Source organism: Streptomyces sp. NBC_00400 (genome assembly GCF_036048035.1).
Classification (GTDB): Bacteria; Actinomycetota; Actinomycetes; order Streptomycetales; family Streptomycetaceae; genus Streptomyces.
On record NZ_CP107940.1, the window covers coordinates 1 to 113265 of the forward strand.

General features: G+C 69.4%; 101 protein-coding genes and 10 pseudogenes (1 of these 111 only partly in view). 57 read left to right on the forward strand and 54 right to left on the reverse strand.

Annotation, left to right across the window (positions count from 1 at the left end):
- Positions 1-944 precede the first annotated feature (944 nt).
- Positions 945-3635 carry a DEAD/DEAH box helicase gene (locus tag OHS81_RS00005; RefSeq protein WP_328381209.1) on the forward strand — a complete coding sequence of 897 codons (2691 nt, stop codon included), beginning with the start codon at positions 945-947 and terminating at the stop codon, positions 3633-3635.
- Between the two features lie 59 nt (positions 3636-3694).
- Here OHS81_RS00005 and OHS81_RS00010 read toward each other — a convergent pair whose 3' ends face one another.
- Positions 3695-3967 (reverse strand): hypothetical protein, encoded by a 273-nt coding sequence (locus OHS81_RS00010; RefSeq protein ID WP_328381211.1) that lies wholly within the window; start codon positions 3965-3967, stop codon positions 3695-3697.
- A 681-nt stretch (positions 3968-4648) separates the two neighbouring features.
- Here OHS81_RS00010 and OHS81_RS00015 point away from each other — a divergent pair.
- A complete protein-coding gene (locus OHS81_RS00015) occupies positions 4649-4813 on the forward strand; it encodes a hypothetical protein (protein WP_328381213.1) in 165 nt (54 codons plus the stop codon).
- A gap of 1181 nt (positions 4814-5994) precedes the next feature.
- The gene (locus OHS81_RS00020; RefSeq protein ID WP_328381215.1) at positions 5995-6939 is read left to right on the forward strand and encodes a SagB/ThcOx family dehydrogenase; all 945 of its coding nucleotides are present in this window, start codon (positions 5995-5997) and stop codon (positions 6937-6939) included.
- Between the two features lie 741 nt (positions 6940-7680).
- On the opposite strand, the gene OHS81_RS00025 is transcribed toward OHS81_RS00020, so the two are convergent.
- Both OHS81_RS00025 and OHS81_RS00030 read right to left on the reverse strand, forming a co-directional pair.
- A complete protein-coding gene (locus tag OHS81_RS00025) occupies positions 7681-7869 on the reverse strand; it encodes a hypothetical protein (RefSeq protein WP_328381216.1) in 189 nt (62 codons plus the stop codon).
- Between the two features lie 547 nt (positions 7870-8416).
- Complete coding sequence (locus OHS81_RS00030) at positions 8417-9193, reverse strand: SDR family NAD(P)-dependent oxidoreductase (protein ID WP_328390801.1); 777 nt, start codon at positions 9191-9193, stop codon at positions 8417-8419.
- 33 nt (positions 9194-9226) lie between these two features.
- Between OHS81_RS00030 and OHS81_RS00035 the strand changes: the two genes are divergently transcribed.
- A complete protein-coding gene (locus OHS81_RS00035) occupies positions 9227-9574 on the forward strand; it encodes an RICIN domain-containing protein (RefSeq protein ID WP_328381217.1) in 348 nt (115 codons plus the stop codon).
- Here OHS81_RS00035 and OHS81_RS00040 read toward each other — a convergent pair.
- Together OHS81_RS00040 and OHS81_RS00045 are read right to left on the reverse strand one after the other, a co-directional pair.
- Positions 9561-9824: pseudogene (locus OHS81_RS00040) on the reverse strand (GNAT family N-acetyltransferase); the annotation flags it as partial. The gene OHS81_RS00035 and the pseudogene OHS81_RS00040 sit on opposite strands and share 14 nt — an antisense overlap.
- Positions 9825-10112: 288 nt before the next feature.
- Positions 10113-10433 carry a hypothetical protein gene (locus OHS81_RS00045; protein WP_328381218.1) on the reverse strand — a complete coding sequence of 107 codons (321 nt, stop codon included), beginning with the start codon at positions 10431-10433 and terminating at the stop codon, positions 10113-10115.
- Positions 10434-11402: 969 nt separating this feature from the next.
- Here OHS81_RS00045 and OHS81_RS00050 point away from each other — a divergent pair.
- The 4 genes from OHS81_RS00050 to OHS81_RS00065 all read left to right on the forward strand — a co-directional run bounded on the left by OHS81_RS00050 (position 11403) and on the right by OHS81_RS00065 (position 14844).
- Positions 11403-11717, forward strand: coding sequence for a hypothetical protein (locus OHS81_RS00050; protein ID WP_328381220.1), 315 nt, complete (start codon positions 11403-11405; stop codon positions 11715-11717).
- The gene (locus OHS81_RS00055; RefSeq protein ID WP_328381222.1) at positions 11714-12820 is read left to right on the forward strand and encodes an MFS transporter; all 1107 of its coding nucleotides are present in this window, start codon (positions 11714-11716) and stop codon (positions 12818-12820) included. The genes OHS81_RS00050 and OHS81_RS00055 overlap by 4 nt, the downstream gene beginning before the upstream one ends.
- A 546-nt stretch (positions 12821-13366) precedes the next feature.
- Positions 13367-14236 (forward strand): LLM class F420-dependent oxidoreductase, encoded by an 870-nt coding sequence (locus OHS81_RS00060; RefSeq protein ID WP_328381224.1) that lies wholly within the window; start codon positions 13367-13369, stop codon positions 14234-14236.
- Positions 14237-14625: 389 nt separating this feature from the next.
- Entirely contained in the window at positions 14626-14844 is a 219-nt protein-coding gene (locus OHS81_RS00065) for an EF-hand domain-containing protein (protein WP_328381225.1), read from the forward strand.
- A 461-nt stretch (positions 14845-15305) separates the two neighbouring features.
- Here the strand turns inward: OHS81_RS00065 and OHS81_RS00070 are convergent, their stop codons facing one another.
- A complete protein-coding gene (locus tag OHS81_RS00070; protein ID WP_328381227.1) occupies positions 15306-15842 on the reverse strand; it encodes a hypothetical protein in 537 nt (178 codons plus the stop codon).
- A 515-nt stretch (positions 15843-16357) separates the two neighbouring features.
- On the opposite strand from OHS81_RS00070, the pseudogene OHS81_RS00075 reads away from it, so the two are divergent.
- Positions 16358-16508 (forward strand): annotated as a pseudogene (locus OHS81_RS00075) (IS21-like element helper ATPase IstB); the annotation flags it as partial.
- Between the two features lie 86 nt (positions 16509-16594).
- On the opposite strand, the gene OHS81_RS00080 reads toward OHS81_RS00075, so the two are convergent.
- Positions 16595-17005 (reverse strand): RidA family protein, encoded by a 411-nt coding sequence (locus OHS81_RS00080; protein WP_328381229.1) that lies wholly within the window; start codon positions 17003-17005, stop codon positions 16595-16597.
- A 420-nt stretch (positions 17006-17425) separates the two neighbouring features.
- Between OHS81_RS00080 and OHS81_RS00085 the strand changes: the two genes are divergently transcribed.
- Positions 17426-18121, forward strand: coding sequence for a hypothetical protein (locus tag OHS81_RS00085; RefSeq protein ID WP_328381231.1), 696 nt, complete (start codon positions 17426-17428; stop codon positions 18119-18121).
- 152 nt (positions 18122-18273) lie between these two features.
- Here the strand turns inward: OHS81_RS00085 and OHS81_RS00090 are convergent, their stop codons facing one another.
- Complete coding sequence (locus OHS81_RS00090) at positions 18274-19188, reverse strand: LysR family transcriptional regulator (RefSeq protein ID WP_328381233.1); 915 nt, start codon at positions 19186-19188, stop codon at positions 18274-18276.
- Between the two features lie 108 nt (positions 19189-19296).
- Here OHS81_RS00090 and OHS81_RS00095 point away from each other — a divergent pair, with 108 nt between their 5' ends.
- From OHS81_RS00095 to OHS81_RS00105, 3 genes are all read left to right on the forward strand, one after another.
- Complete coding sequence (locus OHS81_RS00095) at positions 19297-20142, forward strand: oxidoreductase (RefSeq protein WP_328381235.1); 846 nt, start codon at positions 19297-19299, stop codon at positions 20140-20142.
- 276 nt (positions 20143-20418) lie between these two features.
- On the forward strand, positions 20419-21834 hold the full coding sequence (locus OHS81_RS00100; RefSeq protein ID WP_328381237.1) for an MFS transporter: 1416 nt from the start codon (positions 20419-20421) through the stop codon (positions 21832-21834).
- 238 nt (positions 21835-22072) lie between these two features.
- Entirely contained in the window at positions 22073-24262 is a 2190-nt protein-coding gene (locus OHS81_RS00105; protein WP_328381239.1) for a SpoIIE family protein phosphatase, read from the forward strand.
- A gap of 790 nt (positions 24263-25052) precedes the next feature.
- Here OHS81_RS00105 and OHS81_RS00110 read toward each other — a convergent pair.
- The 4 genes from OHS81_RS00110 to OHS81_RS00125 form a co-directional block, all read right to left on the reverse strand.
- Positions 25053-25922 (reverse strand): NmrA/HSCARG family protein, encoded by an 870-nt coding sequence (locus tag OHS81_RS00110; RefSeq protein ID WP_328390802.1) that lies wholly within the window; start codon positions 25920-25922, stop codon positions 25053-25055.
- A gap of 158 nt (positions 25923-26080) precedes the next feature.
- Positions 26081-26611: a DedA family protein gene (locus OHS81_RS00115; RefSeq protein ID WP_328381241.1), complete on the reverse strand. Its 531-nt coding sequence runs from the start codon at positions 26609-26611 to the stop codon at positions 26081-26083.
- The gene (locus tag OHS81_RS00120; protein ID WP_328381243.1) at positions 26608-27336 is read right to left on the reverse strand and encodes a class I SAM-dependent methyltransferase; all 729 of its coding nucleotides are present in this window, start codon (positions 27334-27336) and stop codon (positions 26608-26610) included. Before OHS81_RS00120 ends, OHS81_RS00115 begins: the two co-directional genes overlap by 4 nt.
- Before the next feature lie 728 nt (positions 27337-28064).
- The gene (locus OHS81_RS00125; protein WP_328381245.1) at positions 28065-29012 is read right to left on the reverse strand and encodes a LysR family transcriptional regulator; all 948 of its coding nucleotides are present in this window, start codon (positions 29010-29012) and stop codon (positions 28065-28067) included.
- A gap of 353 nt (positions 29013-29365) precedes the next feature.
- On the opposite strand from OHS81_RS00125, the gene dnaE reads away from it, so the two are divergent.
- A complete protein-coding gene (gene dnaE, locus OHS81_RS00130; protein ID WP_328381247.1) occupies positions 29366-32986 on the forward strand; it encodes a DNA polymerase III subunit alpha in 3621 nt (1206 codons plus the stop codon).
- Positions 32987-33169: 183 nt separating this feature from the next.
- A complete protein-coding gene (locus OHS81_RS00135; protein WP_328381248.1) occupies positions 33170-33610 on the forward strand; it encodes a nuclear transport factor 2 family protein in 441 nt (146 codons plus the stop codon).
- Between the two features lie 128 nt (positions 33611-33738).
- Here OHS81_RS00135 and OHS81_RS00140 read toward each other — a convergent pair whose 3' ends face one another.
- Positions 33739-34332, reverse strand: coding sequence for an ArsR/SmtB family transcription factor (locus OHS81_RS00140; protein ID WP_328381250.1), 594 nt, complete (start codon positions 34330-34332; stop codon positions 33739-33741).
- Between the two features lie 104 nt (positions 34333-34436).
- On the opposite strand from OHS81_RS00140, the gene def reads away from it, so the two are divergent.
- The 3 genes from def to OHS81_RS00155 all read left to right on the forward strand — a co-directional run bounded on the left by def (position 34437) and on the right by OHS81_RS00155 (position 36992).
- On the forward strand, positions 34437-35099 hold the full coding sequence (def, locus tag OHS81_RS00145; RefSeq protein ID WP_328381252.1) for a peptide deformylase: 663 nt from the start codon (positions 34437-34439) through the stop codon (positions 35097-35099).
- A 133-nt stretch (positions 35100-35232) separates the two neighbouring features.
- Complete coding sequence (locus tag OHS81_RS00150) at positions 35233-36204, forward strand: ATP-binding cassette domain-containing protein (RefSeq protein ID WP_328381253.1); 972 nt, start codon at positions 35233-35235, stop codon at positions 36202-36204.
- A complete protein-coding gene (locus tag OHS81_RS00155) occupies positions 36201-36992 on the forward strand; it encodes an ABC transporter permease (protein WP_328381255.1) in 792 nt (263 codons plus the stop codon). Before OHS81_RS00150 ends, OHS81_RS00155 begins: the two co-directional genes overlap by 4 nt.
- Here the strand turns inward: OHS81_RS00155 and OHS81_RS00160 are convergent.
- Together OHS81_RS00160 and OHS81_RS00165 are read right to left on the reverse strand one after the other, a co-directional pair.
- Positions 36919-40107: an ATP-binding protein gene (locus OHS81_RS00160; protein ID WP_328381257.1), complete on the reverse strand. Its 3189-nt coding sequence runs from the start codon at positions 40105-40107 to the stop codon at positions 36919-36921. The genes OHS81_RS00155 and OHS81_RS00160 overlap by 74 nt on opposite strands.
- Before the next feature lie 134 nt (positions 40108-40241).
- Positions 40242-40613 (reverse strand): hypothetical protein, encoded by a 372-nt coding sequence (locus OHS81_RS00165; protein WP_328381258.1) that lies wholly within the window; start codon positions 40611-40613, stop codon positions 40242-40244.
- 234 nt (positions 40614-40847) lie between these two features.
- On the opposite strand from OHS81_RS00165, the gene OHS81_RS00170 reads away from it, so the two are divergent.
- Both OHS81_RS00170 and OHS81_RS00175 read left to right on the forward strand, forming a co-directional pair.
- Positions 40848-41930 (forward strand): RICIN domain-containing protein, encoded by a 1083-nt coding sequence (locus OHS81_RS00170; RefSeq protein WP_328381260.1) that lies wholly within the window; start codon positions 40848-40850, stop codon positions 41928-41930.
- A gap of 186 nt (positions 41931-42116) precedes the next feature.
- Positions 42117-42266: pseudogene (locus OHS81_RS00175) on the forward strand (IS701 family transposase); the annotation flags it as partial.
- Between the two features lie 163 nt (positions 42267-42429).
- Here the strand turns inward: OHS81_RS00175 and OHS81_RS00180 are convergent.
- The 4 genes and pseudogenes from OHS81_RS00180 to OHS81_RS00195 all read right to left on the reverse strand — a co-directional run bounded on the left by OHS81_RS00180 (position 42430) and on the right by OHS81_RS00195 (position 46057).
- Complete coding sequence (locus OHS81_RS00180; RefSeq protein WP_328390803.1) at positions 42430-43569, reverse strand: GDSL-type esterase/lipase family protein; 1140 nt, start codon at positions 43567-43569, stop codon at positions 42430-42432.
- A gap of 139 nt (positions 43570-43708) precedes the next feature.
- On the reverse strand, positions 43709-44593 hold the full coding sequence (locus OHS81_RS00185) for an IS982 family transposase (protein WP_328381263.1): 885 nt from the start codon (positions 44591-44593) through the stop codon (positions 43709-43711).
- A gap of 71 nt (positions 44594-44664) precedes the next feature.
- Positions 44665-45460, reverse strand: a pseudogene (locus OHS81_RS00190) (IS701 family transposase); the annotation flags it as partial.
- Positions 45461-45472: 12 nt separating this feature from the next.
- Positions 45473-46057, reverse strand: coding sequence for a short chain dehydrogenase (locus OHS81_RS00195; RefSeq protein ID WP_328390805.1), 585 nt, complete (start codon positions 46055-46057; stop codon positions 45473-45475).
- 291 nt (positions 46058-46348) lie between these two features.
- On the opposite strand from OHS81_RS00195, the gene OHS81_RS00200 reads away from it, so the two are divergent.
- Positions 46349-47200, forward strand: a complete 852-nt coding sequence (locus OHS81_RS00200) for a maleylpyruvate isomerase family mycothiol-dependent enzyme (protein WP_443058627.1) — start codon at positions 46349-46351, stop codon at positions 47198-47200.
- A gap of 78 nt (positions 47201-47278) precedes the next feature.
- Here the strand turns inward: OHS81_RS00200 and OHS81_RS00205 are convergent, their stop codons facing one another.
- Both OHS81_RS00205 and OHS81_RS00210 read right to left on the reverse strand, forming a co-directional pair.
- Positions 47279-48400 carry a M20 family metallopeptidase gene (locus OHS81_RS00205; RefSeq protein WP_328381265.1) on the reverse strand — a complete coding sequence of 374 codons (1122 nt, stop codon included), beginning with the start codon at positions 48398-48400 and terminating at the stop codon, positions 47279-47281.
- Positions 48401-48588: 188 nt separating this feature from the next.
- A complete protein-coding gene (locus OHS81_RS00210; protein ID WP_328381267.1) occupies positions 48589-48873 on the reverse strand; it encodes an antibiotic biosynthesis monooxygenase in 285 nt (94 codons plus the stop codon).
- Positions 48874-49008: 135 nt separating this feature from the next.
- Between OHS81_RS00210 and OHS81_RS00215 the strand changes: the two genes are divergently transcribed.
- The gene (locus OHS81_RS00215) at positions 49009-49581 is read left to right on the forward strand and encodes a TetR/AcrR family transcriptional regulator (protein WP_328381268.1); all 573 of its coding nucleotides are present in this window, start codon (positions 49009-49011) and stop codon (positions 49579-49581) included.
- Between the two features lie 226 nt (positions 49582-49807).
- Here the strand turns inward: OHS81_RS00215 and OHS81_RS00220 are convergent, their stop codons facing one another.
- Together OHS81_RS00220 and OHS81_RS00225 are read right to left on the reverse strand one after the other, a co-directional pair.
- Complete coding sequence (locus OHS81_RS00220; protein ID WP_328390808.1) at positions 49808-50626, reverse strand: glutamate racemase; 819 nt, start codon at positions 50624-50626, stop codon at positions 49808-49810.
- Positions 50627-51002: 376 nt separating this feature from the next.
- Positions 51003-51206, reverse strand: a complete 204-nt coding sequence (locus OHS81_RS00225) for a hypothetical protein (protein WP_328381270.1) — start codon at positions 51204-51206, stop codon at positions 51003-51005.
- Between the two features lie 344 nt (positions 51207-51550).
- Here OHS81_RS00225 and OHS81_RS00230 point away from each other — a divergent pair, with 344 nt between their 5' ends.
- The gene (locus OHS81_RS00230) at positions 51551-51712 is read left to right on the forward strand and encodes a hypothetical protein (RefSeq protein ID WP_164993132.1); all 162 of its coding nucleotides are present in this window, start codon (positions 51551-51553) and stop codon (positions 51710-51712) included.
- A 123-nt stretch (positions 51713-51835) separates the two neighbouring features.
- On the opposite strand, the gene OHS81_RS00235 is transcribed toward OHS81_RS00230, so the two are convergent.
- On the reverse strand, positions 51836-52231 hold the full coding sequence (locus OHS81_RS00235; RefSeq protein WP_328381273.1) for a peptidase inhibitor family I36 protein: 396 nt from the start codon (positions 52229-52231) through the stop codon (positions 51836-51838).
- 978 nt (positions 52232-53209) lie between these two features.
- On the opposite strand from OHS81_RS00235, the gene OHS81_RS00240 reads away from it, so the two are divergent.
- A complete protein-coding gene (locus OHS81_RS00240; protein ID WP_328381275.1) occupies positions 53210-54496 on the forward strand; it encodes an MFS transporter in 1287 nt (428 codons plus the stop codon).
- A gap of 117 nt (positions 54497-54613) precedes the next feature.
- Here OHS81_RS00240 and OHS81_RS00245 read toward each other — a convergent pair whose 3' ends face one another.
- Positions 54614-55441, reverse strand: a complete 828-nt coding sequence (locus OHS81_RS00245; RefSeq protein ID WP_328381277.1) for an APH(3'') family aminoglycoside O-phosphotransferase — start codon at positions 55439-55441, stop codon at positions 54614-54616.
- Between the two features lie 143 nt (positions 55442-55584).
- Between OHS81_RS00245 and OHS81_RS00250 the strand changes: the two genes are divergently transcribed.
- From OHS81_RS00250 to OHS81_RS00260, 3 genes are all read left to right on the forward strand, one after another.
- The gene (locus OHS81_RS00250; protein WP_328381279.1) at positions 55585-55827 is read left to right on the forward strand and encodes a hypothetical protein; all 243 of its coding nucleotides are present in this window, start codon (positions 55585-55587) and stop codon (positions 55825-55827) included.
- A gap of 53 nt (positions 55828-55880) precedes the next feature.
- On the forward strand, positions 55881-56678 hold the full coding sequence (locus OHS81_RS00255; protein WP_328381281.1) for a hypothetical protein: 798 nt from the start codon (positions 55881-55883) through the stop codon (positions 56676-56678).
- Between the two features lie 459 nt (positions 56679-57137).
- The gene (locus tag OHS81_RS00260; RefSeq protein WP_328381282.1) at positions 57138-57410 is read left to right on the forward strand and encodes a hypothetical protein; all 273 of its coding nucleotides are present in this window, start codon (positions 57138-57140) and stop codon (positions 57408-57410) included.
- Positions 57411-58092: 682 nt separating this feature from the next.
- On the opposite strand, the gene melC2 is transcribed toward OHS81_RS00260, so the two are convergent.
- Both melC2 and melC1 read right to left on the reverse strand, forming a co-directional pair.
- Positions 58093-58911 (reverse strand): tyrosinase MelC2, encoded by an 819-nt coding sequence (gene melC2, locus OHS81_RS00265; RefSeq protein WP_328381285.1) that lies wholly within the window; start codon positions 58909-58911, stop codon positions 58093-58095.
- A gap of 39 nt (positions 58912-58950) precedes the next feature.
- Entirely contained in the window at positions 58951-59442 is a 492-nt protein-coding gene (melC1, locus tag OHS81_RS00270) for an apotyrosinase chaperone MelC1 (RefSeq protein ID WP_328381287.1), read from the reverse strand.
- A 637-nt stretch (positions 59443-60079) separates the two neighbouring features.
- On the opposite strand from melC1, the gene OHS81_RS00275 reads away from it, so the two are divergent.
- Both OHS81_RS00275 and OHS81_RS37280 read left to right on the forward strand, forming a co-directional pair.
- Complete coding sequence (locus tag OHS81_RS00275) at positions 60080-60598, forward strand: DUF1203 domain-containing protein (RefSeq protein WP_328381289.1); 519 nt, start codon at positions 60080-60082, stop codon at positions 60596-60598.
- A 72-nt stretch (positions 60599-60670) separates the two neighbouring features.
- A pseudogene (locus tag OHS81_RS37280) lies at positions 60671-60788 on the forward strand (IS982 family transposase); the annotation flags it as partial.
- Between the two features lie 47 nt (positions 60789-60835).
- Here OHS81_RS37280 and OHS81_RS00280 read toward each other — a convergent pair.
- The 4 genes from OHS81_RS00280 to OHS81_RS00295 all read right to left on the reverse strand — a co-directional run bounded on the left by OHS81_RS00280 (position 60836) and on the right by OHS81_RS00295 (position 64793).
- Entirely contained in the window at positions 60836-61150 is a 315-nt protein-coding gene (locus tag OHS81_RS00280; protein ID WP_328381291.1) for a GNAT family N-acetyltransferase, read from the reverse strand.
- The gene (locus OHS81_RS00285) at positions 61147-63021 is read right to left on the reverse strand and encodes an amidase family protein (protein WP_443058628.1); all 1875 of its coding nucleotides are present in this window, start codon (positions 63019-63021) and stop codon (positions 61147-61149) included. The genes OHS81_RS00280 and OHS81_RS00285 overlap by 4 nt, the downstream gene beginning before the upstream one ends.
- A gap of 287 nt (positions 63022-63308) precedes the next feature.
- Entirely contained in the window at positions 63309-64196 is an 888-nt protein-coding gene (locus OHS81_RS00290; protein ID WP_328381294.1) for a DUF2268 domain-containing protein, read from the reverse strand.
- Positions 64197-64385: 189 nt separating this feature from the next.
- Positions 64386-64793, reverse strand: a complete 408-nt coding sequence (locus OHS81_RS00295; protein ID WP_328381296.1) for a DUF6303 family protein — start codon at positions 64791-64793, stop codon at positions 64386-64388.
- Between the two features lie 613 nt (positions 64794-65406).
- On the opposite strand from OHS81_RS00295, the gene OHS81_RS00300 reads away from it, so the two are divergent.
- The 11 genes from OHS81_RS00300 to OHS81_RS00350 all read left to right on the forward strand — a co-directional run bounded on the left by OHS81_RS00300 (position 65407) and on the right by OHS81_RS00350 (position 79191).
- Positions 65407-65766: a PRC-barrel domain containing protein gene (locus OHS81_RS00300; RefSeq protein WP_328381298.1), complete on the forward strand. Its 360-nt coding sequence runs from the start codon at positions 65407-65409 to the stop codon at positions 65764-65766.
- Positions 65767-66616: 850 nt separating this feature from the next.
- Positions 66617-69184 (forward strand): Pls/PosA family non-ribosomal peptide synthetase, encoded by a 2568-nt coding sequence (locus tag OHS81_RS00305; RefSeq protein WP_328381300.1) that lies wholly within the window; start codon positions 66617-66619, stop codon positions 69182-69184.
- Between the two features lie 5 nt (positions 69185-69189).
- Positions 69190-72852 (forward strand): amino acid adenylation domain-containing protein, encoded by a 3663-nt coding sequence (locus OHS81_RS00310; RefSeq protein ID WP_328381301.1) that lies wholly within the window; start codon positions 69190-69192, stop codon positions 72850-72852.
- Between the two features lie 32 nt (positions 72853-72884).
- Complete coding sequence (sbnB, locus tag OHS81_RS00315; RefSeq protein WP_328381303.1) at positions 72885-73922, forward strand: 2,3-diaminopropionate biosynthesis protein SbnB; 1038 nt, start codon at positions 72885-72887, stop codon at positions 73920-73922.
- Positions 73923-74003: 81 nt separating this feature from the next.
- Positions 74004-75077: a 2,3-diaminopropionate biosynthesis protein SbnA gene (gene sbnA / locus OHS81_RS00320; RefSeq protein ID WP_328381305.1), complete on the forward strand. Its 1074-nt coding sequence runs from the start codon at positions 74004-74006 to the stop codon at positions 75075-75077.
- Between the two features lie 312 nt (positions 75078-75389).
- On the forward strand, positions 75390-75599 hold the full coding sequence (locus OHS81_RS00325; RefSeq protein WP_328381307.1) for a hypothetical protein: 210 nt from the start codon (positions 75390-75392) through the stop codon (positions 75597-75599).
- Positions 75586-76974, forward strand: a complete 1389-nt coding sequence (locus tag OHS81_RS00330; RefSeq protein WP_328381309.1) for an amidase — start codon at positions 75586-75588, stop codon at positions 76972-76974. The genes OHS81_RS00325 and OHS81_RS00330 overlap by 14 nt, the downstream gene beginning before the upstream one ends.
- 94 nt (positions 76975-77068) lie before the next feature.
- On the forward strand, positions 77069-77383 hold the full coding sequence (locus OHS81_RS00335) for a muconolactone Delta-isomerase family protein (protein ID WP_328381311.1): 315 nt from the start codon (positions 77069-77071) through the stop codon (positions 77381-77383).
- A gap of 170 nt (positions 77384-77553) precedes the next feature.
- The gene (locus OHS81_RS00340; RefSeq protein ID WP_328381313.1) at positions 77554-77925 is read left to right on the forward strand and encodes an SgcJ/EcaC family oxidoreductase; all 372 of its coding nucleotides are present in this window, start codon (positions 77554-77556) and stop codon (positions 77923-77925) included.
- Positions 77926-78091: 166 nt separating this feature from the next.
- The gene (locus OHS81_RS00345) at positions 78092-78376 is read left to right on the forward strand and encodes a hypothetical protein (RefSeq protein WP_328381315.1); all 285 of its coding nucleotides are present in this window, start codon (positions 78092-78094) and stop codon (positions 78374-78376) included.
- Positions 78377-78546: 170 nt separating this feature from the next.
- Positions 78547-79191 carry a LysE family translocator gene (locus OHS81_RS00350; protein ID WP_328381316.1) on the forward strand — a complete coding sequence of 215 codons (645 nt, stop codon included), beginning with the start codon at positions 78547-78549 and terminating at the stop codon, positions 79189-79191.
- Positions 79192-79318: 127 nt separating this feature from the next.
- On the opposite strand, the gene OHS81_RS00355 is transcribed toward OHS81_RS00350, so the two are convergent.
- The 4 genes and pseudogenes from OHS81_RS00355 to OHS81_RS00370 all read right to left on the reverse strand — a co-directional run.
- Positions 79319-81385 (reverse strand): SpoIIE family protein phosphatase, encoded by a 2067-nt coding sequence (locus OHS81_RS00355; RefSeq protein WP_328381317.1) that lies wholly within the window; start codon positions 81383-81385, stop codon positions 79319-79321.
- A 145-nt stretch (positions 81386-81530) separates the two neighbouring features.
- Positions 81531-82844, reverse strand: a complete 1314-nt coding sequence (locus OHS81_RS00360; protein ID WP_328390809.1) for a HAMP domain-containing sensor histidine kinase — start codon at positions 82842-82844, stop codon at positions 81531-81533.
- Entirely contained in the window at positions 82841-83164 is a 324-nt protein-coding gene (locus OHS81_RS00365) for a hypothetical protein (RefSeq protein WP_328391700.1), read from the reverse strand. The genes OHS81_RS00360 and OHS81_RS00365 overlap by 4 nt, the downstream gene beginning before the upstream one ends.
- A 76-nt stretch (positions 83165-83240) precedes the next feature.
- Positions 83241-83704: pseudogene (locus tag OHS81_RS00370) on the reverse strand (SCO6880 family protein); the annotation flags it as partial.
- Positions 83705-84021: 317 nt separating this feature from the next.
- Here OHS81_RS00370 and OHS81_RS00375 point away from each other — a divergent pair.
- From OHS81_RS00375 to OHS81_RS00400, 6 genes are all read left to right on the forward strand, one after another.
- The gene (locus OHS81_RS00375; RefSeq protein WP_328381318.1) at positions 84022-84474 is read left to right on the forward strand and encodes a hypothetical protein; all 453 of its coding nucleotides are present in this window, start codon (positions 84022-84024) and stop codon (positions 84472-84474) included.
- Positions 84475-84534: 60 nt separating this feature from the next.
- On the forward strand, positions 84535-84747 hold the full coding sequence (locus tag OHS81_RS00380; protein WP_328381320.1) for a hypothetical protein: 213 nt from the start codon (positions 84535-84537) through the stop codon (positions 84745-84747).
- On the forward strand, positions 84744-84941 hold the full coding sequence (locus tag OHS81_RS00385) for a DUF397 domain-containing protein (RefSeq protein ID WP_328381321.1): 198 nt from the start codon (positions 84744-84746) through the stop codon (positions 84939-84941). Before OHS81_RS00380 ends, OHS81_RS00385 begins: the two co-directional genes overlap by 4 nt.
- A gap of 97 nt (positions 84942-85038) precedes the next feature.
- Positions 85039-85596: a hypothetical protein gene (locus OHS81_RS00390; RefSeq protein ID WP_328381323.1), complete on the forward strand. Its 558-nt coding sequence runs from the start codon at positions 85039-85041 to the stop codon at positions 85594-85596.
- A 54-nt stretch (positions 85597-85650) separates the two neighbouring features.
- Positions 85651-86229 carry a restriction endonuclease gene (locus OHS81_RS00395; RefSeq protein WP_328381324.1) on the forward strand — a complete coding sequence of 193 codons (579 nt, stop codon included), beginning with the start codon at positions 85651-85653 and terminating at the stop codon, positions 86227-86229.
- A 13-nt stretch (positions 86230-86242) separates the two neighbouring features.
- Positions 86243-86926: an isochorismatase family cysteine hydrolase gene (locus tag OHS81_RS00400; protein WP_328381326.1), complete on the forward strand. Its 684-nt coding sequence runs from the start codon at positions 86243-86245 to the stop codon at positions 86924-86926.
- 81 nt (positions 86927-87007) lie between these two features.
- Here the strand turns inward: OHS81_RS00400 and OHS81_RS37285 are convergent.
- A pseudogene (locus OHS81_RS37285) lies at positions 87008-87187 on the reverse strand (hypothetical protein); the annotation flags it as partial.
- 747 nt (positions 87188-87934) lie between these two features.
- Here OHS81_RS37285 and OHS81_RS00410 point away from each other — a divergent pair.
- On the forward strand, positions 87935-88165 hold the full coding sequence (locus OHS81_RS00410) for a hypothetical protein (RefSeq protein ID WP_328381328.1): 231 nt from the start codon (positions 87935-87937) through the stop codon (positions 88163-88165).
- Positions 88166-88643: 478 nt separating this feature from the next.
- Here OHS81_RS00410 and OHS81_RS00415 read toward each other — a convergent pair whose 3' ends face one another.
- Positions 88644-90362 (reverse strand): IPT/TIG domain-containing protein, encoded by a 1719-nt coding sequence (locus tag OHS81_RS00415; protein ID WP_328381329.1) that lies wholly within the window; start codon positions 90360-90362, stop codon positions 88644-88646.
- 294 nt (positions 90363-90656) lie between these two features.
- Between OHS81_RS00415 and OHS81_RS00420 the strand changes: the two are divergent.
- Positions 90657-90902, forward strand: a pseudogene (locus tag OHS81_RS00420) (recombinase family protein); the annotation flags it as partial.
- Between the two features lie 10 nt (positions 90903-90912).
- On the forward strand, positions 90913-91422 hold the full coding sequence (locus OHS81_RS00425) for a recombinase family protein (protein ID WP_328381331.1): 510 nt from the start codon (positions 90913-90915) through the stop codon (positions 91420-91422).
- Between the two features lie 135 nt (positions 91423-91557).
- On the opposite strand, the gene OHS81_RS00430 is transcribed toward OHS81_RS00425, so the two are convergent.
- The 3 genes from OHS81_RS00430 to OHS81_RS00440 are packed head-to-tail and all read right to left on the reverse strand — an operon-like array spanning position 91558 to position 93744.
- The gene (locus OHS81_RS00430; protein ID WP_328381333.1) at positions 91558-92328 is read right to left on the reverse strand and encodes a transposase; all 771 of its coding nucleotides are present in this window, start codon (positions 92326-92328) and stop codon (positions 91558-91560) included.
- 28 nt (positions 92329-92356) lie between these two features.
- Complete coding sequence (locus OHS81_RS00435; RefSeq protein WP_328381335.1) at positions 92357-92857, reverse strand: integrase; 501 nt, start codon at positions 92855-92857, stop codon at positions 92357-92359.
- Complete coding sequence (locus tag OHS81_RS00440) at positions 92854-93744, reverse strand: LysR family transcriptional regulator (protein ID WP_328381337.1); 891 nt, start codon at positions 93742-93744, stop codon at positions 92854-92856. The genes OHS81_RS00435 and OHS81_RS00440 overlap by 4 nt, the downstream gene beginning before the upstream one ends.
- 76 nt (positions 93745-93820) lie before the next feature.
- Here OHS81_RS00440 and OHS81_RS00445 point away from each other — a divergent pair, with 76 nt between their 5' ends.
- Positions 93821-94564 (forward strand): CTP synthase C-terminal region-related (seleno)protein, encoded by a 744-nt coding sequence (locus OHS81_RS00445; protein ID WP_328381339.1) that lies wholly within the window; start codon positions 93821-93823, stop codon positions 94562-94564.
- 10 nt (positions 94565-94574) lie between these two features.
- Here OHS81_RS00445 and OHS81_RS00450 read toward each other — a convergent pair whose 3' ends face one another.
- The 5 genes from OHS81_RS00450 to OHS81_RS00470 all read right to left on the reverse strand — a co-directional run bounded on the left by OHS81_RS00450 (position 94575) and on the right by OHS81_RS00470 (position 101296).
- Positions 94575-97010, reverse strand: a complete 2436-nt coding sequence (locus OHS81_RS00450; protein ID WP_328381341.1) for a site-specific integrase — start codon at positions 97008-97010, stop codon at positions 94575-94577.
- Positions 97007-97354: a helix-turn-helix domain-containing protein gene (locus OHS81_RS00455; RefSeq protein WP_443058629.1), complete on the reverse strand. Its 348-nt coding sequence runs from the start codon at positions 97352-97354 to the stop codon at positions 97007-97009. Before OHS81_RS00455 ends, OHS81_RS00450 begins: the two co-directional genes overlap by 4 nt.
- Positions 97355-97368: 14 nt before the next feature.
- Entirely contained in the window at positions 97369-98472 is a 1104-nt protein-coding gene (locus tag OHS81_RS00460) for a tyrosine-type recombinase/integrase (RefSeq protein ID WP_328381344.1), read from the reverse strand.
- Positions 98473-98537: 65 nt separating this feature from the next.
- Positions 98538-100625 carry a tyrosine-type recombinase/integrase gene (locus OHS81_RS00465; protein ID WP_328381346.1) on the reverse strand — a complete coding sequence of 696 codons (2088 nt, stop codon included), beginning with the start codon at positions 100623-100625 and terminating at the stop codon, positions 98538-98540.
- A gap of 17 nt (positions 100626-100642) precedes the next feature.
- Positions 100643-101296: a tyrosine-type recombinase/integrase gene (locus tag OHS81_RS00470; protein WP_328381348.1), complete on the reverse strand. Its 654-nt coding sequence runs from the start codon at positions 101294-101296 to the stop codon at positions 100643-100645.
- 77 nt (positions 101297-101373) lie between these two features.
- On the opposite strand from OHS81_RS00470, the pseudogene OHS81_RS00475 reads away from it, so the two are divergent.
- The 3 genes and pseudogenes from OHS81_RS00475 to OHS81_RS00485 all read left to right on the forward strand — a co-directional run.
- Positions 101374-101622 (forward strand): annotated as a pseudogene (locus OHS81_RS00475) (hypothetical protein); the annotation flags it as partial.
- A gap of 513 nt (positions 101623-102135) precedes the next feature.
- Complete coding sequence (locus OHS81_RS00480) at positions 102136-102453, forward strand: hypothetical protein (RefSeq protein WP_328381350.1); 318 nt, start codon at positions 102136-102138, stop codon at positions 102451-102453.
- A gap of 227 nt (positions 102454-102680) precedes the next feature.
- Positions 102681-102839, forward strand: coding sequence for a hypothetical protein (locus OHS81_RS00485; protein ID WP_328381352.1), 159 nt, complete (start codon positions 102681-102683; stop codon positions 102837-102839).
- Positions 102840-102889: 50 nt separating this feature from the next.
- Here OHS81_RS00485 and OHS81_RS00490 read toward each other — a convergent pair whose 3' ends face one another.
- From OHS81_RS00490 to OHS81_RS00510, 5 genes are read right to left on the reverse strand one after another with little or no spacing between them, the layout of a single operon-like run.
- Entirely contained in the window at positions 102890-103456 is a 567-nt protein-coding gene (locus tag OHS81_RS00490; RefSeq protein WP_328381354.1) for a hypothetical protein, read from the reverse strand.
- On the reverse strand, positions 103453-104850 hold the full coding sequence (locus OHS81_RS00495; protein WP_328381355.1) for a hypothetical protein: 1398 nt from the start codon (positions 104848-104850) through the stop codon (positions 103453-103455). Before OHS81_RS00495 ends, OHS81_RS00490 begins: the two co-directional genes overlap by 4 nt.
- Entirely contained in the window at positions 104847-105656 is an 810-nt protein-coding gene (locus tag OHS81_RS00500; RefSeq protein WP_262042774.1) for an ABC transporter ATP-binding protein, read from the reverse strand. The genes OHS81_RS00495 and OHS81_RS00500 overlap by 4 nt, the downstream gene beginning before the upstream one ends.
- A 32-nt stretch (positions 105657-105688) precedes the next feature.
- Positions 105689-106513, reverse strand: coding sequence for a zf-HC2 domain-containing protein (locus OHS81_RS00505; protein ID WP_328381357.1), 825 nt, complete (start codon positions 106511-106513; stop codon positions 105689-105691).
- On the reverse strand, positions 106510-107013 hold the full coding sequence (locus OHS81_RS00510; protein ID WP_018087701.1) for an RNA polymerase sigma factor: 504 nt from the start codon (positions 107011-107013) through the stop codon (positions 106510-106512). Before OHS81_RS00510 ends, OHS81_RS00505 begins: the two co-directional genes overlap by 4 nt.
- Positions 107014-107462: 449 nt before the next feature.
- Here OHS81_RS00510 and OHS81_RS00515 point away from each other — a divergent pair, with 449 nt between their 5' ends.
- Positions 107463-107810 carry a hypothetical protein gene (locus OHS81_RS00515; RefSeq protein ID WP_328381358.1) on the forward strand — a complete coding sequence of 116 codons (348 nt, stop codon included), beginning with the start codon at positions 107463-107465 and terminating at the stop codon, positions 107808-107810.
- A 125-nt stretch (positions 107811-107935) separates the two neighbouring features.
- Here the strand turns inward: OHS81_RS00515 and OHS81_RS37290 are convergent, their stop codons facing one another.
- On the reverse strand, positions 107936-108391 hold the full coding sequence (locus OHS81_RS37290) for a DUF7691 family protein (protein WP_443058823.1): 456 nt from the start codon (positions 108389-108391) through the stop codon (positions 107936-107938).
- Between the two features lie 648 nt (positions 108392-109039).
- Here OHS81_RS37290 and OHS81_RS00525 point away from each other — a divergent pair.
- Together OHS81_RS00525 and OHS81_RS00530 are read left to right on the forward strand one after the other, a co-directional pair.
- On the forward strand, positions 109040-109273 hold the full coding sequence (locus OHS81_RS00525; protein ID WP_328381361.1) for a hypothetical protein: 234 nt from the start codon (positions 109040-109042) through the stop codon (positions 109271-109273).
- A gap of 155 nt (positions 109274-109428) precedes the next feature.
- Positions 109429-109593 (forward strand): hypothetical protein, encoded by a 165-nt coding sequence (locus OHS81_RS00530; protein WP_328381363.1) that lies wholly within the window; start codon positions 109429-109431, stop codon positions 109591-109593.
- Between the two features lie 272 nt (positions 109594-109865).
- Here OHS81_RS00530 and OHS81_RS00535 read toward each other — a convergent pair whose 3' ends face one another.
- On the reverse strand, positions 109866-110462 hold the full coding sequence (locus tag OHS81_RS00535) for a TetR/AcrR family transcriptional regulator (RefSeq protein WP_328381364.1): 597 nt from the start codon (positions 110460-110462) through the stop codon (positions 109866-109868).
- 94 nt (positions 110463-110556) lie between these two features.
- On the opposite strand from OHS81_RS00535, the gene OHS81_RS00540 reads away from it, so the two are divergent.
- Positions 110557-111777 (forward strand): alpha/beta hydrolase family protein, encoded by a 1221-nt coding sequence (locus OHS81_RS00540; protein WP_328381366.1) that lies wholly within the window; start codon positions 110557-110559, stop codon positions 111775-111777.
- 899 nt (positions 111778-112676) lie between these two features.
- Here OHS81_RS00540 and OHS81_RS00545 read toward each other — a convergent pair.
- Together OHS81_RS00545 and putP are read right to left on the reverse strand one after the other, a co-directional pair.
- Positions 112677-112778 (reverse strand): annotated as a pseudogene (locus tag OHS81_RS00545) (Lsr2 family DNA-binding protein); the annotation flags it as partial.
- Positions 112779-112891: 113 nt separating this feature from the next.
- A protein-coding gene (putP, locus tag OHS81_RS00550) for a sodium/proline symporter PutP (RefSeq protein WP_328381368.1) crosses the window boundary here: on the reverse strand, positions 112892-113265 show its 3' portion. It continues 1129 nt past the right edge of the window; 374 of the gene's 1503 nt are visible here — the last part of the coding sequence; its start codon lies off the right edge, out of view; its stop codon occupies positions 112892-112894.

The window sequence follows — 113265 nt, forward strand, 5'->3', positions numbered from 1 at the left end:
GCGCTGCGCGCTATGCAAGCGAACACCACCGCTTCGCGGTGGTGTTGCGCTCACGCTCCGCGTGAGCGGAGCGGGCGGCTTCGCCGCCTGCTCAACCTCTCGGCTTCGCCGAGAGGTTGATGCTTCGTCCGCTGCGCTCCCGAAGCCGACTGGACTCCGTCCAGTCAACCTGGGGCTTGCGCTTCGCTCCAGCCCTGTTGGGTAAGTTCGCTGCGCTCTCTTGCCCAACGGCCCTTCCGGCTTCGCCTTCAGGGCTTCAAGGCCCGCTGGCGCGGGCCAGGCTGGCTGCGGGGGTGGGGGTCGTTCGTTGGTGGCGGATACCAGTGTGGTGCATGCATCAGAGAGATGCAGCATGTAGCATTGGTGAAAACAAGGCACACCCTCCCACCACCTGAACGCTCCTTCGAATTCGAGAGAAACGACCGCATGAGTGAATCTACCGGAAAGACATCCGCGCTGGGCCGCGATTCCGTGCGCAGGTGACGCAGTGCCAGACGGTGGGCGCTTGCGCCCGGTTGAAGCTGTTCGCGCTCCTGGAGGCGCGGGGCGCGTCCAGGAGCGGAGCGGATCGCCTGGTGCTGCGTTGGGGGCCGGGGCGGTTGGCTGGGGCGCAGTGCGAGGTCGTTGACTGGACGCATGGCGTCGGCCTCTTCGGGCCCGGGGTTCGCAGACGGCTGGGATGAGGGCGTGATGGCCGTGAGCGAGGTCTTGGTAGGCGTGACGGGCCGGGGCTTGTCCAGCGGGGACGTCATCTTCTGTGCGTGCGTGCGAGGCCGGGCCTGCGACCCGGACAACCTGCCCGGGGTTCAAGCGCGGACGTCGGACGGGACGTCCGGCGGCCGGCATCTCGCGGGTGGGTCGGTCTGGGGTGACGCCGTGCGCTTGCTGTCCGGATGCGGCCGTCTGAAAAACCACGGGATTTCGGGTATCGGGGAGGCGCGGAAATGTCAGCGATTCCGCTCAAGGAACACCAGGTAGACCAGAAGTCGAGTTTCCGGAAGTGGGTGGGATTTCCTGCAAGATCTTTTGTGCCTCCGGAGGGGGCACGTGCCACCGGGGTGTCTGCGACCGGGTCTGGGAAGACGATCACGGCCGCTGCGAGTGCGCTGGACTATTTCCCCGAGGGTCGGATTCTGGTGATGGTGCCCACGCTGGACTTGATCGTGCAGAGCGCGCAGTCCTGGCGCCGGGTCGGACACCGCTCCCCCATGGTCGCGGTGTGCTCGGTGGACAACGACCCGGTGCTGAACGAGCTCGGGGTGCGCACCACCACCAACCCGATCCAGCTCGCCCTGTGGGCCGGCAAGGGGCCGGTCGTCGTGTTCGCTACGTACGCCTCCCTGGTGGACCGGGAGGACCCCACCGACCCTACGGGGCAGCGGAAGGTCCGTGGGCCTCTGGAGACGGCCCTGGCGGGCGGAGAGGGGCTGTACGGCCAGTCGATGGCAGGGTTCGACCTCGCCGTCCTGGACGAGGGGCACATGACGGCCGGGGACATCGGCCGGCCCTGGGCGGCGATCCACGACAACAGCCGGATTCCCGTCGACTTCCGCTTCTACCTCACCGCGACTCCGCGGATCCTGGCCGCGCCGCGGCCCCAGCGCGGCCGGGACGGCCAGGAGCTGGTGATCGCCTCGATGGAAGCCGGCTCCCGCACCTACGGCACCAGGATCTTCGACCTCGGACTGGCGGAAGCGGTGGAACGCTCGATCCTCGCAGGGTTCGAGCTCGACGTGCTGGAGATCCGCGATCCGGATCCGGTTCTGGGGCTGTCGGAGGACGCGTTGCGCGGGCGGCGCCTGGCGCTGCTGCAGGCCGCGCTGCTGGAGCACGCCGCAGCGAGGAACCTGCATACCGTCATGACTTTCCACCAGCGGGTGGAAGAGGCCCGGGCGTTCGCCGAGCAGGTGCCGCGTACCGCTGCTGAGCTGTTTGCCGCCGAGGCGTCCGAGGCGGCTCTTGCCCGTGCGGAGGAGTTGCCGGCCTCCTCGATCGACGCGGAGCTGTACGAGCTGGAGGACGGCCGGCACGTCCCGCCGGAGAGGGTGTGGGCCGACTGGCTGTGCGGGGACCACCCTGTCGCCCACCGGCGGGAGGTGATCGGACAGTTCGCCAACGGCATCAACGCCGCGGGCAAGCGGGTGCACCGGGCGTTCCTCGCCTCGGTGCGGGCCCTGGGGGTCGGGGTCGACATCACCGGGCTGCGCGGCGTGGAAGCGGCCTGCATCGTCGGGTCCCGTAGCTCGCAGGTCGACATCGTGCAGAACATCGGGCGGGCGCTGCGTCCGAATCCGGACGGCAGTGTGAAGACCGCGCGGATCATCATCCCGGTCTTCCTTCAGCCGGGCGAGGACCCGAAGGACATGGTGGCCTCCGCCAGTTACCAGCCGTTGGTCGACATCCTCCAGGGCCTGCGCTCGCACTCGGAACGCATGGTCGACCAGCTCGCCTCCCGCGCCCTGACCCGCGGCACCGAGCGCCGACGTCTCCATGTCCGGCCGGCTCCCGGTGGCGCGGGGGCGGAGGGTGGGGAGGCGGAGGGTGGGGAGGCGGAGGGTGGGGAGGCGGAGGGTGGGGAGGCGGAGGAGGCAGTGAGCGAGGGGCAGCGGGAGGTGGATCGTGTCGATGCGGTGGTGGTGAACTTCGCCCGGCCTCGCGACGCCGCCGACGTCGCCGCGCTGACCCGGTGCCGCGTCATCCGGCCCGAGTCGCTGGTGTGGCTGGAGGGCTACCAGGCCCTGCGGCGCTGGCGGGCCGAGAACGAGATCACCGGGCTGCACGCCGTGGCCTACGACGTTGAGGCCGCGGCCGGGTCCACCGACGCTTTTCCGCTGGGGCGGTGGGTGCACCAGCAGCGGCGGGCACTGCGCGCCGGCGAACTCGACCCCCACCGCAAGGAGTTGCTCGACGAAGCCGGGATGGTGTGGGAGCCGGGCGGAGAAGTGTGGGAGGCCAAGCTCGCCGCGCTCCGCTCCTACCGGCGCGCCACCGGACACCTGGCCCCCCGCCAGGACGCCCTTTGGGGCGAGGGTGAGGCGATGGTGCCCATCGGGCAGCATCTGGCCAATCTCCGCCGCAAAGGCGGGCTCGGGAAGGACACGGAGCGGGCCGTTGTGCGGGCGGGGCAGCTGACCGCGATCGACCCGGACTGGAACTGCCCCTGGCCGCTGGACTGGCAACGTCCCTACGCCGTTCTCCGTGACCTCGCCGCCGACGAACCCGCCGGTGTGCTGCCGGACATCCCACCCGGGGTGGTCTTCGACGGCGATGACCTCGGGCGGTGGCTGGCACGGCAGCGGGAGGCGAGCACCTGGGCGCAGCTGTCCACCGAACAGCGGGAACGGCTCTCCAGACTGGGCATCAAGCCTCTTGAAGGGGCATCTGCCGCCCCGACGCCGAAGCGCGCGGCCGCGGGGCCCGGCAAAGCCCAGCAGGCCTTCCAGCGGGGCCTGGCAGCCCTCGCGCAGTGGGTGGAGCAGGAGGGCTGCCAGCCGCCGCGCAAGGCGGTGGTGGCTCTGCCGGACGGGACCGAGACCAAGGTGGGCATCTGGTACGCCAACCAGAAGCAGCGCCGCAACAAGCTCACCCAGGGGCAGCTGGAGGCGCTACGCGAGCTGGGTGTGCAGTGGGTGTGACGCCGGCAGTCGACGGTGGTGTGCCAGCTCGGACCGCAAGTGCATGAGGCCCCGGGACGTCAGCGCACGTGGTGGTTGTTGGTGTCGGCGATGTACACGTCGCCGCCGTACCCTCCGATGACCATGGACCTTGTCTTCACCGCAGGGCCTGCCGTATATGCCGCTACAGGGGCGCCGGAGTCGTTGACGACCGCGAGCGAGGCCGGAATGGCCTCCCGCCGCTGACGACGAGCGTGGGCCCCGTCCACGTAGCGCAGGCTCAGGGTGCCTAGGTCTTCGGGCTTGGCCTCGCTCACGTCAATGATCTCGAACGGCTGCTTCTCCTCGGGCATGCGCCCCTCCCCTCTGTAATCGGGCTCTGACGGTCTGCCGCGAATATCGGGCTCTGACGGTCTGCCGCGAATCGTGTCACGCCGTGGCTGCGCGAGCGAGGACGCGCCCCGTGAGCCCGCCGCGGCCCATCGGACAGCTCCTGGCACGCCTCCAGGTTCCGCGGTGTCACGCGGGCTGCTGCGGTGGTGTCGGGGCCTGCGTCGATGCCAGGCGCAGGACACCGCATGTACCTGGGGCTTTGTGCGGATCAGGCGGTCGGTGGACCGGCTGTGCAGTTGGCTGGTCCGCGGTGGGCGCGAATCGAGCTGTTGCGTCTGGTGATCCCAACGAAACGGCCTACTGGTCGGGGCGCCGGGGGAATCCCGCCTCCGGGCGACCCGACCACTCCGGAATGACCTTCGCTGGGGCGGTTCAAGGGCTTGCGGAAGAATTCGGTGCCCCGGCCGTGCGTGCCCAAGGTCCCGCTCGCCTGCCTGGTGAGACAGCCATCGGCCTGAAGGCCGCCACGGGGCGCCGTGTCCGGCATGCGGGTGCGGCCCCGGCCGTACTGCGTCCCGTCACGGGACCGGGGCCTGTCCGGCACTCCGTTCCGGCGCGGGCGGGGACGAGCCTGGCCCGTCCCGCGAGTGAAGTGGCCACGGCTGTGCCCTTGTTGGGTCTTCGCGTCGGTTTCTGAATGCGTGAGGGGCGGCCGTCGGCCGCCCCTCACGCTTTGCCCTTCCCGGCTGCCGGGCAGCCGGGACGAGTTTGCTGACCACGCCGCGCTCGACATCGCCTGTGCGCACGCCAACTCCGCCGGCGACGAACTGGGCACCGCCGCCGGCGCACTCCTCGCTGCCGCGTGACCCGACGTCGATATGTCATCGGGAGAGCCGCGTGTTCCAGCGAGGGCCAGGCCGCAGGGGCTCACACTGCTGAGGAGCCCGGCCGACTGGCCGGCTCGCGCGCCGGACGGTCAGCCCCAGTCGTCCGGTCCCGCGGGGGCGTATTCCTGGTCCTCGTGCACATCGCGCGGGGCGTACATGTGCGGAGGTTCCCAGCCGGCAGGCAGTCCCTCGACGAACCGCAGTGGCTGGTCCGCGCTGCGGTAGACGACGGTTTGCCCTTCCTCACGGCACGGCAGGCACGGCAGGCTCGGCAGCGCCAGGGCGTCTCATGGTGATCCACTGGACACGGTCGCAGCTGGAGCACCCGACGGCGGAGCCCAGATCATCCAGTACTCCTACAACAACGACCACAACCAGCTGTGGAAACTCCGGACCGCGGGGACGGCACCTGCCACCTGATGAACATCCGCAGCGGCAGGCCGTGCCCAACAGCTACGGCGGCAAGGACAATGACAACCCCGTCATCCGGTGGAGCACCACCCCAACGCCGACGACCGGAAAGGACGCACCGAGGACTTCTCAGACCTGTCCGAGGGGCATGCGAAAGCCCCGGCGGCTCATCGTTCAGCCTAGCGGCGGGCGGCCTGACGGCGGGCACGAAGACGGGCGGCCTGACGGCGGGCACGTCTCCGCCAGCGCCTCTCAGACAAGATCGCTGGATCGTCCTGCGGGCGACGGTCTCCGGGCAATTGCAGTCCACCGACAGGCCGTTGGGCTATTCCCTCACTTCCTGGAAAGTGAGGCGTGCACTTAGGCTGCGTACGAACAGAAGGCCGAAGGAGGTATCCATCATGCGCGAGATCGAGATCAAGCCTCTGCCCGTCCAGCGGGAAGAACACCGCACCGGTGCTTTCCTTCACAAGTGACCCGAGGGCGAGGCCGGCGCGGCACCTGCCGGGCCGGCCCATGCCCTTGGCAGATCCGGGAGCAGCCCCGTGAAGGAGAGGAAAGAGGCGCGACAGCGGCGGCCGAGGGGCTTGACATGCCACTGACACCAGGGGGACTTCCTCGCCCATACCTACCGGGGCCACGCCCCGGTCGCTCTGCATCCCTCGACCGCTGAAATCCTCAACGCCTTCAACACCCGGACCACCCCCACCAAGGCGGCCGAAGCTCTGGACCACCTGCATCCCGAGACGGTGGTGAAGGCAGCCGGAACACTGCTCGAATGCGGCCTGCTGGCCGGGGAAGGCAGCCCCGAGGCCGAAGAGGACGAGCGCCTGGCGGACGCCTGGGGCCCCTGGTCACCGGAAGCATCCTTCTTCCACTACGCCACCCGCGACGTCCCCTTCGAGACGGCCACCCCCGAGCTGCGTCAGCACCTCACCCGCGACGGGCGTCCGGCGCTGTTCACCGAGTACCCCGAGGCCGACCGCATCCTGCTGCCCCGTACACCGGACCCTCGCCTGTCCGCACCGCTGGAGCAGACCCTCTACCGCAGGCGCACGCACCGCTCCTTCAGCAGCCGGCCGGTGAGCCTGCACGATCTCGCGGTCCTGCTCGCTACCGTCTTCGGCCCTGCCGAGTTCATCGACGGCTTCGAGTACGGCGCCCTCATCCGGCGCACCAGCCCCTCCGGCGGAGCTAGGCAAGAACTCGACGCCTACCTCGCCACCCCCAACGTCGCCGGCATCCCCGCCGGTCTGTTCCACTACAACGCCCGCGAACACAGCCTGGAGCTGCTGCGCGAAGGCTGCACCCACACCGAAGCCGGAGCGCTGTGCGCGCACCAGGAGGGCACCGACCAGGCGGCCTTCATCATCTTCGTGACCGCCGCCTGGGAACGCATGCGCGTGAAGTACCGGCACCCCCGCGCCTACCGGGTCAGCCACCTGAACGCCGGACACCTCGGGCAGACCTTCGCCCTGGCAGCCACCGCGCTGGGCCTGGGCCCGTTCCAGAGCGCCGCCTTCGACGACACCGCCGTCGAGAGCCGCCTCGGGCTCGACAGCACCACCCACAGCACCCTCTACGCCCTCGCTGCCGGACACCCCGCCCCCGGCACTGCGACCGACACCGCCGACCTGAACGCCTTCCGGCACACGACCCTGCGCCACGGACAACCGGGACAGCCTGACAACTGACCCATCGGACAACCTCGCCGGCCCCGCGAGCCGCTAACCGCTCTCCCCGCCGCCCGGCCTGCCCGGAACCGCTGTGGCGCCGGGCAGGCGTTCGCCGCGGGCCGGTACCCCGTCGGCCGCTACGCGTCGTACCGGCCGACGAGATCACCGATGACCGGCAGCCCGCACTCCGGCGTCGCCGCTCCAGCCGCATCGGCGAAGGAGAGCCGCGAAAGACACGCTCGGCGTCCGGGCCGGCGGCGCGTAGGCCATCGGCCGCCGGTCGGCCCGGGTGAGGCCGGCGGTGGAGTCGGCCTCGGGTACACGGTCGCAGTCCGCGCCCAGCCCGTACCTCACGCGCTGGAGCCGGGCAGGCGTCCGGCATTCCGGACTGGCCCGCATGTGCGGGTCCAGACGCTCCCGAGCAGGAGTCGGACGAATCGGCAAGGCTTCTCCTGTCTCTCCTCCCCGAGAGCGAGCGCGGACCCGGCGGTCGCCGTACGCGGCAACCCCATCGCGGGTCGCCCCGTCTGCCTCTGTCACGGACAGTTCGCACTGACGCCTCACAGACGGACGAGCTCCTCGTGCTCCGCCTGGAGCGGCGGCGGTGTTCACGCGGTCGTCTCCCCTGCGCCGCTGGTCGGCCGGCGAGCGCGCCACGTACCTGTAGCGGCTGCCACGACGCTCAGGACGCTGAGTGGGACGGCGAGTGGGAGACCGCCGTGAGCCGGCACCAGCCGACTCACGGCGGCCTCAGCCGGCTCACGGCGGCCTCAACTGCTGCTGCCGAGCTCCGGCAGCGTTCCGCCGGCCGATCGGCGTCACCACTGCGCTGGCTGCGCCGGCAACTGTGGAGAAGCCGCCGGCCACTTGCCACACCCGCTCCAGCGACGGGTAGGCCAGCGCCAGTACTCCGCAGCCCACCGCGGCCACGAACAGGGCCGCTGCCACTGCGCCGCCCTACCCCAGGAGCGCCGCATGGCCGGTGCGTCCGGCGCCACGGCCCGGCCCGGCTGCGGGCACCGAGGCGACCGCGTACGCCGCTGCAAAGCTGCGTACGAGAACGCGTAGGCGGTGACTACGAAGACGCGTAGGCGGTGACTCGGCCGCAGGGCGGGGGCCCTCTACGGGCGGCTGGAAGGCAGCAGGGGAAGGCAGCAGGCAGCAGGCAGCGCGAACGGCACCAGGGCGGGTGCCGGGGGCGCGCCAGGGTGGTCTGTGCGGGCACCTGACGGTGAGTCGGGATCGTCGTCTTCACCACCACTCCCCGGCACGATCGACCGCCACCCTGCTCCATCCCGACGGCCGTGCCCTGACCGGACCGGAGTGGGCTGAGGCCGACCACCGCCTCGTCCGCGCCACCCGCACCGAATTCCCCGGCGACGAGCTCGGCTGCCGCTGGGGCGCCGTCCAGGCCCAGCCTCTTTCTGGGGACCTGGCTCCGCCATGGTTCCAGCGCCGCCACGGGCCCTGTGGAACGGGCCTGTCCGGTAGTCCGCTACCGGCGCGGGGGGCGCGCCTCGATCCGGTGGTCGAAGGCGGCACCGCCGACGCCGACCGTGGTCACCCCGCCGTCGACGGTGAGGACGGCCCCGTTGACGTAGGACGCGGCAGGCGACAGCAGCCAGTCGATCGCCTCGGCGACCTCCTGCGGATCGCCCGGCCGCCCGGCGGGAGTCAGCCGGTTAGCCTCCTCGTACGCCGCTTCGGCACCGCCCGCCAACCCTGCCTCCGCTGCGAACCGCGCCATCCGCTGGTCGGCCATCTCCGTACGCACCCAGCCCGGGCACACCGCGTTGGCCCGCAGCCCCTGCGACCCGTAATCGACGGCGAGGGAGCGGCAGAGGTGGAGCAGACCCGCCTTGGACGTCGCATAGGCGGCGTTGCCGACGCTGTTGCGGAGCGCGGCGACCGAGGCGACCGCGACCACCGCGCCGCGGGCCGCCAGCAGATGCGGCAGCGCGGCACGCAGCAGCAGGAACGGGCCGGTGAGGTTGGTCCTCATCACCTCTTCCCAGTCCTCGACCGCGGTGTCGGCGACCGCGCCGCCCCGCCCGATTCCGGCGTTGAGCACCACACCGTCGAGTCTCCCGTAGGCCGTCACCGTCGTCTCGACGAGCTCGCGCACGGCCTCGGGGTCGGCGGCGTCGGAAGGGTGGGCCAGCGCTCCGGTCTCCTCCGCCACCCGGCGCAGTGGCTCGGGCCGCCGCCCGGAGATCACGACCTGGTGCCCGGCGGTGCGCAGCAGCCGGGCGGTGGCGGCCGCGTCTACCAGGCCACCTGCGCGAAAGCTGTCCCGGTCTACTCCGTGGAGCCGGTTGAAGGCGGCGCCTACCGGCTCCGCTCCCTCCACCCGGTCTTCGGCTACGGCTGCCTTGGCGTGAGGGCCGGGAGCACACGCTCAGGCGCTCAGCTGATGGACGACTACTGCGGCCACCGCGGAAGCGCCGAACGTTTCCAGCTCCAACCCGCCGGCCGCGCCCGCTACCGCCTTGTCCCCGCCCACACCGGCGCCTGCGCCTCGGTCCCCGGGGGCTCACCGACGGAATGGACCCCCGTGGTCCAGCTTTCCTGCCGTCCGGACGACCCAGGTCAGCTCTTCCTCTTCGACAGCAGCTCCCCGCCCACGGCTGTCCCCTCCATCACCAGCAACTGACCTGAACATGCGCCGGCTTGAGCACGTCCGCCCGCCCGTTGTGGGAGTCTCCCACCGCGGCTGGCCGGTCTGGGCATAGCGACCAGCAGCCGCTCGGCGCCGTCTGGCTGCACATCAAGTGTGCAGGCACGGCGGTTCCGCCCTCGGCGTGCCGGTCAGCGGTGCCGGTGCGGGGGAAGCCGACTTTGGCCAGGACACGGCCGGAGGCCGGATTGCCGGGGTGGTGCATGGCCTCCAGGCGCACCAGTCCGGCAGTGGTGAAGGCGAAGTCGACGACGTGCTTGACGGCTTCGGTGGCGTAGCCGCTGCCTCAGGAGTCCTCGCGGAGGATGCAGCCGGGGGTGCCATGGACGGGGTTCATCGCCGCAGGGCGGTCAGGCCGATCATCTCGTCGGTGGCGACGATGCCCAGCTCCACTGCACGCGCGGTGCCTCGTCGGCTCTGGCGAGGCCGTGCGGACCTTCTACGTGCCTGGGCGAGGGGACAGAAGCCGTGTCACAACCCGTGCGCCGGGCCGGACAGACGTCGCTTCAACCGGTCACAGACCGGCCACGTCCCCGGCCCTCTTCAGCACGGAGCCGAGCGCGTCCACCACGGCGTCGTGCCGCCTCGCACGCGCCGCCCGGTCCGCCGGCACCAGGGCCGCGGCGGCCTGCACGGCACAGGCATCCGGATCGCCGAAGGCAGCCCGCGGGTGCTCCCCCGTACCCGCGCAGTGCGCCGTGACACCCTTGACCGCCTCAAGCACGACTGCCCGGTCCACGCCCGGCTGCACGGCCAGCCGCACCTGGAAACGCGCCATCCACTTCTCGCGGTCCCTCTCCCCCGCCACATCCGCCGTCCGGTCCTTCTTCGCCACGTGCCCTCCGCATGATCGACAGCCGTCCGTCAGGGAGTGGGACGCCGGGGCATCAAAAGGGGTTGCGGCGCGAGAACCTGATGCGATTCAGGTCACTTCAAGTGACTGCCGAGAACCGCACCAGCCCTTCCGGCCGGCCCACCGTCGCAGAACACCACAGACCACGGTTCCGGCACAGCTCCAGCCCCGCGCACCCCGCCGGAAGCCCGGTGACCACAGCCTGCCCTGATGACAGCCGTCGTCCTTCGGCTCAACACCAGTCTCGGACCCGACCGCCCATCGCACTCAACAGGCCGGCCAGTCCAACGGAACCGCTACCGCCGAACCCACCGACAGACCACCGGCGCGACAGCCGCGCCCCTTCAAGCAGACCTCCGCAGACCTTCGGCAGCAACGTCCTCGAGCTACTGCGCGCCGACTCCCGGCGGCCCGGGCAACGAACAAGCAGGCGGCCCAAGCCGGGCAGACAGGGCAGGCGGGGCAGAGCCTGGGTCATGCGACGAACGACGAACGCAGCAGCCGGCAGCGCCAGGACAGCAGCGACACCACAACGGACACAGGCCCCGATCGCCACACCCCGGTGGTGTGACGGTCCCCAGCACGGCAGAAAAGCCCCCGCACGCTCAACCGCCACGTGAGCCCCGGCAGGACACCAGCGCGCGACCAACGCAAACGCCGTGTTTTCGCCAACCCCGCCCGCCGGGCCGCCCTTGCGGGATAACTCTCCATGTACCGCACACCTTCACGCGACCGCCTCACCGTGCACCCCGCGGACCGACCGAAAAACGTGTGTTCGAAAGCGGCGGCTGCGTCGTTGAGCCCGGCAACACCGCCACAGCCTCCAGGAGCCACGTTGACGAAATCCGGCCCGGCCAACGAGCCACCTCAAGGAACGAAGGACACGGATGCGGAAATCCCGGATGCGGAACGCGAGCTGCACGGCGGCCGGCTCCGCTACGACCAGGCTACGTGCAGCACAAGGGCCCCGTGCCCCGGCTGCCGTTCGCACACATGACGGCCGCCCTGCCACGCAGGTGGCCATGCGGGTCGTGGCTGCGCGTGGAGCCGGTGGGGCGCAGTGGCTGGAAGGTCGTCGTCCATGGGCCGCGCGATCTCTGGAAGGAACTCCAGGACCTGGCCGGCCGGTGGCGGGCGGCCGGCCGGCCCAGCTGCTACCGCCTTCTCTTCGAGCCGGACGGCGGCCAGCGGGCCGCATCGGCATGCGGCCGTCTGTCCTGGCACCTTCCCGTCCCCCGCCCGCTCGATGAGGGAGCATCCACGTGACCCATCCCGACGCCCCCTTCCCGAGCCTGCCTCCGGACAAGGCGAAACCCAGGGCGTCCGGGGGCGACGAGGCCGCGGCCGGCGGACCGTCGAGCTCGTTCTCACTGCGCGCCCACCCTTCGTTCACCGCGTACCTGACCGGGGAGGCGGCAAGTCTGCTGGGCACGTCAGCGCACGCCGTGGCGTTGCCCGCCCTCGCGGTTCTCGTGCTGCACGCGAACCGGGGACAGGTCGCCACGCTCGCGGTGCTCGCCCAGGCACCCGCGTTCGTGCTGGCCTTGCCGGCCGGAGCGTACGTCGATCAGCACCCGAAACGGCCGGTCCTGATCGTCACCGACCTGATCGCCGCGGCGGCCGTCGCCGCGGTCCCCCTCACCGCCCTCGGCGGATGCCTTTCCTTCCCCGTGCTCTACGTCGTCGCGCTGATCGTGGGGGCGGCGACGGTGCTGCACCTGGCGGCCGCGATCGCCGTGGTGCCCGAACTGGTTCCCGGACACCTGCTCCACGAAGCCAACTCGCGGGTCGGCAGCGCGTTCAGCCTTGCGGACACGATGGGCGCCTACGCCGGCGCCGGCGTAGTGGCCGCCCTGGGCGCGGTCCGCGCATTCTGGCTGGACGCCCTGTCGTACGCGCTCTCCGCCTGGTACGCGACCCGGATCCACCTCGTCGAGGACCACGCCCGGCCCGCTCGGGGAAGAGAGCGGCTGGGCCCTGCCATGTGGGCGGGGCTGGTCTTCGTCGCGCGCACCCCCGTGGTCCGCCCGCTGGTGCTGAGCCTGTCCCTGACGGGTGTCGGCGCGACCCTGATCGAGGTGTACCGGGCGTACTACCTGCTCACCGTGCTGGACGCGGGTGCTCTCGGGCTGGGCATCGTGATGGGTGCCTCCGGCGTCGGCGGCGTCCTCGGCGCGCTCAAGGCCCCGCAGCTCGCAAGACGGTACGGGCCGGGCCCGTTGATGCTGGCGGCCTTCGGACTCTACCCGGTGCTGGGTGTCCCGCTGCTTGTGGCCCGCCCCGGACCCGGGTGGCTGGCGGTAGTCGCGCTCACCGGCGCCTTACAGATGGCGGCCGCGACCTGTGCGGGCACGACGCAGCGGGTCTGAAGCCAAGTGCACTGCGGCCGAGGCCGCATCGGAGTGATGACTCATATCGGCGTAAGTACCGCCACCCGGTGCTCCTTCCGCTCGGCCCGGTCGCCTGTGGTGGCTGACGCCTCCATGCTCGTCGAAGTCGCCCGGCAGGCGCAGGTGGCCGGGCGAACGTTCCTCGCCACCGTTCCCCGAGACTTTCCCCAAGACGGCGACGGCGTTCCTGGCCGATGGGCGTTATTTCAACGTGCGGGCTCGCTCTGATCAGGCCGGACACCCATCAGCCACACCGGGCGCGGCGTCGATGCGTGGAAAGGCCCGGTCGCCGGGATCCTCGCAGCGCAGGGGCGGCTGTCGCGGAAGGGCGGAACCGCCGGGCCGGTATCCCAGGCCTGCTGAGCAATCCTCGGGCCGGCGCCAAGAAGCAGGCTGACTCCCACCGACAGACCGGCTGGCTCTCACCGACACACGCCGGCGACCTCACCCGTCCTTTTGAGCAGCGCGCCATGTCGCCCGGGCGCGTCCGCGCTTCGCGCTTATGGTGAGGTCGGGAGGTGGACGATGCGAGTGGGGTTGCATGCGCTCGGTATCGGTGACGGTGCCCGTCCCGAGGTGATCCGTGCGGTGGCCACAGCCGCGGAGGCGTACGGCTTCGCGCGGCTGTGGTGCGGCGAGCACGTGGTGCTCGTGGACACGCCCGCCTCGCGCTATCCCTACTCCGCGGACGGCCGGATCGCCGTGCCCGCGGACGCGGACTGGCTGGACCCGCTGCTCGCCCTGACCTTCGCGGCGGCGGTCACCAGCCGGATCGAGCTCGCCTCCGGCGTACTTCTGCTGCCCGAGCACCACCCGGTCCTGGTGGCCAAACAGGCCGCCACACTCGACGTGCTGTGCGCCGGGCGGTTCAGCCTCGGGGTCGGGGTCGGCTGGTCGGCCGAGGAATTCTCAGCGCTGGGAGTCCCCTTCGCCCAGCGCGGGCGGCGCACCGAGGAGTACCTGGCCGCGATGCGCGCCCTGTGGTCCGAGGACCCGGCCTCCTTCGCAGGGGAGTTCACCCGCTTCGAGGCGATCCGGGTCAACCCGAAGCCGCTGCGCGGCGGCCGGCTCCCGGTCGTGGCCGGCGGCAACAGCAACGCCGCCTTGCGCCGCGCGGCCACGCTGGCCGACGGCTGGTACGGCTTCAACGTCCCCGTGGCCGACGTCCCGGCGCACCTCTCGGTTCTCGCCGATGAGTGTGCCCGCCACGGTCGCGCTTTTGACGAGTTCACGGTCGCCGTCGCGCTGAGCGACGGCCTTCCCGAGCACCTGCCTGCGCTCGGTGCGGCGGGCGTCACCGAACTCGTTGTCGTCGGCGCGCCCCCGCCCGTTCCCGACGCGGCGACCGCCTGGGTCGCGGAGCTCGCCCGGACCTGGATCCGACCGGAGGAATAACCATGCGGCCGACCGGGGCACCAGCCGCATGCTTTCGCGCCCGTAAGGCGTCCCCGGGGACCAGGTCACTGGCCTGCGCCCCGGGGGCAGGCGAATGGGTCTCGAACCCAAGCCGAGGCAGGACAGCAGCTCACCCAAACCGGCGCGGCCCACTTCGCAGACCGGGGCTCGGCTGGACGGGCCCGGCACCGGCTACCCAGGCCTCCGGGCCTGCAGACTTCGGCTGACCACTCCCCCGCCCCCTGTGGTCTGCCCCGCCCTGAGCGGGGCTGCCGAGCACGCCATGCGGCCCAGGAGGACAGGAGCAGGCGGCGGGGACCGGGTCCGGCAGGCCTTCCGCGGCCGGATAATCTGGGCCCGTCAGCGAAGATCGTAGAAGGGCGGAACACATGGCAGACATCATGGAGACGGCGGCGCGGAAGGTCTTCGAGCGCTACGACATCGACGGGGACGGCCTGGTCACGGCAGAGGAATACCGCAAGGTCGTGGCAGAGTTGGAAGGCTCGCAGATCACCGAGGCGCAGGCCCAGGAGCTGATCGACTCGTTCGACACCGACGGCGATCGTCAGATGTCCTTCGAGGAGTTCTGGGCGGCTATGAAGGGCTGACCCTCCGGGCCGGCACGTGACCGCGCCGCAGGCGGTGGGGCTCCTCCCTGCCCTTGCGTGAATCATGCACGGCTTAAAGCGAGGCCACGCGACAAGCTCGCCCCCCGGGCAAGGGGGCAGGCGTTCCAGCGCGGCTTGGCGGCCCTCACGCAGTGGGCGGAACGGGAAGGCCCCTACCGCCCGTACCCGCGGAAACGGCCACTGCCACGGGCAACAGAGCACCGTCGGCGGCGAGACGGGGGCGGCGGTCGGGAACCGTGCGTACGGATCTCCGATGCCAGGCAACTCCGCGACCGGCCCCTCGAACAACGTGCCGTACTCCGGGAACTCGGCGTGCACGGGGGGGCGGGCACAAGGCTCCTGTCTCCGGCCGGCGGTGGGATCACCGGACCGGCGGCACTCCCGGCCGGTGTACGGGATCCGCCGGGACATGCGGGTGGCGGAGCACCTGTGGCTGCATGTCAGTCCTGGATGGCGTTGGACAGGGCTTCGGCGATCATGCGCGTGGCGAAGTCCCGGTCGTCGGTGAGCCGGTTGATGTGCTCGGCGAGCAGGAAGGCCGTGGCTTCCAGGGGATTCATCTCCTTCGCCGTCCACTTTCCGTACTGCTTGCGCCACAGGCTGGGACTCAGGCCCGTCCCTGCCGCGATGACCAGGCCGGCCATGGTGGGGATGGCCTCGGGACGGACGCTCCTGGGCATCATGCGCATCGTGGCAACGAGTTGGGGCACCACGCACTCGATGACGTCCTTGTCGTGGTCCTCGTAGGCCATCCGCAGCCAGTTCATGAACATGTAGATGAGCGTGCACGCGCCGTCCAACACGTCACCAGCTCCCTTGGGGCTCAGGGATGCGGTGAACTGGTCGATCAGCTCCTGCTGTTCGGGGTCGGTCTCCGTCGTGCTGTCGTAGACGGCTTTGAGCCGGGAGTCGATCACCATGAGCGCTGCCCCCACATCGCCGGCGGGAGCGTACCGGGGGTCGCAGGACGATGACACAGAATTCCTCCTCACGTGACCACGTCAGGTAACGCGGCATATGCGTACGGTAGAACGCCATTCGCGAACCGGTCAGGCAAATACCGTGGGAGAACCGTCCGATACCCCTCAAACAGAACTCGTGAACGACCCCTCCCTCTGGCCAACGACGTGCCCGCTCACGGTAATTGCTACCTGCATGCACACGGCGCCGCCCGACGGGCAGCTCCGTCTCGTCGCGACGGAGCAGCGGGAGCATGAACAGGACCTGCCTGCCCGCGGGCTTCGTGTTCCATGGAGCAGACCGGTGACGGCACAGTCCGCAGGAGCGGCGTCGGCTCGGTCCAACGCCGCGGACACAAACTCCCGGCTGGACGGGGGCAGACAGCAGCGCCCGCCACATCGGCGTCATGGTCGCCGCGGGTCCCAAGTCCACCCTGTTGCATGCAATCACGAGCCTCGTCAAAGTGACCGCGAAGGAAGAGACCCGGTGGACGGACTCGAGATGAGCCGCGACATGGCCGACCCGTCAGGCCAGCGGTTGGACCAAGACCTTCACTACCCCGCCTCTGCGCGGCCATCGTCGACCGCCTCGCCTTCAACGGCACCATCATCGAGACCGGCACCGACTCCTACCGCCTCGCCAGCACCCGAGCACGAGCCGAGGAGCCCGCCAAGGCCGGCTGAGTTTGCCGCTACCTGCCGCGACCGCCGGCCGCCCGAACGGGCGGCCGGCGGTCGCGCATTCGGGCGCCGCGGTGTGTCACTGGGCCTCAAGAGTCGAGCACGGCGGCTACGGCCTCGATCTCGACGAGCTGGTCCTTATAGCCGAGCACGGTGACGCCCATCAAGGTGCTGGGGACGTCATGGTCAGCGAACGAGTCCCGGACTACCTCCCAGGCAGCTACCAAATCCTCCCGCCGGGCCGATGCGACGAGAACCCTGGTACTGATGACGTCCTGGAGTGACGCGCCGGAGGCAGCGAGAGCAGCCTGCATGTTCTCGACTGCTTTCAATGCCTGACCCGCGTAGTCCCCGATCGCTGCCGTCGAGCCGTCGTCGTTCAGGGGACACGCCCCGGCGAGGAAGATCAGGCGGGAGTCGGCGGGCGCCGTAGCTGCATAGGCGTACTCGGCGATGTCGGACAGGGAGGCGGAGCGGATCAGCGTAATGGCATGAGCCACGGTCGTCGGGTCCTTTCCCGTCGGGAGTTGAGCGCGGACATCCTGTCAACGGCCCGTTGGCACCCGCCTCCCCTTTTCTCGCCACCCCCTCGGCAATGCCTTCGTTTCTGGTCGACGCTCGTGGACCGGGTGAGCACCAACTGCCTCCGGAACCCGTCGCGAAACGCTGTTGCTAGTGATCAACGAAGCCAGCCCGGCTCTCAGTCGCCGCGACTCCCAGCGCTCCCCGATGCCGCGCACAAGACGACGCCGCCAGCCTCCGGGAGTGGGCGGCACGACGACACCTGACGGGTCGACTCGACGGCTGGTCAAAGGGCTTGCTTCAGCTGTCCAGTTGAGAGCAACTACCAGGTCACCTCGTGAGTCTGACTCGCGAAAGGACCGCCACATTCCCCCCACAACTACATAAGGAGCATCCGTATGCGCAGAATCCTTGCCAGTTCCGCCGTTGTTGCGCTGACCGCCTGCGCACTCACCGCCTCCCCCACCCAGGCGGCGACGACCACCACGGCCGGCGTCGGCTGGAAGCTCACCAGCCAGCTCGGTGTCACCAGCCTCAGCCCCAGCAAGACGTACACCATCACCTTCGCCACCGAGACGATGCGAAAGCGGTACGCCCCACTCCTCGCCCCCGCCGTCGCCCAGATCAACGCGGCAGGCGTCCACCTGAAGGTCGGCGGTGTGGAGCCGGTCAACCCGGCCAAGTGCGGGCCTGCTTACCACGTGCAGATCACCGAGCTGTACCGCCCGTTGGGTCGCGCCGGCTTCAGTCAGGGCATGCCCTGCCCCCATCCCCCCAAGGGCGTTGGCGTCGGCGGCATCGTCGCCATCGACTCCGAGTACTGGACCGGCTTTCCCATCCCGGTGTACATACTGCGCAACACGCTGGTCCACGAGCCGCTGCACGCACTCGGCCTCGATCACCCGAACACCGCCGACAAGGGCGGCAAGCTGATCGACTACAAGTGCGTGGCCACCAGCTACGGCAACACGCCGGTCATGTGCAGCCCCAACGGCGGCTACAAGGCGGCCACCAGCATGGGCCACCTCACCGGTTACGACCTCAACGGGCTCAAGGCGTTGCTGGCCAATGCCCGGGTGCAGGGCATCAAGTAGCCCGGCAGGTCACCACCCACTGCCCACTGCCCACCGCAGCCACGACGAGGGGTGACTCCCCCGCAGCCATGCGCCGTCCCCCTGCGCGTGCTGTCCAGCAAAGGCACCCCCGGGCGTCCGGTTCACCCCATGCGCCATGGGGGCGGCTTCGTTCAAGAGGTGCCGGCTCCCGCCTTTGCCGCCGCGGCCAGGTAGGCCACCACCAAGGGCCGCTCGTCGTCCCGACGGGCGGCTACCGCCAGACGGGAGGGGGAGATGCCCCGGACCGGCACGGCGATCACCTCGTCCCGGACGACCAGTGGGGCGTTGCCGGTGGCCAGAAGTGCCACGCCCTGGCCGTTGGCGACCGCCTCGTAAGTCTCCTCGGCGCTGCCCACCACCCCGCCTATCAGCGGCGCGCGACCGTCCCGCGCGTCCAGGGCCAGCCAGTAGTCCCGCAGCGGACCGGCCTCGGTGGGGAGGGCGAGGAACGGCTCGTCGATCAGATCGGTGAAGTCCACCGCCCCCTCGCTATCGGCTGCGGCCCGCGCCGCCAGGGGGTGACCCTGCGGCAGTGCCACAAGGCGCGGCTCCTGAGCCACTACCGCATGCCGGTAGCGGTCGCCGTCCGGCAGCGGCAGCCAGACGAAGGCGACATCGCTGGATCCGTCCGCCAACCCTGCACTGGGATCGACCCAGTTGACCTGCCGCAGGACGGGCCGTGCGTGCGGATGCCGGGAGACCAGCCGGGTCCGCAAGGCGGGCAGCAGCCCGCGGCCCGGGCTGGTGGACATGCCGATCACCAGGGTGTGCAGTCCGGCGGCCCTCGCCTCCTCCACCGCTGTCTCGGCGGCCTCCCATGCGGCCAGCATCCCGCGGGCGTGCGGCAGCAGGGCTTCCCCCACCACGGTTAACTGCACCACTCGCCGGTCGCGATGGAACAGACGCGCGCCGAGCTGCTTCTCCAGCATCCGTATCTGCTTGCTGAGCGCGGGCTGGGAGACGAACAGCCGCTCGGCGGCCCGGGTGAAGTTCAACTCCTCGGCTACTGCGGCGAAGTAGCGGAGATCGCGTCCATGGACATCCATAACCGATAGCTATCACAACGGATCTTGGACGTGGTCCCGGACCCCGGCGAAGGATGGGAGCTGTGGGCGGGCAAGTCCCGAACGGCAGTTGACCAAGGAGACGAAGAGATGACCGAGAACGGCAAGGTCTGGCTGGTCACCGGCGCGAGCAGCGGTTTCGGGCGGGCCATCGCCGAGGCCGCGATCGCCGCCGGTGACACGGTGGTCGGCACGGCCCGACGGGCCGAGGCGCTGGCCGACCTGGTCGCCGCGCACCCCGACCGGGTGGAGGCGATCGGCCTGGACATTACCGACGGCGGGCGGATCGACGTGGTGGCCGCTGACGTCCTGGCTCGCTACGGCCGGGTGGACGTGCTGGTGAACAACGCCGGGCGCACGCAGGTCGGGGCGTTCGAGGAGACCACCGACCGGGAGCTGCGCGACCTGTTCGAGCTGCACGTGTTCGGCCCGGCGCGGCTGACCCGGGCGCTGCTGCCGCAGATGCGGGAGCGGGGCAGCGGATCGATCGTGAACATGAGCAGTTTCGGCGGACAGCTGTCCTTCGCCGGGTTCTCCGCGTACAGCGCGACCAAGGCGGCGCTGGAGCAGTTGTCGGAGGGCCTGGCCGACGAAGTGGCGCCGTTCGGCATCAAGGTGCTGATCGTGGAGCCCGGCGCGTTCCGGACCAACCTGTTCGGCAAGGGCGCGGCCTACTTCTCCCAGGAGCACCCGGCGTACGCGGAGAAGGTCGGCGCCACTCGGAAGCTGCTGCAGGAGGGCGACGGGCCCCAGCCCGGGGACCCGGTGAAGGCCGCGGCGGCGATCCGGCTGGCCCTGGACGCCGAGGAAACCCCGCTGCGGCTCGCCCTCGGCGGCGACGCGGTGGACTTCCTCGTCGGGCACCTGGACTCGGTGCGGGCCGAGCTCGCTGTGTGGGAGAAGGTCTCTCGAGGGACGGACTTCGACACTCAGTGACGGTCCGGGCGGCGCGGGGCGACGCGGGGGACCTGTCAGCGCGGGCGGAGCCCGTTCCTCTGCGGTCCCGGAACCCGTACGCGTCTCTGCCCGCCGCAGGCCGGCGGCAGCCGGCTGTCGAGCACGTACCACTACGCCGGGCGGCGGAGCTCCCACCGCCCGGTATCCGCCCACGTCAACACACCAAGTGCGCCCGCTGCCAGCCGGCTTGTCAGCGGTCGCCCCTGACCTCCCCTCTCGCTTGTACACCTTCCAGAAGGACTCAGGAGTGCCCTGATGAAATCCCTGCTCAAGTCCTCCCCTGCCGCCGGCGCCGCGGCCGATACGCCGGAGGCGGCCCTGGGTGGATCCACCGTGGTGCTCGGCGCCGCCCTGCTCGGCTTCTTCCTCATCTCGCTGGATGCGTTGATCGTCACCGTCGCACTGCCCGACATCGGCCGCAGCCTCGGCGGCGGCATGTCCGGCCTGCAATGGATGGTGGATGGATACACGCTGGTATTCGCCGCCCTGATGCTCTCCGCAGGCGCCCTCTCCGACCGCATCGGGGCCCGACAGGCGTACGGCGGCGGGCTGGTGGTCTTCGCGCTGGCCTCGGCCGCGTGCGGACTGGCGCCCGGCCTCGGTGTGCTGGTGGCGGCGCGGCTGGTGCAGGGGGCCGCGGCGGCGGTGATGATGCCGGCGTCGCTGGCGCTGGTCCGGCAGGGCTTCCCCGACCAGGCGAAGCGGGCGCAGGCGATCGCCATCTGGACCGTGGGCGGCGCGGTCGCGGTGGCGGCCGGGCCGGTGCTCGGCGGGGCGCTCACCGCTACCGTGGGCTGGCGGTGGATCTTCTTCGTCAATCTCCCGGCGGGCCTGCTGGCGCTCGCCCTGCTGGCCCGGGTGCCGGCCTCCCCGCGGCTGCCCGCACGGCTGGACGTGGTCGGGCAGGTGACGGCGGTGGTCGCGATGGGCTCGCTGACGTATGGCGTGATCGAGGGCGGCGACAAGGGATTCGGCCGGCCGCTCGTGGTGGCGTCGCTGCTGGTGGCCGCCGTCGCGGCAGCCGTCTTCCTCACCGCGCAGGCCAGGAGCGCGCACCCGATGCTCCCCCTGCCGCTGTTCCGCTCGCGGGTGGTGGCGGTGTCCCTGGTGGTCGGCTTCATGCTCAACGCCGCCTACTACGGAGGCGTGTTCATCTTCAGCCTGTACCTGCAGCAGGAGCGCGGGCAGTCGGCGCTGCAGGCGGGCTTGATGTTCATCCCGATGACGGCACTGGTCGCCGTGGTGAACCTGGCCTCGGCGAAGCTGGCCGCGCGGTTCGGCCCGCGGGTGCCGATGGTGGCAGGACAGCTGGTCGGGACGGCCGGGCTGCTGGCGCTGCTCGGGGTCGGTGCGCATACCGATGTGTGGACGGTGGCGGCACTCATGGTGCCGGTCGGTCTCGGCGGGGCACTGGCCGTGCCGGCACTGACCGCCATGCTGCTCGACGTGGTGCCCGCGGACCGGGCAGGCACCGCGTCCGCCGTGCTCAACACCGGCCGCCAGGTCGGCGGAGCGATCGCGGTGGCGGTCTTCGGAGCGCTGCTGGCGGGGGCGGACACGTTCCTGGCAGGAATGCGGTGGAGCATGCTGCTCGCGGCGGCCGGGCTCGTACTGACGGCGGGCGCGACGCTCACACTGCCGCGGGGAGGGCGCCGGGACGGGGAGGTGTGAGGCTTGCTGCAGGCCTGGGCGTGACCGTGGTACCCCTCGTCGGGCACGGTCCGGGAGACCCCCGCTGTCCCGGCGGGCGCACGGGCGCTGGTGAGCGCAGGAGGCCGGCGGCAGAAGACAGTGCGACGACTTCACAGGCCGGTGAGACCCTTGAATCAGGAGCGTCTGACGCGGTCTGGAAGCCCCGGCGCGCCGGACGGATCAGGTGCTGCCTCTCACAGACGACGGTGTAGTGCACATGGAAACCTCCGACAGCGACACCTCCGAAAGCGACACCTCCAACAGCGCAGGTGCAGCCGGCCGCGGCCCGGGGCCGGGGGACGAGTGGTGGCCTGCGAACCCTCCGATGCTGGAGCGGATCCTCGCCCTTTCCCCGGCGGGTATGGCCGTGCTGGACCGGGATCTGCGCTTTGTCTGGGTCAACACGGCTCTGGAGCGCCTCGGAGGCCTCCCCCGTGACCAGCGGTTGGGCAAGCGCCTGCGGGACGTGCTGCCGCTCTTGGACCTCAGGCTGGATGCCGAGGGGATCGAGTCGCGTACGCGGGAGGTGCTCGATACCGGCCGGCCCCTGGTCGATCACCTGCTGCGAGGCGGCACGAAGGCACACCCGCACCGGCCGCACGCCTACTCGCTGTCCGTGTTCCGGCTTCACGATGCCGCGAACCGGGTGCTGGGCGTGTCCTTCATCGTCCTCGACGTCACCGACCGCTGGCGGGCCCGGGAACGGCTCGCCTTGCTGAACGAGGTCGGAGCACAGACCGGCAGCACCTTGGACGTCATGCACACCGCACAGACGCTGGCCGACATCAGCGTGCCGCGGCTGGCCGACTTCGTCGCCGTCGACCTCCTGGAATCGGTGATACGCGGTGACACACCGCGTTCTGGGGCTCCCCTCCATCCGCCGCAGATGCGGCGTGCGGGCCAGCAGTCGATCCACGAAGGCGTTCCCGAATCGGTCGCGGCGACCGGGCAGGCCGTCACCTTCCATCCCGACTCACCCGAAATGCAGTGCATGCAGGACGGGCGCCCCCGCCTGGAAGCCATGCCGGGCGCGTCAACCAGCAGCTGGTTCGCCACCGACCCGGCCCGGACCGCGAAAATCCAGGAGTTCGGTTTCTGCTCCCTGATACTCGTCCCGATCCTCGCCCTCGGCGATGTCCTGGGCGTCGTCAGGTTCATCCGCTGGCAGCTGCGCGACCCCTTCGAGCAGGACGACCTGCTGCTCGCGGAAGAGGTCGTGGCCCGCGCGGCGGTGAGCATCGACAACGCCCGCCGCTACACCCGGCAGCACAGCACCGCGCTGGCCCTGCAGCGCAGCCTGCTCCCGCGCAGTCTCACCGGCGGCAGCACTCTCGATGTCGCCTGGCGCTACCTGCCCGCTCATGCCTCCGATGGCGCGGGCGGCGACTGGTGCGACGTGATACCCCTGTCCGGCGCCCGGGTCGCCATGGTCGTCGGAGACGTCGTGGGCCACGGGATCGACGCCGCAGCCACCATGGGGCGGCTTCGCACCACCGTTCGCACCCTGGCGGACATGGACCTGCCCCCGGACGAGCTGCTGGCCCACCTCGACGACCTGGTACTGCGCCTGATCGACGAGGAGCAGACCGCCGACCCGTCGATGACCCCCGCCGCGCTCGGCGCCACCTGCCTGTACGTCGTATACGACCCGGCCACCCGCACGTGCACCATGTCCCGCGCCGGCCATCCCCCTGCCGCAGTGATCACCCCGGACGGCTCGGTGACCTTCCCCGACCTGCCCGCGGGGCCTCCGCTCGGTCTGGGCGCCCTGCCCTTCGAATCCGCCGAGGTCGACATCGTCGACGGCAGCGTCCTCGCCCTGTACACCGACGGCCTGATAGAAACGCGCGACCAGGACATGGACCTGGGCCTTACCCGGCTGCGTACCGCACTGGCCTCCCCCGGGGCGCGGCTCGACGAACTCTGCGGAACCGTCCTGAACGACGTGCTCACCGGCCGTCCCGACGACGACGTCGCGCTGCTCCTGGCCCGCACCCACGCCCTCTACGAGGACCAAGTGGCCACCTGGGAGCTGGCCTCCCACCCGTCGGTCGTCGCTGACGCCCGCTCCCTGACCGCCGACCGCCTCACCGCCTGGGGACTGGACAGCCTGATCTTCACCTTCGAGCTGATCGTCAGCGAGCTCGTCACCAACGCCATCCGCTACGGCAACGGACACATCCGGCTGCGCCTGATCCGGCAGGATGCGCTCATCTGCGAAGTCTCCGACGCCAGCAGCAGCTCCCCCCGCATGCGCCACGCACGGACCACCGACGAAGACGGCCGCGGCCTTTTCCTCGTGGCGCAGCTGGCCCACCGCTGGGGCACCCGCTACACGACCGACGGCAAGATCGTCTGGGCAGAGGAACACCTCCCGGCGAACGGCGATCGGCATCGGGCGACCTGACCTCCTACCGAAGGGCGGTCACCTGGCACCGTCGCGGCCGGCGAGGGGCCCGGCAGCATCGTCTCCGTGGTGTGATGACCTCGCGTACACCTCCGCGGCCTGCAACAGCTCTTCCCCTCCCCCCGTAGAGAACGCACGGCATGACGACTCGAAGAGCACCGGCCGGACGGCAGCACTGGCTCAAGGTCGGGACCTGGGACACGGTCGCCGACGGGGGTCGACGGATCTGCGCCGCCTGCGGAACGCCCGTCCGCTCGTACCGGTACCGCTTCCATCCGCCCGGGTCCGCCGTGTTCGAGCGGTGTGTGGGACTCGCCTGGTGTTCCGGTCGCCGGATCTACTCCGGCCATATGGTGCACGTCCCCCGGAAGCGAGTCCTCGTCGACGCCTTGGCTTCGCTTCCCCGTGAGCAACGGGAACGCTTCACATGAGATGCCCGAACTGAGCAGCCCTCAGGGAGCCGACATGGTGGTCCGGTCCCTGATCACCGGACTCGGCGTCGCCTGACGCGGCCGGGCCGCCGGCGTCCGCCCGCCGACGGCGGACCATGGGCAGGTTGTCGCGCTGCCGTACGAGGCGCCTGCGGCGTCCCCCTGACGTACCGGCGCGGCCGGCCGCGGGGGCCTTTCGATCGCGGTGCCGCCGCAAACCGCCTGGTCGCGCGCTTCCTTGATGTGACGTCAGGCGGGACGGCGGTGTGTGTGCCCACTACGGGCGCCGGCGCGATGCACCCTCCACTCGTCGGCGCGAAGGCCGCCGGCCACCGGCCACCAGCCACCGGCCACCACGATCACGCCTGCCACCGACTCCTGCGCAGGTACTCGGCCAACGACAGCATCCCGGGATGCACCGCACGCAGCCGACTCACATCGGCTTCATAGCCGGTGGTCTCGAACCAGCGGTGCATCGCGTACATCTCCTCGCCCTGCTGCGCGCGGAAGTCCTCCCAGGAGATCCCCCGTACCTCCACCTTCCGCTGCAGGACGCCGGCGAAGGCCTCGGCCGTCTGTGCCATCGACAACTCGTCGCCGGCCAGGTCCACCGCGCGTCCCTTCCACTGTTCGGGCCGGCTCAGAGCCAACAGGCACAATGCACCGACGTCCGCCACGCTGACCTGCTGCACCGGCCGGTCCGGCGACAACGGCGTCACCAGGGATCCTTCCGTGATCTCCGGCCGCCGGGACTCCCAGTTCTCCATCAGGAACACCGGCCGCAGCACAGTGAAAGGAACGGCACTCTCCGCCAGGTATCGCTCGACCTCGTACTTGCTCTCGAAGTGTGGAATACCGGTGTTCTTGTCGGCGCTGCCCACCGAGCTGAACACGAAGTGCTCCACGCCCGCCTGTGCCGCAAGGTCCACCATGAGCTTGCCCTGCCGCACCTCGCCCTCGTAGCCCGCCTCGAAGAACTGCGTGACGCAGAACACCGCGTCCACGCCCGCCAGAGCGCCGCGCAACGACTCCGCGTCCCCCAGATCTCCGGCCACCACGTGCGCACCCTGATCCGCGAGGGCACGCGCGGCCGGCTTGTCCGGATGGCGGGTCAGAGCCCGCACGGGCCGGCCCGCCGCGAGCAGATGACGAGCCACGGCCCCGCCCTGCTGTCCGGTGGCTCCCACTACCAACACCACACCGCGCGGCTCGTCCACATCAGACATCATCGACACCCATCTCACGACACGCTCCGGCGTGACCACCCGTTTCGCGACCACGGCCCAGGCCGCCACCTGCAGCGACGGCCCATCGGTACCACCAAGCCACCGGCCGCCAAACCCGGGCCGTCGTGCCACAGCGGCACCCCGGCGGGCGGTTCCGACGGCTATGGCCCTCCGATCACGGAGAGGTGCTGGAGGGAGAAAGCCGCTGTGTAGCCCGCGCCGCTTTCCGCGCTCGCCCACGCGACCGAGGCCAGCGCACTGTACGGGGCGATATGGCGGTACGGCAGGCCAACGACGCCGGCCAGGTGCGGGGCGAGGGTCCGCATCACAGGCACAAAACGAAAGATCAGGAGGGTTTGGCCGGCGCGCTTGTCCATGAGGGTTTCGGCTCGCTGCCACGCCGAGGCAGGAATGCGGCGGCCGAGCTTCCCGGTACGGAGGCGATTACCCAACAGGTAGCCGGTTCGATGGCCAAGTGCGTCCCCGATCATGACAGCGCCGGCGGCGACCGCGATGACACACAACAGATTCATGCCGCCGGTACGGGCCAAGGCTCCCGCGGTGAGCATGAGAGCGAGAGTGGGGATGACGGCACCCACGAGCAAAATGGACTCCGCAATGATTGCCGCGGCCAGCACCGTGTAGGCGGTGGCAGACGGAACCTGACTGAGCAGACCGGGGAAGGCATTCATCGCTTTATGTCCGGCTGGAGAGGCAATACGCCGGAGGCTTTGACAGCTTCGAGGGGTCGGCGCAGTTGCCACACCTGCGCGGGCGGCAGATTTCCCCATACGGTCCAACAACCCGTCGCGTACCGGTGGTGATACTGGTTCAACAGATCTTTTACGTCGCGTTGGCGGCGGGCTTCCGGGCGGGAGGTCAGAAAGGTGCGGACGAAGCGACTGCCGCGATAGGAAAAGTAAGTGAGCGTGCCCCCGGGTCGGAGCAGGTGAAAGTAGTGGCCCATGATCTCCTCAACCTGCCGGGGGGAGAAGTTGGAGAACGGCAGGCCGGAGACGATCACGTCATAGCGGCGGTCGGTGACGAGCTGTTCAACACACAGGTGATGGACGCGCACTTGCTCCTGCTTTTCCTGCAAGTGCGGGTAGCCGCGAACCAGGTGACGCAGGTGCGCGGCGAAATGGGCGTTGGCTTCCACGATGTCCAGGCGGCTTCCCCGAGACATCCGGGGAAGCAGGACGCGTGTGACCGAGCCGGTACCCGCCCCTACTTCCAGGACATTCGAGATCCGCGGCGCTCGTTCACGCAAGGGGGCAGCCAGCAGGCCGGCCAGCGACTTGCTGCTGGGGGCGATGGAACCGACCGTGCGATGATTTCGTATCGATTCAGCCAAGAATGCCCAGCCTGCGGTCGCACGCTGAGCCCGGGCGTGATCGTGAGGGGTGTTTTCATTCATGAGGAAAGGAAATACCTAAGAGGATGCGAGGCGGCCGTGTGCATCAACCGCCGTTTGAGGGACAGGGGATCAGGCCTTGCTGACAAGGGGAGTTCGAGTTCTTGACCGGCAGAATTCTTCGTCTTTACCTGGCCGTCCGGGGACGGGTCTCGGGGTACGCTCCGGCGGAATGCGTCAGGCGGGGGATGCAACGGCCGACTACGCGTTCCCGCAACACCGGCCGTGGTTCTGGGGCGTGGTCAGTGCCACCAGGGCGCGAGGACGGAGAGGTCGGCCAGGGCATCGGCGGGGATCTCGCGGCGGGTTGAGGGGGTAGCGGGGAAGCGCGGGGCGCCCTGCAGGGCTGCCGTGGGGGGCATGCGAACTCCTGGATCGTGGAAAACGTGGGGAGGCTTCGACGTCCCCATCCTCGAATGCACAGGTCAGTGCCGTCCTCCCCCACAGGGACTCATCAACGGACTGACCTGAAGTGCCACGACTGGCTCCCACGTCATACTCCGGAGGGACGGCCGTCCGCTCCGGGAACTACGACCTCGTGGGAAACAGCTGGTCGTGCTGGTCGTCGGAGGTGATCGACACGATCGCCCGGAAGTTCCGGACCGGTCACAGTGCGCCCATCTGTCAGGCACGTAACGGCAACTGACGGGGCGTCTCCAACCGGCCCGCGCAGGTGGCCCGGCGGCCAACGAACCGTCAGGGCCTGTCACCAACGTCCCGGGACAGCACACCTAGTTCGGCGGTGTGGCGTCCTGGGCCCACTTCGGTGTCCAGGTCCCGCTGTCGGGGCGGCCCGGGTATGCGGAGGTGAGGTGGTGACGCAGTGCGGTGAGGGCGGGGTGCGGGTTGTCGGTGCGCCAGATCAGTGAGTGCGGGTAGACCGGGGTCGGGTCGTGCAGGGGGATCCGCCGCAAGTCGTGGCCGGCAGGCCAGACCAGCGGAGTCTGCTCGCTGACGAAGGTCGCCAGTGTCGAGGAGTCGGCGATCGTGTCGAGGAGGTGCTCGATGCCGAAGTTGGGGCCGATGGCGTCGATGGTGAGACCGAATGTGGCGGCGAGTTCGTCATAGTAGGCGGCCCATTCGGTGCCGGGCAGGTTGCCGGGCATCCAGATGCGGCGCCCGGCGAGCTGGGCGGGAGCGATCGCGCGGGCGGCGGCGAACTCGTGCGCCGGTCCGGTGAACAGGTGGAGCGGTTCGTCAAGGACCAAAGTGGCCTCGATTCCGTCAGGGAGCTGCCGGCCCGGCATGGTCACGGCGCGGAAGGTCGCGTCGATCATCCCGTCCCGGACGGCGGCGATGGCCGTGTCGGAGTCGAACAGGGTCACGACATCGAGATCGGTCCCGGGATATGCGCGGTGGAAGTCGCGCAGCAGGCCCGCCACGGAGAGCCGGCGGCCGATCACGTCGACGCGCAGCGCCCGGCGCCCTGGCCGCACGGAAGCGGCTGCCCGTTCCTCGGCCTGGAGGAGGGTCCGGGCGTAAGGCAGGAACGCCTGCCCGTCGATGGTCAGCCGGGCTCCGCGGGCCGTACGGCTGAACAGCTGCACACCGAGGTCCTTTTCCAGCACGGCGATGCGCTTGGAGACGGCCTGTGGGGTGATCGACAAGTGGGCGGCGGCTTCTTGGAACTGTCCCGCGTCCACGGCGGTGACGAAGGTGCGCACGGCGATGAGGTCCACGCCGGCCATTCTAGGTGGACAACCATTCGTTGAGTCCGGTCGGTGAAATGGTTGTTTGATTCCGGTAGTCCTTGCTCGCTTTGATGTCTCTGGTCAACGTGCGGTTTCGCAAACAGCGCGACAGGAGGCGTGCTGCCCGGCAGCCGGGTGGCTGCGGACCTGCACTGCAAGGGCTCGGACGGATTGCGCGCGCGGCCGGTTCGGCCCCTTGGCCGACCCGTCGGCGCGACCGCACCGCGACGGGTCGGGCCGTCCGCCCCTCTGCCACTGCCGGTGCGGACGGCCACCGCCAAGGCCACCATCGCGTCTCGGACCGGGATGGGGCTCCCTACTCACCCCGGAGGCGACCACTCATGCCGGATTCCTTCGTGCACCTGCACAATCACACCGAATACTCCATGCTGGACGGCGCACAGAAATTGAAGCCGATGTTCGCCGAGGTGGCCCGGCAGGGGATGCCCGCCATCGCCATGAGCGACCACGGCAACATGTTCGGCGCCTACGAGTTCGCGCAGGTCGCGAAGGGCTTCGAAGGGATCAGGCCGATCATCGGCATCGAGGCGTACGTGGCGCCCTCCTCTCGCTTTGTCCGGAAGCAGGAGTTCTGGGGGCCGGGAGGCCGTCGCGCCACGAGCGCGGACGGTGAGGGGTCGAAGGATGTGTCCGGTGGCGGCCGCTTCACTCACATGACCATGTGGGCGCGGAACGTCCAGGGCCTGCGGAACCTGTTCTGGCTCAGCACACAGGCCAGCTATGAGGGGCAGTTCCCTGCCGGAAAGCCGCGCATGGACCGGGAGTTGATCGCGCAGCGGCCGGACGGAGTCATCGCCACCACCGGCTGCCCCTCCGGCGAGGTCCAGACCCGCCTGCGGCTGAACCAGTATGACGAGGCGAAGGCTGCTGCCGCGGCCTACCAGGAGATCTTCGGCCGCGAGAACTACTTCCTGGAGCTGATGGACCACGGTCTGGACATCGAACGTGAGGTGCGTGAGGGCCTGCTGCGTCTGGCCGGGGAACTGAACATGCCCCTCCTGGCCACCAATGACGCGCACTATGTCACCGAGGACCAGGCCGACGCTCACGACAGCCTGCTGTGCATCGGTGTCGGCAAGAACAAGGACGACGCGGGCCGCTTCCGTTTTCACGGCTCCGGCTACTACCTCAAGAGCGCCGCCGAGATGCGCGGTCTGTTCTCGGAGCTTCCGGAAGCCTGTGACAACACCCTGCTGATCGCCGAGCGCATCGAGTCCTATGACGAGGTCTTCGACTACGTCGACGAGATGCCGCAGTTCCCGGACGTGCCCGAAGGCGAAACGCAGGAGTCGTGGCTGCGCAGGGAAGTCCTCCAGGGGCTGGCGATGCGCTACGGGCACCCGGTCCCCCGGCACATCGTGGACCGCTTCGAGACCGAGATGTCGGTCATCGGCCCCATGGGCTTCAGCTCCTACTTCCTCGTCGTGGCGGACATCTGCCGCCACGCCCGGGAGCACAAGATCCCGCTCGGTCCGGGCCGGGGCTCGGCCACCGGTTCCCTCGTCGCCTACGCCACCCGCATCACCGAGCTGTGCCCCCTGGAGCACGGCCTGCTGTTCGAGCGGTTCCTGAATCCCGAGCGCATCAACCCGCCGGATGTGGACCTCGACTTCGACGACCGCCAGCGCGACCGGATGGTCCGCTATGTCACCGAGAAGTACGGCGAGGAGTACACCGCCATGGTGAACACGTTCGGCAGGATCAAGGCCAAGAACGCGATCAAGGACTCCTCGCGCATCCTCGGCTACCCCTATGCCCATGGCGAGCGGATCACCAAGGCGCTTCCGCCGGACCAGAACGGCAAGTCCGCCCCGCTGGCCGCCGTCTTCGACCCCTCCCACGAGCGGTATGGCGAGGCCGGCGAGATCCGGCAGATGTATGACAACGAACAGGAGGTGAGGCGGGTCATCGACACCGCCCGCGGGGTGGAGGGCCTCACCCGCGGTACCGGTGTGCACGCCGCGGCGGTGATCCTCTCCAAGACGAAGCTCACCGACCGCATCCCGCTGCACATGCGTGCCTCGGACGGCGTGAAGATCACTGGCTTCGACTACCCGTCCTGCGAAGACATGGGTCTGATCAAGATGGACTTCCTGGGGCTGCGGAACCTGGGTGTGATCGACCAGGCGATCGAGAACATCCGCGAGAACCGGGGCATCAGTCTGGCCACCGTGGATCCCCTGGACGGCGACCCGTCCACCGTCGTGATCCCGCTGGACGACGCCAGGACGTACCGGCTGCTGGCCGAGGGCAACACCTTCGGTGTCTTCCAGCTCGACGGTGGCGGCATGCGCGTGCTGCTGAAACAGATGGAACCCACCCGGTTCGAGGACATCGCGGCGGTCAACGCCCTCTACCGGCCCGGCCCCATGGCGGCCAACGCACACACGCACTACGCGCACCGTAAGACCGGCCGCCAGGAGATCACCCCGATCCACCCCGAGCTGCGCGACGCGCTGGAGCCGATCCTCGGCAACACCTTCCATCTGCTCGTCTACCAGGAGCAGATCATGGCCATCGCCCGGGAACTGGCCGGGTACACCCTCGGCGGCGCCGACCTGCTGCGACGTGCGATGGGCAAGAAGAAACCGGAGGTGCTGGCCGCGGAGTGGGACAAGTTCCACGACGGCATGCGGGGCAACGGGTACAGCGAGGGAGCCATCAAGGCTCTGTGGGACGTCATGCTCCCGTTCTCCGGCTATGCGTTCAACAAGTCCCACACCGCCGGCTACGGCCTCGTCTCGTACTGGACCGCCTATCTCAAGGCCAACTACCCGGCCGAGTACATGGCCGCCCTGCTGACCTCGGTCGGCGACGACAAGGACAAGGCCGCGGTCTATCTCGCCGACGCCCGCAAGAACGGCGTCCGGGTCCTCCAGCCCGACGTGAACGAGTCCGTGGCCGAATTCACCGCCGTCGGTGACGACGTACGGTTCGGGCTGCGGTCCGTGCGCAATGTCGGCGACCACGTCATCGAGGCCATCGTCGATGCCCGCCGCCGGAAAGGGAAATTCACCTCCTTCTCCGACTTCCTCGACAAGGCCGGCCTGCCCGCACTGAACAAGCGAGCTGTGGAGTCCCTGATCAAGGCCGGCACCTTCGACTCCCTGGAGCATTCCCGCAAGGGCCTCACCGCCGTCCAAGAGAGCGCCATCGACGCCATCATCCCCGTGAAGAAAGCGGCGAGCTTCGGACAGGACGATCTCTTCGCCGGCCTGGGCGGCGCAGCAAGTGGTGAAGGAAGTGGCGAAGGAAGCAGCGGACCCGCCTTCGGTCTCGACTTCCCGATCGACGAGACAGAGTGGCCCCGCAGACAGCTCCTGGCGACCGAACGCGACATGCTCGGCCTCTACGTCTCGGCCCACCCGCTGGACGGTGCCGAGCACATCCTCTCCGGCGCCCGGGACTGCTCCCTCGCGGAACTGCTCGCCTCCGGGCGCACCACCGGGGAGGTGCGGCTCTCCGGGCTGATCACCGGTATCCAGCTCAAGATGACCAAACAGGGCAACGCCTGGGCCATCGTGCACCTCGCAGACCGTGATGCCGGCATCGAAGTACTCTTCTTCCCCGCCGCCTACCAACTCGTGCAGCACGCGCTGGCCGAGGACAACGTCGTCTCCGTCAAAGGCAGGTTGGCGGACCGGGACGGAACCGTGAACGTCTTCGGCGGAGAACTCGCGGTACTGGACGTGTCCTCCGCCGAGCACGGCGGGAAACCCCCCGTGCGGCTCGCCCTCCCCGCCCACCGGATCACCGAGCAGTCCGTCAGGAGTCTGAAGCGCATCCTTGCCGACCACCCGGGCGACAGCCCGGTCCACCTCAGCGTCCGCGGCGCACACAAGACGACCGTGTACGCACTGCAGGCCACGGTGGACGCCTCCACCCTCGCATCCGACGTGAAGGGCACGTTCGGAGCCGAGGCGTGGGCGGGACCGGCATGATGCCGGGGAACGGCCAGAGCGCCACTGCATCGTGGAGCGGCCGGCAAGCCCGTTCATGACGGGGTTGGCAGGCTTGACGGGCTGCACCACCAACGGTCTTTGCGGAGTGGACTGTCCTGACCAGACACGGGGGTTGTTGCCCACGAGCTCGGTCCCTTCCGGCAGGCGGTAACGTCGCTCGTGATGGCGATCGCCCTGTTCGTCCGGCCCCTCACCGAGCAGGAGGCGAAGATGGAACCCGGCCTCGCGACCGACGAGCGACTACGCGGTGTCCTCGACGATCTCGTCCGTAGGGAACCGCTCTTCCACCGGCCCGAGTTCGGAACGACAAGGGCCGATTTCGAGGCCATGACAGCGCCGGATTTCTGGGAGACAGGAGCGTCAGGAGAGTGCTACAGCCGCGCGCATGTGCTCGATGTCCTGGAAGAGCGCTACAAGGCCCCGCCGGCCGAGGAGTGGGAGGCGTCCGGCTTCCGCTGTCAGGAACTGGCCGCAGACGTCTATCTGTTGACGTACACCTTGATCCTCAACGGACGGAGAACACGGCGGGCAACCATCTGGCGACAGGGGGCCGACGGCTGGACGGTTCTCTACCACCAGGGAACCGTGGTTCAAGATCCCTGAGCGTCGGGCAGGCGGTCGGCCCACCTGGATCAGCAGCTCTGACGTCGGAGTTGACGCCCGCCCGTCCCAAGCCGGGGCAATAGCGCGGGGCCACAAGCACACACGCGCCGCGGACGGACCTCGGACTCTCAGCCCTCGTCCGCGTCGTCCGCCGGGTGGGGAAGCAGAGGGAACAGCCGGGCGATCAGGGCGACCGGCCGGGCGCCCTCGGGGCGAGCCAGCGGCCGGTGGTCGCGGTCCTGATAGGGGGCGAGTGCCCCTCGGATCACCGCTGCCATCCGGCTCATCTCCTCGGGTGTCAGATAGGCGACGGCACTGAACGCTTCATCACGGCGCCACTCGGCCGGTGCCTGCTCCCGCCGGTCGAGCCAGTGCTGCCAGCTCTCGTCCTCCAGACCGCGGGCGAGGTCGCCGAAATCCTCCGTGGACGTGTCGGATGTGTCGGACGCGTCGGACGCGGCAGCCGGCCGGCTCAGACGCCAAGGACGTGCGCGGCCTCCCCTGTGAGGGGCTTCTTCGATGTGGCCGTGGCGGGCGAGCTGCCGTAGATGGAATGAGCAGAGTCCGGAGCTGTAGCCCAGCCGGGCGGCCGCTTCGGTCGCCGTGACGGCGCCGACCTCGGCAAGCAGGTCGAGCAGGGCCGTGCGGACCTCGTGCTCGCGCAATCCCTCACCGACCGTGGAGGGACGGCCGGCCGGGCGGTCGACGTGTTCTTCAGTCACTTTGCAAAGTCTGCTACTTTGCAAAGAACTTCGCAACCAGCCGTACTCCACGCCGACTTCGGCTTGCCGCTGCCGCCTTGGCCCCACACGAAGGAAAGACCACGATGCCCCTCCCTCCCGAGCAACCTCGCGGCGCCGACCGGCGGGTCCGTGTCCAGGGCGAGCCGGTCGGCTCCTGTCCGGCCCTGCCTCCGGAAGCCGGCCGGGGCTCGGTACGCCGGATCACGAGGGTGGGCGAGGAAGTCCTCAACCGTCGATGCCGTGAGGTGACCGAGTTCGGCACCGTCGAGCTGTCGGCGCTGATCGACGACATGTTCCTGACCATGTGGGTGGCCGACGGCGCCGGCCTGGCTGCCAATCAGGTCGGCGTCGACCTGAGCCTTTTCGTGTACGACTGCCCGGACGACGACGGAGTCCGGCATGTCGGCCACATCGTCAACCCCGTTCTCGACCAGCCCGAGGCCGGCCACCGCCGACTCGTCGACGACTTCGAAGGGTGCCTGTCCGTGCCCGGTGCTGCCATGGCGGTCCCGCGGACCGATCGTGCCGTCGTGCGTGGCTTCGACAAGGACGGCACTCCCCTCGTGATCGAGGGAATGGGATATTTCGCCCGGTGTCTGCAGCACGAGACCGATCACCTCCTCGGGCATACCTATCTCGACCGGCTCTCCCGACGGGACCGCCGCGACGCACTGCGACAGATGGACGACCGCTGCGCGGACGTTCTCGCCCGGCGGGAGGTCAAAGCCGCCGGCCTGGGCCGGTGAGCCAACGGACAGCCGGGCGCGACCGCCGTCACCAGAAGGGCCTGAAGGGCCCGTCCGGGGGCAACCGCCGGTTTCAGGGCGCTGAAACCCTCCTGAAACCGCGCTGAATGTGCCCTGCCGCAATCTCTGCGGCATGACGACACCGACATCGCGCTCACTCGCCATCGCGGCCAAGGGGCTCCGCAAGGCCTACGGGGACAAGACGGTCCTCGACGGCATCGACCTGGCGGTGCCGGCCGGCACCATCTTCTCCCTGCTCGGCCCGAACGGCGCCGGCAAGACCACCGCCGTCAAGATCCTCTCCACCCTCGTCACCGCCGACGCCGGCGATCTGCGCGTCGGCGGCCACGATCTGGCCGCCGACCCACAGGCCGTGCGGGCAGCGATCGGCGTCACCGGGCAGTTCTCCGCCGTCGACGGCCTGATCACCGGCGAGGAGAACATGCTCCTCATGGCGGACCTGCACCACCTCTCCCGCCGCGAGGGCCGTCGTACCGCCGCCGAGCTGCTGGAACGCTTCGACCTGGTGGAGGCCGCGAAGAAGCCCGCCGCCGCCTACTCCGGCGGCATGAAACGCCGCCTCGACATCGCCATGACGCTGGTCGGCAACCCGCGGATCATTTTCCTCGACGAGCCCACCACCGGCCTCGACCCGCGCAGCCGCCACACCATGTGGGGGCTCATCCGCGAGCTGGTCGCCGGCGGCGTCACCGTTTTCCTCACCACCCAGTACCTGGCGGAGGCCGACCAACTCGCCGACCACATCGCGGTGCTGAGCGACGGCAAGATCGCCGCCGAGGGGAGCGCCGATCAGCTGAAGCGGCTCATCCCCGGCGGACACGTCCGGCTCCGCTTCACCGACCCGACCGCCTACCGGACCGCCGCCATCGCGCTCTGCGAGGTGACCCGGGACGACGAATCCCTCGCGCTGCAGATCCCCTGCGACGGCAGCCAGCGCGAACTGCGCGCCCTCCTCTACCGGCTGGACTCGGCCGGTGTAGAGGCGGACGAGCTGACCGTGCACACCCCCGGCCTCGACGACGTGTTCTTCGCCCTGACCAGCAGCCCCGGCCTCCCCAACCGGCCCAAGGAGGCTGTCCGATGAGCTCCCTCTCCCTCGCCGTGCGCGACTCGTCCACGATGCTGCGCCGCAACCTCCTGCATGCACGGCGCTACCCGTCGCTCACACTGAACATCCTGCTGACGCCGATCGTCCTGCTGCTGCTCTTCGTCTATGTCTTCGGCGACGTGATGAGTGCGGGCATCGGTGGTGGCGGCGCCGACCGCTCCGAGTACCTCGCCTATCTCGTTCCGGGCATCCTGCTGATGACGATCGGCGCCACCCCGGCCGGCACCGCGGTCTCCGTCTCCATGGACATGACCGAGGGCATCATCGCCCGCTTCCGTACGATGGCGATCCACCGCGGGGCGGTGCTCATCGGGCACGTCGTCGGAAGCGTGCTGCAGGCACTCATCAGCGTGGCCCTCGTCGGCGCCGTCGCCGTGGCGATCGGCTTCCGGTCCACGCACGCCACGGCCCTGGACTGGCTGGCGGCGTTCGGGCTGCTCGCGCTGGTCGCCGTGGCGTTCACCTGGATCGCCGTCGGCATGGGCCTGGCCGGCCCGAACGCCGAGGCGGCCAGCAACAACGCGCTGCCGCTGATCATCCTCCCACTCATCTCCAGCGCCTTCGTCCCTATCGACGCGATGCCCGGCTGGTTCCAGCCGATCGCCGCATACCAGCCGTTCACCCCCGCCATCGAGACCCTGCGCGGCCTGCTGCTCGGCACCGAGATCGGCAACAACGGGTGGATCACGGTCATCTGGTGCCTGGGCCTGGCCACCCTCGGGTACTACTGGTCGAAGTCGCTGTTCCACCGCGACCCGAAATAAGCGCGCGGGCCGCCTCCGGCAGCTCGTCCCGCCCCAGAGCGGCGTACTCCGACACCGCGTCGGCGTACGCCGCCCGGCCGGCAGCCTCCGCCGCCTGCCGGGCGCGGGCCGCCGCCATCGTCGGCTGGAACTCGCGCAGCACCCGCAGGCGTTCGGCCAGCGCGATCATCCGTACGGCACCGGCGTCGCCGGACGCGAGCCCGGCCATGCCGAGCGCGTGCAGCAGCGTCCCGAACACCGGGAGCTCCACGGGCGTACGGGACCGGCCGGAGAGCAGCGTCCGCAGCCGCTGACGCAACTGAACGACCAGCTCTGCGACGGGCTCAAGAAGGCCGGCGTGCGCGTGCGCCGTCACCGCCGCCGCCTGCATCTGCAGCGCCCACGGGTCGAGCCAGGGGTCGCCGCCGTGCATCGCGCCGACCTCGGACATCCGCTCCACGGCGCTGCGCCACAGCCCGAGCCCGGCCTCCGTCAGCCCGCGGGCGAGCGCGATCTCGGCGCGCGCGCCGAGATCAGGGCTGTAGAAGGCATCCTGCTGTGGGGTGTTGTCACCCTCGGCCTGCCGCAGCCAGTGCTCGGACTCGTCAAAGTCGCCGCGCTGCAGGCAGGCGAGGGCGAGGGCCGAGCGGATGCCGATGTAGTCGTGCGTGTCGCCGAGCCGCGGCAGCGCTTCGAGCGCCGCCTTGAGGTGCCGGTACGCGGCCTCGCCCTGCCCCGTCCGCAAGCACAGCTCGCTCAGCCGGGAATGGCCCATGAGCTGCAGGGACGGGTTGTCGACCGGTGCCAGTGCGGTGGTCATCCGGCGGGCCGAGGCGAGCGCGCGGTCGATGTGGTGCTCGTACTCCCAGATGTAGGTGGCGACGCATTCGGCGATGCCCGTGACAAGCGGCTGCTCGCTGTCGCAGAGCTGGTGCAGCACTTCGTAGTCGGGCGGCAGCATCTCGGGGACTGCGCTCAGCACTGCCGCGATGGCGCACAGCGGCGTGTCCGGCGGGGCCGGAGGCAGCCGCCGGAGGGTGACGAGCTGGCGGGTGACACCGGCGTGCGGGCCGTAGTCCATGAGCAGGCTTGCCATGCACAACACCGTTGCCGCGCGAACAACTTCGACGTACTCGGGCTCGGGACGGTAGTGCGACAGCGGCCGGCCGGTGTCGGCGGCGAGGGCGGCGAGGCGGGGGTAGTTGGAGTCGGTGGACCACAAGGCGGCGAGGACGGCGGTGACGGCGGCGGTGGTGGGGCCATCCTTACGGGCCAGGGCGTACCGCAGAGCCGCCACGAGATTGTCCTGCTCGGCTCTGATCCGCTCCCAGGCGGTCCGCGGTTCCGAGCCGAAAACCCAGTCGTGGTACGCAACCCCGAAGTCCCTGGCCCAGGAGAGGAATCGGCCGACGGCCTCCTCTTCCCCGCCCGCCTCCGCGCGCCGGGCCGCGCTGAACTCCCGTACTGTCTCCAGCATCCGGAACCGCACGCCGACCGGAGTGTCGGCGACCCTGAGCAGCGACTGCCCGGCCAACTGCTCCAGCAGAAACAGTGCCTCCTCGCCCAGCACCTGTTCCGCCGCTTCGCCCGAGAAGCCACCGGGGAAAACGGACAGCGTGCGCAGCGCCGCCCTGGCGTCCGCGGTGAGCAGGTTCCAGCTCCACTCCACGACCGCGTGCAGCGTGCGATGGCGCTCCGGCGCATCACGCACCCCGCCGCGCAGCAGCGCGAACCGGTCGCCGAGGCGGCGGGCGATCTCCGGCACCGACAGCACCCGCACCCGCGCCGCGGCCAGCTCCACGGCGAGCGGCAGCCCGTCGAGCCGGCGGCACAGCGCGGTCACCGCGTCCGGCGGCAGCTCCACGCCGGGCCGGGCGGCGCGGGCCCGCTGCCCGAACAGCTCGACCGAGGTGTCCAGGCCGAGCTCCGGCAGCGCGTAGACCGCCTCCGAGGTGAGGCCCAGCGGTGCCCGGCTGGTGGCGAGCACCCGCAGGTCCTTCGAGGACGAGACCAGGGCCTGGACGAGGGCGGCGGCGCCCCGGATGACGTGCTCGCAGTTGTCCAGCACCAGCAGAGCGGGCCCGGAGCCGAGCGCGCCGAGGATGCCGGTCAGCGGGTCGGCCGAGGCGTGACCGCTCACGGCGCCGTGCCGCCCCTCGCCCGCCCCGAGCGCGGAGGCCACCTCCGCGGCCACGTCCTCGTCCGCGGTGACGCCGGCGAGCGGCACGACATGCACCACGCGCTGCTCGGCCCGGCGGCTGACGGCGTACGCGAGCCGGGTCTTGCCGAGACCGCCGGGGCCGGCGACGGTGACCGCGCGGGAGGCGCGCAGCAGCCGCGCCACTGCCGCCATGTCCTCGTCCCGCCCCAGCAGCGGGTTCGGCTCGTGCGGCACGCCGTGCCTGACCACACGTGCCTCGCCACGCAACAGCTCCTGCTGTACGGCCTTGAGCCCGGCGCCCGGATCCGTGCCGAGCTCGTCGCGCAGCTGACGGCGGTACGCCTCGTACCGTGTCAGCGCGGCGGACGGGCCCGCCGTCGCCGCCTCCCCGCGCAGCAGCTCGGCAAGCAGCTCCTCGTCGCGCGGATGCTCCGAGGCGGCGATGGCCAGCGGTCCGGCGGCCTCTGCGTGCCGCCCCAGGCGGGCGAGCGCGAGCGCCCGCGCGCGTACGAGCCTGCCGCGGACGGGGACACACTCGGCGCGCAACGCGGCCACGGGGTCGCCGGCGCCGGCGTCCCCGTCAGAGGTGCCCTCCCACAGCGCGAGCCCGGCCTCGGCCGCGGTCAGCGATCCCGCGTGGTCCCCGGCCCTGGCCCGGTCCGCACTGGCGGCGGCGTGCAGCAGCAGGGCGGAGCTGTCGACCTGATCGTCGGCGAGGGCGAGCCGGTATCCGCTCGGCGTGCTGACGAGGACGCCGGCGCCCAGCCGCGCCCGTGCCCTGGACACCAGGACCTGCACCGCCTTGCCCGGCCGCTCCGGCACCGCGTCCGGCCACAGCCCTTCCACCAGCCGTTCGGTGCTGCAGCCCGTAGGCAGATCGCCCGCGAGCAGCGCGAGCAGGCCACGGAGCCGGGGCGCGGTGACCTCCTCTCCGCGATAGGCGACACGCGGCAGCAGGGTCAGGTCGGTGGTCACCCCTGCAGATTAGCCAAGGCGCTGGCGCCCGAACTCGCGTCATGGGCACGGCTCTTGCCGCGGACCGGACCGGATGCTCCCGTTGCGGCCGGACACTCGTTGCGGGCCGGCCCCCAGGGTCCGGGGGGTGCTTGTCAGCCGACGAACCCGCGAATGAATATCCCGGGATCGGGCGACAGGTCGATCGGTTCCAGCGTCGCGTCGTCCTCGGTCCACCAGACGGCGGGGACATCGGGTGCAACCTCCCGTAGCAGCCGGTGCACGAGGCGAGCGGGTTCGGCGAGGGGATCCTGGTCGGGGAAGCGGAGGACCTGGTGTGCGATGTCCCAGTCGAAGGCCAGTGTCCGGTCATCGAGGGGGATGTCCATTTCGAGGACACCGTCGCGTCCGTCTCCCACGGCGCTGCCGGGCCACAACCTGGTGATGGTGCCGACCAGTTGACCGGTGGAGAACGGCCAGAAGGCGCCGTTCGGCTGGTCGGCGCTGACGAAAAAGCTGGATCCCACCGTGTGTCCTTCCGGGATGGTTCAGGGTTGTTCGGCCACGACTCTCGCGAGTACGTAAGGCGGCGGCCGGGCCTCCCGATGGCATCCGGTCGAGCTGAGGATCATTCAACCGCGCTTCGCCTTGCACCCCCCGAGGGCGGCGCACTACTCAAAATCGGCGGCAGCCGCGATAGTGCGGTCAACAAGGTGGGATGCACCACCAACACCGCAGTCGGACAGAGGGGTTGCACTGGTATGAAGCCGCCCAGATCAGCGGTCTTATCCACAGCAGTCTTATCCACAGCGTTCACCATTCTCATCGCCACGCTCGGTATCACTCTGGGCCTCGTCGCCGCCCAGACCGGTATCGCGCAGGCCGCAGACAACTGCTCAGGCCTGTCCTGCCTGACGTTCACGTCGGTCAACGGCGGACGGAACCTGGATGTGCAGAACGGCAACACCGGAGACGGCGTCTTCATCGTCACCAACTCCGCGCCGGGCTACCACCAGAAGTGGGACGCCCGCTTTCAGGGATCCGATGCGTCCTTCGCGCTCGTCAACGGCGACACCGGCAAGTGCATCGAGGCCGGGCTCCCGCTCAAGCAGCAGTCCTGCTCCGGCTCTTCCGCGCAGCGGTGGTACTTCCAGCCCGTCAACGGCGCCACGGACACATTCATGATCCGTAGCGCCGGGGACAACAAGTGCCTCGACGTGGTCCGCGCCGCGCAGTACGAGGACGCCTGGACGCAGACGTATGGCTGCAACGGCACCAAGGCCCAGCAGTGGATAATCCCGAGCAGCGCAGGCGACGCGGCGCTCAAGGCCGCCGTCGACTACGCGTCGAAGCGCTGCCAGAAGGACAGCTCCACCTGTTCATGGGCCAAGGGCTCCCAGGCACCGGCCGAGCCACTGCCGAAGAAGTGCGTCTCCCCCGTCTGGTACAACGGCACCGAGGCGCCGGTGCCGTGGACGTTCTCCCTGAACACCTCCACCGGCTGGTCGAGCCAGCTCGGAGTGACCTTCACCTCCGGCCTCGGAACGGGTGCCGCGAGCCCCGTGCAGACCAGCGTCAGCCTCACCATTTCCGGTCAGGTCACCTATGACGTGCGGGAAGACCTCGGCAACAGCCTGACGATCACCGTTCCGTCGCACCAGTACGGGTGGGTGGCGCTGTCGGAACTGGCGACCAAGGTGACCGGTGAGTGGACCTTCGACGCGAGCGGGTTCCCGTGGAAGGCGAGGGACACCGTCACCGTTCCGCTGAAGAGCGACGAGCAGGGCAGGTCCAGCATCTACCTGGCTCAGACCAGCCCGAACTTCACTACCTGCAACGACTGAACCGGAATACCGGAATACCGGGAAAAGGGTGGGCTCGAGCGACCGCGACCGAGCGGGCCCACTCCGCTCTCAGCGATGCAGACCTACGACGCCACCGCGGCAGCGTCCTGCCCCTGACCCTGCCCCTGCCCCTGCCCCTGCCCCCTAATACTGCAACCGCATGTGGCGTGATGTGTGGTGCCGCGGCGTGAGCGGGCGCTGGACTACCTCGATGGGCTGGTCGCGCCGCTGGAGAACAAGAACGGCTGGATCTTTTCCGAGCAGGTCGGGCAGCTGCGTCCCGATGGTGTCCAGCGTCTGCTCAACCTCTCTGACTGGGACGAGGAAGGATCCCGACCGGGCGGCGCTCGCGACAACGTCGCCCTCGTCGTCGTCCGTCTGTGACCGTCCGCCGATGACCCCGGCCCCGCCGGCCCGTCAGCGCCTCGTCACGGAACTGCAGCGCCACGGCCTACCTGGCTCCGCACCCACACCCAGCGCAGGCCCGGAGCCAGGGTGGTCAGGCGAACGGACCGCCGTCCACAAAGGCGTGTGCGGCGAAACGCTTGCCCATCCGGCGGTACGCGGCGGCGGTGGGATGCAGGCCATCGGACAGGTCGGCCACCTCGTCGGGCCCGAGCAGTTCGCGTCCGTCGAGATAGTGCAGATGGGGATCGTGCGCCCGCCGGGCCGCCACGATCCGGGCCAGCTCGGCACGCACCACAGTCAGCGACAAAGCCCCACCGCTCACGTCCGCCGGGTCACCCAGGGCCGTGATCTTCCCGTCTGCACCCATCGCGACCGGACCGGGACGCTCCTCGAACGTCGGACAGCTCACCGGGGAGATCAGCAGCAGCGGAGTCTCCGGGTGTCTCTCCCGGATCGTGTCGAGGAATCCGTGCAACGCCGGGCCGAACGACCGCTGCCGAAAGGCGGCCAGGCCCACGATGTTGATTCCCACCTTGAGGCTGATCAGGTCGGCCGGAAGATCGCGGATCGTCCGGGCGACGTAGGGATCCAGCACCTCGTTGCCCGCCTGGCCGAGATTGATCACCTCCACTCCCCCGAGCGTTGCCGCCACCACCGGCCAGGTGCCGGTCGGGCCGTCGGCCTCCAGGCAGTGGCTGATGGAACTGCCGTAGTGCACCCAGCGGCGTCGCCCGTCCGGCAGCGGTGCCAACACCTCGCCGTCGGCCCGCAGGCCCACCAGTTCCGTGGGGGTCTGCTGCGGCAGCCACAGCTCGACCTGCTTCATGCCGGCCGGCAGCCCGCCGAACCGGACAGTCCCCGGTTTGCCCGGGATCAGTCGCTGCTCGGCCCCGGGGCCCGCCATCCGCAGCACGTTGCCCAGCGGCGCCTGCTGCCGCCCGAACGGCACGCCGTCCACCAGGAGTTCCATCATCCCGGTCGGGCGGGGTTGAGGTTCGGTGTCGAGCTGCCCCGTGGAGGTGAGTACGTCCAACTCCACCTCACACGCGTCGGTACGGAACACCAGCCGCACCCCCGAGGGCATCAGGGTCACCCCGTAGACCGAGGGATCCTGGTACTGCGCCTTGGTCCACGCCGGCAGCCGACGCGGCATCACCCCTGCCTCCGTGGTCTCCAGATCCAATGCCCCCCGTAACTCCACCGGTCCGCCGACCAGCGGCACTGCCTTCATCCCCACCGTCACCGCTCCTGCTCCTTACGTCACCTGATAGCTCGTCCGGCATAGCCATGCCTGGTACCGGCACGCCAACCGGTGGGGAACAACCGCGACCAACGCCCCTTCGCAGCCTAGATGAATGAGTCCGATGTTCTCAGTGGTCGTAGGCGGTTAGGGATCGTTTGGCTCGGGCTCCGGTGGTCCAGTTGTGCCAGATGGCGGCTGCCAGGGCGAGAAGGCGTTGGCCGGTGCGGGCGAAGACCCCGGCCGGGGTTCTGGCTCCGTGCTGTTCCAGGCTGAGCTGGCCTTTGAGAGTGTCGAAGACGGCTTCGATCCACTGACGGCTGCGAGCGAGGCGGCCGTGCCGGACGGGTTCGCCCCTGCGGTCCGGCCGGACCAGATGGACGCCGAGCTGTTCGGTCAGGAAATTCTCGAAGTCCTTCCCGGCGAAGCCTTTGTCCGCGAGAACCACCTGCCCGGCGCGGAGGAGGTGGTGGTCGCGTTGGAGAAGCGCGGTCATCACCTCCCGTTCGCCGAGCTTGGGGTGGGCCAGACACCAGGTGACGGGCATGCCCTCGGCGGTGGTGACCAGGTAGAGCCGGAATCCCCAGAAGAAGCGGGAGTGGCTGCGGCAGAAGCCGTATCCGGCGTGGCCGGCCAGCTCGGAGCGTTTGACGGTCTCCCTTGATGCGGCGCAGGGCAGAGGTGTGGAGTCGATCAGCCTGAGGTCGTCGTGCCAGGTCGGCACCTGCCTGGCCAGGGCTTCGATCACCTGGGAGATCAGCGGACCGGCCGCGTTCAAGCGCTTGTTATAGGCGGATTGCTGGGGCAGGTAGCGGAACAGGTGAGGCAGCCGGGCGTGCGCGAAGCGGAGCCAGTGCCGGGCCGAGGGGAAGCCGAGCAGAACCTGCGCGACCGCCAGGCACAGCAGCTCGGCGTCCGTCAGTTTGGGAGGTCGCCCGATCCGGCGACAAGGCGCCACATGGTCGTCGATGAACACGTACAGTGCCGCCAGAAGGGCGTCCAGGTTTGTCGTCACACACGAACCAACGGGCGCCCTTCGCCATGGTCGCGGCCAGCACAAACATCGGACTCATTCATCTAGTGCTCACCGTGCGCGCCCCGCCCGCCCGAGATGCGCTTCCAGCGTTGCCGCGGCAGCGCGGCGACCGGGGCAGCGCGGCGACCGGGGCATCGCGGCGACCGGGGCATCGCGGCGACCGGGGCATCGCCCCGGACCTCGGCCCAACCGATCGTGATCACCGTGTCGTTGACCTTGGTGGCCAACACATGCGCAATCCGGCGTTCCTCCAGCCAGCACCGCGTGTGCTCGGCCTGGCCGTATGCCTCGTCCGCGGTCACCCACGCGAACGGCACCCCGGCGTCGACGGCGCGTTGCAGCATCAACCTGAAGTGCTCGTTCTTGGTCACGAAGCCGACCTCATCGTCGATGCCGGCTGCCCGGCAGCGGTCCCGGTCATCGGTCCAGGAGACCGGGAGGTAGAGCTCGCGGTCGATCAGCGCCCGCCCCCTGGCCGAGGCGTAGGCCAGAGAGGTTCCGATCTGACAGTTCTCCCGGCGGCCGGCAGTGCCGGTGTACTGCCGCTGGACCCCGGCCGACTTGGTGCCCTTCTTCAGGAAGCCGGTGTCGTCACAGATCAGGACGCCGTCCGGGGGGGCCGATCGTCTCCACGACGAAGTCCCGCACATCGTCACGGACTTTATCCTCGTCCCCGTCAGCGAGGTTGAGCAGACGCTGGACACCGTCGGGACGCAGCTGCCCGACCTGCTCGGAAAGGGGCCAGCCGTTCTTGTTCTCCAGCGGCGCGACCAGCCCATGGAGGTAGTCCAGCGCCCGCTCACGCGGCTCGGACCTGCCAAAACGGTGGGCAAACCGGGCATGCAGCCCGGCTGGACGTCACGGACGAATGATCTGCCCTTGCGCGGCGCCTTCCACGGCCTCCACATACACTCGGGCCACTTCGGAGACGGGAGTGCCGTCAGCCCCGTTCATGCCCATGCTTTCCAGGGTCTCCTTGATCCAGCCAGGGCTGATGAGGTTGATACGCAGGCCTCGCGGCAGCTCGTCGGCCGCGTTGCGGACAAAGCCTTCCAGCCCGGTGTTGATGAGGGCCCCCAGCGATCCGCCCGCCAGAGGAGCGGAAAAGGTGCCCCCGGTCAAGGTGACCGACCCACCCTCCCGGAGATGGCGCACGGCTCGCCGGGCCAGCGCGACCTGTCCCAGCAGTTTGCCGCGTACTCCGGCGGCGATCTCCTCGTCCGACACCGACGGCAGGTCCACCAACGGGCCGCCGGCGGCACAGCACACCACCGCGTCGAAGTCCGACGCCTCCGCGAACAGCGCGTCCAAGGAGGGCGGATCCCCCAGATCCGCCTTCACCGGCCCGCTGCGCGACGCCTTCACCACCTGATGAGAGGCCTCCAATGCACGGACGACGGCGCTGCCGACCGTCCCTGTCGCCCCGACCACAAGTACCTTCATGCCGTCGATCATGTCAGCGGTGGCATCACGAGCGCCCGCATTATTCGGCGAGGAAAGACCGTGGTGGCCGTGGTGGCCGTGGTGCGAAGCCCATGGTCTTGTCGCAGCCTCGGTTGCCTGGTCTCCTGTACTCCCACAATGCTCCCGGCGGTCCCGTGGTCCCCGCGGTCCCCGTGGTCAGCAACGCCGCACCGACTGCGGCCGCCCGGTAGCGCAAGCACCAGGCACAGGACCGGGGACAGGGACGGGCAGAGGCACGGGCGCGGGCACGAGACCGAGGAGTGGAACGGCGTGGAATCGGTGACTGGGCATGAGGTACCGGGCGCACTGCCCGACGGGCAGGGCGTACCGGGCGCGCTGCCCGACGGGCTCGCTGCGGCCATACGCGAGACCGCCGGGGACATCGCCGCGCTATTGCGCCGGGGCGCCGACACGGGGCTTCCGGTGCCCGGGTCGGAGTGGAACGTCGGGGAGGCGGCAGCGCATCTGGCGCAGGCCAATGAACTGATGGCCGACATTGCGGCCGGACAGGCACGCAGTTACGGGGACGGCACCCCGCAGAGCCTCGCCTCGGCCAATGAGCAAGCACTCGCCGAGTTCGACGAGCGAAGGGCCGAGCCGCTGGCCGCGATGATCGTGGCGCAGGCCGATGCTTACCTGAAGGCGTGGGACAAGGGCCCCACGGAAGAAACGGTCGTCACCCCGCTGGGCCCGATGTCCCCGGCCGTGCTGGGGTCGTACCTGCTCACCCACATGCTTGGCCACGGTTATGACCTCGCCCGTGCACTGGGCCGTCCACACATGCTCGACCGCATCCGGGTCGGCCTGACCCTGCCGTTCCTGATCACGGCCATGCCGCGGGTGACCGACACCTCGGGTACGGCCGGGCTCACCGCCGGCTACGCGATCCGCTTGTGGAGTGGTGCCCGCTTCGGCGTGACGGTGACCAACGGTGCGGTATCCGTTTGCTCATCGCCACCGGCCCGCCCTGACTGCACCATCCTCATCGAGCCGGTCACCTTCCTCCTGATGGCACTCGGACGCCGCGGCCAGTGGAGCGCCCTCGCCCGGGGCCATATCCTCGTCCGAGGCCGCAAGCCCTGGCTCGCTCCGCGCTTCCCGGCTCTCTTCAAGGCACCCTGAACCCGGCGAACAGCGCGCGCAGCACTCGGCCCGGTCGCGCACACGCTCTGTCTTCCCCTCCCCCTCCCCCTCCCCTCCTTATCTCTTCTCGTTCTTCTGCTCCTTGTTCTGCAACGCGTTCACCAGTCCGGCAACGAGGTGGGCCCGCTCGGCCATGGCGTCGACCACCAGGTACTCGTGGTCGGCGTGGGCACCGCCCCCGACTGCTCCAAGGCCGTCAAGTGTGGGCACCCCCAGCGCGGCCGTGAAGTTGCCGTCGCTTCCGCCACCGACTGCCTTGCCTTCGAGGTCAGGAAGCAACTGTTGTGCCACCGCGAGGAGCTCGGCCGACGCCGACTCGGGCATCGGTGGTCGGCTGACAGCTCCCTGAACCGTGATCTGCGCCTCATCGAGATGCGGAGCCAGTGCCGCGAACGCGGATTCGATGCGTTCCTTCTCGCCGGCCGACTCGACCCGGACGTCGACGATGACGGTCGCCTCGGCGGGAACGACGTTGTCCAGGGTTCCCACGGACGCGACGGTCGGGGTAACGGTCGTACCGATATCGGGGCGGCTGAGCGCTGCGACATCCAGTACTTGGCGGGCGGCTTCGATCAGGGCGTTGACCCCGGCCGCGGGCTCCAGGCCGGCGTGCGACGCCCGGCCCGCGATGGAGATCTGGAACGTGCCGCAGCCCTTGCGGCCGGTCTTCAAGGCTCCGCCATCAGCGGCCCCCTCCAACACGAGCACCGCGCCACAGGCAAGGGCTCGTTCTTCGAGGAGAGCGCGAGAAGAACCGGAGCCGACCTCTTCGTCCGCGGTCACCAGGATCTCGACGCCCGACCGGTCATCGAGCGTCGCCAGACCATGAACGGCCTGTACCAGCCCGCCAAGCATGTCGAAGACCCCGGGGCCGGTGGCATGCCCGCCTTCGACCCCGAACGGGCGGCGTTCAAGGGTGCCGAGCGGAAACACCGTGTCGTGGTGACCGAGGATCAGCACCGCAGGATCGCCGCCGCCTGCCCAGTGGACGTGCGGCCCGGCTGCGCTCTCGACGAGGACGGCCCGCCCGCCGAGGCGGTTCTCCAGGATGGCCGCGACAGCTTTGGCCGATGCCGTCAAGGCGTCGAGATCGCGCGAAGGGGACTCGGTTTCGACGAGTGTCCTCAGGTCCTCGAGCATCGCGTCGACACGTACCTGGACGGTCTTGTGCGTCGTCATAGGGCAAGGGTAGTCGGCGCGCCGTGGCGGACCGGCGCCGTTGGCGAAGGGCGCCGGTCCGAGGGGCGCCGGGACGGGGCAGGCTTGTGGGCTGGTGTGAGCGTGGTCTGCGGCGTCCGTACGCAGCGCCGTACCGCCCAACCGAGCCCAACCGACCCCAACCGAGCCCTGCCGACCCCCACCGCGGCCTACCGCGGGCGGAGGGTGAGGACCTGCCGAGGGAGCCGTTCACGCTCGTCGTAGGCGAAGTCCACACCTGCTTCGCCAGCGGCGGCGAACGACGCCCTGAGAGCCTCGTCGGATGCGAACCGGGCCGTGGAGACGACGGCGTCCTCGTCAGCCGTGACCCAGCATGCGGCGGACAGGCAGCCCGGCGTCGTCCGCAGTACGTCGACGGCCTGGTTCACACGCGCGATGAAGTCGTCGAAATGCGTGGGGTGCGGGTAATGAATGCCGACGAAACCGACTGTCATCCCGCCACCTCCTTTCGTCGGCACGGGGCGTTGCCGCCCGGTGACTTCCCCCTGCACCGTGAAATATACGGTGCCGTATGCTTCAAGAGCAGGTCACCGCGAAACGCTGTCAACACCACACGCGATACTGAGGACATGCCTGCCGTCACCCGCACACCACGCAACAGCTGGATCGAACAGGGCCTGTCGGCGCTGGCCGCCGGCGGCCCGGACGCCGTCCGGATCGAAAGCCTCGCCCGGGCGCTCGGCGTCACCAAGGGCGGGTTCTACGGGCACTTCGCACATCGCGATGCGCTGCTGGAAGCGATGCTCGACACGTGGGAACGCGAGAGCGTCGACGAGGTCCGCGACCGCGTCGAGCGCGAAGGCGGTGATGCACGGGCGAAAATCCAGCACGCGGGACGGCTCGCCTTCTCCAGCGACCGTCTGCTGCCGATCGACCTCGCCATCCGCGACTGGGCACGACGCGACGAAGCGGTGGCCGAGCGCCTGCGCCGTGTCGACAACCGACGCATGGACTACGCGCGTGAGCTGTTCGCCGGCATCTGCTCGGACCCGCAGGAGGCCGAGGCCCGCAGCCTCCTCGCCTTCTGCCTGGCGGTCGGCAACCACTTCCTCGCCTCCCACCACGGCAACCGGACCCGCGCCGACGTCCTCTCCGACGCCGCCGACCTCGTACTCAAACGCCCGCACGACCACGGCCCCTGAGGGACTTCCGCGCCCGGCCGGCCACTGGGCGGCGCGGAGCTTCCCTCCCCGGTGGAGTCAGCAAGGAGACGGCAATGAGACTGAGGAGCCGGGCGGCCCGGACGCCGCCCGGCTGCGGTGCGGTGCGGTGCAGTGCAGTGCGGTGTCCCGGATCGTCAGTGCGGTACGGCGCAGTGTCCCGGATCGTCGGTACGGGAATGCGGAGCATCACCGCGAGCAAGGCTGCTCACGGACGGCCGCCCGGCGACGGGAGCAGCCGGTCTCGACCGCGGCGGCCCGCCTGCAGCAGTCGACCTTCACCGTACGCCCATGCCGCCGACGGAAGTTCCTCCTCGCGCCCGCTGAGAATCACGGTCAGGGTGCCCTCGCCAGGAATCCCAGGAGTGGGCTGCGCACCGATCCGGCGCAGCGCCTGGGCGGCGACCGCGTCGGCCGTACCGTACAGAGCGAGCGGCGGCCGGTCCGGGCGCTGCACGGCCGCGCGAATGCTTTCGGCGATGAGCTCGTAGTGGGTACAGCCCAGGACGACTGCCCCAGCCTCATCCGGGGTGCGCTCCGCGGCGGCGGCGACCGCACGTCCGATGGCCACTTCGTCCGCGCACTCGACGGCGTCGGCGAGCCCGGGGCATGGCACCTCGGTGACACTCACATCGGCCGCGAACTCCTCGATGAGACCCCGCTGGTAGGGGCTGCCTGTGGTCGCGGGGGTGGCCCAGACGGCGATCGGCCCGCCACTCGCGGCGGCCGGTTTGACCGCTGGAACGGTCCCGATGACGGGCAGATCCGGCTCCAGACGGGCACGCAGGGCGGGTAGGGCGTGCACGGAAGCGGTATTGCAGGCGACGATCAGCACATCGGGGCGATGTGCGGCAGCCGCTTCGGCGACGATAAGAGCCCGGGCCGTGAGCTCCTGCGAGGAGCGCGGCCCCCAGGGCATGCCGTCGGGATCGGAGGACAGGACGAGATCGGCGTCGGGCCGCAGGCGGCGTACCGCGGCGGCTGCCGCCAGCAGTCCGATCCCCGCGTCCATGAGCGCGATCTTCACCCTGCCCTCGCGCAGCGGCGTCGGCACGACTGCCGGGTATGCCGGGTCTATCGGGTCTATCAGGTCTGTCGGGTACGCCTCGTGACAGCGCTCAGGTTCGCGCTCGCGCCGATCCCTGTAGTCCTGCTCCACGCCAGTTCGCCTCTCGTGTACCTGTTGCTCCATGCCACTGGCGGAGAGTTTGTACCGTCATGGGTCTCCACGGCATGACCAATCTCGGGAGAGTGGTACGGGTTCGGCGGGTGGGGGCGGTTCGCCCGCACCGTAGCCGCCGACGGACGGCGGCTACGGCTACGGCTCAACTGGCCACCACCAAGAAGCAGTTGAGACCATGAAGATTTCCGGTCAGGCCATTCGCCGGGCCAGGTCGGCGATGTCAGTCGACCGGCTCATGCGGAACGGGCTGGTCGGAGCGGACGCCCGGGGCCTTCGGGACGCCGGTCCGCCCGGTGCCGGCCTGATCGGTGTCGGGAACCGTCTCGTCAGGCCCCTCACCTTCGCTCTGCGAAAGTTCGGGGTCCCACGGATCAGGCACTTCACTGGCGGCATCAGCCTGATGGCTCGGCAGGTCGTGGGGCACTGGAGTGCCCTCTTCGCTGGACGTGTCACGACGGGACATCCGTTAACGCGCCTCCTCTATGGCTGTGCGGTGTGGAGGGTCGTGGGTGATGGGTGGAAGGTAGTGGGTGGTGCGCTGTGTGGTGTCCTGAGCCGGTACCCGGGCTCCGCTACGCCATGCTCGACGCGCGATGAGACACAGACCACCCCGCCCACACATGCCGACCCGGCATGCCGGCCCCGCGCGCCAGGCAACCGATCACCGAGTGGGGTGGCATCGATCCTCGGCACGACCAGCCGGTGCGTTCGTATGTTCTGGCCCGCCCAGGCCTACCCCCTGCCGTGGCGAGTGCGCCACGATGAGGCATGCCCGATCCGCACTGCTCGAACTGCTGCCCCGTCACCCCGCCCAAGCCCGAGGCACCTGTCCCGTGGCCGGTCGGGGCGCTGCTGTGGCTCGCCGTCATCGGCGGGGCCGGGGCGGGCCTGTACGTACTCGTCATGTGGATGGCGTCGCACCTGTTCTAAGTGATCGTCGGCGTGCCACAGGCGCTGGTTCACGACCACTACCGACAGGCATGCATGCACGCCGGGCATAGCAGGCACGTCTCCCCCGCGCGTCACACCGAGCCCTCCACCCGATGGCGCCGATCAGTCGCCGAAGTCCTGCCCCACCGTGAGGGCTCTCTCGGCGTAGGAGAGAGACGGCAGCTGGGCTCCCGGGGCGATTTTCCCGAGCGTGGCGTACTGGTAGCAGGGGAAACGGACGCAGATCGCCCGCCGGGCCGGTCCGTAACGAAGAGTGAAGTGTGTCCCGTTGACGAATGACCGTGCCGAAGTCGGAAGCTTCACACCATCGGTGCCTGCCTTCTCGATATTCGAGGCCGGAATAACGGTGACGTCGCCCGAGAGGCCAGGCCCGCTGTAGGAGCAGAGGCTTTCCTCCGGGCAGCTCGGTGCTGCCTGTGCCGGGGTCGTGAAGCCGACGGCACCGAGCACAAGGGCGGCGGCGAAGCTTGCAAAGGCTTTTTCACGCTTGCGGAACAATGACCTACTCCGAATCCTTAGGGTGATGGAATGGGTACTGCGTGAACGGCCGTGAACGGCGTGTCCGGGCCGACCGGTAGCTACTTCATCTGACAGTGACGGGCTCCTGCTCCCTCCTCGCGGGAAATACAGCGTCCGGTGTGGAGAGACCGCGATACCGCGATACCGCGATACCTAGATGCCCAATTTACCGAACGCCGGACACTTTTCCATGAGCCCTGGGCACGTATTGAACTCATGGGTGTGATTGCGCCTCGGCTCACCCTCGCGCAATGACCTTGTCGGGTGGTGAATTTTTGTTCGGTTGCGCGCGTCATGCGCGCTTTCCTTTGTGGCGACCTCACTCCTTCCGGGGGGGGTGCCGCCTTCCCGCTCCCCCTCTCCCCCTTGCGCCCCCGTCCGACGATGACTGAATCGCCTCGCCGGACAAACGCGGCAGGGCCGCGCCACCGGGCCGTTCACGGACGCCGACACGGACACGAACGCGGATGCCACGCGCGACAACCCGCTGCTCTCCCGGCGCTCCTGCTGCGCCGCGCGGTCCCTTGGCAAGCTCAAGCAGTTCAGCGCGGCCGCCACCCGATACGACGAGCGAAGGTACGTCTACCCCGGCGCTGTCACTGCCGCCGCTCTCCTCATCCGGCTCTCATCCGGCTCCGCTCGTGACAGGCGTCCACCAGGGGGAAGCACCACTAGCCATAACCGGGCACGCCGTGCCCAGATTCCCGATTTCGCTGTGACATTCCCCCAACACCAGGTGACTTCTCATCAGGGCTCTCACCTGGGCATACTCCACGCTTGCCGCTCCCCGAACGTGCCTGTGGCGTGGGTTGTTGGGAAGCAGCGACCGTGATCGCTCAGCCCTCTCCACATTCGGCTCGCCCCTCCCGATCCTCGCAACGGAGCCATGTGGCACACCGCCTTCACATGCAATCCCTGATCTCGGCACGGCACGATCAATAGGCATTGGAGTACCGGATGAATCAAGCCCCCACCGCATCAATCGACATCACCCCCGGGAAAAACGGCGACGCAAACCGGTCATGGCCAGTACGGCGAGGACTGCTACTGGAGTCCGGCCCTCAGCGAGGGCTGGCCCTCGCCGGCTTCGTCAACCAGCTCGGCACAGCAGCCTTCCTGGCGACCGTGCCGCTGTACGCCCTGCGGGTGATCCACCTGTCCATCGGGCAGGTCGGGCTCGGCCTCAGTGTCGCGGGGGTGGTGGGTCTGATCGCCGGTATCCCGGTAGGGCATCTCGCCGACCGCCGCGGCCCGAAAGGCATCTTTCTGATCACTCTGTTGATCCAGGCCGTTTCCATGACGTCGTTGCTGTTCGCCCACTCGTTATGGCCGTTCGTCCTGGCTGTGGCCGTGACAGACCTCGCCGGCTCGTCCGGCGGGGCGGCACGTGGCCCGATGATCCGCCGCTTCGGCGGTGACGAGGTACCGAAGTTCCGCTCCTACCTGAGATCGGTTGCCATGCTCGCCGGCACGTTCGGCGCCCTGGCGGCCGGTGCGGTGCTGCAGATCGGCAGCGACCTCGCCTACCGTGCCGTCATCTTCGCCAATGCGCTGACATTCCTCGGCAGTGCCGCCGTCCTGGTCAAGCTGCCGAAGCTCCACCCCCTGCCGTCCCCGCGAGAGGAGGGCCGATGGGTCGCGCTCAAGGACAAGCCGTACGTGGCTTTCGTCGTGCTCGACGGCATCATGTGGATCCAGAGCGAGGTGCTGTCGTTCGCCCTGCCGCTGTGGGTGGTCCTGCACACGGACGCACCGCGCTGGTTCGTCGGTCTGGCGATCGCCCTCAACACCGTGATGGTGGTGTTCCTGCAGATTCGGACCAGTCACGGGGTCAAGGACAGCATGGTCGCCGGCCGGGCCACCCGCCGCGCTGGGCTGGCATTCCTGATCGGCATGGCGGTCATTGCCACAGCCTCCGGAGCATCCGGTTGGGTCGCCGTGACGATCATGCTGGTCGGCGTCGCCATTCATACGGTGGGCTCGCTGTGGCATGCGGCCGGATCGCTGGAGCTGCGGTTCCGGCTGGCTCCCGCACACGCCCAGGGCCAGTACTCCGGAGTGTTCGGCATGGGCATGGGCCTGTGCTACGTGGTCGCACCGAGCCTGCTGGGCCTGCTCTGCGTGACCTGGGGAGCGCTCGGCTGGCTTGTGATGGGCGGTGTGTTCGTCGCGGCCGGTCTCGCCATGCCGTACGTGATCCAGTGGGCGGGCCGCAGCCGGGAGCTAGCGGACGTCACTGCCTGAGCTACGGTCCGGGGCTGCTACTCGTCGATTCGATCGGCCACGCCGCGCACTGACGTCGGCTCCCGCACATCATGTTCGAGCGGGAGCAGGTATGACTCCCGATCGAGGAGACAGGTACTAACCCCAGGTGAGCGGGTCGAGATGGAGGTAGAAGCGCAGGCGGTCGTGGTCGAGGGTGATGCCGTACCTCTCGGCGAACGCCAGGTCCGCGGCCCGCGCCTGCTCCTCGTTCGGCCAGGTTTCCCGCGCGTTGGCGAGCAGCAGCGCAAGGTCTGCGTAACGGTCGGCAAGCCCGAGGCGGCCCAGGTCGATGAATCCGGACACGTCCAGGGTCTGCGGGTCGAGGATGATGTTGGGCAGGCACAGGTCGCCGTGGCAGACGACCGTGTCGGCGGCCTCCTGGCCCCGTCGCCGCACGACCTGCGGGACGAGTCGGGCCAGCAGTTCCGCGGCCGGCGTGTGCTGCTGCTCGACGGGGAGGAACTCCGGGTTCACCGCCTCGCGGGTCACGACGTCGCGCGCCACGGCGACCATGGCGTCCAGCCCCCGGCGGAACGGGCACTCCCCCACGGGCACCTCGTGCAGCCGAAGGACGGCGTCCGCGATGCGTTCCCAGGCGACTCGCAGGTCCGCGGCGGACACTTGGTCGGCGGGTACGCCGGGGACGGCACTGGTCACCAGGCAGGCACCTGCGCTACCGGAGTGCCAGTCGAGCACCCGGGGTCCCGGTACGCCCTGGTCACCCAGCCACGCGACCCGGTCGCGCTCGGTCTTCAGGCCCACGGCGTCCACGGCATGCACGCACTTGGCGTACCGCGCAGCGTCCGCACTGCGAAAGACAACGGCTCCCGACTCGCCCGCGGTGACGGGCAACCAGTCGCCGTCACCGCCACCCGCGCCGAGCGGCACCGGTGACACGATCCGAGGTCCGGGATGCTCGCTCATAGCGGCCACTCTAGCCAGCCGGCCGGCCCGGCACCGAGCAGGTTCTTGACTGGTGGCGGAGCTGGTATGCCTCGCACTGCGATGATGACACCAGTGCTACCCACGCCTGCGGGGGACACGGAAGAGGCCCCTAGAAAGCGCCGATGGGCCATTCCTTCGGTGCCGGCATCGCCTTGTCCAGCGGCTCTCCCCGGATCGACCGGCTCATCCTGGTTTCCCCTGGCGGGCTGACCAAGCTGAGACTGCCCCCCGGTGTGCCGGCTGCCTCGGCCGCCTGGTTCCTCCGCCCCGCGCCGACGCACAGCACCCGGCTCCTGCGCGCCATGCTCGCGCCCGGCCGGCGGCCCCGCGAGGCGGCATGGGCGTATGAGTCCATCCTGAAGTGACGTGCCGTGCTCGATACGGGAGTTCAGAAGTGCAGGAGTTCAGAGGTGCAAGGGTGTCGATGAAGGGTCTCGCGGCTCCGCGCGAAGCAACCGGTTTTGTGTTCGTCAGCGGCACGTCTCGTGACTGCCTGAAGGCAGCGACTGCTGGTACGCGGGTGACGCTGCCAACGTTCACGCCACCGTGGATCGTGGTCGAACACTCACTGGAGCGGGTCCCGGTCACCCGATGGCCTGGGCGACTTTTCCGGGCCCGGGTGGTGCCCCCGGTGACGGATGAGGAGCGTGCCGCGATGGCACGAGCCGCGGGAGGCCTGTCGTCCGGCGCCGGCTTCACCCGCGCCATCGCTGTCGACCTGCTGGCGGAGCTCTCCCCGTCGGTCCTCTTCGGCCCTCACGGCGACAACGTGATCCGTGTCCTTGAAGCCGGGCTCGCCCTGGATGAGGAAGGCGCGCGGAAACTTGCCTCCGCCCGCCACCCCGAAGCCGCTGAGGAGTACCACAAGGCGTGGGATCGGTGGCTCGTGGACCAGCCGGAAGGCGAGCACTACCGGAACCAGGATCACGCATCGACCTTGTCGATCCCCGGGGCCGGGCCTTCGCGGTCACCCATCGGACACGGATTCTCGCTGATCTGGTGGGTGGTCACGAAGAGTGCCCAACACCGGGGAAGAGCGAGATCCTTCACTCTTGATGAGGACGGGGATCCAGCTCTCGCAGATCCCTGGGAATCAGCCCTGAGCGCTCTGCTCGATACCGCGATGGCCTGCGGTGCGCCGCACTTGTCGGACAGCGAGGCAGCCACCGTACTGAGTACTGCCTGGCACGCAGTGTTCGGCCCGGAAGACGTCTAAGGGGAGCTCACGGGATTGCTGGCGGTACCACGTCCCGCTTCCGCTGCCTGTCGCCTCGTTGGACAAGCCCGGGAGAAGGGTCGGCCTCGCCGCGGCGGCTGATGACGGATGACGGACGACCTGCGGGGTCGAGTCGAACCGCTCGTGTCGGTTCGCACTCGATCGCCCCTTCCCCCTTCCCCCTCCCCTTCAACCCGGCTGAACGGGTGCCCCAGCGGACGATCAGCGCCCGACGGAACATCATTGGATGTATTACCCATCTCTCGTTTGAGGCGTTTCAGGGGAGAGGTGTAACCTTCATATAAGAGGCACATAAGCGGCAAATCTGACTCGCCTGGGCAACCGCCGGGAGGCGGATCACCCAGGGGAAGCTCCCGAACCTCTGATTCCCGCCTGTGGCGAGGACTCACCATCGGGTGGCGGGCCGCCAAATCCCTAGCAATAAGAAGGTGTGGACCTATGTCCACCAATCGATTGACACGAGCCATCGCGCTGACCGCAGGAGGGCTCCTGCTGGCCGGCGGCGCAGCGGTCGCCACTGCCGGGACAGCTGCCGCCGAACCGACACATGCGCCGTTCAGCTACTCCAGCCACGACGGCGGCGGCCATAACTGGGGCGACCAGTACGGCCACGGCTATGGCTACGGCTACGACTATGGCGACTACTACGGCTACGGGGGCTACTACGGCTACGGCTTCAGCCCCGGTGTCATCGTCGTCTACTACGGCTAACGGCGGCCGCTGATGACCGTCGCCGCCTGACGGTCAGGCCTGCAACCCACCTGGTGCCCGGGATACCCCGTCCCGGGCATCCGTCATTCCGTCATTCCACCAGGGCGGAGCTCCGCCGGAGCTGCGCCACTGCCGTGCGTCCTGGACGGCTACGAACACGTTCGGTGCACGAGTCGGCACAGCTGGTTCTTCGTCGGCACAGCTGGTTCTTCAGCGCAGCGAGTCTGCTGCGGAGCGCGCCCCGCCGGCTGGAGGCCGTTGAAGGTGGCTGACCTGGCTGTATCGGGCCGCCGCGGACGCGACGCAGATTTGGCCGCTGAGGACGCGACGCAGATTGAATGCTCCGTTCACGGCCGGACCGCCCGGCGGCTCATGCATGACGAGAGGGGAGTATGGCGAGCGCGGGACACCGCGATCACCGCCGTCACCATCGCCCTTCCGCTTGCCCAGAGCACGGCGGGCACGGCCCCGCGCCGTAGCGCGCGAGGCCGTGCCCGCAGGTGGGTCACACGATCGGACGCGAGGTCGCAGATCGCGGGCGCCTCCGGGGACTTGGCATCCCTGACCCGGGCGCCGGGTCGAGCACCGAGCCAGGCACCGAGTCGGGCGCCGGGCCGGGCGCTGAGTCGGGCGCCGGGCCGGGCGGCTTCAGGGCGCGGAGACCATTTCTGTCATGGACCTGTCATACATAAGTGTAGAACTTGGTGTGATCCAGCAAGTCGGCCGGAGTGACGTCGTTCCACGGTTTCATCGTGTCGTGGAGGTCGACGACGTCGGGTGTGTTGCCGGTCGGCAGATACCCCGACTTGGGATGCAGCCGCTGCCAGTCGGCCCACAGCTTGTCGATGAAACAGTGGTGCAGCCAGAAGACGGGGTCGTTGGGCGAGGCACCGGTGGTCATCTGCCCACCGACCCAGACGTGCACGCGGTTGTGCAGATTCGGGCCGCGCCAGCCCTCGATGTTGTTGCGGAAGCCCTCGGAGGAGCTGTTCCAGGGGGCGGCGTCGTAGGTGGGTATGGCGAGTACGCGGTCCACCTCGGCCCGGGTCGGCAGTTCACGGACCCCGGTGCCGAGCGAGCGACGTAGGAACGTCCGGCCGTCAACGCGTATGTTCATCGGCCACTTGCCATTGCCGAAGGCGAACGGCCCCGAAGGCACCCGGCCGTCACCGCTCCGCCCGTCGCCGCCGAGGAAGTCGTCAGCCCACAGGGAGCTGCGGGGTGTGCGGTCAACGGTCCAGTCCCAGTAGGGCAGGGTGACCGACGGGGTGACGCTCTGCAGGGCTTCTTCGAACTGCAGCAGGAACCTGCGGTGCCAGGGGAGGAATGACGGGGACCGGTGGCCGGTCCGTTCTCCGTCGTCGGTGTCGCCGATGATGAAGGCGTTGTGGGTGCTGATGAACTCGTCATAGCGGCCGCTGCTCTTGAGCTCCAGCACCGCGTCGACGAAGTTCCGCTTTTCGGTGGCGGTGAGGTCCGCCTGATTCTTCCGGACTGCCATGTCGAGGACTCCTCGGTGGGGGACGGTCAGGGGCAGGCGTCAGCCGGTGACGACCGGGACCAGATCCGCGCCCTGCAGCTCACGAACGGCGGCGCGCGCCAGGGCGCGTGGCGTGGTGAACGTCTCGTAGTGGTTCACCAGGCTGATCCAGGTGCCGTCCGCGTTTCGCATCACATGGAGGTCGTCGTTGTCGATGCGGACGACGAAGTCCATGTCCATGCCGTCGTGGGGCCCGGCAGGGGCATCCGTACGGCTTCCGTTGCTCCCATGGCTTCCGCGCTCCGGGGCTTGCTCGTCTGCCGGCCAGCCCTCGATGTGTCGGCCCTGGTACATCTCGTTGAAGGGCTCAGGCATTTCATGCCCCCCGGGGTGTCCGTTGCTCCCGGGGTTTCCGTCACCCGCCGAGTGTCCGTGGCCGTCGGCGGGGCGAGCGACGGCGGTGTCGGCAAGGGCTACCGGTGCGGCGAGCGCCGCTCCGGCAAGGGCCGCGGCGCTGCCGTGCAGCACCTGGCGTCGGGTGGGACGCGACATGTTCCACTCCTCTGTTCTGTTCGTCTCGGCTCCTCCTCTTTAGCTGGTGTAACTGGGCAGCAGAGGAGGGCTTTGGCCGGCGTGCCGAAGGTCGGCCCGCCGCCGCCACATGCTGGCAGGGACGAACGGATCATCAAGCGGCGCCGTCGGATCAGGCAACGAACGAGACAACACCTGGGGGAAGGTGCAGAGTTCAACGGCGGTGATCGTGCTCACGCCCCGGCGCACTGGCGCTCGGAACCGGAAATTCCGCGTTACGGAGCGCTGTCAGCCGCAGATCCTTTCCTCGCGCGGCCGAAACCGTGAGACGTCACACGGCCGGAACTCGGCGCGAATGCACGGTCCTTGGGGTGGGCGGTGTTTGGGGCTTGCGCTTTCGCATCGGGGGAGATCGGTGTGTGGAGTGTGAAGGGCCCGCGTCTGGGTCTGGGCCGGGTCAGGGCCCGGGTGTGGTCACATAGCCGACTGAACGCGCGGACCGGGGTCAACTAGATGATCGATTCGAAGGGGTCGGCGATCGTAGGCGGCCTGCGTTCAGCCGGTGTGACGTTTCCGGTCGGTCTCCTGCGTGGGCGCGCACCAATGCGACGTCCGTTTCCTGCCAGCAAACACACGTGCGTCGGGCCAGCATGGGCACATGACCAAGTACACCGTGCTCCCCGTTGACACAGCCGTCCTCAAGGAATTGCGGGTTGCCGATGACGCGGGCCGTCCCTGCGCCCCGTACGTCGCGACCCGCGACGACGTGGGCTCCCCGCTGCGCTGCTGCCTGCGCCCCATCACACTCGGCGAGCGGATTGCCCTTGTTTCCTACGCCCCGTTGCGTCGTTGGGCCGCCGCGAAGGGTGCAGATCCGGGCGCGTACGACGAACAGGGTCCCGTCTTCATCCACGCCGATGACTGCGGTGGGTTCACCCCCGGCGAGAACTATCCCTTCGCTCGGCCGGGCGCCCTGCGTACCGTGCGCCGCTACGATGCCCGGGGCCATATCGCAGGTGGCCGCCTTCTGGAGATTCCGGCCGACGCCACGGCTGGCTTCGATGCAGCCTTCGACGATGCGTTCAACGACCCGGACGTGGTGCTCGTGCACATCAGGGCACTGGAATACGGATGCTTCCACTTCGAGGTGCGACGACTCTCCGCTGAGGAGCAGTAGCCGCCGAGCTACCTGAATGATCGATTGCAAGGGATCGGCTGCCCGCAGGACGAGGGAGCCCCAAGTTCGGTTGTGACGCCAGACTTGGGCTCTCGCGCCACCGCACTCGACGTGGAGACTGACGACCTGCTGAAGGACTCACCACATCTCGCTCCGTGGCGGCCAGCCATCGGGATCGCTCCACGCCCTCGTACGGCCCAGGGGACCACAAGGCCCGGCACGCGGTCGGGTGCGGCATCAACGCGTGGTTGTGACGTACTGGTCCGACGACAACTCGTACACCCGTACTCGCCGACCGCAAGTGGGATTGACGGTCTCCCGGACCGGATGCATCCCCAGTTTGGTCATGATCCGTTCGGAGGCGTCGTTGCCCACTTGAGTGATGCTGACGATCCGCTCCAGCCCTCGCTCTTCGAATCCGAACCGTACAGCGGCCGCAGCGGCCTCGGTGGCCAAGCCCTGCCCCCAGTGGGAACGTCCCAGCCGCCAGCCGACCTCAACCGCCGGCAGTACCTCCGGCAAGAAGTCGGGCACCGAAAGGCCGGTCGTCACCCGGCCCTTCGCCGGGAGGCGTCGGGGCCCACCGACTGCAGGTAGCCCGGTGCCCGCCAGGCGTCCAGTCGGTGCTGCACCGCGGCGCCCAACGACAGGAGCTCGGCATCCTGATGGTCACCGGCCATCAGGAGCAGGCCGACGGGCAGCTTGTTCACGAACCCGGCGGGCACCGACAACGACGGGTACCCGGCGACGGCGGCGGGGGTCGAGGACGGGATCACATCGTTGTCGCCGCGGGCACAGTCGGTCGTCCAGGCGGGCGGGTTCGTCGGCGCGGCGATGGCGTCCAGATGATGGACGCTCAGGGTCTCGTCCATGGAACGCCGGGAGAGGTCCTTCAACTCGGCGCGCTTGGCGCGGTACGCGGGGTCGGTGGTGGGAGGCGCGGCGAGGGATCGCTCGAACAGCTCCTGACCGGCGAAGCAGGTCCGCTCTTCCGGGTGGGTCCGGTGGAAATCGATCAGTGCGGCGAGGTTCCGAGGGCCGTGGCGAGTGGCAAGGTAGGCGTCGATGTCCCGGTGGAACTCGCTGTACAACGCCGGGAATTCGAGTTCGGCAAGACGCTTCTGATACGGAGGTGTCACCTCCACGACCTCGGCTCCCGCGGTGCGCAGTTTCTCTGCCGTGCGGGTCATCACGGCGTTCACCTCCGGCCCGAGCGAAGGCAGCCGCCACAGGCCGATCCGCTTGCCGCGCAGACTGCCGTGGTGCGTCAGCTCGCCGAGGAGGCCCGAAGAGCCGAGGGAGCTGGTGGAGCTGGTGGAGCTGGTGGAGCTGGTGGAGCTGGTGGAGCTGGTGGAGCTGGTGGAGCTGGTGGAGCTGGTGGAGCCGAGAGTGCCGGAGCGACCGCTGGGAAGCAAGGTGCCACCAGCAGGATGCGAAGCGCCACCAGGAAGCGAGGTCCCGCCAGGGTGCGAGGCGTCACCACCGCTGAGGACGGAAAGGGTGAGCGCGGCATCGGTCACATTGCGGGCCATGGGCCCCGCGGTGTCCTGTTCGGCGGAGATCGGCACCACGCCGGCCTGGCTGACCAGTCCGCGGCTGGGTTTGTGGCCGACCACCCCGTTCATCCCGGCCGGGCACACGAGGGAACCGTCCGTCTCGGTACCGATCGCCACCTGCGACAACGAAGCGGCGAGCGCGGCAGCCGAACCGGAGGACGACCCGCACGGATTCCGGTCCCATGCATACGGGTTACGCGTCTGTCCGCCCACCGCCGACCAACCCGATGTCGGCTTCGCCGCCCGGAAGTTCGCCCACTCGGACAGATTGGTCTTGCCGAGGATCACCGCCCCCGCGTCCCGCAGCCGGGTCACCAGCGGGGCATCGGTGTCCGGCGGGATCCCGGCCAGCGCCGACGACCCGGCCGTGGTCGGCATGTCGCGGGTGTTCACGTTGTCCTTGAGCAGAACGGGGATGCCATCCAGTGGGCCGCGGGTGTCGCCGTGCCGGTGCCTGGCATCGCTGGCGGCCGCCTGGCGCAGGGCCGTCGGGTCGGTGCGCAGCACCGCGTGGATCTTGGGGTTGATGGCCTTGATCCGGCGCAGGTAGGCGGTGGTCAGCGCCGACGGGGTGAGCGAACCGTGCGCCATGCGGTCCTGCAACTCCGGGATCGTCACCGTGTCGAGATCGACTCCCGGAATCGGGGGCGCGTCGGCCGAAGGCGGCGAACCGCCGACGCCGGCGTCGGCGTCGGCGTCGGCGTCGGCTTCATCGGCTACTGCGCGCGCATTCGGCGCGCCCGCCGAACCCGTCGGACCTGCCAAAGCCGTCGGACTCGTCATCCGCGTCGGACTCGTCAGCCCCGTCAAAAGAGACCCCGTCGCCAGGGCGGCAGCCAGTGCGGCAACAACGCTTCTCTTCCCCATGAGAGTTAGCGCACTACATCCCGGCGTCCGGCACAAGGGTGTGCCCCAGCGTGCCCGCGCGCCGTGCCGCCGTGCCGCCGTGCCGCACCGCCCCACCACCGTCCCCCCGCAGCTGCCCGCGCCAGACCCGCTACCCGTGCGCCCTTCCCCTCTCTCTTCATGCGGTGGCGGTCCTTGCCGGAGGACGGGATGGGCGGAGCACGACGCCTGGGACGCACGCACCCGGATCAGTGCGCCCGCACTGATCCGGCACGGCGACCAGGACCGGCTCACCCCGCCGGACAACGTCACGCGCTGGTCTGCACACCGGCGTTGAGGAGGATCTCGCGTGCCGACAGGGCGGTGCTCTGCGCAGCGGTCAAACCGGAGGCTGCCAGGTGGGCGTCCACGATTCGCAGTCCAGCCGCGTACCCGGCGAAGTCCGGTAGTCCCACGGGCCGCAGCCCCAAGCGCCGCGCGGTGGCGTCACCGAAGACGTACGCGGGCAGGTTGTCCATCCCGGCCACGTCGATTCCGGCAGTGACCTTTTCGTAGGCGTCGTCCAGTTCGTTGCCGGTCAGGCCCTTCGACCAGGGGCCCATGGCCTGCTCGCCGGCCAGCTCCCGCACGAACGCCTCGGCCAGTCCCTCGGCAACCACCTGTTCGCCCACCGTGACGGCCCTCGGGTCCCAGGCCACATTCGCATAACGCACGTTGTGGTGGAGCTCGTGTGCGGCGGCGTGGCCGATCTTCTTCAGGCTCGTGTCAGTGGGCCACATCATCAGGTGGATGGCGCCCGGGATGCCGCCCATGCCGAGGTAGCCGGCACTGTGGACGGTGAGGTGTTCGTCGTCGGGATCGCCGAGCACCACGACGACGTGCACGGTCTTTGCGTGCTTGATCCCGGGCACCGCACCGTTGAGTCGCGCCCACGCGGTGGCGAGAGAGTCCTCGATCCGAGTCCACACGCCCGCGTCCTGCATCCGGCGCAGGGCAGGCAGGTAGCGTGGATCGTCGCGGTCGGTTCGGAAGCCACAGCCCAGCTGGTGCATCTGGACAAGGTCCATATCACCCACCGTGGACATCACGTTCTGGAGCGGGTGGAGTATGTCCCGCAGGGCGTCGGGCCGTTCCTCCAGGGGCCGTCGCAGGAGAGCGAGCATGGCGGACGCCGTGTCGTGCACCCTTATCTTCATGGTTCGGGACCGTAGCGGCTCACGTCACGTCAACCTCAAGCACGCTGACGAGATCTCTGCGCCACTCCCGAGGGGCACGAAGGCGGCGTGGCGTGCGGCGCGCAGAGGTGTGGGACGGAGCGAAACACCACCCCTGTTACCCGCACCGGTGCCGACGGTGGGTCCGTGTCCGCGGCTTCTGCTGCTACCTCATCGAAGGGGAGTGGACGGGTCCGGGCCGATGGACTGGACTTCGGTGTGTGCCATCAGCTGTACGGGGTCGTGGTCGCCGTCTTGGCACTCGGCCCACTCCCAGTAGTGGGAGCCAGGGCCGGTCTGGGCGTAGCCCAAGCGTGCGAGCGCCTGCCCGCGTGCGGTGAGAGTCGGCACGTTCGGGCCGGGAAGCTCCGTGGAGGGCCACTCGTCGGCGGGGACGCCGTAGAGGACCACAGCGATCTCCCAGCGTGCGTCGCCGGGCGGCCGGGTCAGCTGTGCGCGGGTGAGGTGTCCGTGGGCCGTCGGCTCCGGTTCGGGGCCGGGCAGCTCGGCCTGCGGGTCGGGGACCTCGGCCTGCGGGCCGACGGGATCGGTCTGCGGGACGGGAAATTCGGCACTCACGAGTTCTCCTCACTTCAGGCGGCATCGGTCACGACCGACGACACCGACGACACCGGTCACGACCGACGACGCGGATGACGACCGGGACACCGGTGACGGCAGGCGGCAGGCCGCAGGTGGCACCGGCCTCATGGGGCTCACCTCATTCCTGTCGTCGATGCGTTGTGGGCGGGGAGCTTGCCCGCCATCCAAGCGGCAAACCCCGAATCACCCGATCAGCCCCCTTCCCTGTCGGTGACTGTGAGCTGGGCCGTGGCTCTGCCTGTGGCTGTGGCTGTGGCTGTGGCTGTGGCCGTGACGCTGGACGGTGTTCCCTGCGTTTACCCAGCGCACCGGCCCCGAAAGGAATTCACCCCCGTGGATCCTCGCGGTGCCCCTCGTCGATGGTTCGCGAGAGTGGGCGAAGTCGCAGGTAGAAGCATGTGGCCGGCATCGGCCGGGCCGACCGTGCCGAGCCACCGCCATCCCTGGTTTGGCCTCTCTCTGGATGCTTGCCCGTGTGACGTTCTGTTACCTGGGTAGGGCAGGGGGCGAGCCGGGACGGTGTTGCGGCGGCGGTCAACCTCGCGGACCGTCCCGGCCCGATAGTGCACAGAGAAAGGAACCGACCGTCATGAAGAACATCTGGGCGTACCCGGCAGACGTTGGCTACCAGGGTCAGGAGCCGTTGACGGGGTTCACCGTGGAGACCCCTGACGGGACGTTGGGGCAAGTGGAACGTCAGATGAACGAGCCGGGCAGGCAGCATCTCATCGTCGACACCAGCGTGTGGGTCTTCGGCAAGAGCCTCCTGGTGCCCGCGGGCATCGTTCACTCCGTCGACACAGCCGCCAAAACGGTAACGGTCACCCATGCCAGGGACGAGATCAAAGCCGCCCCCCGCTTTGCGTTTGACAGCCAGACCGCCGAAGTCGGCTACCTCACCGAAGTCGGCAGGTACTACGCCGCGCTCGGACAGCCCGCCGCCCTGTAAGGAACGCGCATACCCGACTGAGCGCCGCACCAGGCCGCCGCCTCCTTCAGCGCCCGCCGACGCCGGTGCAGACACAGGTGCAGACATACGTGCCGTCACGGCCGGCTTCCGGCCGTGACGGCACGACGTCTGCCGACTCAGAGCAAGTTGGCTCGTCCCGGTCTCCCCGACGAGCCCCACCGGCAATCCGTACGAGCGAATGCCGACTCCTTCGCTTTGCGACCAAGGCCTCTCTGCACCGATTTCCTCCGCATGCATAACCTCCTCGTCGTTTTTCTGCAACGAGTGATAGGGAAGTTTTCCCGGCGACATCGCATGCGTCACGCGTCATACATTCCATCCCGCCCTATTCTGTTCCCATTCCGTTACATATTCGGGCTCGCTGTGCATCAAGTTATTGCCCGTGAATCCGTAATGCACCTCGCCACTCCCGCCGAAAAGCGGGTCAGATCCTTTGAGGAGCCGTGGACGTGGGCGCACTTGGGGGCGATGGGGTCGCGCCGACGTGCCCCCATTCGGGTGAAACAAGCCGGTCGTGGGCGCACAAGCTTCCGGTCGGGAAGGGGCGCGTATCCAGGTTTTCGATACGCGGACCCATATGAGAAAGTTTTTCCAAAATGTCCCCAACCGATTCCCACGCTAGCATCGAACAAAGGTTGTGCTGTCTGACCGTCTCTCGTGTCGAGCGCAGGCGATAAGCGGGAACCGGATTCCCGCTGGCGGCCCCGCCGTCCGTGCCGACACCTCACCCACCGCTCGGTTCGCCCCCCGGGCCTGCGCCGGAACAAGCAAAGGCGCCAGGCGACAGGGCACTGAACGACGGCGGCCGGAACTTCCCCAGGGAGCTCACATGGCGGGAAAGTCGTTTGAAGCGTTGCCTCCCGATCTGGGGGAATCCCCCACGGTACGGGGCGGGGTTGCCACCCCGCCCGCCGGCGTCGAGGGGGTTCTCGCTGCGGTACTGGCTGACGTCGTGCGCGTCGCTCAGGTGTCGGTCGACAGCCACTTCTTCGACGAACTGGGCGCCGACTCGATGGTGATGGCACAGTTCTGCGCCCGGGTCAGGAAGCATGCGGACCTGCCCTCGGTATCGATGAAGGACGTCTACCGGAACCCGACGATCCGGAGCCTGGCGACGGCGCTCGCGGCCGCCGAGGCCGCGGCCGCCGCTGACCCCGGTGCCCCCGCCGTCCCCACGACCCCCGCTGCCCGCACCGAGTCGCCGCCTCCCCCGCCGGTGGCGGTGAGTCCGACCGGCACGCCGCACTACGTCCTGTGCGGAGCGCTGCAGCTGCTGGCCTTCCTCGGATACTCCTACCTCGTCGCCTACGTCGCCGCCCGGGGCTACACGTGGATCTCCGCCGGATCCGGTGCGTTCGACGCGTACCTGCGGGCGGTGCTGTTCGGCGCGGCGAGCTTTGTGAGTCTGTCCGCCCTTCCGATCCTGCTGAAGTGGATACTCATCGGCCGGTGGAAGCCCCGTCAGATCCGTGTCTGGAGCCTGGCGTATGTCCGCTTCTGGATCGTCAAGACGCTGATCCGTTCCGATCCCCTGGTCCTGTTCGCCGGGTCGCCGCTGTATGCGCTCTATCTCAAGGCGCTGGGCGCGAGGATCGGGCGACGCGTCGTGATTCTCTCCAGGAACGTTCCCGTGTGCACGGACCTGCTCGCGGTGGGCGATGGCGCACTGATACGCAAGGACTCGTTCTTCAACTGCTATCGGGCCCACGCCGGCCTGATCCAGACCGGCACGGTCACCCTGGGGAAGGACACGGTCGTCAGTGAGGCCACCGTGCTCGACATCGACACCTCGCTGGGCGCTGCGGCCCAGCTCGGCCACGCCTCCTCGCTGCACAGCGGGCAGGCGGTACCCGACGGCGAGCACTGGCACGGGTCGCCGGCGCAGCCGACCGATGTGGACTACCAGGTGGTGGGCGCGGCCGACTGCGGTGCCACCAGAAGACTGCTCCACAGCGTCCTGCAGCTGCTGACGGTGCTGCTGGTGTACGTGCCGCTGGCGATCGGCGCCATGGGCATCCTGCTCGCCGCGGCCCCGCAGCTCGCCGCGGCCCTGGAGCCGGGACCCTCGGCTCTCACGAGCTGGACCTTCTACGGTGACGCCCTGGCATTCTCGCTCGTCGTCTTCTTCGGTGCCCTCCCCCTCGGTCTCCTCCTGCTGACCACGGTTCCGCGCCTGCTGAACCGGACGATCACACCGGGCAGGGTCTATCCCCTGTACGGCTTCCACTACGGGGTGCACCGGGCGATCACTTTCATGACCAACAGGAGGTCGCTGATGCGTCTGTTCGGCGACAGCTCCTGCATCGTCCACTACCTGCGGTACCTGGGGTACGACCTGTCGCGGATCGAGCAGACCGGATCGAACTTCGGCACGGAGGTGAAGCACGAGACCCCGTACCTGAGTTCCGTCGGCAGCGGCACGATGGTCGCCGACGGGCTGTCGATCAACAACGCGGACTTTTCGAGTACCTCGTTCCGTGTCTCCCGGACGTCGATCGGAGCACAGAACTTCCTCGGGAACCGGATCGCCTATCCCTCGCGGGGCAGGACGGGTGACAACTGTCTGCTCGCGACGAAGGTCATGGTCCCCATCGACGGGAAGGTCCGGGAGGGCGTGGGGCTGCTGGGCTCGCCCAGCTTCGAGATTCCGCGGTCGGTACAGCGCGACAGCAGCTTCGACGGGCTGAAGAGCGAGGAGCAGCTGCGCCATCGGCTGCCCGCCAAGAACCGGCACAATGCCGCCACCATGGCGTGGTACCTGCTGGTCCGGTGGATCTACTTCTTCCTGGTCACGCTGCTCGTCTCGGCCGCCGCCGACCTCTACGCCCCGTTCGGTGCGGCGGCGATCGCGCTGGCCGACGTGCTCGTCGTGCTGTTCACCGCCGTCTACTACGTACTGATCGAACGTGCCGTCACGGCCTGGTATCCCACGGACCCGTTGTTCTGCTCGATCTACGACCTCCGCTTCTGGCGGCGTGAACGCTACTGGAAGGTGCCGTCGGAGACGTACCTGCGGATGTTCGACGGGACCCCGTTCAAGAGCCTGATCTGGCGGATGCTGGGTGTCCGGATCGGCAGCAGGGTCTTCGACGACGGCTGTTATCTGACCGAGCGGACGATGGTCACCATCGGGGACGGCTGCACGCTCAACGCGGGGAGCGTCGTCCAGTGCCACTCGCAGGAGGACGGCACCTTCAAGTCCGACCGCAGCACGATCGGTTCCGGCAGCACGCTCGGCGTCGGCGCCTTCGTGCACTACGGCGTGGCGATCGGCGACGGCGCGGTGCTCGCGCCCGACTCGTTCCTCATGAAGGGCGAAGTCCTCCCGCACCACGCGTGGTGGGGAGGAAATCCGGCCCGGCAGATCCGCCGGGGCGACGGCGGGGAAGGGAGGTAGCTCCGATGGCGACGCGGCTGACGAACGACGTGGATTTCCGGCGCGATGAGCCCGCCGCCGGCGGGTTCGCCACGGTCCCGCGGTGGACCCGCACCCCGGTTCCGGGCACCGCGGCACACGAGTCGGTGATACCCGAGCACCTGCTGCCGGCGCTGGAACGGTGGGCACAGGAGTGGGGCGTCACACCGCACTCGGTGCTGTTGGCCGCGCACGCCAGGGTTCTCGGTGCGCTGTCCGGTGAGCGGACGGTCGCGACCGGCTACGTCGCCGTGGCGGGCGGCGATCCGTTGCCCTGCCGGCTGACGACCGCGGCAGCGTCATGGCGGACGCTGGTGCGCGACACGCATCAGGTCGCCTCTCAGCTGCCGGCGCGCGAGGGCGATCGGGCCGACGGCCCCGGGGGAACGCCGGACCGGTCCGTTCCGTCGCCCGAGACGGTGTTCGATCCGACCGGTGGCGGCGGAACGGCCGAAGGCACCGTGCTGCGGGTGGCTGTGGTGTGCCGGGACGGCCGGCACCTGCTGCGGCTGCACTACCGGACCGATGTGCTCGACGAGGCGTGTGCCGCCAGGATCGCCGGCTACCACCTCACCGCGCTCGCGCTGATCGCCGCCGATCCGGATGCGACGCACGGGCGGCAGAGTCTGCTGTCCGCCGAGGAACTGCACCTGCAGCTCGAAGGGCTCGCCGGGCCGCGCCGGGTGCTGCCGGACCACCGGTTCCACGAGCTGTTCGAGCAGCGGGTGCGGGCGCACCCGGACACCATCGCGGCCGTGCACGGCCGCCGGCAATGGACCTACCAGGAGCTCAACACCCGTGCCAACCGGCTGGCCCACACGCTGCTGGCACGAGGACTGCGCCGGGAAGACGTGGTCGCTGTGGTGACCGAACGCAACCTGGACTGGCTGGCCGCCGTCCTCGCGGTCTTCAAGGCCGGAGGCGCGTACCTGCCCATCGAGCCGCACTTCCCCGCCGACCGTATGGCCACCATGCTCTCCCGCGCCTCGTGCGGGCTGGTGCTGACCGAACCCGGCAGCACCGCTCCGCTCGACCGGGCCCTGGAGTCGCTGCCCGGGATCCAGCGGCTCTTCATCGACGCGGCGTACGAGGAGAGCGGCGACGACAGCGATCCCGGCGTCCCCGTCGCGCCGGACGACCTCGCCTATGTCATCTTCACCTCCGGTTCCACCGGCGAGCCCAAGGGCGCGATGTGCGAGCACGAGGGGATGCTCAACCACCTGTACGCCAAGATCGACGACTTGGGGATCACCGAGGGACAGGTCGTCGCCCAGACCGCGCCGCAGTGCTTCGACATCTCCCTGTGGCAGCTGCTCTCCGCGCTGCCGGCGGGCGGGCGGACCCTGCTGGTCGAGCAGGAGGCCGTCCTGGACGTCCGACGGTTCCTCGACACGATCGTGGGCGGCGGGGTCAACGTGCTCCAGGTGGTGCCGTCCTACCTCGATGTCGTCCTGTCCTTCCTGGAAGAGCACCCCCGTGAACTCCCCTCCCTGCGGTGCGTGTCGGTGACCGGCGAGGCCCTGAAGAAGGAGCTCGTCCAGCGCTGGTTCGCGGCCGCGCCCCGGATCGGGCTGGTCAATGCCTACGGCTTGACCGAGACCTGCGACGACACCCATCACGAGGTCATGGACCGGGTGCCGGACGGCGAGCGGATCCCGCTCGGCCGCCCCGTCAGCAATGTGCACGTCTACCTCGTCGACGAGTACCTGTCACCGGTGCCGCTCGGCGCCCCCGGTGAGATCGTCTTCTCCGGAGTCTGCGTCGGCCGTGGGTATGTCAACGATCCCGAGCGCACCCGGCCGGTGTTCACGGCGGATCCGCACCGCGCGGGCACCCGGCTCTACCGGTCCGGCGACTACGGCCGGTGGTCTCCGGAGGGAAAGCTGGAGTTCCTCGGCCGCCAGGACGCCCAGGTCAAGATCCGCGGCTTCCGGATCGAGATGGGCGAGATCGAGAACGCCCTGCTCGGGGTGGCGGGAATCCGCGACGGCGCCGTCGTGGTCTCACCACAAGGCGGCCCGGCTCAGCGGCTGGTGGCCTTCTACTCCGGTCCTCGCCCGCTGGACGCGGCCGCACTGCAGGAGCAACTGAGCCGGTCCCTGCCCTCGTACATGGTTCCGTCGGCCTTCCACTGGCGCGAGAGCCTTCCGCTGACGGCCAATGGAAAGACCGACAAGAAGGCGCTGTCCGCACTCGCCGAGGGGGACGGCACCAAGGAGGAAGGCGGCACCAGCGAGGAGGGCGGCACCCGGGACGGCCGTCACCCGCCCGCCACACCGGCCGAAGAGCGGCTTGCGGCCGCATGGGCCAAGGCGCTGGGCATCCCGGAGGACCGGATCGCAGGCCGGGACAACTTCTTCGACCTCGGCGGCACCTCACTGTCGGCCGTACGCGTCGCGATCTGCCTGGATCGCGTGGTCTCGCCCAAGGACCTCCTGCAGCACCCGGTCCTCGCCGACCTGGCCCGGCTGGTCGAGAGCCGTTCCACGGCCGGCTCCGGGCCGCCGCGGGCGCCGGCTGAGTCCGGGCGGGGCAACACGGTCCGGGGCCGGACCACGGTGCAGGACCACGACACGGTGCCGGGCCGCACCACGGTGCCGGGCACCGGCCGGCTGCCCGCCGGCGCAGAGCGAAAGGACACCACGATGGCACCCTCACTCCCGACCTCGCTGCCGGACCTGGAGTCGGTACCCGGCCGGACTCCGATGCTGCGGCTCGACACCACTGCGGACGCGGCGAGCTGGGCGGCCGAGCACCGGGACGCGGTGCGCGCCGCGGTCCTCGAACACGGTGCGGTCCTCGTCCGCGGCCTGGAGCTCCGTCACGCGGCCGAGGTCGGCGCGGTCGTCCAGCGGCTGGGCCTCGCTCCGGTGACGGAGAGGGAATCCTTCGCCCCTCGGCAGACGTACTCCGAGGGCGTCTACTCCTCCTCCAAGTGGCCGCCGAACCAGCCGATGTGCATGCACCACGAGTTGAGCTACACGCTCGAATTCCCCGGCCTGATGCTGTTCGCCTGCCTCGGCGCACCCACCGGGGGCGGGGCGACCGGGGTCGCGGACTCCACCGCGGTGCTCGACGCGCTGCCGCCCGAGCTGACCGAGCGGTTCGAGCGGGAGGGCTGGCTGCTCACCCGCAGCTACCACGACGAGATCGGGGCCTCCTTGCCGGAGGCGTTCGGCACCGACGACCGGAGCGCCATCGAGCGTTACTGCCGCGCCCACGCGATCGAGTGCGCGTGGCAGCCCGACGGCGGGCTTCGCACACAACAGCGCCGCAGCGCCGTGGTGCGCCACCCGGTCAGCGGGCGACGCTGCTGGTTCAACCAGATCGCGTTCCTCAACGAGTGGACGATGGCCCCCGAGGTCCGCGAGTACCTGATCGACGAGTACGGCACCGACGGGCTGCCGTTCAACACCCGCTACGGCAACGGCGACCCCCTTACCGAGGACACCGTCCAGCTGCTCAACAAGGTCTACGAGGCACACACCGTGCGCCGGCCCTGGCAGGCCGGTGACCTGCTCCTCGTCGACAACGTCCGTACCGCGCACAGCAGGGAGCCCTTCGAGGGACCGCGAGAGGTGGTGGTGGCGATGGCCGGTCCGCTGCGCCTGGCCGACTGCTCACCGACCGTCGAGGTGACCACCTCGTGAACACCATCCGCTCCAGTGCAACGGAGTCCGCCATGACGAAACCGCCGCTCACCGTGCCCCCCTTCGCGGTGATCTCAGGAGTGCAGGTCCAGACCGCCCTGCAAGGACGGGAGAAGCACATCGTGGAGGTGGTCGAGGACACCTACCGGTTGCACGGCGCCGGTGCCTCGGTGAACCCTCCGTCCTCCTTCCTCCGGTTCCCCGACCGCCGGTCCTCGCGGATGATCGCGCTGCCCGCCTCGATCGGCGGAGAGGCACAGGTGGACGGGCTGAAGTGGATCTCCAGCTTCCCGGAGAACGTGGCGTCCGACATTCCCAGGGCCTCCGCCGTGCTGATCCTCAACGACCCCGCCACCGGCTACCCGTTCGCCTGCCTCGAGAGCTCGATCATCAGCGCCACCAGAACTGCCGCGTCGGCGGCGTCGGCGGCCGACTGGCTCAGCCGCGGCCGCCCGCGCCCGCTGCGCGTCGGATTCTTCGGGGCGGGCCTGATCGCCCGCTACATCCATACGTTCCTGGAAGGCACCGGCTGGTCGTTCGACGAGATCGGCGTGCACGACCTGTCCGCCGACAGCGCCGCCGGCTTCCGCGTGTACCTGGAGCAGACCGGCACCGCCGGCCGGATCACCGTGCACCCCAGCGCCGAGGAACTGATCCGCCTCAGCGATCTGGTGGTCTTCGCCACCGTCGCCGGCCGGCCGCACGTCCACGACTCCTCGTGGTTCGTCCACAACCCGGTGGTCCTGCACGTGTCGCTGCGCGACCTCGCGCCGCAGGTCCTGCTGGCCTCGACCAATATCGTCGACGACGTCGAGCACTGTCTCACCGCCGACACCTCCCCGCATCTGGCCGAACAGCTCACGGGCAACCGGGACTTCCTGCACGGCACGTTGGACGACGTGATGAACGGGCGGGTGACGGTGCCGGCGGACCGGCCCGCGGTCTTCTCACCGTTCGGCCTCGGCGTGCTCGATCTCGCGGTCGGCAAGTACGTCTACGACGAGGTGGTCCGCTCCGGCCGGCTGCAGGTCGTCGACAACTTCTTCCATGAACTGCGCCGGTACGGATGAGACCGGCGCCGGCGCAATGAGGAGTCCGCCCTAGTCGGATGGAAATCCGAAGGTGCTCTGCCTCCAGAGGAGGGACCCATCATGCCAGTCATATCTGTTCCCTACGCCTTCAACGAGGAAGAACTCTACGTCGACCTCCAGGCGATCTTCGGGCAGTCCCTGTTCCTCAAGTGCGAGGGCCTCAACTTCGCCGGCTCGATCAAGCTGAAGGCCGCGACCGAGATGGTGGAGGCGGCCGAGCGGGAGGGCGCCCTGACTCCCGAATCGGTCCTGGTCGAGTCCTCGTCCGGCAACCTCGGCGTGGCACTGAGCATGATCGCGGCGAGCAAGGGCTACCGGTTCCTGTGCGTGACGGACTCCCGCTGCAACCTGTCGACCAGGCTGATGATGGAGGCCTTGGGCAGCCAGGTGCACGTCATCGCCGCCGACGAGTCCGGCAACGGCTTCCTCGGCGCACGGCTCGACTACGTCCGCGATCTGTGCGCCTCCGACGACCGCTGGGTGTGGCTCAGCCAGTACACCAATCCGGGCAACTGGCAGGCGCACTACCGCACGACGGCACCGGCGATCGCCCGCTGGTTCCCACATCTGGATGTGCTGTTCATCGGGGCAGGCACCACCGGAACCCTGATGGGCTGCGCGCGCTACTTCCGGCAGTGGCACCGGCCGGTGCAGATCGTCGCGGTGGACAGTGTCGGTTCGGTGAGCTTCGGCGGTGCACCGGGACGCCGTATGATCCCCGGCCTGGGCATGAGCGTCCCTCCCCCGCTGCTCGACGAGTCCTTCGTGGACGAGGCGGTACGCGTGGCGGAGGCGGATACCGTCCGCGCCTGCCACCAACTGGCCCGACACGGATTCCTCTTCGGCGGCTCGACCGGAACGGTTGTCAGCGGCGCGATGGACTGGCTGTCCCGGCACGACACGCGCGGGCTCACCGCGGTGGCCATCGCCCCGGACCTCGGCGAGCGCTACCTCGACACCATCTACCAGGCCAACTGGGTACAGGACCTGTACGGCGAGGACATGCTCGGCTCCGACGGTGCCTCCGCCGAAGCTGCCCCGGCCGAGTCCCGGGAGATCCGCCCCGCACCGCCGAGGCGCGCAGCGGATCCGTATCCGCGCCCCCAGCGCAAGGAGCAGGCGGGCGACATCTAGATCCGGGCCCGTGCGCTCCGGAGGGGTCCGGGCCCGTGCGCTCCGGAGGGGTCCGGGCCCGTGCGCTCCGGAAGCCGGCCGCGGTAGCCGGCTTCCGATCCGGCCGGCCGGTACAGCCCGGCCGGCCGGGTCGCGTCGTCCTGCGGCGTGGCCGGTCGGCCGACATCCAACTCAAAGGCTATTTGTTTGCTTTAAGCTGCGCCGTCCCGTACTCTGAAGCTAACGCAAAGAAATTGCGTTAGCTTCTTTTGTGACGCTGCTTCACCACTGCACCGACGACGCACACACCACACATCTACGCCAAGGACATGCATGACATCCGTCGAACTCACCGCCGGAGAAGTCGCCCGGTGGGCGCTCCATGCCGGACTCCCGCTGCCGGACGAGCGCCATACCGATGTGGCCGCCACCGCGAACCACATCCACGGCGTCATCCGCACCCTGCGCGAGCTGGACTTCGGGGAGACGCCGCCCGCCGCCATCTACATCGTCGAGGGGGAGGCGGCCGATGGAGCTCTTTGAGCTGACACTTGCCGAGGCAGCCGCTGCCGTGGAGGAGAAAAGAGCCTCCCCGGTGGAGCTGACCGAGTCCGTACTCGGGCGGATCGACGCCGTGGAAGAACGATTGCAGGCCTATGTCACCCTGGCCGGCGAGACGGCGCGCGACTCGGCCACGCAAGCGGAACGCGAGATCGCCGCGGGCGGGTATCGCGGCCCCCTGCACGGCATACCCTTCGGGCTCAAGGACATGATCGACGCTGCCGGGATGCCGACCACGGCCAGCTCCCGGGTCAGGGCGGACCACCTCGCGCAGGCGGACAGCGCCGTGGCCGGACGCCTGTCCGCGGCGGGCGGGGTCCTGATCGGGAAGACACACACCCATGAATTCGCTTACGGGCTGACGACGCCTCAGACGCGCAACGCCTGGGACCAGGACCGGATTGCGGGCGGTTCGAGCGGTGGTTCGGCGGTCGCCGTGGCGGCGGGAACCGCCACCTTTGCCCTGGGGACGGACACCGGCGGTTCGATCCGCGTGCCCGCGGCACTGAACGGGCTGGTCGGCCTCAAACCGACCTATGGCCTCCTCCCCCTGCACGGTGTGGTCGCCCTGTCCTGGTCGCTGGACCACGTCGGCCCCCTCACCCGCACCGTGCGGGACGCGGCGCTCGTACTGTCCGCGCTGGTGGGGCATGCCCCTCAGGACCCGGCGGGTCTCCGCACGGCGCCGACCGCCTACTCACTGCCCCCAGGGGATGGTGATCTGACGGGCCTGCGTGTCGGCGTACCGGTCAACTACTACTTCGACCGCGTGGCCCCCGAAGTCGAAGCCGCCGTGCGCGAGGCCCACACACAGCTGGCGGACATGGGGGCCGAACTCGTCGAGGCCGAGATCCCGATGACGCGTTACGTTCAGGCGACCCACTGGGGTCTGATGGTCCCCGAGGCGACCGCCTCGCACGAACGTACGCTGCGGTCGGTCCCCGAGCTGTACGGGCCGGACGTGCGGGTCCTCCTGGAGGCCGGCGAGCTGGTTTCGGCGGGCGACTACCTGCGGGCCCAGCGCTCCCGCACCCTCATGCGCCAGGCGTGGCTGAGCATGTTCGACCGGATCGACGTACTCGCGGCGCCCACCGTGCCGATGACCGCCACGAAAACGGACCAGCCCTCCGTCGCATGGCCGGACGGCACCACGGAAAGCGTCTCCGATGCCTATGTCCGCCTCAGTGCCCCGGCGAACATCACCGGGCTGCCGTCCCTGAGCCTGCCGGTCGGCCGCGATCATGCGGGCCTGCCCATCGGCATGCAGCTGATAGGGCGGCCCCTGGGCGAAGCGGCGGTGCTGCGCACCGGGCACGCATACGAGACCGCCCGTCCATGGATGAGGCCGCCGGTATGAGCGCGCGCCATGGCCGTCGTTGCGGGTCGGCGCGCCGTGCCCGTGCGTGATCACCAACAGGCCGGAGCCGACGTTACTGTTCCCGATGTCAGGCATGACGTGGCGAGGAGAGCCGCTGATGGAGTTCCTGGTCGACATGGTGACCACCGTTCCGGAGGGCACGTCCGAGGAGGCCGTGGCGGAGATCCGGGCCCGGGAGGCGGTACGGTCGCGGGAATTGGCCGCGCAGGGAAGCCTGCTGCGGCTGTGGCGGCCGCCGCTCGCCCCTGGTGAATGGCGCACCTGGGGCCTTTTCAGCGCGGACGGCGCGGAGCAGTTGGAGCAGGTGCTCACGTCGATGCCCCTGCGGGTATGGCGGCACGACACGGTGACGCCGCTGTCCCCGCACCCGAATGACCCGGGCCGTTGAGCAGCAGCCACCTCGGTTCCGGAGCGGCGGCCTCGGTTGTGCCTCTGCGGCGGCGGACAACCAGGCGCGGTGTGGTCATCGAGCCGAGAGGAATTGCCGCGCCTCGCCCCCTCTCCCTCCCAGCCCGGTCTGCGCAGGCCGCCGCCGTGCCGCCCCCACAGGAGACCCTGATGAACAGCACACAAGACAGCGAGGCCATCCTGCGCGACGTGCTCGACCGGTGGAAGGCGGCAGTCGACGCGCATGAACCGCAGCGGGTCGCCTCCCACTTCACCGAGGACGCGATCTTCCAAGGACTGCACCCCTACAGCGTCGGGCGGCAGGGCATCACCGAGTACTACGATTCCCAGCCCCTCGGGATGACCGCCGAGTACCGGATTCTCGAAACCAGGCGGCCCGCCGACGACCTCGTACTCGGTTATCTGAACGTGGACTTCTCGTTCACCGACAGGCCTACGATCGCCGTGAACCTCACCGTGCTGCTCCAGCAAACGGAGCACGGCTGGTACATCAGCCACTATCACGTCTCCCGTCGCAACTAGGCCGCTGCGTTGCCCGGAAGCCCGGAGGCACCCGGGGCGCGAAGGGCCACGGGGCGGCGCCGGAAGGAGCATGCCGTGCGCCTCCTCTGGCCGGGTGAAGTCGGCAAGGAACCGTGTCCGCCCCGGCGCCGCTGCCGTTTGTGAATGCGTGATCTCCACTCGACGCATGTATGCAGCACTCGTCCTGACCGCCGGCGCCTCGGGCCTTGCGGTGTCGTCCGCCTCGGCCGCGCCCGCGGCCCCGCCCGCCCCGCCGACCGGGCAGGGAATCTCCGTCCTCAGCACACTCGACAGCCTCGGTGTCGCGCCGGTACCCGCCAAATACCAGAGCCAGATGCCCACGGTCACCGGGCAGCTCACCAGCCTTCAGCACCTCCATGACCTCGGCCAGCTGCACCAGGTGACCGACCTGGCCGCCCCGGTAGCGGGCCTGCTGCCCGTCGTGGCGTAGCCCCGTTCCGTACGGTTCGCGGCCGAAGCGGGAAGGGGCCGAGGCCGCGATCCACCGGGGGAGGATGAGGAAGCAGAGGGAGCAGAAAGTTGCCGAGTCGAACGTAGGGAGTATCGACGGCTCTCCGGCACTGCGTCGCAGCTGATTCAATGGTCGCCGAGGTGAGAGACATGGTGTCGACCGACCGGCTGCTTGCGTTCGCGGCGATGTCGTTGCTGGTGATTGCGATCCCGGGGCCGAGCGTGCTCTTCGTGATCGGCCGGGCTCTGGCGCACGGCCGCCGCACAGCACTGGCGACGGTCCTGGGCAATGTGCTGGGCTCGTATCTGCTGGTGGCCGCGGTGGCGTTCGGCCTGGGCTCGTTGGTCGAGCAGTCCGCCGCTGTCTTCCTTGCCGTGAAACTGGCCGGCGCGGCCTACCTCGTCTTCCTCGGAGTCCAGGCGTTCCGGCACCGCAAGGAGATGAAGATGGGTGCCGCGGATGTGCCCGCGCAACCAGCCCGCGGAGATCTGCGCACGATCGCCGACGGCATCCTGGTCGGCGTCACCAACCCGAAGGGCATCGTGTTCTTCGCCGCCGTACTCCCCCAGTTCGTGGACCACGCGGCGGGCGGGCTGCCCGCCCAGATGCTCGTGCTGGGCCTGGTGCCGATCGGCATCGGCCTGATCACGGACACGGTGTGGGGGCTCACGGCCTCGGCGGCCCGCGCCTGGTTCGCGCGTTCCGAACGCCGGCTGTCGATGATCGGTGGCGCGGGCGGCTTCGCCATGATCGGTCTGGGCGTGACGGTGGCGGCCACCGGCCGCGCGGACTGACCGCAGCCGGCGGGCGTCCACTTCCCGCTTCCCGCTGCCCTTCCCCCCAATCCTGCTCCCCCTTCCCGGTGACGAGCCGGGCCGCGATGCACCCCGGCCGGTCGACGCTCGCTGCCGCTTCGGGACGTCACCGCTGCGCACGGTGCACCCGGGCGAGCAGCAGGACCGTGTCGTCGGCCGGGGAGCTCGGCAGGAGGCGGGCGAGGATACGGTCCGCCGTGTCTTCCAACGAGGCGGAGGTCCGGCCCAGTTCCGTGCGGAGGGTGTCCAGGCCCTCGTCGATGTCGTGGCCTCGTGACTCGATGAGGCCGTCGGTGTAGAGCACGAGGGTGGCGGCGTCGGGCAGCTCGATCTCCGTCGTCCGGAAGGGACAGCCGCCGACGCCGAGCGGCACTCCGAGCACGTCGTCGATGAGCTGGATCCGGCCGTCCGGGTGGCGGACAAGGGGCGGAGGGTGGCCGGCGCTGGCGATCCGGGTGCCTCCGGTGGCGGGGTCGTAGCGGATGTAGAGGCAGGTCGCGAGCTCGATGCCGGCCTCTTCGGCGCACTGGTCGAGTTCGGTGAGCAGCCCGTCCGGTTCCTGGTCGTGCCGGGCCAGCGCCTTGGCGGCGATGCGCAGCCTGCCCATCGCCGCGGCGGCCGACACTCCGTGTCCCATGACGTCACCGACGACCAGGGCAACGCGGCCGCCGGGCAGGGGAATCACGTCGTACCAGTCACCGCCGACCTCGGTGACGCGGCTGCCGGGCAGGTAGCGGTGAGCGATGCGCAGGTACGGGCCGGGGGCCAAAGCGGTGGGGAGCAGGGCCCGTTGGAGGGTGAGCGCGATGTTTCGCTCCCGGTTGTACAGCCGGGCGTTGTCCAGGCTCAGCGCCGCCCGGGAGGCGAGCTCGCCGGCCAGGCTGAGGTCCTGTTCGGTGAAGACCGGTCTGGCCGCCGACCGGCCGAAGACCGCGATCCCCTGGACCGTTCCCCGGGCGATGAGCGGAGCGAGGAGGAGGCAGGCCAGACCGCTGTCGGCCAACAGCCGGGCGCGGGTTTCGTTCAGCATGGTGCGGACCATGAACTCCTGGTTCACCGCTACACACAGGGGGCGGCCGGTCCGCAGCATCCGATGGATGGCGGAGCCCGGCGGGTAGTGCACGACGTCCACCCCGCTCACCAGCTCCGTCGCGGGCGGGGGAAGAACGGTGCCGTGGGCGATGCGGTGGGTGTCCACCGGCAGGGCGGGGTCGAACGCCGCGTGCTCGTCCCCCCACTCCACGAGCTCCACGACGGCCGCGTCGGAGAAGTCCGGGACCGCGGCGTCGACCAGTTCCTGGGCCGTGACCTGCACATCCAGGGTGGTGCCGATCCGGGCGGAGGCGCGGTTGAGCAGCGCCAGCCGCTGACGGGTCGCGGTTGCCTCCACGATGGCCTGCTCGCGGTCGGTCACATCCACCAGCAGGCCGCCCACTCCCTGGTGGGTGCCCACGGCCTGGGTGAGCGGGAAGAAACTCACCGACAGGACCTTGTCCCGGTCCGGGTGGCCCCGGGTGCGCATCCCCACCCGCACGCCCGTGACAGGTTTGCCCTCCGCGGCGACGGCGCGCAGCATGCGTTCGTACTCACCGCCGTCCGAAGTGATCATGATCTCGGCGAGGCGCCTTCCGAGATGTTCCTCGATGGGGAGTCCGTTCATGTCGGCGAGCGCCTGGTTGACGTGGAGGTAGCGCAGTTCCGCGTCGAACATGGCCAGGCCTATGGGGCAGGTCTCGAAGAGGGCGTCGAGGAAGGCGAGGTTGGTCTTCACCCGGTCCAGCTCGTCGCCGCGGCTCGCCAGCGCCATGATCACCGAGCGTCCCGCGGCGCCGGTCACCGGGAAGACGCGGAACCCGCAGTCGAGGACCGTGCCGTCCTGGTGCACGGCGTGCAGGCGGCCACGCCAGTACCCCAGGGTCCGGCCCCGCTCCGCCATACGGGCGCAGGCGTCGGGTCCTCCCCCGGGCGGCCCGGGGAGAAGGAGGGCACCGGGCTTCGTCAGCGCCTGGGCCGCGTGGTAGCCGAAGAGATCCCGGGCGCCCGGGCCCCAGTAGCAGATCCGGTTGTCGTCGTCGATGCCGAACACGGCGACGGCCACATGCTCCAGCAGCGAACCGGGCTCGGACCAGAGCGGACCACGAGCCCTCGCGTCGCTCGGCCGATCTGCTGGCACCGGCTTTCCCTTCCACCCGCCGCGCACGGTGGCGGTCCGCCCGCCGGACGGAGAGCGGCTCTCTTCATTCTGCGCTCGTCGCTCGGGCGCGGACACTCCGGCGGGGGGGGCGGGTACTGCGGGGCCGGGTACTGGCGGGACACCCTTAAGAGCTGCCGGTCCTCGTCGACGGGGAGCGCCGCGGTCCCGGGACCGACGGCGGCAGGACGAGCTCGGCGACGGCGCCGCCGTCCGGCGCGTTGGAGAAGCGCAGCGTGGCACCGAGGACACGGGCCTGTCCCATGGCGATGGTCAGCCCGAGGCCGTGGCCGGTCTTCCGGCCGCTTCCGGAACGGCTCCGGAACCGCTGGGGGCCGTGGTCGAGGAGGTGGCCCGGGTAGCCGTCCCCGTGGTCCCGTACGGTGATGACGCGGCCGTCGACGGTCAGGAGGACCGGCGGGCGGCCGTGCCCGTGGGCGTTGGAGACGAGCTTGCCCAGCACGCGCTGGAGCCTGCGCTGGTCGGTCTCCACCCGGGTGTCCCGCTCGGTACGGACCTCGGCCTGCAGCCCGGTGGCCAGCACCGCCCGCTCGGCCGGCGGTCCCAGTTGATGCACCTCGATATCGGCCTGCTCCACCTCCGCGTCGAGGCGGGAGATCTCCAGCAGGTCCTCGGTCAGCCGGCTCATGGTCCGGATCCGGTCCCGCACCAGCTCGGCCGGGCGGCCGGGGGGCAGCAGCTCCGCCGCGATCTGCAGGCCGGTCAGCGGGGTGCGCAGCTCATGGGCCACATCGGCGGTGAAGCACTGCTCGCTGTGCAGCTTGGTCTGCAGTGTGGCGGCCATCGCGTCGACTGCGGCCGCCACGGCGGCGGTCTCGTCCTGGGCGAAGGGGGCGCACAGGACGCGGGGGTCGTCCACCCGGGCGTCGAGATCGCCGGTGCTGATTCTGCGGGCCACCTGGGCGGTGTGGTGCAACCGACGGGTAATACGGGAGACGCCGAACAGCCCGACGGCGAGGGTGAGGGCGATCGCGAAAGCCGAGGAGCCGACGATGGTCCGGTCCAGTCCGCGGATCGCGGCGGCGCGCCGGCTGTAGTCGAGGTGGACGGCCAGCGCCTTGCCGTCGGCGGGGGTGACGGCCCACATCGCCGGGCGGCCCTGGTGGTCGGCGAGCTGTGTGCCGCGCTCGCCCCGCAGTGCCATGGCGCGGAGCGGGGCGGGGAGATCTGCGGGGTTCACCGCGGCGTCGCGGCCGAGGGGTTCCCCGGCGGCGTACGCCGTGGCGACGGAGTCCAGCTGCGACAGCGCCGCGCTGCGGGCCTGGCTTTCCGCCTGCCTGCCGACCAGGACGTGCACCAGGACCCCGACGACCGTCGCGAGGACGCAGCACATGACGATGACGAAGGCGGCGAACTTCCCGTGGAGCGTCGTCGTCCAGGCGGGCAGGCGCCGCCGCGTCCGGGGCCGGCCGGCGCTCATGGTGTGCGCTCCGGGGCGGGTGTGGCGGAGTGCGCTTGATCGAATTCCATCGACCGCAGGGCCATGGTCCGCGTCCGCGAGTCCCATGCGTAGACGGTGCGGGTGTCGTAGCCGGGCGTGCCGGTGGGCTCCCGCAGGATCAGATCGCCGTTCGCGATCTCCACCGACAGCGGTGTCGCGCCGGCGTCCATGATCCGGGTGACCTGCCCGTGGTCGAGCGTGAAGACCCACAGTGCCAGGGAGTGGTCCGGCGCCTCGATGCCGACGATGAGTTCGTCCTTGCCGTCCCCCGTCAGATCCCGGTATTGGGGCTTTCGCACCGGACAGTGCGCCGGCTCCGCGGCGCAGGCGTTGATCTTCCTCGTGGTGGCGGAGTCGAACTGCGGCCCGCCGCCGGAGCGCGAAGGCGCGGCTGGAGACGTGGGCGATGGCGGTCAGGGTCTGGCGGTGCGGGTCGTGGACGGCGGCGGCACCGGTGGCGGAGTCGCCGGGGGTGACGACGCGCAGCGAGGCGGCGGTGCCGGGCAGGTGCAGGATGCCGTTCTGGCGGGGCGGGTGACGGGCCGGGCGAGCCATAGGGTCTGGCCGGTGCGTCGCCGCTGGGCGAAGCGCTGGACGATCGGCGCCCAGTCGATCAGCGAGCGGCCGTGTCGGCGGATGGCGACCGAGGCAGCGACCGCGGCCCACAGCGGACTCAGGACGATGGCGCCGAGCAGTCCGGTGGAGACCACCGTGGCCAGCAGAAGCGCCAATGCGCAGGAGACCAGGCTGAGTTGGTGCAGCTTGAGGCCGAGCAGGATGCCGCGTCTCGACCTGTGGGGGAATTTGACGGTGAGGGGGGTGATGGTGAGGTCAGACAAGGGCCGTTCCGAGGGTGCGCGGGCGGTGGCCGGGGCGGCACCGCCGACGGCACAGCCGGCTTCCGCGAACGGGCCCCGTACGACCGGGTGGTGGCCTGGTGTACCCCGCCGCTGCTGCCGAAGGCATGGACGGATCAGGTCGCCGACGACGGGCTGATCGTCGCGCCGCTGCCGATCGCCGATGTGCCCAACATGACCGTGGTGGCCAAGGTCCGCGTCCGCGGCGGCGAGCCCATGGTGGAGGCGGTGTTCACCGGGGGGGGTATATCGAGGCGACCTCCTCCCCGAAAGGCGACCTCGACCTGCCCGGCCGGTGGGTGGACTGGGAGAACCGCATCCCCGGCCCCTCCTGGATCTCCCTCGCCTGTCGGGCACAGGACGACCGGTTGCACACCGGCGCCCGCACCGCCCTGGACAGGCTCCTGAACGCCGCGCACACCGAGCCGTACAAGGGCGGAAACGTAGACGTCGACTGGCCCAGCTGGCGCACCTTCGCCGCCGCCCTGGGCAACCCACAGCTGACAATGGCCGGGCTCCGACCGGACCTGTGGGCCATCGGCCACTCCACAAGCGAGACGGCCGCCGTGATCCAGCAAGACGGCATGGTCCTCGCCGACAGCCCCGGCTCCCCCTCGCTCTCTGCCCTGCGGGACTGGCTCACGGCCTGGGAGACCGCCGGCCGCCCGGCCCCTGAGGCCTTCACCCCAGCCCTCGTCCCCGCAGAAGACGGCCAGAGCCCGGCCGGCTGGCACCTGCAACTGTCCCGCTGAAATACGAGCGCGGCGAAGGACCAGGGCACGTGGTCGGCCAGCCATCTTCGCGGAGTCGAGGTGGCGCGTCGGGCTGGGCCTGGCGCCTCCAGTGGTGCGCTGCAGGTAAGACTGGGTGAGCTCGGCGGTTGGGTTCTGCGTCCGGCCGATGCTGCCACCGGGCACCTCCTTCTTAGCTGGTACGACGTGGCCTTCAATCACCTGCGCAGTCAGGCCCTCGACATCAAGCGCTCCCGCGCCTTCATCCGCGATGTGATCAAGGAGATCCGTTGAGTACCAACCCCCGTACCGAGCCCGTCTGGCGCAAGAGCAGCTACAGCAGCGGAGGCGGCAACTGCGTTGAGGTCACCTCCCTCGGCCCCGATGCCGTGGCCGTACGCGACTCGAAGGACCCGGCCCAGGGCTCGCTGTGCTTCTCCGGAACGGCATTCGCCACTTTCCTGCGCCTGTTGAACAGCTCGTCCTGACCGGCTTCGCCGGTAGCCCGGCGGGGCGGGTTGTTGCGTTCCATCCGTCTCCGCCGTTCCGTCCCCCGAGAGAGTGGCTGCACGGGAGAATGGGGGCATGCCTGCTGACCACACCCCCGTGATGGAGCTTTTGTACGCGTCCCACGCGGCCGCACAGCGAGAAGCCCCGGTGCGCCGGGGCGATGACCCTGCTTGCCAAGTCGTGCTCCGTGCCGCGAAGGCCGACGCGGACGACGGCGGCATGGAGCGGCTCACCAGCCTGGCACTGGGCACGGCCCTCTGCGCGAGCGACCTGACCGCGGTCCTGGCCGACCACAAGAACATCACCACGAAGCAGCTGATGGACGAGCTGGTGGCCGCCCGCCGCGACCAAGGCGCCGAGGACACCGCGATGCCGGACCTGCTGCTCGCTATGCGCGCGAAGGACCCGGACCAGGCCGTCGAGCTGCTCGGCAACCTCATCGCAGGCGACGACGACGTCTTCCTCGACCTGATCGTGGAGCTCGGCGGCTACGCCGCCACTTGTGTGTCGCTGCTGGCGATCCTTGAGGTCAGCCCCGTTGAGGACACCCTCGCCGAGCTGGCAGAGACGGTGCAGCAGTTCTTCGCCGACGAGCAGCCGCCCCGCACCGGGACCACGGGACAGCGCCGATAGCCCGTCCCCTGGGGAGAGAGAAAGCGGCGTAGCCACAGGGGAGGGGAGCACAGGATGGGCACGGTGCTGTTGGCGGCGTTAGCCGCGGTCGTACTCGCAGTCGTCGTCACGGGGCTCGTGCGCGCCGGGCGGCGCGAGGCGCGGGCGGAGAAGAAGCGGCTCGCCGAGGACGCGCGGCTCCAAACCCGGCGCTCCTTGGCAGCGGTGTGGGCGATGGACGACCGCGCCTTCGAGGAGTATGTCGCCGAGCTGTGCCGCCGCGACGGCTGCACCAAGGTGGAGCGCGTGGGTGGCTCGGGCGACCTCGGCGCTGACGTGATCGGCTACCTGCCCGACGGCAGGAAGATCGTCGTGCAATGCAAGAGGTTCGCCAAGCATCGATCGGTCGGAAGCCGCGACATCCAGACATTCAACGGCACGGCCCGCGCCGAACATGGCGCCGACGTGCCGGTGTTCGTGGCGTCCTGCGTCTTCACACGTCCGGCCCGGGACTTCGCCGCACGGCACGGCCTGTGCCTCATCGACGTCGACCTCCTCGGCTTCTGGAACAGCGGCACCACCCTCAGCTGTCTGGTGGAACTCGACATCGGTCGGTCCGGCACCAACCGCAAGCTCAGCCCCGACCACGACTGACGAGGACCCCGCCGTGCAGGACACCGAGACCCGCATCCACGCGTGGCGCATCGAGGAGCGCGAGTACCAGCGCCAGCAGGAGCGGCGCGGCCGCCGCTTCGCCTACCCGCGCCTCACACCCGCCCGCACCGTCCTGATCGTCATCGACATGGTGCCGTTTTTCGTCGACGCCAACCCCAACGCCCGAGGCATCACCCCGAACATCCAGCAACTCGCCGACCGGCTGCGGGCGGCCGGCGGGACCGTCGCCTGGGTCGTGCCCGCGCGCACCGAACGCACCCCGGTCGGCGACGAGTTCCACGGCCCCGAGGCCGCCGAGATGTACCGCAACTCCGGCGGCACCGGACCGCTTCCCGGCCGACTGTGGCCGGGCTTCACCACCGCCCCGGACGACATCTTCGTGGAGAAGAGCGCGCCGAGCGCCTTCTTCCCCGGCCGCTGCCCGCTCCCGGACCTCCTCCAGGAACGCGGCATCGACACCGTCCTGATCACGGGCACGGTCACCCAGGTGTGCTGCGAATCCTCAGCCCGCGACGCATGCACCCTCGGCTACCGGGTGGTGATGGTCGCCGACGCCAACGCGACCGGCCGCGACCAGGACCACAACGCCACGCTCGCCACGATCTACCGCTCCTTCGGCGACGTACGCCCCACCGCAGAGGTCCTCGATCTGATCGACGCAGCACCGGCGCCATGAGACCCCGCCGGCGTCCCAGACCCCGGCAGCAGCCAACTGCACGGCGTCGGGGGAACGCGCATGGCGCCCGGCCAGGGCCGGGTAAGGGAGCGAGGGGGCGGTTGCGCACAGACTGTCCGCGACGTGGGGCAGCAGGCCCATCATCACGAATTCCATGGTGCCGATACCGATGGCCGAAATCGCGAGCGTGAGCAGAGCCAAGGGGAACCGTCGGCGCGGATCAGCGAGCCACGCTTGTCCTTGCGCATATTTACCTTTCAACAGGCGAACGGTCCGCACCGCCTGGCCGCCGAATACCTGCGCGTCCTGGCCGACGTCGGCGGCCCTCCCGCCTCCGCCACAGCGATGACACTCCTCGTTTTTCAAGGGCTGAGGCAGTCCGCCCGCCGGGCCAGCATGGTGGGCTCTAGCCTGGTACTGGTGTCACTTCCGGACGAATCCTCCGAGGGCATCGAATGCTGCAACAACCATCAGCGACTGTGTGCCCACTTGCACCTTGAGGAGTACTGAGCGTGCTGATTCGAACGGCAGGTGTCGGCGGGGCAGGGAAACTGCCAGGGCGCCGAATGCTGCTGATGCCATGAGCAGGTACCAGGTAACTGAGCCCGAGACTACCGTGTCGCATGGGCCGTGGGTGATGCACCAGGCGGTGCCCGGGGTAAACAGGGCAAGGACTACAGCTACGACCAGGGTGGGCAGGAGGAGGCCCAGCGCCCATGCTGCCCCTTTTCGGATTTTGCGGTCGCGGGTAGTTGGGTCTGCCGCTGCTGTCTCTGCCGCCTCTAAATGCTCCATGCCGTCATTCAACAAGCAGGGGCCGGGCACAGGCATGAGTTGGAGAACCCAGCTCCTCTAGGTATGAGCGGCAGATTGAGGGTGAAGTAGAAGCAATGGCCCCGTGAAGGGGTGGCTCTCCGGGTGTGCGGGGATGGTCCGCCAGCGATGTCGCCCGACGGGCGGCGGCCCGCCTTGCGGCGCCCCACCCTGTCCGTGTTGGGGCCCGCGCCAGTGTGCAGCGCAGACGCACACTTCCGCGCCAGCCCGCCGGACCCGGGCGACGATGACCTCGACGACTTCCGCCGGCAGCAGCAGGAGGCTGACCTCGTGCACCGTCTGCTCGCGCTGATCAGCTACGCCGCCCACACCAGGAACAGTGATCTGACCGATCTCCCGGAGCTGGCCGACGCGATCTTCGACCTCCACAACGACTCGCAGCAGGCGACCAGGATCCGTCGCTGACTTCGACCACACGCGGCGGGCAATGGCACCGCTCTCATAGAGCAGGCTGGAGGCATGAGCAGCAGCTCGCCCCCGAGGGCGGTGTGGACCGGATCGGTAGCGTTCGGCCTGGTCGTTTCTCTGAACCTGCGTTGGCTTTGGTTGAGCTGTACGCGTTGATCCGCCGTGGTGCCCGTGTTGGCCTGCCGAACCGGTCCCTGCAGTACAAGCACGGAGTCGGCTTCCGCGTGATAGACCGCGACCACGTCGGTGTGGCCGGCACCAACCTCCGGTGACCAGGTTGATCGCGTTGCCTGGTCGGACGTACGGCGGCGAGTCGTTCGAGGTGATGGCTTCTCACGCTGTTCTGGTCTCATGTACGTCCGTACGGCGAGGTCAACCTCGACATGGCCGCACGCCTCGACCTGGCGGCCACGGTGCCCGGCCCCCGCGCTGCGGGTGGTGGAGAGCCGGCCAAGGAGCGTACGGACGCGTGAGGTCAGATGTCGGGCCCGGTGACGTAGGTGAAGGTTCCTGAAGGGGTGCCGCCGGGGCCCGTGACGGTGACGTCGACGGTGCCGTCGGTGCCGCTGGGCGGGGTGGTGGCGGTCAGGGTGGTGTCGGAGATGACCGCGAAGGCGGCCGGGGTTCCGTTGAAGGTGACCTGGTCGGTGTCGGCCAGGCCGGTGCCGATGATGGTCACTTCGGTGCCGCCGGTGGTGGGCCCGGTGTTGGGGCTGACGCTGGTGACGGTGGACGGGTCGAGGTACGTGTAGGAAAGGCCGTCGGTGGTTCCGCCGGGGGTGATCACGGTGACGGCGACGCCGCCCGGAGCCGGGGCACCGGCGGCCCTGACGGTGAGCTGGGTGTCGGAGACGGTTTGGATGACGGCTCGGGTGGCGCCGAAGTACACATTGATGGTCCCGGCGAGGTTGCGGCCGGTGATGACGATCTCCTGGTCGCTGCCTGCGACAGGGCCCGCGGCGGGGCTGATGCCGGTGAGGGCGGGGGGCGGCGTGTAGTAGAAGGTTCCCAGGGTTCCGGTGCCGCCTGCGGTAGTGACCGTCACGGGAACGGCACCGGATCCGGCGGGGGCGGTGACAGTGATCGAGGTCGCGGTGTCGGCGGTGATGACGGCCGGGGCGGTTCCGAAGTGCACGGCGGTGGCGTTGGCCAGGTGGTGGCCGGTGAGTGTCACGGGGGTCCCGCCCCCGGTGGAGCCGTGGTCGGGGATCACGGTCGTTGCCAGGACACCGACGGTGCCTGCGAGCGTATTGGTCACATACGCGTGCGTCCCGTCGGGAAAGAACGCGATGTCGGTGGGGCCGTCTCCCACACCGATGTTCTCCACGACGGTGTTGGTGGCGGTGTCGATCACGCTCACTGTGTCCGGTTCGGCGTTCGGCACGTACACGTGGGAGCCGTCCGGGCTGACCGCCGGCACACGCGGCTGGGCGCTGACACCGATCGAGGCAGTGACGGTGTTGGTTGCCGTGTCGATCACACTGAGAGTGGAGTCGCCGACGACCGTGACGTAGACACGGGTTCCGTCGGGGGTGACGGCCAGCAGGATGGGGAAGCTGCCCACGCTGATGGTGTCGGTGACCGTGTTGGTGGCGGTGTCGATCACGCTGACCGTGCCCGGGACCTGGTTGGCCACGTAGGCGCGGGTGCCGTCCGGGGTGATGACCACGCCGGTCGGCGCGTCACCCACGGTGATGCTGTCGGTGACCGTGTTCGTGGCGGTGTCGATCACACTGACGGTGGAGAAGCCGACGGTCACATAGACGCGGGTCCCGTCGGGGGTGATCGCCGCGACGGTCGTGGGATCACTTACCACGATGTCTGTGATGACGGAGTTCGTCGTGGTGTCGATGACACTGACAAGGGCGGCACCGGAGAAGGTCACGTAAGCGCGCGTCCCGTCCGGGGTGATCGCCACGAAAGTCGGCCCGGCGTTCGTAGGGATGGTGTTGGTGACGGTGTTGGTGACGGTGTCGATCACACTCACTGTGTTGGAGTCACGGTTGGCCACATAAGCACGGGCGCCGTCGGGCGTGAGAGTGATTCCCTGGGGCGTATCGCCTACGGGAATGACGGCCCCTGCCACGAACGCGGCTCTCAACCCGGAGCCGCGCGCCTGAGCCGGCAGCGGCGAATGCGGTGCGAGGGTGAACATGACACTCCCTGAGGTAGGTGGGACGCTCTTGTCCCACATCCGGAGATGTCTGCTCCACCACATGGGCCGGCAGCGGGCAGGCGACCGGCCGCGACCGGACCGGCGACATACACACCGTGCGAAGTACCCTCCGGATGAAGGCTTTTAACATTCGCGCCATTAGTCCGATTCTCCGATCACCGCTTTACCGAGAGCCAGTTCGCGTGACCGATCCCACCGAAGTTGGCCATCGCGGGGCAGCGGCAGCCCGTACCGCACCGCGGTGTTGGTGAATCGACCGATTGATGAGCAAGATCGGCAAGCGGCGGCGGGTGGCTGGATCGGCGCCGGATCATGCCCATAAAACGGTGTCAGAAAGTCGATGTGCTCAAGAACTCAAGGAGCACCCTTTTCTGCACTATCTGGCAGGTTCAGCCACCCCAAGACGACGACACCGCCGATCTCCTCGCCCCCGTTCCGGCCGTACGGACCGGCGGCCTCGTGGGATACGCACGTGTGTCCACCAAAGGGCAACTGCTCGACCGGCAGATCCACGCACTCACTGAAGCGGGGTGCATCCGGATCTTCGCCGACAAGAAGTCCGGCAAGAATGCCGAGCGCGAGGAACTGCGGAAAGCCCTCGACTACCTACGCGAGAGCGACACCCCTCGTCGTCCCGTCGCTGGACCGGCTCGGCCGCTCCATCCAGGACCTCATCGCCATCGTGTCCGGCCTGCGCAAGCGCGGTATCGGCTTGACTTCGCTGAATGAGGCGCTCGACACCACCACGCCCGGAGGGCGCCTGGTCTTCCACGTCTTCGCGGCCCTCGCCGAGTTCATCCGCGAACTCGGCGTCCAGGGCACCAACGAGGGCCTGGACGCCGCCCGCGCCCGCGGTGCCCGACTCGGCCGCGCGCCGGCGATGACTGATCAGCAGGTACGTCACGCCCGCGACCTGCTCGCCCGCCCGGAGAACGCCGTCACCTCGATCGCGAAGCTCCTCGGCGTCTCCAGGAACACGATCTACAACTACGTGCCCGAGCTGAAGGGCGGTCGCCTCGCACTCGCCGAGGCGACCAATACGCCGGAACTGCCCCGACCGACCAGGTCCGAGGACTGATCACCGCCGTTTGCGGCTGGTGACACGGTTCTTACCGGCACCTCTATTCGTGCGTCGCGGGGCGCTGAGTAGGAAGCCCTAAGGGTTGTCCCGTAATTGATCTTCGGCGTGCTGAGTGGCCTGCTGGTTTCTTCGTCACCCCGCGAGGGTGACGTTGTGCAGGCGGGCGATGCCGAGCATCGCGTGGTGAACGCCGTCGCCCTTGAGACGGCAGTCACGCAGGATCTTCCAGGTCTTCATGCGGGCGAAGGCATGCTCGGCTCGGGCGCGGACCTTGCGGTGGGAGGCGTTGTGCTCTTCCTTCCAGGCCGGGAGTTCGGCCTGGCCGCGTTCGTGGCGATGTGGGATGACCAGGCCGGTTCCCCGGTAGCCGCCGTCCGCGATGACCGTGGTGCGGCCGACGGCGTCCTTGGCACCGGACAGCTCCCACGCCTTACAGTCGTTGCGGTTGCCGGGCAGCGGCTGGCCGACGGCGACGACGAGCCGGGTGTCGGCATCGATCACGACCTGGTGGTTGGCCGAGTACCGGTAATTCTTCGACTGCTCGGCAACACTGTGATCACGTGTGGGGACCAAGGTGCCGTCCACGATCAGCACCGTGTCCTTGCGGAACCGCTTGCGTTGCTGGAGGGCGAGCTCGGGTCCGAGGTGGTCGATGACGCGGTCGGCCGCGGACTTGGACACCCCGAACAGCGGCGCCAGTTGGCGCAGGGTCAGGTTCGTCCGCCAGTAGGCGGCGACCAGCAGAACGCGGTCCTCCAGCGGCAGGCTCCACGGCCGGCCCTTGCGCACGGGATCTGCACCCTCTCGCCGCAACGCAGTGATCAGCTTGCCGAACTGACGCAGGCTCAGCCCGGTGAACGGGGCTATCCAAGACGGCTCCGACGCCGTGATCACACCAGCCACGGCAAGATCATCTCACCGTGGTCAGCAGTTACGGGACACCCCTTAGGTTCACCGGTCCACGCGTTGACGCGGAGTCGATTTGGGCGATCTTGGATTCGGCTCCGGCCAGGCTGACACGAAGTCCTTCGAGCTCGCCGAACCACCCTTCCCTCTCCGCCTCGGCGATGCGGTCGAGAAGGTTGTCGCGGATCTCCGTGAGCCGCCCCCGCTGGGCGGGATCGGGGCGCAGGAGGGAACAGCGGACGCAGGCGTGCTCGTGGATGCAGGCGGTGCCGTAGGCGCGGGCGCAGGTGCCGACGGAGAGCTTGCGGCGTTCGAAGTGGCCGAGGAAGTCTTCCCACTCTGTGTTCGTAGGGGTGCGGTATTCCTCGGCGGGCCGGAGCTCGCGGCGGCGAGCGATGAAGGCGCGGTGGGCTTCGATGGTCTCGGCGGGGTAGACGGCTAATGGTGGAGTCGGGTATTGGAACTGTCCGAATGCCTGGCTGCGAGGGCGGTCCGGCTCCGTGGGGAGGGACTTCGTCTCGGTCATTCGGTGGCCGCCATGAGGGCCGTTGCGAGGAGGGCAGGGGGGCCGTCCACCGCGTTGCTGTGCAGGGCCTCGGTGCGGTGTACCAGTCGTGGTGCGGAGATGAGGACCGTGTTGATGCCGGGTATGCCGTCGATTGTTGGCTGGGGCAGTAGAGCGAGTCCGTGTCCTGCAGCAGTGAGGGCGAGGAGTCCGCGCACGTCGGTTCCTTCGTAGCGCAGGGATGCGCGATAGCCGTCGGTTCCGCTCGCGGCGCGCAACTGTGCGAGCGGGATGGCGGTGTCGGGTGCGTCGATCCATCGGGCGTCGGCGAGGTCGACCAAGCGGAGGCTGGCCCGGCCGGCAAGCGGATGCTGAGCGGGCAGCGCGAGGGCCAGCGGTTGCTCCGTGATGGCCACCGCAGTGAGTGGGCCGACGTCGGGGAGGTGGAGTGGGTCGTTGGGAGCGGCCATGCCGTCGACCAGGCCGAGGTCCAGGGCTGCGGTCGCGACTTCGCGGATGATGGCCTCGCGACCAAGGACACGCACCGTCAACTCCCAAAGGGGCTGCGTCTGGCGCATGTCGGCAAGCGTCCCGGTGAGCTGTGACGTCATGGCCAGCGGTGAGACCCCGATGACGATGCGGGCGGCGGGTGCTGTGGTCAGGCGCGCGATGTCCGCGCGGGCGGCGTCCAGTCGCAACAGCAGCGGCCCGGCGTGCTCCAGCAGCCGGACCCCAACGCCCGTCGGAGACACCGGACGCCGCTGCAGCAAGACTGCTCCGAGGTCGCTTTCGAGCGCGGCGATGTGCTGGGACACCGCCGACTGGGTGTAGCCCAGTTCACGAGCCGCCTCGGAGAAGGAACCGCAGCGTGCCACGGCCACGAACGTGCGGAGAAGGTGCGGATCCATGCCCATCAGTATCGCTAATGGAATGGTCACAGATCATCGTTGGTGCTGGACTCGGTTGCCGGGGCAGGATGTCCGCATGCCTGAGCCTTTGAACATTTCGACAGCCCGTGTAGCACTGGTGGGCGACCGCTCGCCCAGCGTGCGAGCCCACGCCCGTATCCCCGGTCTTCTCGACGCACTGGCCCAGCGCGACCAGGTGGTCCTGGACGCGTACTGGATCCCGACCCAGGACGCTGAATCCGCCGACGCCCTCACTGGATTCGATGCCATCTGGTTGGTGCCCGGCAGCCCGTATCGCAGCGAAGCCGGGGCGATCGCGGCGGCCCGCACCGCGCGTGACCAGGGGATCCCGTTTCTGGGCACCTGTGGTGGCTTCCAGCACGCGGTCCTGGAGTTTGCGCGCGACGTGTGCGGGCTCTCCGGCGTTGACCATGCGGAGAACCAACCAGAAGCGGAGGACCTGCTGATCGTTCCGCTGGCATGTTCCCTGGTCGGTCACGAAGGCGCAGTCAAGGTCGAGGCAGGGTCGTTGGCCGAGCGTGTCCTGGGAGCTGAGCGGACCGTCGAGCGGTACCACTGCTCGTATGGCCCCAGCCCGGCCTATCTGGATGTGCTGCGTGCGCACGGACTGCGCTTCAGCGGCGTCGACGAGGCGGGCGACGTGCGCATGGCCGAGCTGCCGGACCACCCGTTCTTCCTCGCCACCTTGTTCCAGCCCGAGCTCGCGGGAGACGGCACCCGGCCCCACCCGATCATCCGGGCGCTGGCCGCAGCAGCGGTCGACCATGCCGCCAAGGGCTCCGCGCCGACGCCCATCTGAGCCGAGCCGGTTACGGCTCGCGCATGGACATGGTGCCGTCCTTCCGCTCGCTGACGTCTGCGGCGTAGGCAGCCCAGTCGCCGGCGGATGCCTTCTGCCACTGGACGGCGACTTGGATGTGGACTCCGAGCATCCGGGCAAGGAGGGCGGCGGGCAGCTCGGCGGCGAGAGTGAACAATGCTGTGGAGCGGTCCTGTTGCGGGCAAATGCCGATCTTGTTCAGCCGCAGACCGACCTGACTGTCGCTGAGCGGACGCCCCGGTTGTCCTCCGGGGAAGAGCCAGGGGGCGTCGTCCGGAGTGCCGATCTTAGCCTTGCCGCGTCGAGTCGCGACGAGCGCGCGGACCAGGGCGCCAACCGGCATCGGAAGGATGACGGGCGAAGTCCCGAAGGTGATCGCCACGGTCTCGCCGGTGATGTCGACGTCGTCAACGGTGAGTTGGCTGATGGTGGAGATCTTCTGCGCGTAGAGGATCAGCAGCAGTCCAGCGACTCGGTCCGCGGTGTGAAGCGTGTCGTCGTTGAGGAGGCGTCGCGCGTCGGCCCAACGCTTCTCGCTGTCGATGGTGCCCTGTGGGCCGGTCCAGCGGATGGCACCGCAGGTGAGGCCGTGGGCATGGCGATGCTGTCCGGACCAGCGGACGAAGTGGCCGGTCTCGTCGCGGTAGCGGAAGGCGGGATCGGTCATCCAGCGTTCCAGGTCGGCTTGTGTGCAGGCGCCAAGGGTGAGACCTTCGCCCGCGAGCCAGGTGAGGAAGTTGTCGGCGGCGTTGACGTGGCAGCGCACGTTCATATCCTGCAGTTGAGTGGTGTGCTGGTGGACGACGCGGCGGCGGAGCCGGCGCAGATGGTGCCAGACCGTGTAACCGTGCAGAATCCGGCGCTCGGCAAGGTCCGTGCGCGCCTGGACGGTCGTGGTGATCCATTTCTCCAAGGCGACGAGGCGTTCGTCGCGCGGCGGCAGAGCTCCCGTCGCGACGAGGACGCTGCGAAGGTGGGCCAGCACCTTGCCCGGCGGCAGGCCGTCGAGGACGTCGTGGGTGACGGGACGCTCGTCGCGGCCTATGCGTTCCAGCAGGTCCCGGGCTTTTGCCCGGGAGATCCAGGCCAGAGCCACATCTGGGCGCTCGGCGTCCGTCAATGCCGCATGGAAGGCAGCGAGTTCAGGTGCGACGGCCCCGGTGCCGTCACCGAGGAGGTCGCGGATCTTCTGGTCGAGGACGCATCGCTGGCAGGGGCGAGGGCTGAGCTGCCAGGTGGTGGTGCAGACGGGGCAGCGTCCCCAGAAGCCGGGGTCGGGGTTGGTGCACTTCGCGCACAACGGTTCGGCCCAGTTGCCGCCGCGGGCCGGGGCGACGGTGCCGCAGCCGCTGCAGGTCGCCCAGCGTTGCTGGCAGCGTTCGCACCAGGGCTGCCCGGTGGCCCGGGAGACCTCGCAAGGGGCACTGCGACCGCAGTGCCCGCACTCTCGGATCTCCTTCGGCCTGCAGTTGTTGCAGCGGACTCCGTCGGCGAGGCGGACGGCGACCGGCTGACGGCGCCCGCAGCCGACGCAGACTTCCAGGTTGACGGGGTCGCGGATCAGGCAGTTGGGACACAGTGGCTGTCCGGCGGCATCGCGGGTGGCGGGTTCACGGACGGCGCCGCAGCGTGCGCAGGGGACGGCCGCGTGCTTGGCGAAGCAGGCCCGGCAGATCCGCTTGCCGTCCAGGAGTTTCGACAGCGCCTTCACTCCGTGACAGCGCGGGCAGGCCGGCTTGACGACGGTGGTGGCGCCGGCGGCGACGAGTTCGCCGATGAACCGCAACACGGCCGGAGTGGGGGCCTCGTGCCCGGCGTTGGTCAGCAGCTCGGGACGGTCGATCACGGCCCAGGCCAGTCGACGCTGCCCGGCCGGACGCCTCGTGGACCGCTCCAGTGCGGCCCGGACGGTGTCCACGTCGAGCACGGGGTCGAGGCCGGTGATCAGCTGAGCGACTTCCTGGATCGGATCGCCCTCGGTATCGGGGCACTTGGCGCATCGGGGCTGCCCGTAGCGGTCGCGGCTGACGACTCGCCGCTGCTGGTGGCAGCCCGCGCAGACGGCGGGTTTGTCGAAGCAGGGCGAGCATCCCCACCGTCCGCCCGAGCGGCTGCCGACGTAGGGGCGAGGGCGTCCGCACTCGCCGCAGTGGGGCAGGGCGGTGGACTGGGAGCCCGCTTCGTGCAGGGCCATCAGCAGCTTGGCGACGCGGAACGGAGCGGGTGGCTTGCCGGTCTGCAGCAGCGACGGGTTGTCGTGCAGGGCCTGGGCGAGGTTGCGGCGGCCGGCCCGTGAGCGTACGAGCGTGCAGACGATGCCGCGGATGTGGTCGGTGTCCAGATGCTTCTCGACGTTGCCGACCAGTCGCACGATCAGGCCGACCGGATCGGCGAGAACTTCCTCGGCGAGCGCGGGTGCGGTCACCGCTCAACTCCGGCGATCCGGGCTCGCCTTGGGCGCAGTTCACCGACACCTTCAGATGTGGCGGACCCGCCTGCGGCGGCCTTCTTGGGCTTCTTCGCCGCCCCGGCCGTGGAGATCGGTTCGATGAGGTCGTCCATCGTGCAGTCCAGGATGTCCAGCAGGGCCATGAGGATCTTCAGGCTGAGTCGCTCGGGTCGCTCGACGACGAGCCGGTAGACCTGGCTCGACGACAGCGTGATGCCGCGTTCCTTCAAAGGCGGGAGCAGGTCGGTGGTGGAGAACATCCCGCGGTCCGCCATCACCTTGCGCAGGTGCCAGTGGTAGTCGAGCTTGGCGGCCATCATCGGGTCCTTCCTCGTCAGACGCCGGCGAACGCCGGGGCCAGGGCCTTGCTCAAGGCAGTGTTCATGAAGTCGTCGCTGACGTGCGTGTAGATGGCCGTGGAGCTGTCACAGTCGTGGCCGACTTGCTGCTGGATAAAACGACGGTCGATTCCGTCCTCGGTCAGATGGGTGACGTAAGAATGCCGAATTGAGAGCGGAACTAGTTCTTTTGGGAGTTTTAGGGCGTCGCGGTATGCCTCGAATCGGTCGTTGATGGAACTGGGCTGGAGTCGTCCCCCGCGTTCGGTGATCCAGAGAGCTGGATGGTCGGGGAATCCGAAGCGCGGCCGGACGTTCTCGGCGTAGTCCTCGATAGCCTCGACGGCCCAGTCCATCACCGAGAGCACGTTCCGCCGCCGCGGCGGCTGGCCCTTCTTCGCCTTGCCATAGCGGACGTTGAGCGTGCCGTACCGGCCGAACTGGCGAGCCTTCGGATTGCGTCCGAAGTCGACGACGTCCAGCTTGGACGTCTCGGTCCGTCGAAGCCCCCAGCCGTAGATGACCTTGAAAAGAGTGGCGTCGCGGTAGGCGGCGAGGGCGCCCTTGCGCTTGGACTTCACGGCGCGGGCGACCTGGTCGTCGGCGTAGTCGAGGAACCGCTGCAGTTCTTCGCGGGTGAACGGCCTTGCTTCCGGATCTCCCTCGTAATCCTGCAGGTGAGGGAGGGTGTTCCACTCGTGGGCGATCGCCACGGGGTGGGTCCCGAAGGCTTCTTCGCAGGCCGACCCCCAACCGTAGCGGGCGTCGATGAGGAACTCGGTGAACAGTCGGACATCGCCCTGATAGCTGCGGATCGTCGACGGCGCCAGATGTTTCTCGCCCGTCAGCGAGGCCGACCACTCATCCTGGTGGGCCGGTGTCCACTGCCACGGGTACTCGTTCGCGAACTCGAGGAACCGGCGGGCCAGCCGCATCCGCGGCTCGATCGTCTCATCCTTGAGTCCTCGCGACTTCTGCTGAGACCTCCAGCCTCGCAGCATCGCGTCGAACATCGCGTCCTCCGGACGCAGTTGGACCACGCCGGATACGAGCTCCATCTGAGCCGCCCCGGCCAGGGCCGCCTTCTGCTGATGCACCACTCCAGACCATCCCTTCTGGAGAGCAGATCACGCATCAGACGGGATCTATTTGGCAACATTCCTGATCAGACGGCTAGTTCGTAGTAGCGTTGGAGTCCTTCAGCCCGTCGCCCTGAGCTAGCGACCTGCGACTTCTCGCCCGTCTGATGCAATTCCCGAGGGTCGCTGTAGCCCATCGCGGTGTTGATGTTGGCGTGGCCAGCGATGACCTGGGCGATGTGCGGTGGCAGGCCAGAGCGGGTGGCGTCGGTGATGAACAGGCGCCGGAAGTCGTGCGGAGAGAAGGCCAGGGGCTGGCCGGTTGAGTTGCTCAGGCCAATAAAGTCCAGGACGTCTCCCAGCGCGTCCCGGATGAACTCGCCTGTCATGCGGGAGTTTTCACCGCCGCGGTCCCACTGGAAGAGCAGCGGTGCCAACGGGTTCCAGGTGCGCTCCTCGTAGTCGTATGCGGAAAGGAGCGGGATGGCACCGGTCCGGGGGTCGCGGACCCGGCGGATGATCGTGGCCAGCACATCGGCCAGCTCGGGGCTGACGAGCAGTACCCGCTCCTGGTCGGTCTTCGACGGGGCGATCTGGAGCAGCGGGACGATCTCACCGGTGGTGGGCAGCCGGTACTGGATCATGGCGTGGTGGCTGACCTCCAGCATCTCCTCGATGCGGGCTCCGGTGTGGCGGAGGAACTCCACTGCGGCCCAGGTCCAAAAGGCACGGTGCTCGGACTGGGCAAAGTGGTGCAGTTTTCCCTGCTCATCGCGGGCGTTCACGGTCGTGACGTTCTTGGTCCGGACGAAGAGGGTCCCGCCGAGCCTGAAGGTTGCGCCGGGTGGGGCGGCGAGGACCGCTTCGAGCTGGGCTGCGCGGTGGCGGAGGTTGTCGGATGCGGCCTTGGCGAACGTCTCCAGGACGGGCAGCCGCTCGCGTGTCCGCTGATCCATGCGGGCCTTCGTCCGCTTGAGGCGCTTGCGATTTGAGGTCTCAGCTTCCTTGATCGGGCTTGGCGCCGCCCACGGTCCCCAGCGGGTAGGTTCTTCGGTTGCCCATCGGGCGATGTCCAGGTAGAAGGCCCGCACCGCCAAGAGCAGTTGGACGTAGTCAGCGCGCTCGACGAGTGTTTCCTCGATGGTCCCGTCGGGAAGCTTCCGTCGCTGGATGTAGGTGCGCATCCGTTCCTTCCACGCTGCGGCGACCTCGGGCGGCAGACTGAGGGAGCTGATGCCAGGGTGGTGTGCTTCCAGATCGGACCAGAAGTTCCTCGTCAAGCAGCGGGCGAGGCCATCCAAAGTGGCGTAATCCAGCCTCGGGCGGCGCTCTTCCAGGTAATCGATCAGCAATTCACGGATCGGCGCGCAGGCCACGCCATGCCGGTCAACGAGCTGCTCGCAACTGAGCTGTCCGGTCACCCGATGGAGCAGGCGGAGGGTCGTCGGGGCGTCGGGCGGAAGGGTCCCCAGGTCGCGCAGCCACGAGTAGAACAAGGTGGTGTTGCAGCTGGCGACTCCGGCCTTGCGCATCTCGGTGTCGTACTCGAAGGCGTCTCCGGGGGTGATGTCCGCCAGGCCGCCACCCTTGGCGATCATGATCCGCACCAGTGCCAGGCGTGCGCGCCCGCCTTGAATGGACTCCCACCGTTCCCGGCCGACGATATCCCGAAGACGGGCAACCCCCTCAGCGTCACGAGTCCGCTCCACGAGCGGACGCAGATGCGAAGTGCGATAGCCGAACTGCCAGAGCAGCGGAAGACGTAGCACATCGGCGCTGGCAAGCGTCAGCAGCCCTGTCTGCGCGTACCTCCATCGCACCTTGGCCACGGAGTTCACCCAGACTTGTCCCTCCTTGGCCCACTGCTGACAGGACGTGGCAGCTGGGGACGCCTCCCATCGCTCTTGCCAGCTCTCGCCGGGAAAGCCAGCCAGCCAGGTCAGGACCGCACGCACTCCGCTCTTGCGCTCCCACCTGGTGTGCGCCTTGGGCACCCAGAACGGTGGTTGCTCCAAGACGGCCAGCACGTCATCGACGGACGCACAAGTCATCGCCCATCGCGCCCCGGTGGGCCGGGCTGGGAACCGTTCCTGCGCCTGGTGCATCGCCCCGCCCGCGGCCTGCGGTGCGCGCGGACGATCTGATGCCCGCCCTTGCGTGGTGCCGCCGGTCATATCCCGGACGCGGCCGTTCACAGATGGCCTCCAAACAGGTCGTTGAGCGACTCGGGCCTGTAGCCGACGGCGGGGATGGACGGGAGCTGGGCCTGTCGAGTCTGTCGTTCGTGGTGCGCGCGGACCGCTTCGACGATCTCGTCACGGCCGGCAGGGAGGTAAATCTGCGTGGTGGTCAGGTGCGCGTGCCCGAGGACCCACTGCACGTCCGTCAGGGCCAACTCAGGGTCACGCGCCATCCGGTAGGCGGCTGTGTGACGCAGGTCGTGCAGCGTCCAGTTCGAGCCGAGCAACTCGTTGAACCGGTTCAGCGTCGTACAGGCCGCGTGATAGCCCAGCGGACGAAAGGGGCGCCGCAAGGTCCACCACAGCGCCTCGTGCGCGCCCCGCGGCACCCCCGCCCGCCACGCCTCCTCCTGGTAAAGACGCAGCCATACGAACGCGTCCGGGGACGAGGGAAGCTGCTGGAAGGCCCTGGTCCCCTTGCGAATCACCCCGAGCAGCTGCTCGCCGGGCAACGCGTCGCGCTCTCGGCTGGTCAGCAGCTCGCTCGCCCTGGCCCCGTTGGAAACCCAGAAGGCCAGCAGGGCTCGGTCCCGGTTGTGACGCAGCGCGGCGAACAGCTCATTGAAGCGATCGTCGGGGATCCGCCGGGGCAAGCGATGTGGCACCGAGGGCCGATATCGCCCGCCTGTTGAGAGCCGGGAAGGTCTGCCGGCCGCCACTGGCAAAGGACGCCGCTCCCGTAGACCACGCGCGGGCCGTCCTCGCCCATGTGGCCGACCACACCCCGCTGCCCGGCCCGGAAGCGCGACTGCTGATGCTGACTCTGCGCACCGCGCACACCGGTACTGGCAACCCCGTCGGGCAGGACCTCACCGCGCTGGGCTTGACCGACCCGGAGCGCCTGGTCGAGCAGTTGACCGGCTGCGGCTGGTTGGGCCTGCCGGGCACCGCTGGCGATCTCTTTGCCTCCCGGCTGGAGAACCCCACCCCGGGGTGCGGTGATCAGAACAGCAGGCAGAGGGGGCTCCCGTGGAAGCACGGAAAAACGGTCCCTTCCCCGTACGGAGAAGGGACCGTTGTCAGAGCGCCCGGCAGGCCTTGCACCTGCATCTCCCACCGGCTGGTGGACGTCTTTCCTTGGACCACAGACGCGCGGTTCCGGCCCGAGGGCCGAAGTTGCATCATGATCATACTGCATCGGTGCGCCGGCGGCGAGAATCCGTCGCGGTCCGCGCAGGCCAGGTCAGAGGCTTGCTGTTTATGGCGGATCGGCCATAAACAGCAGAGGAACCCGGAGCGCTCTCCGCCCAGGCGGAGGCAGCCGGCCAGGGCAACCGGCTTACAACTGCCGGTTGCCCGTCGGTAGCGCAGGCGAGGTGCCGGTACGCCAACACTGCACGTCTCGGGCTGGCTCACTTGAACCAGTACCTCACGCCGCGGTGGTGGGAGCAGGTGCCGGAGAAGTGCTTCGAGCACCCCAAGGGCGTTATGACCAGGGAGCCTTATGTACCGCACGCCCCGCTTGGCGGTCCTCGCCTGCCCCCTCCTGCTGCTTTCCACGGCCGCGTGCACTCCCGCGACTCATGAGGACGCGAAGCCGTCGGTCGAGCCGAGCGCGACTTCCTCCGAGGGCAAGAAGGGCACCCTGCACCTGACGGATGCGATATGCCGGCTGACGGTGGCCCGTGAATCCCGGACCGGATACGAACGGGACAAGTTCCGCCTGTGGACCGACGCGGACCACGACGGCTGCGACACCCGCAAGGAGGTCCTGCTGGCCGAGGCGGTCAGAAGCCCCGCCAGGGCAAGAACTGCCGTCTGACCGGCGGCACCTGGCGCTCCTACTACGACGACCGCACTGGTACCGATGCCCGCAAGCTCGACATCGACCACGTCGTCCCCCTCGCCTAAGCCTGGGACTCCGGCGCCTCGAAATGGACCGCGCAGCGCCGCGAGCAGTACGCCAACGGCCTGGGGGCCGACCGCAGCCTCGTCGCCGTCAGCCTGGGCCCTAACCGCACCCAGGGCGACAAGGACCCCGCCGAGTGGATGCCACCCGCCAAGGACGCCACCTGCACCTACGCCACCGGCTGGATCACCGCGACACTCCGCTGGAAGCTGACCGTCGACCCCACCAAAGCCAGAGCCCTGCGGACGATCGCGGCCGGCTGCCCGGATGCGACCGTGACGTTCACGCCGGCACCGTAGCCGCACCGATGAGCTTCGCCGGCTGAAGCGCTCGGCGCGGGGCGTGTCCGTTACCGTCTTGGTCCTGCGATGGCGTACACCACGGTGCCGATCGCGAACAGGGCCCACGCGGTCCCGGTGGACGCCGTCGTGGCAGGGGAATAGATCATCCACATGACCACGTCTCCCGCGGTGCCGCCCGGAGACGGTCCGAAGAGGGTGAACGCCAGCCAGCCGGTCGGCAGGGTCCATGCGAACTGTGCCCCGCACAGCGCCGCCCCGAGCGCGGCCAGGCCGACCAGGCCCGCGCTGTCCCGGACGACGACCTCGGCGGGGGCGAGCTTCACTCCCGCCGCCTGGACCGTCAGCAGCGCCGCACCGGCGCACGCGCCGGCCAGCAGCACGTGCGCCGCCCGGCGGGGCATCCACCGGATCGCGGCCGTCCTCTCCAGCACGACGTCCCATCCACCGAGCCCGACGGAAGCGGCCGCCACGTTCGCGGTGAGGAGCAGGACCGCCACCGCCTGATCCACCGGTCCTGGGCCGTGGAGGGCCCACACCGCCAGCGCGACGAGCGCGACCGCGGCGGCCGAGGCGGGCACCTGCCGTGAACGGGCGTGCAGGATCAGCCACCTCATCGCGTCGCCTTCCCCGCCAGCACCGCAAGCTGGTGGTCCGCCGCGCAGGAGAGGCCGGCGGTGTGCAGTTCGGCGATCCGCGAGCGCTGCTCGGCCGGTGACAGCGCCGTCAGCCTCTGCCAGGCGACGTCGGCGTCCGGCCAGATCGTGCGCAAGTACGCGTCGCTGCCCCTCTCCGCCAGCGGTTGGAGCCGGGAATCGTGCAGGGCCCAGCTCACGGCGACGCTCTGGACAGGGACGTCGCCTTGCCCCCCGCCCTCCCGGTCGTTGTTCCCGTAGCAGCTGGGTGCCAGACCCTGGGCGATCAGTGCGCGGGTCAGTTTCTCACCTGTCGCATCGGCGAGCAGCCGGTCGTCGAAGTCGACCAGCACCACGTCGCCGGAGGGTTCGCGTTTGTCGGCGATCGCGCGCAGCCTGGTGTCCTCCCGCACCGCGTTCGGCGCCTTGTCGCCCAGGACCCCGTGCAGCACGCGCAGCGCCTCCTTGCCGCGCCGTGCGAGCTCGGGCAGGCGTGAGCGGTTTGCCTGCGTCACGCACACCGGTCCGTCGCAGACCAGGGCGGCGGCGGCCTTGTCGACGACGTAGGTGTCGCGTGCAGCGGCCGGAAGGACCAGCAGGGCCAGGGCCGCACCGGCCAGGACGGGGATCACCGCGAGCAGCCGGGCCCGGCGGGTCACGGCCGACAGCAGTGCGAAGCCGGTGGCGAGCAGGCCGAGCAGCCAGAGCGTCTGACCGAGGTGCACGGAGCCGGACAGGGTCAGCAGCATCTCCCGCGGCTCCGCGGTCACCGGGAGCAGCTGAGCGAGCCGGTTCGGCGCGATGCTCGACGGCAGTGTCTCGTCACTGTTCTGCTGTAGAAGGGCCGTCAGCATGAGGAAGAACAAGACCAGGCCCGGCGGGGTGAGCACGGAGGGCAGGGCTCGCGCGACGCCCATGCCGAACACGGCACCCGCGACGAGGGCGAGCGCCGCCACGAGTGAGATCGGCAGCCAATCGAGCGGCGTGTAGGTGGTCCGGCCGAGGGCCACCTGGACCCCGCCCACGAGGACCAGGAGGCCGAAGCCCGACGCCAGCGCGAGCGCCATTGCACCGGCCGGCAGCGCCGCACGGCGCCAGGCCGGCCGCGGCACGGTCGTCAGCAGTTCGGCCATCCGCGAGCGGGGTTCGCGCAGCCCGTACACCGCTCCCGTGCCCACCGCGAGCGGCCACAAGAAGGTCAGCAGGGACCGGGTCCACAGGGCCATGGAGGTCCACTGGGCCGTCCACCCCGCGGTGCCCCTCCACCAGAGCCCGTCGTGCAGACAGAAGATCGCCAGGCTGCCGCCCAGGACGACGATGCCGGGCCACGGGGCGACGGAGCGCTTCAGCTCGATGCGCAGAACACGTCCGGTCACCAGGCGCCTCCCCGCTGCCCGGAGTTGCGGAGCAGCGCCGAGTAGCCGCGCTCCAGGGGGCTGTCGCCCGGGAAATCGGTGCTGCCCGCCGCGGCCAGGTCCTCCGGCGTGCCCTGGAAGACGAGGCGGCCGTCGGCGAAGAGCACCACGTCGGAGCAGGCGGCCGCGACGTCCTCGACCAGGTGGGTGGAGACGACCACGCAGGTGTCGCGGCCCAGTTCCTGGAGCAGCTCGCGAAAGCGCAGTCGCTGCGCCGGGTCCAGGCCGGCCGTCGGCTCGTCCAGCAGCAGCACCGCGGGGTCGTTGACGATGGCCTGGGCGATGCCGGCCCGCCGCACCATGCCGCCGGACAGGGTCTTCATCCGATGGTCGGCGCGGTCCGCCAGGCCCACCCGTTCCACGGCCCGCTGGACGGCCGCGGGGACGTCCGCCTTCGGGACCTCCTTCAACCAGGCCATGTACTCGACGAACTCGCGCACCGTGAAGCGCTTGTAGTAGCCGAAGTCCTGCGGCAGGTAGCCGATCCGGCGACGCAGGGCCCGGTGGTCGACCATCCTGCCCAGGGAGGTGCCGAGCAGCTCCAGTTCGCCCTCGGTGGGGCGCAGCACGGTGGCCAGCGTCCGGATCAGGGTGGTCTTTCCCGCGCCGTTGGGCCCCAGGAGGCCGTGGGTGCCGATGCCCAGGGAGAGGTCGAGCCCGTCGACGGCCATCTTCTTCCGTCCGACGCGTACTCTCAGGCCACTGGCCCGGATCTGCCAGGCGTAGGTTTTCGGCGCGGTGTCGGCTGCGCTCGTGGTGGGCGTCATGCGGTAGTCCCTTGCGAGGGTCGACGATGGTTTCACAGCGTTGAGTACGCGTTTCTGCGGGCGATCACGGCGCCGATGCCGAGCGCCAAGAACAGCCCCCACGCGGGCAGTTGGTCCGGCTGTAGGGCACGCTCCAGGTCCACGGGGCCGTGGTCGGTGGCCCACGCGAGTACCACGACGACGCCCCAGGCGCCCACCAGCCCGGTGGCGGCGCGGGTCACGCCGACCACGCTGCCCAGCGCCAGGGCGGTGGAGGTGAAGGCCAGGGAGGGCAGCAGCCACTGCGCGGCCGACATCGTTCCGGTCAGCCATCCCTCCACCACGAGCGCGGGCAGGACCACCACGAGAACCGCCGCGGTGCGCCGGAGGAGCAGCGGCAGGCCGGCTCGGGCGGTCGAGGCCGTCAGTTCGTGCGCCGGGTCCAGGCCGCGCGACCACGATGCGGCGACACCGCACAGCGGCAGCACGGGTGCGATCGCCAACACGGGAGAGATGCCGCCGAGGAACATGGGCCGCGTCACTGCGTCCAGCAGCAGCGCCATCAGGGTGACGAGGACGGTCATGGCCCACCACGGGGCCATGACCGGCGTCAGCCAGGCAGCGACCCGCCTCGGGCGGTGTCGCCGCGAAGGCGCCCTCACGGCCGCGTCCAACTGTGGTTCCAGACCGGCCCGGACGGTGTCGACGAGCGCGGCGATGCCGGGCGCCTCGGTGGCCACACAGGCCGCCAGGTGGCTCCGGCACAACGCGCAGGTCTCCAGATGGGCCTCCAACGCCCATACCGTGTCCGCGGCCATCGTCGCGTCACCACGTGCGTAGTCGTCGATCAACTGCCTCGACGCGTGTTCCCCGCTCATGTCAGCGCCTCCCGCATCGCGATCCGGGCCCGGCGGGCGCGGGTCTTGACCGTGCCTTCGGGCAGTCTGAGCAGGACGGCGGTCTCCCGGATGGAGAGCCCGTCGAGCACCGTGGCCCGTAGCACTTCTCGGAGTTCCGGCGCCAGCCGCCGCAGGGCGTCGCCGACGTCACCGCCGACGGTCCCGGCGAGTGCCTCTTCCTCCGCCGCGGGCACCACCGCCCGCTCGGCGGCGGCGACCGGCGGTTCGGCGTGGTGGGCACGGCGCCGGAACGCGTCGACGAGGCGACGCGCCGCGATCGTCCACAGCCACCCGACGGCCGTCCCGCCGACCGCGCTCCCGGCGAACGCGCCGGCCGCGCGCCACACCGCCAGATAGGTCTCCTGCATGACCTCGGCGACGATCTGCTCATCCGCGCAGCGGCGGCGCAACCGCACCGCCAGCCACGGCGAGGTGCGCCGGTACAACTCGTCGAACGCCCCGCGGTCACCTCTGGCCACCAGCCGGACAAGGCGTTCCTCGTCCAGTTCGTCCAGTGCTCTCCTGCGTGATCTCACACCAGCCAGACGCCCGGTGCGGCGCGCAGGTTCTTGATCCATTGTGAACTGAGTCACAGTTCTCGCGGACCAAGGGGTACGACCTGGTTCGTCGCGGGGAGTTCCCGTGCCGTGTGCTGCGCATCGGCCGTAGTGCACGTGTCGTCACCGCGCCCCTTCTCCGCGTACTCGAAAGCGGAGAGCCGGAGTACAGCTGTGCCCCTACCGGACATTGCGCGTCGTCGTGACCCGCCACGCACGAACCCCCGCCGGAGCAAGCGACACTGTTGGCGGATCTGGCCCGCTGTATTCCACTCCTCGCCCGCCGAGTTCTACTCGGCGCGCCGGAGGGCTGCCAGGTGAGACGTGCGAGTGCGGGCTCGTGGGACGTCTGTCCACCAGGCTGTGAGGCGGTGGGAGTTCATCGCGGTGGCTGCGAATTGGTGTGGCAGCCGGGCCATGGCCAGGCCGTGATAGCGGCGTCGCCGCAGGCCGAAAGCCCGGCCCCCTGGGAAAATGGTGCCTTCGGCACCGCCCCGGAACTCGCCCAACTCGGCGGTCACCGCGGCGCCGGCTGCCTCCGGGTCGACGTCAGCGCCGCCCTCGGCCGTGGCCAGGAAGATCTGTACGGCCTCTCCGTGCTTCTCGTCAGGCGCACCCGGAGCCGCCGCGTTGCGCACACCTGGCAGCGTGAGCAGACGGTGTGTCTTGCGCTGCAGCAGCGCGCCATCCGCGAGACCGTGGCCACCGTTCCGGCCTGACCGGCGCGTGGCCGGGTCAGCGACGGTGTCGTCGGCCATGCGAGAAGCACCACCGACCGGGCCCACAGGGCACGGGCGCGGTGCGGATTTCAATGGAGGGCCATTCCCATGGCGGCGATGGCACGTCAGCCCTTGATGGAGAAGAAGATCGTGTCCTGGGTGTACCAGTCGAGGTTCTTCGTGGCGAACTCCCACTCGGCGTGCTCGAATTCCAGCTTCTCGATGAGGCGTTGGGTGTCGTAGGTGAACCCGTCGTCCATCTGGCCCAGGACCGTGCGGTAGGCGTCGGCGGCGGGCTTGGCCTTGGCCAGCGGCCACATGCCGATGTGCGGGCCGTCCACGGGATACGGGATGTAGAAGGGGATCTCTTCGGGCGGCCCGGCGCATAGGTGGGCGTGGGGCAGGAGGTCGGCGCTCACCCCCAGGCGGCGAAGTTCGTCGTCCAGCAGGCTGAAGAAGGTGCTGGGCCTGGAGTAGACGCCCAGGTCGGATGGGTCAGAGCCGTTGCGGTCGATGATGAGCTGGAGGGCGCTGTAGTAGGCGGCAGCCGCGTATTCAGCCGAGGTTGCGCTGCTGGTCAGATGTCAGGTTCCCGGCGGCCCCGAGGAATGCCACGACATCGGCTTTGTCTGCGGTGTTGAACGTGATGATGCGGCTCGTGATCGCCATGCTGCCAGTCACCGCTGACATCGGATCGTCCGGTAGGTTCTCGCGGGCCTTGATGAAAATTGCGAACCCCCAAGGTCAGCGCCACCGCCGCACCGCCCCGCCCGTCTCTCCGGACTGGTCGGGCGTCAGCATGGGGTCTGGCTCAAGGCCCGCTCACGGCCGCCGCCCACGCTGCGGCGCGCTGCCAAGAGACGGGGCCATCGCTGCCGACATGTCCCAGCGGATGGTGTGCGTCTGCTGCTCGGCTCAGGCGAAGACCGTAACGGCCTGCGTATCGAACCGGTGGCGGCGCGCGCCCGCAACCCGGCCAGTGAACGCAGGAGATCCGGCCATCGAGGCAGTCCGCCACCAGCACAGCCACTCCTACCCGGCAATGACCCGGACTTCCCTCCCTGTTCACCACACAGGAGTTACGAGCGGCAAGTTGCGCGGACCTGGCCCCCTGTAGGCCCACTTCCCCTGTGTCTCTCAGTGCGCCCTGTTTCCGCTGTTCAGCCCCGATTGTCAGACCCTCCCCGTAGCGTTGTGACTCCTACTCGTGGCGGCTGCGGGGAGCGCCAATGGACGACGACCTTCAGATCGACAGCGACGAAGACCTCTTCCGCAACCCCGTCTACTACGAACCGGCCGGCCGCGACCTCGACCTGGACCGCGCGGACCTCGGCGTCCCGCAGGGCCAAAACCTCCTGAGCATGCTCCTGCGCATGCGAGGGCGTGTCCCCGTCGAAAAGCCCTTTCCAGGACCCGAAGGGCTGCCCGAGCATTTCTCGTGCCGCACGAAGCATGAGGCGTGAACCATCGCCACCGCTGACGGCCTCTCGCCGCGTCACCTGACGCGAGAGCCCCCTGCCCGGCTCGGGTGGAGGGTGTCGTGTTCCGCCCGACATGTCAGCCCCCGGTGCCACAGTGGGCGCAGCACACCCGGCCCCCCTTTCCCGAGGAGCCGACCGTGGCCCAGAGCACCACCTTCCGCGCCAACACCAAGCAGGACACCCTCACCGAGCACGTTGTGGAGTTCCTCAACCGGGTCTCCCGCGCACTCCGGAACGTGGCCGACTCGGCTGACCACGCGGCGAAAATGGTGCGGAAAGCGGACGCGGCACGGCGAAGCTGAACCGGCACACCCGGGGAGGCCGGCAGCCATGCTCTCCGCGTGTACGGGGAGGACCACTGCCGCTTCTCGAACGCTCACTGCGCCCCCGAACCAGCGCGTACGCCTTCCGCCGAGTCCCGGATAAGAGCTCACGCGCATCACACGGCACACGATTGCGCGCAGACCACCGCGACCGCCGGAGACCACGGCAACCCTCCCCCCAAGTTCGAGACCCGTTCGAGAGCTTGAGACGGCAGGTCATACCGGAGGTCCCGGTAGCACTCAAGGAGAACTCACCCCCCTCCGGCGGCGGTGTGCAGGCACAGCAGGCGGTCGACCAGTTCGTCGGTGTAGGCAGGAGTGAGCGGGCCCGTGCCGAACAGGATGCGGATGTACATCGGGGACAGGATGAGATCGAGCACCTGGAGGACGTCCGGCGGGTGTTCGCCTCGACCCCGGGCCCGGTCGAGCATGGCCTGTAGCTGGCGCGTGCGTTCGGCGAGAAACGCGTCGCGGGCCTCCAGGCCCGGCTGCCCGGAGTTGGACAGGGAGATGGCCAGGCGCAGTATCGCCATCCCGTCCGGCCCGGCGACGTCGCGGGCGGCGGTGGCCGCGTAGGTGCGCAGATCGCCCTCCAGGCTGCCGGTGTCGGGGGTGGGGGAGGTCGTGGTGAGCCGGGTGATGGCCACGTCCGCGAGGAGGGCTTCCAGGTTTCCCCAACGGCGGTAGATGCTCGTGTCGGCCACGCCCGCGCGGGCGGCGACGTCGCCGACGGTGAAGTTCCCGTATCCGCGGTCGCCGGCCAGGTCGGCGACCGCCTGATGCACTGCCGCGCGGACGCGAGCCGCCCGGCCACCGGGCCGGCGGGCCGGCTCTCGTTGCCTCTCCATGATCCCCACTTTAACGCAGTCGAGACTTGCGTTTGCTGTTTCCGCGACCCTACAGTCCCACTAAACGCAGCCAACAACTGCTTTAGGAGTGTCGATGGAGCCCCTGTTCTTCCCGCACAACCCTTCGTTCTGGTTCGAGACGCTGCGGTCCTTCGGGCACATCGCCTACGGCGGCGCCGACTTCGGGGAGGTCGTGGTGACCACTCAGCGGATCACCGCCGGCGACTACGACAGCTGGCACGACGAGTGGCTCGCCACCGCCGACCGGGTGGCCGACGAGGGACGTACGGCCCTGGCCGGCGGGCACCGCGTCAGCGCCCGGGACGCCTTCCTGCGGGCGTCGAACTACTACCGAAGCGCCGAGTTCTTCCTGCACGGCGACGCCACGGACCCGCGCATCCTGCACGCATACGACGCGTCGGTGAGGTGTTTCCGCCAGGCCGCCGCGCTGTTCACCCCGGCCATCGCGCCGGTGGAGATCCCCTACGAGGACACCGTGCTGCCGGGGTACCTGTACCGCGCCGACGACTCGGGCGCCGCCCGGCCGACCGTGGTCATGTTCAACGGGTTCGACGGCACGGCCGAGGAAATGCACTTCGGCGGCGCCGCCGCGGCAGTCGAGCGCGGCTACAACGTCCTGTCCTTCGACGGCCCCGGCCAGCCGGGCACCCGCCACCACCACGGTCTGGTGTTCCGTCCCGACTGGGAGAACGCAGTCGGCCCCGTCCTCGACTACGCCCTCACCCGCCCCGAAGTCGACCCCGCCCGGGTCGCCCTGCTGGGCAACAGCATGGGCGGCCTGCTCGCGCCACGCGCCGCGGCCTTCGAGCACCGCCTCGTCGCCGTCATCGCCCTCGACGGCGTCTACGACCTGGGCGACATGGCCACCGGCTTCCTGTCCCTCGACCGCGCCGAGGCCGAACGGCGGCTGCGCGCCGACCGCGACCCCGAGCTCGACGCCGCCGTGGAGGCGGCCATGGCCGCCAGCCCCAAGATTCGCTGGCTCGTCGACCAGGGCATGTACGTCATGGGGGCCGACACCCCGCGCGGGCTCTTCGCCACCTTCCTCGACTATCACCTGCGCGACGGCATCGCCCAGAAGATCACCTGCCCCACCCTGGTCTGCTCGGCCCCGGACGACGTGTTCTTCGAGGGCCAGCCCGAACTGCTCCACGAGCACCTGACCTGCCCCAAGACGCTGCTGGAGTTCACCGCCGCACTGGGCGCGGACGCGCACTGCCAGGCGGGCGCCCAACGTCTGGCCTTCGCCCGCGTGTACGACTGGCTGGACGACGTCATGACCGAAAGCGCCTGAGAACCCGACTCGACTGCCCTGTACAGGGCAGTCGTGAGCGGTGGCTTGTGTGCCATCGCTGTTCCAGCCGTATTCGGCTGCCCTCCGCTCAGCTCACCTTGTCGCTGCCGGCCCGTGGCGTACCCCCACGGGCCGGTACGTCGCGCCCGCCTCCAAGCAAGACTTCGGTCGCGCTCCCCGGCCACAGGCTGGACGGCCTCGCCAGTGACCAGCCCCGCGCCTGCGGGGAGAACCGACCAGCCTTGACGTGGAGGCCGGTCTCTTCCGAACCAGCCCCGCGCCGGCGAGGGTGACCTCTGTGCCGGTGGTGTGCCGGACGGAGGCGCCGCTGGAGGAGTGCGGGCGAGGGCTGGTGCGTCTTCGGGCCAGGGCATGGAGGGTCACCATGCGGCGGTCAGCTCCTTCGAGCTCCGGCTGTCAGAACGGTGGGATGTGCGTGGCAATACCGAATGATGTGGAAGCGATCGTGCTTCCACCGTGAGGCCGAGCGGCGGAGACGGGAATTGAAACGGTTGATGCTGGTATTCGAGACCGTGCTTTTGAAAGGCAGCTTTCCGCGCTCCGTGCCGCCGTATTGCACCTCCAGCTGTCCGGTGTCTTGACCGTCGACACAGCGGGCAGTGGTGACGACCTTATTAACCGAGAGACGGAAGCCACTGCAGACGTGCGACTTGCCGATCCTCACCGTATAGCCGGGCGGCCGCTACGTCGGCGCTGTGAACAGGTGACTGCGCATACTGTTATCAGACCTGCTCTGCCCCACGCGTCCACTGCCACGGCGGGCACCCGTACGGCCCCCTGCAACTCGTACAGAACAAGCCCACGGGCGCCGCATCTCGCATTCGAGTAGGCACGACGAAGCGGCCCCTCACCGGGGGCCTCCGAACTCTCCACACCTGTCAGTGCACCTTGTGGTAAGCGTCGCGGATTTCAGCAGGCACTCGACCGCGGTCGTTGACATCGCAGCCGTTTCCCTTCACCCACTCACGGATCCTTCCCGTACCCTCCCCGGCCGCCTAGGCCGAGCGCTTAGCTGCCCGGTGGGGCCCGTGATTCCCATGGGGCCGGGCCGCGGAAACAGGCGCCATGCCCAGCTCCCGCCACCCCCGCGGACTCAGCCGGCCGGCACCGTAGCGGCAGCCCGCTTCTCCATGGGGCCCGACCAGGTGCGGCGCGGAGGGCGGCCGACGAACTTTCCGAAGAGCAGCGCCGCCGCGGTGGCCGCGAGCACACCGGGCACCATCTCGTAGATGCCCGACCGGAGCGGCCCGAGGAGCGGGTCGATCTGCTTCCACATGACGACGGTGACCGCCCCCGTCACGATGCCGGCCATCGCCCCGGCCCACGTCATGCGCGGCCAGTAGAGCGACAGCAGGATGACCGGGCCGAAGGCGGCGCCGAAGCCCGCCCAGGCGTAGGCGACGATATCCAGTACGGCGCCGCCGCTGAGTGCGATGACGTAGGCCACCAGCGCCACGACCACGACCG

What these genes read in the sequence shown, in the direction of transcription:
- OHS81_RS00215 (WP_328381268.1), top strand. Translation starts at nt 49,009, where the DNA reads ATGCCTGCCGTCACCCGCACACCACGCAACAGCTGGATCGAACAGGGC.
- OHS81_RS00195 (WP_328390805.1), bottom strand. Translation starts at nt 46,057, where the DNA reads ATGAAGGTACTTGTGGTCGGGGCGACAGGGACGGTCGGCAGCGCCGTC.
- OHS81_RS00085 (WP_328381231.1), top strand. Translation starts at nt 17,426, where the DNA reads ATGCGCAGAATCCTTGCCAGTTCCGCCGTTGTTGCGCTGACCGCCTGC.
- OHS81_RS00090 (WP_328381233.1), bottom strand. Translation starts at nt 19,188, where the DNA reads ATGGATGTCCATGGACGCGATCTCCGCTACTTCGCCGCAGTAGCCGAG.
- OHS81_RS00095 (WP_328381235.1), top strand. Translation starts at nt 19,297, where the DNA reads ATGACCGAGAACGGCAAGGTCTGGCTGGTCACCGGCGCGAGCAGCGGT.
- OHS81_RS00455 (WP_443058629.1), bottom strand. Translation starts at nt 97,354, where the DNA reads ATGATGGCCGCCAAGCTCGACTACCACTGGCACCTGCGCAAGGTGATG.
- OHS81_RS00345 (WP_328381315.1), top strand. Translation starts at nt 78,092, where the DNA reads ATGTATGCAGCACTCGTCCTGACCGCCGGCGCCTCGGGCCTTGCGGTG.
- OHS81_RS00330 (WP_328381309.1), top strand. Translation starts at nt 75,586, where the DNA reads ATGGAGCTCTTTGAGCTGACACTTGCCGAGGCAGCCGCTGCCGTGGAG.
- OHS81_RS00360 (WP_328390809.1), bottom strand. Translation starts at nt 82,844, where the DNA reads ATGAGCGCCGGCCGGCCCCGGACGCGGCGGCGCCTGCCCGCCTGGACG.
- OHS81_RS00305 (WP_328381300.1), top strand. Translation starts at nt 66,617, where the DNA reads ATGGCGGGAAAGTCGTTTGAAGCGTTGCCTCCCGATCTGGGGGAATCC.
- OHS81_RS00395 (WP_328381324.1), top strand. Translation starts at nt 85,651, where the DNA reads ATGGGCACGGTGCTGTTGGCGGCGTTAGCCGCGGTCGTACTCGCAGTC.
- OHS81_RS00325 (WP_328381307.1), top strand. Translation starts at nt 75,390, where the DNA reads ATGACATCCGTCGAACTCACCGCCGGAGAAGTCGCCCGGTGGGCGCTC.
- OHS81_RS00335 (WP_328381311.1), top strand. Translation starts at nt 77,069, where the DNA reads ATGACGTGGCGAGGAGAGCCGCTGATGGAGTTCCTGGTCGACATGGTG.
- OHS81_RS00285 (WP_443058628.1), bottom strand. Translation starts at nt 63,021, where the DNA reads ATGGGGAAGAGAAGCGTTGTTGCCGCACTGGCTGCCGCCCTGGCGACG.
- OHS81_RS00250 (WP_328381279.1), top strand. Translation starts at nt 55,585, where the DNA reads ATGGGCCATTCCTTCGGTGCCGGCATCGCCTTGTCCAGCGGCTCTCCC.
- OHS81_RS00275 (WP_328381289.1), top strand. Translation starts at nt 60,080, where the DNA reads ATGACCAAGTACACCGTGCTCCCCGTTGACACAGCCGTCCTCAAGGAA.
- OHS81_RS00110 (WP_328390802.1), bottom strand. Translation starts at nt 25,922, where the DNA reads ATGATGTCTGATGTGGACGAGCCGCGCGGTGTGGTGTTGGTAGTGGGA.
- sbnB (WP_328381303.1), top strand. Translation starts at nt 72,885, where the DNA reads ATGACGAAACCGCCGCTCACCGTGCCCCCCTTCGCGGTGATCTCAGGA.
- OHS81_RS00425 (WP_328381331.1), top strand. Translation starts at nt 90,913, where the DNA reads ATGCCGAGCGCGAGGAACTGCGGAAAGCCCTCGACTACCTACGCGAGA.
- OHS81_RS00230 (WP_164993132.1), top strand. Translation starts at nt 51,551, where the DNA reads ATGCCCGATCCGCACTGCTCGAACTGCTGCCCCGTCACCCCGCCCAAG.
- OHS81_RS00500 (WP_262042774.1), bottom strand. Translation starts at nt 105,656, where the DNA reads ATGACGCCCACCACGAGCGCAGCCGACACCGCGCCGAAAACCTACGCC.
- OHS81_RS00310 (WP_328381301.1), top strand. Translation starts at nt 69,190, where the DNA reads ATGGCGACGCGGCTGACGAACGACGTGGATTTCCGGCGCGATGAGCCC.
- OHS81_RS00180 (WP_328390803.1), bottom strand. Translation starts at nt 43,569, where the DNA reads ATGAAGGCAGTGCCGCTGGTCGGCGGACCGGTGGAGTTACGGGGGGCA.
- OHS81_RS00415 (WP_328381329.1), bottom strand. Translation starts at nt 90,362, where the DNA reads ATGTGGGACAAGAGCGTCCCACCTACCTCAGGGAGTGTCATGTTCACC.
- OHS81_RS00205 (WP_328381265.1), bottom strand. Translation starts at nt 48,400, where the DNA reads ATGACGACGCACAAGACCGTCCAGGTACGTGTCGACGCGATGCTCGAG.
- OHS81_RS00290 (WP_328381294.1), bottom strand. Translation starts at nt 64,196, where the DNA reads ATGAAGATAAGGGTGCACGACACGGCGTCCGCCATGCTCGCTCTCCTG.
- OHS81_RS00240 (WP_328381275.1), top strand. Translation starts at nt 53,210, where the DNA reads ATGAATCAAGCCCCCACCGCATCAATCGACATCACCCCCGGGAAAAAC.
- OHS81_RS00010 (WP_328381211.1), bottom strand. Translation starts at nt 3,967, where the DNA reads ATGCCCGAGGAGAAGCAGCCGTTCGAGATCATTGACGTGAGCGAGGCC.
- OHS81_RS00005 (WP_328381209.1), top strand. Translation starts at nt 945, where the DNA reads ATGTCAGCGATTCCGCTCAAGGAACACCAGGTAGACCAGAAGTCGAGT.
- OHS81_RS00065 (WP_328381225.1), top strand. Translation starts at nt 14,626, where the DNA reads ATGGCAGACATCATGGAGACGGCGGCGCGGAAGGTCTTCGAGCGCTAC.
- def (WP_328381252.1), top strand. Translation starts at nt 34,437, where the DNA reads ATGCCCCTCCCTCCCGAGCAACCTCGCGGCGCCGACCGGCGGGTCCGT.
- OHS81_RS00060 (WP_328381224.1), top strand. Translation starts at nt 13,367, where the DNA reads ATGCGAGTGGGGTTGCATGCGCTCGGTATCGGTGACGGTGCCCGTCCC.
- OHS81_RS00135 (WP_328381248.1), top strand. Translation starts at nt 33,170, where the DNA reads ATGGCGATCGCCCTGTTCGTCCGGCCCCTCACCGAGCAGGAGGCGAAG.
- OHS81_RS00210 (WP_328381267.1), bottom strand. Translation starts at nt 48,873, where the DNA reads ATGACAGTCGGTTTCGTCGGCATTCATTACCCGCACCCCACGCATTTC.
- OHS81_RS00245 (WP_328381277.1), bottom strand. Translation starts at nt 55,441, where the DNA reads ATGAGCGAGCATCCCGGACCTCGGATCGTGTCACCGGTGCCGCTCGGC.
- OHS81_RS00525 (WP_328381361.1), top strand. Translation starts at nt 109,040, where the DNA reads ATGGACGACGACCTTCAGATCGACAGCGACGAAGACCTCTTCCGCAAC.
- OHS81_RS00260 (WP_328381282.1), top strand. Translation starts at nt 57,138, where the DNA reads ATGTCCACCAATCGATTGACACGAGCCATCGCGCTGACCGCAGGAGGG.
- OHS81_RS00535 (WP_328381364.1), bottom strand. Translation starts at nt 110,462, where the DNA reads ATGGAGAGGCAACGAGAGCCGGCCCGCCGGCCCGGTGGCCGGGCGGCT.
- OHS81_RS00465 (WP_328381346.1), bottom strand. Translation starts at nt 100,625, where the DNA reads ATGACCGGCGGCACCACGCAAGGGCGGGCATCAGATCGTCCGCGCGCA.
- OHS81_RS00490 (WP_328381354.1), bottom strand. Translation starts at nt 103,456, where the DNA reads ATGAGGTGGCTGATCCTGCACGCCCGTTCACGGCAGGTGCCCGCCTCG.
- OHS81_RS00340 (WP_328381313.1), top strand. Translation starts at nt 77,554, where the DNA reads ATGAACAGCACACAAGACAGCGAGGCCATCCTGCGCGACGTGCTCGAC.
- OHS81_RS00115 (WP_328381241.1), bottom strand. Translation starts at nt 26,611, where the DNA reads ATGAATGCCTTCCCCGGTCTGCTCAGTCAGGTTCCGTCTGCCACCGCC.
- melC1 (WP_328381287.1), bottom strand. Translation starts at nt 59,442, where the DNA reads ATGTCGCGTCCCACCCGACGCCAGGTGCTGCACGGCAGCGCCGCGGCC.
- OHS81_RS00435 (WP_328381335.1), bottom strand. Translation starts at nt 92,857, where the DNA reads ATGACCGAGACGAAGTCCCTCCCCACGGAGCCGGACCGCCCTCGCAGC.
- OHS81_RS00300 (WP_328381298.1), top strand. Translation starts at nt 65,407, where the DNA reads ATGAAGAACATCTGGGCGTACCCGGCAGACGTTGGCTACCAGGGTCAG.
- melC2 (WP_328381285.1), bottom strand. Translation starts at nt 58,911, where the DNA reads ATGGCAGTCCGGAAGAATCAGGCGGACCTCACCGCCACCGAAAAGCGG.
- OHS81_RS00485 (WP_328381352.1), top strand. Translation starts at nt 102,681, where the DNA reads ATGCCACCCGCCAAGGACGCCACCTGCACCTACGCCACCGGCTGGATC.
- OHS81_RS00100 (WP_328381237.1), top strand. Translation starts at nt 20,419, where the DNA reads ATGAAATCCCTGCTCAAGTCCTCCCCTGCCGCCGGCGCCGCGGCCGAT.
- OHS81_RS00445 (WP_328381339.1), top strand. Translation starts at nt 93,821, where the DNA reads ATGCCTGAGCCTTTGAACATTTCGACAGCCCGTGTAGCACTGGTGGGC.
- dnaE (WP_328381247.1), top strand. Translation starts at nt 29,366, where the DNA reads ATGCCGGATTCCTTCGTGCACCTGCACAATCACACCGAATACTCCATG.
- OHS81_RS00150 (WP_328381253.1), top strand. Translation starts at nt 35,233, where the DNA reads ATGACGACACCGACATCGCGCTCACTCGCCATCGCGGCCAAGGGGCTC.
- OHS81_RS00120 (WP_328381243.1), bottom strand. Translation starts at nt 27,336, where the DNA reads ATGAATGAAAACACCCCTCACGATCACGCCCGGGCTCAGCGTGCGACC.
- OHS81_RS00105 (WP_328381239.1), top strand. Translation starts at nt 22,073, where the DNA reads ATGGAAACCTCCGACAGCGACACCTCCGAAAGCGACACCTCCAACAGC.
- OHS81_RS00505 (WP_328381357.1), bottom strand. Translation starts at nt 106,513, where the DNA reads ATGAGCGGGGAACACGCGTCGAGGCAGTTGATCGACGACTACGCACGT.
- OHS81_RS00540 (WP_328381366.1), top strand. Translation starts at nt 110,557, where the DNA reads ATGGAGCCCCTGTTCTTCCCGCACAACCCTTCGTTCTGGTTCGAGACG.
- OHS81_RS00480 (WP_328381350.1), top strand. Translation starts at nt 102,136, where the DNA reads ATGTACCGCACGCCCCGCTTGGCGGTCCTCGCCTGCCCCCTCCTGCTG.
- sbnA (WP_328381305.1), top strand. Translation starts at nt 74,004, where the DNA reads ATGCCAGTCATATCTGTTCCCTACGCCTTCAACGAGGAAGAACTCTAC.
- OHS81_RS00155 (WP_328381255.1), top strand. Translation starts at nt 36,201, where the DNA reads ATGAGCTCCCTCTCCCTCGCCGTGCGCGACTCGTCCACGATGCTGCGC.
- OHS81_RS00390 (WP_328381323.1), top strand. Translation starts at nt 85,039, where the DNA reads ATGCCTGCTGACCACACCCCCGTGATGGAGCTTTTGTACGCGTCCCAC.
- OHS81_RS00440 (WP_328381337.1), bottom strand. Translation starts at nt 93,744, where the DNA reads ATGGATCCGCACCTTCTCCGCACGTTCGTGGCCGTGGCACGCTGCGGT.
- OHS81_RS00170 (WP_328381260.1), top strand. Translation starts at nt 40,848, where the DNA reads ATGAAGCCGCCCAGATCAGCGGTCTTATCCACAGCAGTCTTATCCACA.
- OHS81_RS00350 (WP_328381316.1), top strand. Translation starts at nt 78,547, where the DNA reads ATGGTGTCGACCGACCGGCTGCTTGCGTTCGCGGCGATGTCGTTGCTG.